The organism is Flavobacterium sp. U410 (genome assembly GCF_053570605.1).
In genome coordinates this window covers 1-115,343 of sequence record NZ_JBSEFI010000001.1, presented here as the reverse complement: position 1 = coordinate 115,343, position 115,343 = coordinate 1, and the positions used below count along the sequence as shown (strand labels likewise).

At 32.9% G+C, this 115,343-nt stretch carries 104 protein-coding genes, 2 tRNA genes and 1 other RNA gene (1 of these 107 running past the window's edge); 48 read left to right on the top strand and 59 right to left on the bottom strand.

Going from position 1 to position 115,343, the window contains the following annotated elements; all coding sequences use genetic code 11:
- Both ACUSJC_RS00535 and ACUSJC_RS00530 read left to right on the top strand, forming a co-directional pair.
- A protein-coding gene (locus ACUSJC_RS00535; RefSeq protein WP_449267598.1) for an HlyD family secretion protein crosses the window boundary here: on the top strand, positions 1–4 show its 3' portion. 1,043 nt of this gene lie to the left of the window's left edge; the window shows 4 of its 1,047 coding nt (coding positions 1,044–1,047); its start codon lies beyond the left edge, outside the window; its stop codon occupies positions 2–4.
- Positions 5–6: 2 nt separating this feature from the next.
- A complete protein-coding gene (locus ACUSJC_RS00530) occupies positions 7–1,596 on the top strand; it encodes an MFS transporter (RefSeq protein WP_449267597.1) in 1,590 nt (529 codons plus the stop codon).
- Between the two features lie 185 nt (positions 1,597–1,781).
- Here ACUSJC_RS00530 and ACUSJC_RS00525 read toward each other — a convergent pair whose 3' ends face one another.
- The 5 genes from ACUSJC_RS00525 to ACUSJC_RS00505 form a co-directional block, all read right to left on the bottom strand.
- Complete coding sequence (locus ACUSJC_RS00525; RefSeq protein WP_449267596.1) at positions 1,782–2,198, bottom strand: hypothetical protein; 417 nt, start codon at positions 2,196–2,198, stop codon at positions 1,782–1,784.
- 493 nt (positions 2,199–2,691) lie between these two features.
- Positions 2,692–2,768 (bottom strand) — tRNA-His (locus ACUSJC_RS00520).
- A 106-nt stretch (positions 2,769–2,874) separates the two neighbouring features.
- On the bottom strand, positions 2,875–3,591 hold the full coding sequence (bshB1, locus tag ACUSJC_RS00515; protein ID WP_449267595.1) for a bacillithiol biosynthesis deacetylase BshB1: 717 nt from the start codon (positions 3,589–3,591) through the stop codon (positions 2,875–2,877).
- A gap of 38 nt (positions 3,592–3,629) precedes the next feature.
- Entirely contained in the window at positions 3,630–4,679 is a 1,050-nt protein-coding gene (locus ACUSJC_RS00510) for a chorismate-binding protein (protein ID WP_449267594.1), read from the bottom strand.
- A 1-nt stretch (position 4,680) separates the two neighbouring features.
- A complete protein-coding gene (locus ACUSJC_RS00505; RefSeq protein WP_449267593.1) occupies positions 4,681–5,103 on the bottom strand; it encodes a PaaI family thioesterase in 423 nt (140 codons plus the stop codon).
- 124 nt (positions 5,104–5,227) lie between these two features.
- On the opposite strand from ACUSJC_RS00505, the gene ACUSJC_RS00500 reads away from it, so the two are divergent.
- From ACUSJC_RS00500 to ACUSJC_RS00440, 13 genes are all read left to right on the top strand, one after another.
- Entirely contained in the window at positions 5,228–6,787 is a 1,560-nt protein-coding gene (locus ACUSJC_RS00500; RefSeq protein WP_449267592.1) for a hypothetical protein, read from the top strand.
- A gap of 18 nt (positions 6,788–6,805) precedes the next feature.
- A complete protein-coding gene (locus ACUSJC_RS00495; protein ID WP_449267591.1) occupies positions 6,806–7,447 on the top strand; it encodes a DUF1579 domain-containing protein in 642 nt (213 codons plus the stop codon).
- 175 nt (positions 7,448–7,622) lie between these two features.
- Complete coding sequence (purL, locus tag ACUSJC_RS00490) at positions 7,623–11,288, top strand: phosphoribosylformylglycinamidine synthase (protein ID WP_449267590.1); 3,666 nt, start codon at positions 7,623–7,625, stop codon at positions 11,286–11,288.
- Positions 11,289–11,473: 185 nt separating this feature from the next.
- Entirely contained in the window at positions 11,474–13,249 is a 1,776-nt protein-coding gene (locus tag ACUSJC_RS00485; RefSeq protein WP_449267589.1) for an AMP-dependent synthetase/ligase, read from the top strand.
- A 143-nt stretch (positions 13,250–13,392) separates the two neighbouring features.
- A complete protein-coding gene (locus ACUSJC_RS00480) occupies positions 13,393–15,174 on the top strand; it encodes an AMP-dependent synthetase/ligase (protein ID WP_449267588.1) in 1,782 nt (593 codons plus the stop codon).
- A 115-nt stretch (positions 15,175–15,289) separates the two neighbouring features.
- Complete coding sequence (locus ACUSJC_RS00475; protein WP_449267587.1) at positions 15,290–16,054, top strand: DUF4382 domain-containing protein; 765 nt, start codon at positions 15,290–15,292, stop codon at positions 16,052–16,054.
- A gap of 98 nt (positions 16,055–16,152) precedes the next feature.
- Complete coding sequence (locus ACUSJC_RS00470) at positions 16,153–16,608, top strand: MarR family winged helix-turn-helix transcriptional regulator (RefSeq protein WP_449267586.1); 456 nt, start codon at positions 16,153–16,155, stop codon at positions 16,606–16,608.
- Positions 16,609–16,626: 18 nt separating this feature from the next.
- A complete protein-coding gene (locus tag ACUSJC_RS00465) occupies positions 16,627–19,017 on the top strand; it encodes a 3-hydroxyacyl-CoA dehydrogenase NAD-binding domain-containing protein (protein WP_449267585.1) in 2,391 nt (796 codons plus the stop codon).
- Positions 19,018–19,062: 45 nt separating this feature from the next.
- The gene (locus ACUSJC_RS00460) at positions 19,063–19,419 is read left to right on the top strand and encodes a four helix bundle protein (protein WP_449267584.1); all 357 of its coding nucleotides are present in this window, start codon (positions 19,063–19,065) and stop codon (positions 19,417–19,419) included.
- Between the two features lie 45 nt (positions 19,420–19,464).
- Positions 19,465–20,652 (top strand): acetyl-CoA C-acyltransferase, encoded by a 1,188-nt coding sequence (locus tag ACUSJC_RS00455; protein WP_449267583.1) that lies wholly within the window; start codon positions 19,465–19,467, stop codon positions 20,650–20,652.
- A gap of 38 nt (positions 20,653–20,690) precedes the next feature.
- A complete protein-coding gene (locus tag ACUSJC_RS00450) occupies positions 20,691–20,849 on the top strand; it encodes a four helix bundle protein (RefSeq protein ID WP_449267582.1) in 159 nt (52 codons plus the stop codon).
- Positions 20,815–21,042 (top strand): four helix bundle protein, encoded by a 228-nt coding sequence (locus tag ACUSJC_RS00445; protein ID WP_449267581.1) that lies wholly within the window; start codon positions 20,815–20,817, stop codon positions 21,040–21,042. The genes ACUSJC_RS00450 and ACUSJC_RS00445 overlap by 35 nt, the downstream gene beginning before the upstream one ends.
- Before the next feature lie 44 nt (positions 21,043–21,086).
- Positions 21,087–22,877 (top strand): acyl-CoA dehydrogenase family protein, encoded by a 1,791-nt coding sequence (locus ACUSJC_RS00440; protein WP_449267580.1) that lies wholly within the window; start codon positions 21,087–21,089, stop codon positions 22,875–22,877.
- Between the two features lie 65 nt (positions 22,878–22,942).
- Here ACUSJC_RS00440 and ACUSJC_RS00435 read toward each other — a convergent pair whose 3' ends face one another.
- Positions 22,943–24,175 (bottom strand): sodium:proton antiporter, encoded by a 1,233-nt coding sequence (locus ACUSJC_RS00435; protein WP_449267579.1) that lies wholly within the window; start codon positions 24,173–24,175, stop codon positions 22,943–22,945.
- Between the two features lie 91 nt (positions 24,176–24,266).
- Between ACUSJC_RS00435 and ACUSJC_RS00430 the strand changes: the two genes are divergently transcribed.
- Positions 24,267–25,466: an LETM1-related biofilm-associated protein gene (locus ACUSJC_RS00430; RefSeq protein WP_449267578.1), complete on the top strand. Its 1,200-nt coding sequence runs from the start codon at positions 24,267–24,269 to the stop codon at positions 25,464–25,466.
- Here ACUSJC_RS00430 and can read toward each other — a convergent pair.
- The 3 genes from can to ACUSJC_RS00415 all read right to left on the bottom strand — a co-directional run bounded on the left by can (position 25,463) and on the right by ACUSJC_RS00415 (position 27,039).
- A complete protein-coding gene (can, locus tag ACUSJC_RS00425) occupies positions 25,463–26,098 on the bottom strand; it encodes a carbonate dehydratase (protein WP_449267577.1) in 636 nt (211 codons plus the stop codon). The genes ACUSJC_RS00430 and can overlap by 4 nt on opposite strands.
- An 87-nt stretch (positions 26,099–26,185) precedes the next feature.
- Positions 26,186–26,476 carry a hypothetical protein gene (locus tag ACUSJC_RS00420; protein WP_449267576.1) on the bottom strand — a complete coding sequence of 97 codons (291 nt, stop codon included), beginning with the start codon at positions 26,474–26,476 and terminating at the stop codon, positions 26,186–26,188.
- A gap of 83 nt (positions 26,477–26,559) precedes the next feature.
- A complete protein-coding gene (locus ACUSJC_RS00415; RefSeq protein WP_449267575.1) occupies positions 26,560–27,039 on the bottom strand; it encodes a Dps family protein in 480 nt (159 codons plus the stop codon).
- A gap of 102 nt (positions 27,040–27,141) precedes the next feature.
- On the opposite strand from ACUSJC_RS00415, the gene ACUSJC_RS00410 reads away from it, so the two are divergent.
- Positions 27,142–28,080 (top strand): LysR substrate-binding domain-containing protein, encoded by a 939-nt coding sequence (locus ACUSJC_RS00410; protein ID WP_449267574.1) that lies wholly within the window; start codon positions 27,142–27,144, stop codon positions 28,078–28,080.
- A 29-nt stretch (positions 28,081–28,109) separates the two neighbouring features.
- Here the strand turns inward: ACUSJC_RS00410 and ACUSJC_RS00405 are convergent, their stop codons facing one another.
- The 4 genes from ACUSJC_RS00405 to ACUSJC_RS00390 form a co-directional block, all read right to left on the bottom strand.
- Positions 28,110–28,304 (bottom strand): hypothetical protein, encoded by a 195-nt coding sequence (locus tag ACUSJC_RS00405; RefSeq protein WP_449267573.1) that lies wholly within the window; start codon positions 28,302–28,304, stop codon positions 28,110–28,112.
- A 112-nt stretch (positions 28,305–28,416) separates the two neighbouring features.
- Entirely contained in the window at positions 28,417–29,076 is a 660-nt protein-coding gene (gene mnmD / locus ACUSJC_RS00400; RefSeq protein WP_449267572.1) for a tRNA (5-methylaminomethyl-2-thiouridine)(34)-methyltransferase MnmD, read from the bottom strand.
- Between the two features lie 52 nt (positions 29,077–29,128).
- Positions 29,129–29,602: a hypothetical protein gene (locus ACUSJC_RS00395; protein ID WP_449267571.1), complete on the bottom strand. Its 474-nt coding sequence runs from the start codon at positions 29,600–29,602 to the stop codon at positions 29,129–29,131.
- A 1-nt stretch (position 29,603) separates the two neighbouring features.
- Positions 29,604–30,104: a DUF4920 domain-containing protein gene (locus ACUSJC_RS00390; RefSeq protein ID WP_449267570.1), complete on the bottom strand. Its 501-nt coding sequence runs from the start codon at positions 30,102–30,104 to the stop codon at positions 29,604–29,606.
- A gap of 242 nt (positions 30,105–30,346) precedes the next feature.
- On the opposite strand from ACUSJC_RS00390, the gene ACUSJC_RS00385 reads away from it, so the two are divergent.
- The gene (locus ACUSJC_RS00385; protein WP_449267569.1) at positions 30,347–31,414 is read left to right on the top strand and encodes a branched-chain amino acid aminotransferase; all 1,068 of its coding nucleotides are present in this window, start codon (positions 30,347–30,349) and stop codon (positions 31,412–31,414) included.
- A 57-nt stretch (positions 31,415–31,471) separates the two neighbouring features.
- On the opposite strand, the gene ACUSJC_RS00380 is transcribed toward ACUSJC_RS00385, so the two are convergent.
- A complete protein-coding gene (locus tag ACUSJC_RS00380) occupies positions 31,472–31,855 on the bottom strand; it encodes a pyrophosphohydrolase domain-containing protein (RefSeq protein ID WP_449267568.1) in 384 nt (127 codons plus the stop codon).
- Positions 31,856–32,162: 307 nt separating this feature from the next.
- Between ACUSJC_RS00380 and ACUSJC_RS00375 the strand changes: the two genes are divergently transcribed.
- Positions 32,163–33,224 carry a hypothetical protein gene (locus tag ACUSJC_RS00375; RefSeq protein WP_449267567.1) on the top strand — a complete coding sequence of 354 codons (1,062 nt, stop codon included), beginning with the start codon at positions 32,163–32,165 and terminating at the stop codon, positions 33,222–33,224.
- Here ACUSJC_RS00375 and ACUSJC_RS00370 read toward each other — a convergent pair.
- From ACUSJC_RS00370 to pyrR, 4 genes are all read right to left on the bottom strand, one after another.
- The gene (locus ACUSJC_RS00370; protein ID WP_449267566.1) at positions 33,221–34,126 is read right to left on the bottom strand and encodes a ribonuclease Z; all 906 of its coding nucleotides are present in this window, start codon (positions 34,124–34,126) and stop codon (positions 33,221–33,223) included. The two genes, ACUSJC_RS00375 and ACUSJC_RS00370, sit on opposite strands and share 4 nt — an antisense overlap.
- A gap of 61 nt (positions 34,127–34,187) precedes the next feature.
- Complete coding sequence (locus tag ACUSJC_RS00365; protein ID WP_449267565.1) at positions 34,188–34,520, bottom strand: ribonuclease Z; 333 nt, start codon at positions 34,518–34,520, stop codon at positions 34,188–34,190.
- Positions 34,521–34,554: 34 nt separating this feature from the next.
- On the bottom strand, positions 34,555–35,481 hold the full coding sequence (locus ACUSJC_RS00360) for an aspartate carbamoyltransferase catalytic subunit (protein ID WP_449267564.1): 927 nt from the start codon (positions 35,479–35,481) through the stop codon (positions 34,555–34,557).
- 28 nt (positions 35,482–35,509) lie between these two features.
- Positions 35,510–36,052 carry a bifunctional pyr operon transcriptional regulator/uracil phosphoribosyltransferase PyrR gene (gene pyrR, locus ACUSJC_RS00355; RefSeq protein WP_449267563.1) on the bottom strand — a complete coding sequence of 181 codons (543 nt, stop codon included), beginning with the start codon at positions 36,050–36,052 and terminating at the stop codon, positions 35,510–35,512.
- A gap of 189 nt (positions 36,053–36,241) precedes the next feature.
- On the opposite strand from pyrR, the gene ACUSJC_RS00350 reads away from it, so the two are divergent.
- From ACUSJC_RS00350 to ACUSJC_RS00310, 9 genes are read left to right on the top strand one after another with little or no spacing between them, the layout of a single operon-like run.
- Positions 36,242–37,117 carry a pirin family protein gene (locus ACUSJC_RS00350; RefSeq protein WP_449267812.1) on the top strand — a complete coding sequence of 292 codons (876 nt, stop codon included), beginning with the start codon at positions 36,242–36,244 and terminating at the stop codon, positions 37,115–37,117.
- A gap of 42 nt (positions 37,118–37,159) precedes the next feature.
- A complete protein-coding gene (locus ACUSJC_RS00345) occupies positions 37,160–37,477 on the top strand; it encodes a GNAT family N-acetyltransferase (RefSeq protein ID WP_449267562.1) in 318 nt (105 codons plus the stop codon).
- Positions 37,478–37,489: 12 nt separating this feature from the next.
- The gene (locus ACUSJC_RS00340) at positions 37,490–38,389 is read left to right on the top strand and encodes a pirin family protein (protein ID WP_449267561.1); all 900 of its coding nucleotides are present in this window, start codon (positions 37,490–37,492) and stop codon (positions 38,387–38,389) included.
- Between the two features lie 8 nt (positions 38,390–38,397).
- Positions 38,398–38,928 (top strand): NADPH-dependent FMN reductase, encoded by a 531-nt coding sequence (locus ACUSJC_RS00335; RefSeq protein WP_449267560.1) that lies wholly within the window; start codon positions 38,398–38,400, stop codon positions 38,926–38,928.
- A complete protein-coding gene (locus tag ACUSJC_RS00330; RefSeq protein ID WP_449267559.1) occupies positions 38,928–39,503 on the top strand; it encodes a TMEM175 family protein in 576 nt (191 codons plus the stop codon). The genes ACUSJC_RS00335 and ACUSJC_RS00330 overlap by 1 nt, the downstream gene beginning before the upstream one ends.
- A 3-nt stretch (positions 39,504–39,506) precedes the next feature.
- Positions 39,507–39,908 carry an OsmC family protein gene (locus tag ACUSJC_RS00325; protein ID WP_449267558.1) on the top strand — a complete coding sequence of 134 codons (402 nt, stop codon included), beginning with the start codon at positions 39,507–39,509 and terminating at the stop codon, positions 39,906–39,908.
- Positions 39,909–39,912: 4 nt separating this feature from the next.
- Positions 39,913–40,194, top strand: coding sequence for a GNAT family N-acetyltransferase (locus ACUSJC_RS00320; RefSeq protein ID WP_449267557.1), 282 nt, complete (start codon positions 39,913–39,915; stop codon positions 40,192–40,194).
- Between the two features lie 49 nt (positions 40,195–40,243).
- Positions 40,244–40,465 (top strand): (4Fe-4S)-binding protein, encoded by a 222-nt coding sequence (locus ACUSJC_RS00315; RefSeq protein ID WP_449267556.1) that lies wholly within the window; start codon positions 40,244–40,246, stop codon positions 40,463–40,465.
- 17 nt (positions 40,466–40,482) lie between these two features.
- Entirely contained in the window at positions 40,483–41,121 is a 639-nt protein-coding gene (locus ACUSJC_RS00310; protein WP_449267555.1) for a hypothetical protein, read from the top strand.
- 100 nt (positions 41,122–41,221) lie between these two features.
- Here the strand turns inward: ACUSJC_RS00310 and ACUSJC_RS00305 are convergent, their stop codons facing one another.
- Positions 41,222–42,838: an ABC-F family ATP-binding cassette domain-containing protein gene (locus ACUSJC_RS00305; RefSeq protein ID WP_449267554.1), complete on the bottom strand. Its 1,617-nt coding sequence runs from the start codon at positions 42,836–42,838 to the stop codon at positions 41,222–41,224.
- A gap of 157 nt (positions 42,839–42,995) precedes the next feature.
- On the opposite strand from ACUSJC_RS00305, the gene ACUSJC_RS00300 reads away from it, so the two are divergent.
- Positions 42,996–44,405, top strand: coding sequence for a TlpA family protein disulfide reductase (locus tag ACUSJC_RS00300; protein WP_449267553.1), 1,410 nt, complete (start codon positions 42,996–42,998; stop codon positions 44,403–44,405).
- 54 nt (positions 44,406–44,459) lie between these two features.
- On the opposite strand, the gene fsa is transcribed toward ACUSJC_RS00300, so the two are convergent.
- On the bottom strand, positions 44,460–45,116 hold the full coding sequence (fsa, locus tag ACUSJC_RS00295; RefSeq protein WP_449267552.1) for a fructose-6-phosphate aldolase: 657 nt from the start codon (positions 45,114–45,116) through the stop codon (positions 44,460–44,462).
- A gap of 138 nt (positions 45,117–45,254) precedes the next feature.
- The gene (locus ACUSJC_RS00290; RefSeq protein WP_449267551.1) at positions 45,255–46,058 is read right to left on the bottom strand and encodes an SDR family oxidoreductase; all 804 of its coding nucleotides are present in this window, start codon (positions 46,056–46,058) and stop codon (positions 45,255–45,257) included.
- Positions 46,059–46,187: 129 nt separating this feature from the next.
- On the opposite strand from ACUSJC_RS00290, the gene ACUSJC_RS00285 reads away from it, so the two are divergent.
- Genes ACUSJC_RS00285 through ACUSJC_RS00275 form a run of 3 tightly spaced genes read left to right on the top strand, consistent with a single transcriptional unit; the run spans position 46,188 to position 48,467 of the window.
- Positions 46,188–47,714, top strand: a complete 1,527-nt coding sequence (locus ACUSJC_RS00285) for a helicase HerA-like domain-containing protein (RefSeq protein ID WP_449267550.1) — start codon at positions 46,188–46,190, stop codon at positions 47,712–47,714.
- A gap of 1 nt (position 47,715) precedes the next feature.
- Positions 47,716–48,108, top strand: coding sequence for a hypothetical protein (locus tag ACUSJC_RS00280; RefSeq protein WP_449267549.1), 393 nt, complete (start codon positions 47,716–47,718; stop codon positions 48,106–48,108).
- Positions 48,105–48,467: a cupin domain-containing protein gene (locus ACUSJC_RS00275; RefSeq protein WP_449267548.1), complete on the top strand. Its 363-nt coding sequence runs from the start codon at positions 48,105–48,107 to the stop codon at positions 48,465–48,467. The genes ACUSJC_RS00280 and ACUSJC_RS00275 overlap by 4 nt, the downstream gene beginning before the upstream one ends.
- A gap of 25 nt (positions 48,468–48,492) precedes the next feature.
- Here ACUSJC_RS00275 and ACUSJC_RS00270 read toward each other — a convergent pair whose 3' ends face one another.
- From ACUSJC_RS00270 to ffs, 4 genes are all read right to left on the bottom strand, one after another.
- The gene (locus ACUSJC_RS00270; RefSeq protein WP_449267547.1) at positions 48,493–49,836 is read right to left on the bottom strand and encodes an FAD-dependent oxidoreductase; all 1,344 of its coding nucleotides are present in this window, start codon (positions 49,834–49,836) and stop codon (positions 48,493–48,495) included.
- A gap of 98 nt (positions 49,837–49,934) precedes the next feature.
- Entirely contained in the window at positions 49,935–50,531 is a 597-nt protein-coding gene (locus ACUSJC_RS00265) for an NUMOD4 domain-containing protein (protein WP_449267546.1), read from the bottom strand.
- 95 nt (positions 50,532–50,626) lie between these two features.
- A complete protein-coding gene (gene kynU / locus ACUSJC_RS00260) occupies positions 50,627–51,916 on the bottom strand; it encodes a kynureninase (protein WP_449267545.1) in 1,290 nt (429 codons plus the stop codon).
- A gap of 97 nt (positions 51,917–52,013) precedes the next feature.
- Positions 52,014–52,112: signal recognition particle sRNA small type (gene ffs, locus ACUSJC_RS00255), an RNA gene on the bottom strand.
- An 88-nt stretch (positions 52,113–52,200) separates the two neighbouring features.
- Here ffs and ACUSJC_RS00250 point away from each other — a divergent pair.
- Positions 52,201–53,274, top strand: a complete 1,074-nt coding sequence (locus ACUSJC_RS00250; protein WP_449267544.1) for a glutaminyl-peptide cyclotransferase — start codon at positions 52,201–52,203, stop codon at positions 53,272–53,274.
- Between the two features lie 35 nt (positions 53,275–53,309).
- On the opposite strand, the gene ACUSJC_RS00245 is transcribed toward ACUSJC_RS00250, so the two are convergent.
- From ACUSJC_RS00245 to dnaK, 7 genes are all read right to left on the bottom strand, one after another.
- The gene (locus ACUSJC_RS00245) at positions 53,310–53,786 is read right to left on the bottom strand and encodes a hypothetical protein (RefSeq protein ID WP_449267543.1); all 477 of its coding nucleotides are present in this window, start codon (positions 53,784–53,786) and stop codon (positions 53,310–53,312) included.
- 59 nt (positions 53,787–53,845) lie between these two features.
- The gene (locus tag ACUSJC_RS00240) at positions 53,846–54,229 is read right to left on the bottom strand and encodes a hypothetical protein (protein ID WP_449267542.1); all 384 of its coding nucleotides are present in this window, start codon (positions 54,227–54,229) and stop codon (positions 53,846–53,848) included.
- A 119-nt stretch (positions 54,230–54,348) separates the two neighbouring features.
- Positions 54,349–54,858, bottom strand: coding sequence for a DUF4442 domain-containing protein (locus tag ACUSJC_RS00235; RefSeq protein WP_449267541.1), 510 nt, complete (start codon positions 54,856–54,858; stop codon positions 54,349–54,351).
- A gap of 1 nt (position 54,859) precedes the next feature.
- A complete protein-coding gene (locus ACUSJC_RS00230; protein WP_449267540.1) occupies positions 54,860–55,810 on the bottom strand; it encodes an NAD(P)H-dependent flavin oxidoreductase in 951 nt (316 codons plus the stop codon).
- Positions 55,811–55,862: 52 nt separating this feature from the next.
- Complete coding sequence (locus ACUSJC_RS00225) at positions 55,863–56,504, bottom strand: hypothetical protein (protein WP_449267539.1); 642 nt, start codon at positions 56,502–56,504, stop codon at positions 55,863–55,865.
- A 164-nt stretch (positions 56,505–56,668) separates the two neighbouring features.
- Entirely contained in the window at positions 56,669–57,190 is a 522-nt protein-coding gene (locus ACUSJC_RS00220; protein WP_449267538.1) for a hypothetical protein, read from the bottom strand.
- 113 nt (positions 57,191–57,303) lie between these two features.
- The gene (dnaK, locus tag ACUSJC_RS00215) at positions 57,304–59,196 is read right to left on the bottom strand and encodes a molecular chaperone DnaK (protein ID WP_449267537.1); all 1,893 of its coding nucleotides are present in this window, start codon (positions 59,194–59,196) and stop codon (positions 57,304–57,306) included.
- Between the two features lie 230 nt (positions 59,197–59,426).
- On the opposite strand from dnaK, the gene ACUSJC_RS00210 reads away from it, so the two are divergent.
- Both ACUSJC_RS00210 and ACUSJC_RS00205 read left to right on the top strand, forming a co-directional pair.
- The gene (locus ACUSJC_RS00210; protein WP_449267536.1) at positions 59,427–60,716 is read left to right on the top strand and encodes a DEAD/DEAH box helicase; all 1,290 of its coding nucleotides are present in this window, start codon (positions 59,427–59,429) and stop codon (positions 60,714–60,716) included.
- 87 nt (positions 60,717–60,803) lie between these two features.
- The gene (locus ACUSJC_RS00205) at positions 60,804–62,219 is read left to right on the top strand and encodes an L-serine ammonia-lyase (protein WP_449267535.1); all 1,416 of its coding nucleotides are present in this window, start codon (positions 60,804–60,806) and stop codon (positions 62,217–62,219) included.
- Here ACUSJC_RS00205 and ACUSJC_RS00200 read toward each other — a convergent pair.
- From ACUSJC_RS00200 to ACUSJC_RS00085, 24 genes are all read right to left on the bottom strand, one after another.
- On the bottom strand, positions 62,216–63,271 hold the full coding sequence (locus ACUSJC_RS00200) for a porin (RefSeq protein WP_449267534.1): 1,056 nt from the start codon (positions 63,269–63,271) through the stop codon (positions 62,216–62,218). The two genes, ACUSJC_RS00205 and ACUSJC_RS00200, sit on opposite strands and share 4 nt — an antisense overlap.
- Positions 63,243–64,595, bottom strand: a complete 1,353-nt coding sequence (locus ACUSJC_RS00195) for a TrkH family potassium uptake protein (protein WP_449267533.1) — start codon at positions 64,593–64,595, stop codon at positions 63,243–63,245. The genes ACUSJC_RS00200 and ACUSJC_RS00195 overlap by 29 nt, the downstream gene beginning before the upstream one ends.
- Before the next feature lies 1 nt (position 64,596).
- On the bottom strand, positions 64,597–64,857 hold the full coding sequence (locus tag ACUSJC_RS00190) for a hypothetical protein (RefSeq protein ID WP_449267532.1): 261 nt from the start codon (positions 64,855–64,857) through the stop codon (positions 64,597–64,599).
- Positions 64,858–64,870: 13 nt separating this feature from the next.
- Positions 64,871–65,554, bottom strand: a complete 684-nt coding sequence (locus ACUSJC_RS00185; RefSeq protein ID WP_449267531.1) for a response regulator — start codon at positions 65,552–65,554, stop codon at positions 64,871–64,873.
- Complete coding sequence (locus ACUSJC_RS00180) at positions 65,547–66,617, bottom strand: sensor histidine kinase (protein ID WP_449267530.1); 1,071 nt, start codon at positions 66,615–66,617, stop codon at positions 65,547–65,549. The genes ACUSJC_RS00185 and ACUSJC_RS00180 overlap by 8 nt, the downstream gene beginning before the upstream one ends.
- 198 nt (positions 66,618–66,815) lie before the next feature.
- Complete coding sequence (locus tag ACUSJC_RS00175; RefSeq protein ID WP_449267529.1) at positions 66,816–67,475, bottom strand: response regulator; 660 nt, start codon at positions 67,473–67,475, stop codon at positions 66,816–66,818.
- Positions 67,475–68,212: a DUF6498-containing protein gene (locus ACUSJC_RS00170; RefSeq protein ID WP_449267528.1), complete on the bottom strand. Its 738-nt coding sequence runs from the start codon at positions 68,210–68,212 to the stop codon at positions 67,475–67,477. The genes ACUSJC_RS00175 and ACUSJC_RS00170 overlap by 1 nt, the downstream gene beginning before the upstream one ends.
- A 1-nt stretch (position 68,213) precedes the next feature.
- Positions 68,214–70,301 carry an OmpA family protein gene (locus ACUSJC_RS00165; protein WP_449267527.1) on the bottom strand — a complete coding sequence of 696 codons (2,088 nt, stop codon included), beginning with the start codon at positions 70,299–70,301 and terminating at the stop codon, positions 68,214–68,216.
- Positions 70,302–70,368: 67 nt separating this feature from the next.
- On the bottom strand, positions 70,369–72,312 hold the full coding sequence (locus tag ACUSJC_RS00160; RefSeq protein WP_449267526.1) for a tetratricopeptide repeat-containing sensor histidine kinase: 1,944 nt from the start codon (positions 72,310–72,312) through the stop codon (positions 70,369–70,371).
- Between the two features lie 75 nt (positions 72,313–72,387).
- Positions 72,388–74,328 carry a tetratricopeptide repeat-containing sensor histidine kinase gene (locus tag ACUSJC_RS00155; protein WP_449267525.1) on the bottom strand — a complete coding sequence of 647 codons (1,941 nt, stop codon included), beginning with the start codon at positions 74,326–74,328 and terminating at the stop codon, positions 72,388–72,390.
- Positions 74,329–74,404: 76 nt separating this feature from the next.
- Positions 74,405–77,242 carry a CHAT domain-containing protein gene (locus ACUSJC_RS00150; protein WP_449267524.1) on the bottom strand — a complete coding sequence of 946 codons (2,838 nt, stop codon included), beginning with the start codon at positions 77,240–77,242 and terminating at the stop codon, positions 74,405–74,407.
- A gap of 4 nt (positions 77,243–77,246) precedes the next feature.
- Positions 77,247–77,990, bottom strand: coding sequence for a hypothetical protein (locus ACUSJC_RS00145; protein ID WP_449267523.1), 744 nt, complete (start codon positions 77,988–77,990; stop codon positions 77,247–77,249).
- Between the two features lie 108 nt (positions 77,991–78,098).
- A complete protein-coding gene (locus tag ACUSJC_RS00140; RefSeq protein WP_449267522.1) occupies positions 78,099–79,544 on the bottom strand; it encodes a hypothetical protein in 1,446 nt (481 codons plus the stop codon).
- Between the two features lie 83 nt (positions 79,545–79,627).
- Complete coding sequence (locus tag ACUSJC_RS00135; protein WP_449267521.1) at positions 79,628–80,638, bottom strand: DUF4424 family protein; 1,011 nt, start codon at positions 80,636–80,638, stop codon at positions 79,628–79,630.
- Complete coding sequence (locus tag ACUSJC_RS00130; protein WP_449267520.1) at positions 80,631–81,593, bottom strand: hypothetical protein; 963 nt, start codon at positions 81,591–81,593, stop codon at positions 80,631–80,633. The genes ACUSJC_RS00135 and ACUSJC_RS00130 overlap by 8 nt, the downstream gene beginning before the upstream one ends.
- Positions 81,594–81,653: 60 nt before the next feature.
- Positions 81,654–82,706: a hypothetical protein gene (locus tag ACUSJC_RS00125; protein ID WP_449267519.1), complete on the bottom strand. Its 1,053-nt coding sequence runs from the start codon at positions 82,704–82,706 to the stop codon at positions 81,654–81,656.
- Between the two features lie 108 nt (positions 82,707–82,814).
- Positions 82,815–83,297 carry a hypothetical protein gene (locus tag ACUSJC_RS00120; RefSeq protein ID WP_449267518.1) on the bottom strand — a complete coding sequence of 161 codons (483 nt, stop codon included), beginning with the start codon at positions 83,295–83,297 and terminating at the stop codon, positions 82,815–82,817.
- Between the two features lie 188 nt (positions 83,298–83,485).
- On the bottom strand, positions 83,486–84,484 hold the full coding sequence (locus ACUSJC_RS00115) for a beta-ketoacyl-ACP synthase III (protein ID WP_449267517.1): 999 nt from the start codon (positions 84,482–84,484) through the stop codon (positions 83,486–83,488).
- Between the two features lie 305 nt (positions 84,485–84,789).
- On the bottom strand, positions 84,790–85,755 hold the full coding sequence (locus ACUSJC_RS00110; RefSeq protein WP_449267516.1) for a glycoside hydrolase family 5 protein: 966 nt from the start codon (positions 85,753–85,755) through the stop codon (positions 84,790–84,792).
- On the bottom strand, positions 85,752–86,975 hold the full coding sequence (locus tag ACUSJC_RS00105; protein ID WP_449267515.1) for a glycoside hydrolase family 27 protein: 1,224 nt from the start codon (positions 86,973–86,975) through the stop codon (positions 85,752–85,754). Before ACUSJC_RS00105 ends, ACUSJC_RS00110 begins: the two co-directional genes overlap by 4 nt.
- Positions 86,976–87,050: 75 nt before the next feature.
- Positions 87,051–88,073 (bottom strand): IPT/TIG domain-containing protein, encoded by a 1,023-nt coding sequence (locus tag ACUSJC_RS00100; protein WP_449267514.1) that lies wholly within the window; start codon positions 88,071–88,073, stop codon positions 87,051–87,053.
- Positions 88,074–88,097: 24 nt separating this feature from the next.
- Positions 88,098–89,660 (bottom strand): RagB/SusD family nutrient uptake outer membrane protein, encoded by a 1,563-nt coding sequence (locus ACUSJC_RS00095; protein ID WP_449267513.1) that lies wholly within the window; start codon positions 89,658–89,660, stop codon positions 88,098–88,100.
- Positions 89,661–89,672: 12 nt separating this feature from the next.
- Positions 89,673–92,822, bottom strand: a complete 3,150-nt coding sequence (locus tag ACUSJC_RS00090) for a SusC/RagA family TonB-linked outer membrane protein (RefSeq protein WP_449267512.1) — start codon at positions 92,820–92,822, stop codon at positions 89,673–89,675.
- Between the two features lie 211 nt (positions 92,823–93,033).
- On the bottom strand, positions 93,034–93,912 hold the full coding sequence (locus ACUSJC_RS00085; protein ID WP_449267511.1) for a helix-turn-helix domain-containing protein: 879 nt from the start codon (positions 93,910–93,912) through the stop codon (positions 93,034–93,036).
- 171 nt (positions 93,913–94,083) lie between these two features.
- Between ACUSJC_RS00085 and ACUSJC_RS00080 the strand changes: the two genes are divergently transcribed.
- From ACUSJC_RS00080 to ACUSJC_RS00050, 7 genes are read left to right on the top strand one after another with little or no spacing between them, the layout of a single operon-like run.
- Positions 94,084–95,211 carry a glycoside hydrolase family 26 protein gene (locus ACUSJC_RS00080; protein ID WP_449267510.1) on the top strand — a complete coding sequence of 376 codons (1,128 nt, stop codon included), beginning with the start codon at positions 94,084–94,086 and terminating at the stop codon, positions 95,209–95,211.
- A 7-nt stretch (positions 95,212–95,218) separates the two neighbouring features.
- Positions 95,219–97,045, top strand: a complete 1,827-nt coding sequence (locus tag ACUSJC_RS00075; RefSeq protein WP_449267509.1) for a sodium:solute symporter family protein — start codon at positions 95,219–95,221, stop codon at positions 97,043–97,045.
- 30 nt (positions 97,046–97,075) lie between these two features.
- Positions 97,076–98,245 carry a glycoside hydrolase family 130 protein gene (locus ACUSJC_RS00070; protein WP_449267508.1) on the top strand — a complete coding sequence of 390 codons (1,170 nt, stop codon included), beginning with the start codon at positions 97,076–97,078 and terminating at the stop codon, positions 98,243–98,245.
- A gap of 9 nt (positions 98,246–98,254) precedes the next feature.
- The gene (locus ACUSJC_RS00065) at positions 98,255–99,448 is read left to right on the top strand and encodes an AGE family epimerase/isomerase (protein ID WP_449267507.1); all 1,194 of its coding nucleotides are present in this window, start codon (positions 98,255–98,257) and stop codon (positions 99,446–99,448) included.
- A gap of 11 nt (positions 99,449–99,459) precedes the next feature.
- Positions 99,460–100,488 (top strand): carbohydrate binding domain-containing protein, encoded by a 1,029-nt coding sequence (locus ACUSJC_RS00060; RefSeq protein ID WP_449267506.1) that lies wholly within the window; start codon positions 99,460–99,462, stop codon positions 100,486–100,488.
- Positions 100,488–101,624 (top strand): glycoside hydrolase family 26 protein, encoded by a 1,137-nt coding sequence (locus ACUSJC_RS00055; protein WP_449267505.1) that lies wholly within the window; start codon positions 100,488–100,490, stop codon positions 101,622–101,624. Before ACUSJC_RS00060 ends, ACUSJC_RS00055 begins: the two co-directional genes overlap by 1 nt.
- 37 nt (positions 101,625–101,661) lie before the next feature.
- A complete protein-coding gene (locus ACUSJC_RS00050; RefSeq protein WP_449267504.1) occupies positions 101,662–102,945 on the top strand; it encodes a glycoside hydrolase 5 family protein in 1,284 nt (427 codons plus the stop codon).
- Positions 102,946–103,134: 189 nt separating this feature from the next.
- Here the strand turns inward: ACUSJC_RS00050 and bglX are convergent, their stop codons facing one another.
- From bglX to ACUSJC_RS00035, 3 genes are read right to left on the bottom strand one after another with little or no spacing between them, the layout of a single operon-like run.
- Positions 103,135–105,420, bottom strand: a complete 2,286-nt coding sequence (bglX, locus tag ACUSJC_RS00045; protein WP_449267503.1) for a beta-glucosidase BglX — start codon at positions 105,418–105,420, stop codon at positions 103,135–103,137.
- Positions 105,417–106,790: a sialate O-acetylesterase gene (locus tag ACUSJC_RS00040; protein ID WP_449267502.1), complete on the bottom strand. Its 1,374-nt coding sequence runs from the start codon at positions 106,788–106,790 to the stop codon at positions 105,417–105,419. The genes bglX and ACUSJC_RS00040 overlap by 4 nt, the downstream gene beginning before the upstream one ends.
- Positions 106,783–107,871 (bottom strand): GDSL-type esterase/lipase family protein, encoded by a 1,089-nt coding sequence (locus ACUSJC_RS00035; protein ID WP_449267501.1) that lies wholly within the window; start codon positions 107,869–107,871, stop codon positions 106,783–106,785. Before ACUSJC_RS00035 ends, ACUSJC_RS00040 begins: the two co-directional genes overlap by 8 nt.
- A 213-nt stretch (positions 107,872–108,084) precedes the next feature.
- Here ACUSJC_RS00035 and ACUSJC_RS00030 point away from each other — a divergent pair, with 213 nt between their 5' ends.
- The 6 genes from ACUSJC_RS00030 to ACUSJC_RS00005 all read left to right on the top strand — a co-directional run.
- Complete coding sequence (locus ACUSJC_RS00030; RefSeq protein ID WP_449267500.1) at positions 108,085–108,894, top strand: universal stress protein; 810 nt, start codon at positions 108,085–108,087, stop codon at positions 108,892–108,894.
- Positions 108,895–109,181: 287 nt separating this feature from the next.
- Positions 109,182–109,255 (top strand) — tRNA-Arg (locus ACUSJC_RS00025).
- A 638-nt stretch (positions 109,256–109,893) separates the two neighbouring features.
- The gene (locus ACUSJC_RS00020; RefSeq protein ID WP_449267499.1) at positions 109,894–110,562 is read left to right on the top strand and encodes a class I SAM-dependent methyltransferase; all 669 of its coding nucleotides are present in this window, start codon (positions 109,894–109,896) and stop codon (positions 110,560–110,562) included.
- 585 nt (positions 110,563–111,147) lie between these two features.
- Complete coding sequence (locus ACUSJC_RS00015; protein WP_449267498.1) at positions 111,148–111,600, top strand: hypothetical protein; 453 nt, start codon at positions 111,148–111,150, stop codon at positions 111,598–111,600.
- Between the two features lie 334 nt (positions 111,601–111,934).
- The gene (locus ACUSJC_RS00010; RefSeq protein ID WP_449267497.1) at positions 111,935–112,075 is read left to right on the top strand and encodes a hypothetical protein; all 141 of its coding nucleotides are present in this window, start codon (positions 111,935–111,937) and stop codon (positions 112,073–112,075) included.
- Positions 112,076–113,042: 967 nt separating this feature from the next.
- Positions 113,043–115,343, top strand: a 2,301-nt coding sequence (locus ACUSJC_RS00005) for an immunoglobulin domain-containing protein (protein ID WP_449267496.1), incomplete at its 3' end; no start/stop codon positions are given.

Genomic DNA, 115,343 nt, shown 5'->3' with positions numbered 1-115,343 from the left:
TTAATTATGCAAGCACATAAAATACCTGTTTTCAAATCCTGGGTATCTGAATGGATGGCTAGATCCGTCATATTTGCGATTCTGATGACTTGTCTGTTTAGCTTCGCTTTTTATAGCAGTCCTATTGCAACGATGGGATTTTACGGTATACAGCCTACCGATGTACAATATGGTATGGTTGTTATTTATGGCTCTACGGTAGCTTTCTTGGCACTTGATTTTCGGATCGTAAAATATTTTGCACCTAGGAAATATTTACTGATTGCCCTTGCCGTAAATGCAATATGTTCTGTGATTTGTTTTCATTTCAAAGATTGGACATTGTTTGTTATCTGCCAGTTTTTTCAAGGAATTACCTGTGCGTTGATGTCAGGAATCGTCTTACAACTTATTTTTCCAAGATTACAGTCTATACGTGCCCGTGTGATTGCTTTTAGCCTACTGTATGGCAGCATACAGATTGCCGTTCCTTTTTATTCTATTTTTACCAGCTTGGTCATTCATTTTTTTGATTTTAACTGGCTGTTCTACGGATTTATTGTCATACTCTTCATTCTAACAATTACTGTATTGCTAACAATGAACAGTAAAGCTCGATTTACCAAAAAAATCCCACTTTATCAGGTGGATTGGATAGGTTATCTGTTTTACGTGTCTTTCATCTTAATCTTAGGATACATCCTTGTATATGGCCGACAATTGGGCTGGTTCGGTAGTTCATTAATCGCTACGCTTAGTGTAATCAATTTAATTATTCTTTCACTTTTCATCATTAGAGAATTGAAGCTTAAACGACCATTAATCAACTTACAGATTTTCAAGACAAAGAATTTTGTCATTGGGTTATTACTACTTTTTACATTTTATATTTTTAAGGGAAGTACAGGACTTGCTTACGGCTATCTTGAAGTAATTTTAGGAAATGACCCACTGAGCACCATTCCGATATGGACGTCTGTAATTTTTGGAACTACAGTGAGTATGTTCATTACCTCCAGATTTGTCTTGATGGGCTACAACCTGATAAGAATAATTATTGCTGGCTTTGGAATAATGGCGATCTATTATGCTTATATGATACTATTTGTTTCTGTGCAGGGCGAAACAATTGATTTCATTCTACCGATGTTTATTTATGGTGTGGCAACAGGAGTCTTATTTGTTCCTATTGTTTCGTTTACCGCTTCATCAGCGCCTCCCAAAATTGCGATCAATGCATCGCTTGTCGGTATATTGGCAAGGTTCACCGGTTTTACCGCCAGCTTAGCGTTGAGTAACGAGCTTCAATTATTTGCAAAATCAGGCGTTCGGGAAAAGATTCGGGAAACAATTACGGAAACAAACCCTCAATTGCCAGCTACCCTACTCGATATTCAAAATCAATATATGAATGCGGGCAGTGATATTTATACCTCAAAAACAGTATCCTCAGGCTACTTTAATCAAATGGTGGGTCATCAGATATTGGCTCGTGCCACCAGAGACTATTATGATTTGATGTTGACAGGTGTGATTTTCGTAATTGTTATTTTACTCCTCCTACCACAAATTCAAAACGTTGTTTTGAGATTAAGAAAAGGTAAATCCTATTTTTGACCAGATGGGCGGAAACATTGAAATAAGGGAAGTTTTGAAAAGAGATTAGTATTTAGCAAAACAGAATTAAGAAGCTGTCCGAAAATTACTTTTTGGACAGCTTCTTAATTTTTTATCTTTACAGGGTAATCAAAAGAAACTAAATGGAATAAGCGCCATTATTGTTACCTGCTAGCTTTTATTTATTAGGAGCTCATTAATAGAGTTAATATTAAAGTTAAAATTCCTATTGAAGTTGTAATCCTTCCCATCTTTTTTGATTTTGTCCATCCAGCTAAGGAAATCACTGAAATCAAACTTATAATCCCAAAATAGAAAAACAAACTTCCAATAGTTCTCGGGATCAATAAATCGCTCTCCTCAAATTTAATCGGATAACCATTTGTCGTCATTAATAGAAGTTTGGTCATTGCAAAAATTGTAATCAAGAAGAAGCTGGCTGCTAATGTTGAAAAAAGCATAATGCTTTTAATCAATTTGGTATTCAATTCAGAAACGAGTAAGTTGGCTATTACTGCAATCGAAAATCCGCCAAGTAAAGAACTGATTAATATTGTTTGATCAGCAAGTTTATTCCAATATTCAAACGTAACTTCTATCATTTTTTTCCAATATTTTTATTGTAATTAATCTGATTTAGTTCTCTTATAATTGCCGCTTTTCAGTTTACAGATAATATCTTTTTTTGTAAAACTGCAACGAAAATCAGAAACCGAACATAACAAATGTAGAATTTAATTTTGAATTTTCGGAGAAACTATTGAGGCAAAATTCGGAAAATGAGCCTAAGTGTAGTCATGATTTATGGTCGATGTTGTACATGGTTTTATTTTATAAAAAATAGAGAAATCTATATTGAAAATCTAAGATTTTGGTCGATAAGAAATGAACAAAAATCAGAAACTGAAAACGATTACAAGTAATGGGTAGTCAAGAATTTTCTAAATTCTGTCTATTTTTGGTTTGACTTGTTTTTGGCTCACGCTACTTTCTTTAGCCACGAATCATTGCATAACCTATTTTGAAAAACTATATGACTCCAACAGAATTTAAAGACAAGAAAAAAATAAAAAAGCCTAGCAAATGCTAGGCTTTTGGGGTGAATGATGGGTCTCGAACCCACGACCTTCGGAACCACAATCCGACGCTCTAACCAACTGAGCTACAATCACCATTTAGTTTTACGCTTAAGCTTTTTAAACAAAATTTTGCTATTGCTTAATTGCGAGTGCAAATATATAACATTTACTGTATTTCACAAATAAAAAAATGCTTTTTTTATCGTAAATCTTCTAAACTATTGACAGCCAAATATCTTTCGGTAGTAAATCCTTCTGCAAAATCAACGCCCACTACTCTTCCTAGGTCTTGTGCACGATATGTTATGCTATCTAAAAAGTTTTTAGAAGTGATTGGTGTCACAGGTTCTTTAGAATTTTTATCATAAAACTGAGAACTATATGCTAAAACCGATTCTATTTTTCTATCCATAAAATCAGAAATATCCACTACAAAATCGGGCTCAATATTATACCACTGAATATAATGATATACTATCTTTGGTCGCCAAGCCTCCTGCGTTTCTCCGTTTAACTGTGTTTCCACTTTTCGTAAACCTGATAAAAAACAAGCATCGCTTACCAGTTTACTTCCTTTTCCGTGATCAATATGTCGATCGTGAATGGCATTACACAAAACGATTTCAGGTTGGTATTTACGAATCATTTTAATGATTTCCAATTGGTGTTCTTCGTCATTCATAAAAAATCCGTCTCTGAATTCTAAATTTTCTCTAACAGAAATACCTAATATCTCAGCCGCTTTTGACGCTTCTTCATCTCTAATTTCTGCCGATCCTCGAGTTCCCAATTCGCCACGAGTTAAATCGATAATTCCGACTTTTTTTCCTAACGAAATTTCTTTGGCTAAAGTTCCGGCACAACCTAACTCTACATCATCCGGATGCGCTCCAAAAGCTAAAATATCTAACTTCATTTTTCTATTCTTTTATTGGCTAATGCCAAAATTATTTTTTATAAAATTTTTTTCATGGTCACCGATTTATTCACGGTTTCCAAAAACTCGGCTGTAGGATTACTTTCTCCGGTAATTCCACAACCTATATATAAAGCAATTTGTTTTTCCGATTGCACTTCTAAACAACGTAAATTAACAAATAAATCGGCTTGAAGATTGTTCTCGCTTAAATTCAACTCGCCAATGAAACCTGCATAAAAACTACGATCATATCCTTCTTTCTTTTTTAAGAAGTCTAAAGCTACCGATTTAGGCATGCCACAAACTGCCGGCGTAGGATGCAAAGCTTTAATCACAGCACCTAAATTCGATTCTTTCAATTCAGCTTCAATATCTGTTTTAATGTGTTGAATGGTTCCTGCTGTAGCGGTATACGGTTCCGAAATTGAAATTTGCTGAGCAAAAGGTGTCAACGTTTTTTCGATAAACTGGGTTACCAATTCTTGTTCGACCACTTCTTTTTGTCCCCAAGGTTCATTTTCTTGCACTTTGAGACGCGTTCCTGCCAAAGCTACCGTTTTCACTTTTTGATGATCTGCTTTGAGCAATTGTTCGGGTGAAGCTCCCATCCACATCCCAACTTTCGGATGAAAAAAACAATACTTGAAAGCCGTTGGATATAACTGTAAGATCTTTTGAAAAGTCTTTGCCCAATCCCAATGAGAAACTTCTTGAATTTCTTTTCGCGACGTCACAATTTTTTCACAACTCCCCGATTGGATTTCGGCTACAGCCAAAGCAACTAATTGTTCGAATTGTATTTTATCTTCTTCTTTGAAAGATCCTAATTCCTTTGGCTCTACCGAAAAATTAAAATCACTTGAAATTTCATTTTCTAAATAATCCGACTTTTCTTTGGGAATATAAAACACTTCATCTTGATTAAAACTTGCTAAAACAAAACCACTTTCGGTAAATTGGTCAACAGTATACAACACATTATCCTGTTGTAAATAAGCCTGAATTCTATTATCATTGGGTTTTGAATAAACTACAAAAGGAAGATTTTGAGCTTTATGATGAGTAATTGCTGAAAAAATAGTCATCTTAATTTTTTCTAGGCAAAACCATATTAGTCAACTTACATAACGAAATCAAACGGTTTTCTTCATCCACAATTTTGATTTCCCACAAATGCAAACTTCTTCCCTTATGCACAATTCTCGCCGTTGCATACACTGTTCCTTCTCTTTTGCTTCGCAAATGATTGGCACTAATTTCAATGCCTCGTACTTCTTGTTTTTCAGGATTAATAAACATGATCGATGCAGCACTACCCACACTTTCTGCCAAAGCTACACTTGCTCCGCCATGCAATAAACCCATCGGTTGGTGAACCCTAGGATTTACAGGCATTTTAGCAGTTAAAAAATCTTCTCCGGCATCAATATATTCTATTTCTAACGTTGTCATCAATGTGTTTTTTGACAAATCGTTACATAATTTCAATACAGCTTCTTTATCAAACATTTTTTTGTTTTTTAGATTTCAAAAATACAAATTTCATTTGCTCTGACGAAACACAACAAATCATTTGGTAAAACGTTAACATTTATAAAAAAAACTTATTTTTACCAAAATTTACGACAAACTTATGCGTCAATACATTTTTCTATTAGCACTAGCCATTATATCGTTAGTATCATGCCGAAACGATTTTGATTTTGAATCCAATACCGGAAACCTAGATTTTTCCAGAGATACTGTTTATTTGGATACTGTTTTTACTGATATTGGTTCGAGTACTTATACCCTAAAAGTATACAATAGAACAAACAAAAACATTTCAATACCAACAATTACATTAGGAAAAGGAGAAAGTTCAAATTACCGCTTAATGGTTGACGGAATGCCCGGAAAAGTTTTTCAAAATGTAGAACTTTTGGCTAAAGATAGTATGTATGTTTTCATTGAAGTTACTGCTAATATCGCCGATGCTAATCCTACAGATTTCTTATACACCGATCAAATTTTATTTGGTGACTCAGGAAATCCTCAAAAAGTAGAATTGGTCACTTTAATTCAAGATGCTTATTTCATTTATCCGCAAAGAACGCAGAATCCTGACGAATCATTTAATTACGAATCTCTAAATTTAGGCGTTGATGAAAATGGTGATCCGGTAACTATAAAAGGAATGTTTTTAGACGAAAATGATCCTGTTAACGGAAATGAACTGCATTGGACCAATGAAAAACCGTATGTTATTTATGGCTATGCAGCTGTTCCTTCCAATAAAACCCTAGTGGTTGATCCCGGTGCACGTATCCATTTCCATGCCGAATCAGGATTGATCGTGGCTAATAATGCATCCGTTCATGTGGAAGGAGATTATTCTACTACAGAAGATTTGGAAAATGAAGTTATTTTTGAAGGCGATCGCTTAGAACCCGGATTTTCTGAAACTCCCGGACAATGGGGAACTATTTGGTTTACACAAGGAAGTACCAATAATATTCTTTCTAACTTAACTATTAAAAATGCGACGGTAGGAATGTTAGTGGAAGGAAACGATGGAACTTCCGCACCAACAATTGCCATGGAAAATGTTCAGATTTATAACTCTTCTAATGTTGGTCTTTTAGCCAGAACAGGAAATATTGTTGGACAAAATGTTGTCATAAATAATTGCGGAGAAACAGCACTAGCTTGTAGTTTTGGCGGAAGCTATGATTTTACACATTGTACTTTTGCTAACTATTGGGCAACACCAAGTCAATACTGCATCATGTTTGATGATTACGACGGAAGTCCTGAATATGCCTTAACCCAAGCTAACTTCAAAAACTGTATTGTATATGGTTCGCCTAACCAATCGCTTTCCTTTAGTCGATATGCAACAATTGATTCCAATTATAACTTTCAGTTTGAAAATTGTTTGATTAAATTTATAGATACCGGAAACCAATTTGCTAATATTGCCGAATACAATTTTGACGGCTCTCATTATACAAATTGTATCATTGCAGATACCTATAACACTAGTCTACCTTACTTTAAAAACCCGAATAATAATGAAATGATTATCGGAGAAGATTCTGCAGCAAAAGGAACAGCTAATTTCAGCTATTCATCTGGTACTTATGACATTCTAAATAATGCTAGAACAAATCCTTCTGATATAGGTGCTTATAATTTTACTATCTTTGAGTAAACCAAACACTCAAAAATTATGAAAAAAGTATTTGTACCCTTTGTATTGACTGCACTTTTATTTGTAGCCTGTAAAAAAGAAGAGCCTAAAACAGAAAGCTCTAAACCTGAAGAAGAAACGATTGTAGAAGAGGAAATCATTGAAAAACCCGACTCAGCAACAGTAGCCAAAGCTTGGGAAGTTTATATGACACCATCAAAAGCACACCATATGATGGCAAAAGATGCCGGAACTTGGGATGCTGATCTTACCTTTTGGACGCCGGACAATCCGGAGCCCCAAAAATCTACTTCTCAAGCAGTTTGCAAAATGATCATGGGTGGTCGTTATCAGGAAAATGTTCATATGGGAAATATGTGGGGAATGCCTTTTGAAGGGAAAAGCATAACGGCTTTTGACAATGCCACAGAAGAATTTATTTCTACTTGGATCGATAATATGGGAACCGGATTAATGGTAACTCGAGGAAAATATGATGAAGCAACCAAACAATTAACAATGTTTGGAACTATGGTAGATCCGGTAAGTAAGAAAGAGAAAAAAGTTAAAGAAGTGATTACTTATATTGATGACGATCATCAAAAAATGGAAATGTTTGACATTGATAAAGATGGAAAAGAATTTAAAAATATGGAAATTCTTTCTGAAAGAAAAAAATAACTCCTTTGTAATAAGGAAAAAACTAAGGCTGTTCATTATTGAGCAGCTTTTTTTGTGCATAAAAATAATACTTTGAACTTCTAAAATTTTAGAATAAATTTGCACTTTAAAACAACAACACACCCGAGGTTATCTGAACTGTTTGGAGCGCCACGGAATAAAACAACTACATACAATGATTCATTTCTTCGGAAACCAATCCAACACCGTTTTTGCAGTGCAATCGCAAAACGAATTATCGACTGAAGATGTTAGTAAATTAAACTGGCTTTTTGGAAATGCTCATAAAATAGATAAATCCGTTCTTGCGGATTTTTTTATTGGACCACGAGCTGCTATGATTACACCTTGGAGTACTAATGCTGTTGAAATTACCCAAAACATGGGAATTTCAGGAATCATTAGAATTGAAGAGTTTGAAAAAGTATCGGAGAACTTCACTGATTTTGACCCCATGCTTTCTCAAAAATATGCTGAATTAAACCAAGACATATACACCATCAATGTTACACCGGAGCCAATTTTAGACATCGATGACATTGAAGCATACAATAAATCGGAAGGTTTAGCTTTAAGTTCAGAAGAAGTAGACTATTTGAATAATTTGGCAACCAAATTAGGAAGAAAATTAACGGATTCTGAAATTTTCGCTTTCTCTCAAGCCAATTCTGAACACTGCCGTCACAAAATTTTCAACGGAACGTTTGTCATTGATGGAGAAGAAAAAGAAACGTCTTTGTTCAAATTGATCAAAAAAACATCGCAAGAAAATCCAAACGATATTGTTTCGGCTTATAAAGACAACGTTGCGTTCTTAAAAGGACCAAAAGTAACTCAGTTTGCACCTAAAAGCGCTGACAAACCCGATTTCTATCAAGAAAAAGAATTTGATTCTGTACTTTCTTTAAAAGCAGAAACGCACAACTTCCCTACTACTGTTGAACCTTTTAACGGTGCTGCAACAGGTTCCGGAGGAGAAATTCGTGACCGTTTAGCCGGTGGACAAGGTTCATTGCCATTAGCTGGAACTGCCATTTATATGACTGCTTATTCTCGTTTAGAAGAAAACAGAGCATGGGAAAAAGCAATGCAAGCGAGACCTTGGTTGTACCAAACTCCAATGGATATTTTAATCAAAGCTTCAAACGGAGCTTCAGATTTCGGTAACAAATTTGGTCAACCTCTTATTACAGGTTCTGTTTTAACTTTCGAACACGAAGAAAACAACCGTAAAATTGGTTACGATAAAGTGATCATGCAAGCAGGTGGTATTGGTTACGGAAAATTAGATCAAGCTATCAAACACAAACCAAAAGAAGGTGATAAAATCGTTATTCTAGGTGGTGAAAACTATAGAATCGGTATGGGTGGTGCTGCAGTATCATCTGCAGATACCGGAGCTTTCGGTTCAGGAATTGAGTTAAACGCAATTCAACGTTCCAACCCTGAAATGCAAAAACGCGCAGCTAATGCTATTCGTGGTTTAGTGGAAAGCGATGAAAACCCTATCGTTTCGATTCACGATCACGGTGCAGGTGGACACTTGAACTGTCTTTCTGAATTAGTAGAAGAAACAGGAGGTTTAATCGATTTAGACAAATTACCTGTGGGTGACCCTACTCTTTCAGCTAAAGAAATTATTGGTAACGAATCGCAAGAAAGAATGGGATTGGTTATCGGTCAAAAAGACATCGACACTTTACAACGTATTGCGGATAGAGAACGTTCTCCTATGTATGAAGTGGGTGACGTAACGGCAGATCACCGTTTTACATTTGAATCCAAAACTACAGGTGCAAAACCAATGGATTATGCTTTAGAAGATTTCTTCGGAAGCTCTCCAAAAACGATAATGACAGATAAATCAGTCACGACAAACTATGCTGATTTAACGTATTCAACTCAAGAAATTCCAAACTATTTAAACCAAGTTTTACAATTAGAAGCTGTAGCTTGTAAAGACTGGTTAACCAATAAAGTGGATCGTTGTGTGGGCGGACGTGTTGCGAAACAACAATGTGCCGGACCATTACAATTACCTTTAAACAATGTTGGGGTTATGGCATTGGATTTCAAAGGTAAAGAAGGTATCGCGACTACTGTTGGACACTCACCTGTTTCAGCTTTAGTGGATCCTGCTGCTGGTTCTCGTAATGCCATTGCAGAGGCTTTATCAAACATTGTTTGGGCTCCACTAAAAGAAAATTTAAAATCAGTTTCTTTATCGGCTAACTGGATGTGGGCTTGTAAAAATGAAGGTGAAGATGCTCGTTTATATGAAGCGGTTCAAGCTTGTTCTGATTTTGCAATCGAATTAGGAATCAACATCCCAACAGGAAAAGATTCGTTATCGATGAAACAAAAATATCCAAATGATGAAGTAATTGCACCAGGTACGGTAATTATTTCAGCTGCCGGAAACTGTTCAAATATTACTAAAGTAGTTGAACCGGTTTTAAAACGCAATGGCGGAAACATCTACTACTTAAACTTATCGCAAGATAAGTTTAAACTTGGAGGTTCTTCATTTGCTCAAATTTTAAATAAAGTAGGTTCTGAAGTTCCTACCATTAAAGATGCTGCTTATTTCAAAACTGCATTCAACACGTTACAAGATTTAATCAAAGAGCGTAAAATTAAAGCGGGACACGATATCGGTTCCGGTGGTTTGATTACAACTTTATTAGAAATGTCTTTTGCAGAAGTTGGTGTTGGCGCTAATTATGATTTATCCGTTTTGGGTGAAGCTGATACTGTTAAAACCTTATTCAACGAAAACATAGCAGTTGTTTTCCAAGCTGATACAGAAGTTGAAGCTACTTTCAAAGCAAATGGAATTGAAATTTTCAATATTGGTTCGGTTGTAGAAGGTGATTTCGTTTCTATCAAAAATGGAAATGACAACTTCAATTTCTCGGTAACTGAAACTAGAGATACTTGGTACAAAACCTCGTATTTATTAGACACCAAACAATCTCGAAATGGTATGGCAGAAGCGCGTTATGCGAACTATAAAAACCAACCATTAGAATTTACATTTCCTGCTAACTTTGATGGTAAGATTGCTTCGTTTCCTCACAATGACCGACCAAAAGCAGCTATTATCCGTGAAAAAGGAAGTAACTCGGAACGTGAAATGGCAAACGCAATGTACTTGGCCGGATTTGATGTAAAAGATGTTCACATGACCGACTTAATTTCTGGTCGAGAAACTTTAGAAGATATCCAATTCATTGGAGCTGTGGGTGGCTTCTCAAATTCTGATGTTTTAGGTTCTGCTAAAGGTTGGGCTGGTGCTTTCTTATACAATGAAAAAGCAAATACGACATTGAAAAACTTCTTCAAACGTGAAGATACTTTATCGGTTGGTATTTGTAACGGATGTCAATTGTTCATGGAATTAGAAGTCATTAACCCAGAGCATGAAGTTCATGGAAAAATGCACCATAATACTTCACAAAAACACGAAAGTGGTTTTACGTCGGTAACCATTCAGAAAAATAATTCAGTAATGCTTTCTACCTTAGAAGGTACTACGATGGGAGTTTGGATTTCGCACGGAGAAGGTAAATTCAAATTGCCATATAGCGAAGATCAATACAATATTGTAGCAAAATATGCTTACGAAGGGTATCCTGCCAATCCGAATGGTTCCGACTTTAATACAGCGATGATGTGTGATGCAACAGGTAGACACTTGGTAACCATGCCACACATTGAACGTTCAATTTTCCCTTGGAACTGGGCAAATTACCCGGAAAGAGGTCAAAAAGACGAAGTTTCTCCTTGGATTGAAGCTTTTGTAAACGCTAGAAAATGGGTTGAAGCCAAAAACAAATAAGAATTCATTTCTGAAATAAATAAAATCCTCGCAATTTTTGCGGGGATTATTTTTTATATGCACGCATAATATTCAGTAAATCAAAACAATAGATTGAAAATCACTCTTTTAGATTAAGAAAATAATAAAAAAGTGTCTGAATAAGTATATTTTTCTTATTTTGCAACCACTAATTTTCTGAAAAAATGAATAATATTACTAGGATTTTTGATTTTCCATATTACCAATTGGAAAAATACAATCTTGAAGATGCTTTTGTATCGAAAGTAAATGGTAATTGGATTAAAACTTCTACTGCATCATATATTGAACAAGCAAATACTATTTCAAGAGCATTGCTTCAAATGGGAATCAAAAAAGGAAGTAAAATTGCTTTGATTTCTTCCAATAACAGAACCGAATGGAATATCATAGATATTGGAATTTCACAAATTGGAGCTGTTTCCATTCCTATTTATCCAACGATTTCTTCAGAAGAGTTTGACTATATTTTTAATCATTCAGAAGCCGAATTATGTTTTGTTTCTGATGAAGTGTTATTCGAAAAAATTAATGCTATTAAGAACCAACTTCCTTTTGTTAAAGATATTTACTCGTTTGACAACGTTAACGGTTGTAAAAATTGGTCTGAATTAATCAATTTAGGAAATTCGTCGAACAACCAAGAAGCCGTTGAACAAGCTAAAAACAATGTAGACACCAAAGATTTAGTTACTATCATTTATACTTCTGGAACTACCGGGAAACCAAAAGGTGTTATGTTGTCACATGAAAATCTAGTTAGCGATGCTTTAGGTTCATTTAAAAGAGTTCCTTTAAAGTTCGGTGAAAGCCGCGCCATGAGTTTTCTTCCCATTTGTCATGTTTTTGAACGTGTCCTTACTTATATTTATCAATATTCGGGAATTGCAATTTATTACGCCGAATCAATTGATAAAATAGCGGATAACATTAAGGAAGTGAAACCAAATGTTATGACAGTTGTTCCTCGTCTTTTGGAAAAAGTATACGATAAAATCATTGAAAAAGGAACTCAATTAAGCGGAATCAAAAAAGCATTGTTCTTTTGGTCGGTAAAATTAGGCGAGCAATACGAACCTTACGGTACAAATGGTTGGTGGTATGAATTCCAATTAGCTATTGCTAATAAATTAGTTTTAAGCAAATGGAAAGAAGGTTTAGGTGGCAATTTAGAAATTATTGTTTCAGGAAGTGCTCCGTTACAACACCGTTTAATTAGAATCTTCACCGCTAGTAAAATGATTGTTATGGAAGGCTATGGATTAACAGAGACTTCGCCTGTTATTGCCGTAAATGACATGAGAAATGGCGGATTCAAGATTGGAACCGTTGGAAAACCTTTAGACAATATTGAAGTTAAAATAGCTGAAGACGGCGAAATTCTTTGTAAAGGACCAATTGTTATGATGGGATATTATAAAGACGAAGTTAAGACCTCTGAAATGATAAAAGACGGTTTCTTTCATACAGAAGATATCGGTGAACTTGACGCTCAAGGATTCTTGAAAATTACCGATCGTAAAAAAGAAATGTTCAAAACTTCCGGTGGAAAATATGTCGCTCCTCAAGTTTTAGAGAATGATTTCAAACAATCGCGCTTCATTGAACAAATCATGGTGGTAGGCGAAGGACAAAAAATGCCCGCTGCTTTAATTCAACTCGATTTTCAATTTGTAAAACAATGGGCAGAACGCAAACATTTAGACATTGGTAAAACCAATGAAGAAATTGTTCAAAACCAGCACGTAAGAGAACGAGTTCAACATGTTTTAGATTCTATCAATCCGAAATTCGGCAGATGGGAACAAGTCAAAAAATTTGAATTAACTCCCGATATCTGGACTATTGAAGGCGGACAACTTACTCCGACTTTAAAATTAAAACGAAAACAAATCTTAGCAATCTATAAAGATTTATACGATAAAATCTACAGCAATTAAGCTGTAGATTTTTTTATTTTATACAAACGCTACTCATCAAAATAAGCTAAATCAAAAAAAGTGTTAATTTAATTATATATTGATTAAAAAATTTGGTGTTAAAATGCAAATTCATTAATTTGCAGTACAGAAACACTTCAAAAATGAACGAAATAACACGCTTATTCGATTTTCCATATTACCAACTCCAAAAGTTCAATTTACCGGATGCTTTGGTTACTAAATATGATGGGCAATGGGTTAAAACCTCAACACAAAAATATGTAGACGAGGCGAACAAACTTTCTAGAGCCTTATTGCGATTAGGTATTGAAAAAGACCAAAAAATTGCCATCATTTCTTCTAACAATAGAACAGAATGGCACATTTGCGACATCGGAATTTTGCAAACCGGTGCTCAAACGGTTCCCATCTACCCTACTATTGCTGCTGAAGATTATGAATATATTTTAAATCATTCGGAATCCAGTTACTGCTTTATTTCTGACGAAGAAGTTTTTCAAAAGATCAATTCCATCAAACAAAATGTTCCGTCTTTAAAAGAAATCTATTCTTATACGGATATTCAAGGCTGTAAAAATTGGAACGAAGTTCTAGCTCTAGGCGAAGACACTTCTAATCAAGAAGAAGTCGAAAATCGTAAAAATGCTATCACCACTCATGATTTAGCGACTATCATTTATACTTCTGGTACCACAGGAAGACCGAAAGGCGTAATGTTAACCCATGAAAATATTGTTTCCGATGTTTTAATGAGTGCTGTCAGAGTTCCTTTTGAACCCGGAAAGTTTAAAGCGATGAGCTTTTTACCTATTTGCCATATTTTTGAGCGAATGATTACCTATCTGTATCAATATTATGGCGTGTCTATCTATTTTGCAGAAAGTATCGAAAAAATCTCAGACAATCTAAAAGAAGTTCATCCTAATGTAATGACGGTTGTTCCGCGACTTTTAGAAAAAGTATATGATAAAATATATGCTAAAGGTGCCGAATTAACCGGAATCAAGAAAAAATTATTCTTTTGGGCTACCGGATTAGGAATCCAATACAAACCCTATGAAGAAAACGGTTGGTGGTATGAATTTCAATTGAAAATTGCCCGAAAATTAATTTTCTCTAAATGGCAGGAAGCCTTAGGAGGAGAACTGAAATTATTAGTTTCCGGAAGTGCAGCTTTACAAACCCGTTTAACCAAAGTATTTACCGCTGCCGGAATTCCGGTTATGGAAGGTTACGGATTAACAGAGACTTCTCCTGTAATTTCGGTAAATGATATGCGCAACCGAGGCTTTAAAGTGGGAACTGTTGGAAAAGTTTTGGACGGCGTGGAAGTTAAAATTGCAGAAGATGGCGAAATCCTTTGCAAAGGTCCCAATGTTATGATAGGCTATTATAAAGATGAAGAAAAGACCAATGAAGCTTTACAAGGTGGTTATTTCCACACGGGCGACATTGGAGAAATTGACGCTGAAGGATTCTTAAAAATCACCGATCGTAAAAAAGAAATGTTTAAAACTTCCGGTGGAAAATATGTAGCTCCGCAAGTTTTAGAAAATACATTTAAACAATCGCGATTTATCGAACAGATTATGGTCATAGGCGAAGGCGAAAAAATGCCTGCTGCTTTTATCCAACCTAGTTTTGAATTTGTTAAAGAATGGGCATCACGCCATCCCAATATCAATTTAGGTTCTACCAACAAAGACATTTGCCAAAACCAAGCTGTTATTGAACGAATTCAAGAAGAAGTAGATCATTACAATGAAAAGTTTGGAAGTTGGGAAAAAGTTAAAAAATTTGAGCTTACCCCAGAAGTCTGGAGTATAGATGAAGGTCATTTAACACCAACTATGAAATTGAAGCGTAAAATTATATTGGAAAAATATAAAGATTTGTATCAAAAAATCTATAATCACCAATAAGATTTAGTAAAATAACTTTTTCTGGAAATTGTATAACAAAGTCTTAAAATCATATAACAAGAAAAATAATGATCTGACGAACTTTGAACTGTTAATTTTTAAAAAAACAATTGCTATGAAAAAGTTATTTTTATTTTTAAGTGCAGCTTCTACTCTATTTCTAACATCTTGTAACGATGATGACTCACAAGCGCAATCTTACAGCTACAGTGTAAGTATGACAGATGCTCCCGCTCCTTATGACGCCGTTTTTATTGATGTCCAAGGAGTTGAAGTTAAAACTTCTGACGGAGCCACTTATAACCTAACCACAGATGCTCAAGTTTATAATTTATTAGAACTTTCTAACGGAGTTAGTATTGTAATTGCATCAGATGAAATTCAAAGCGCAAATGTCTCTCAAATTCGTTTAATATTAGGCGACAATAACAGTATTGTAGTCGACGGACAAACCTATCCGTTAGCTACTCCAAGTGCTCAACAATCCGGTTTAAAACTTTTGGTAAACCAAAGCTTAGAAGCTAATGTTATGAACACTATCTTAATTGATTTTGACGCCCATAGTTCTATTGTAGAACAAGGAAACGGATCCTATTCTTTGAAACCTGTTTTGAGAGAAGTAAATGTTGCAGTTACCGGTTATATTTCAGGTTCCATTTCTACTCCCGGAGTAAGTGCTACTGTTACGGCTATTTCAACTTCTGGTGTCGAATTTACAACTATAGTAGATGAAAACGGAGCTTTTCAATTAGTAGGATTATTACCCGGAACTTATACAATTATAATCACTCCTGAAAATCCTTTGCTTCCATTAACTATTCAAAATATTGAGGTTATGACTAACACAGAAACTAATTTAGGAGTACTTATTTTACCATAACATTAAAAAAAGTTAAAAAAAATTAAATTTTTCAAAAAATACTATGCATGCATAGTATTTTTTTTTATATTTGAAAACGTTTTAGTAAAAAACAATAAATGAAAGATAAGACAATAGATTATATACTAAGAGCCACTTGGCAAGCTGTAGCCAGAATGTACAATGAAGAAGCTACTAAATATGGTGCTTCAATGGCAACTGGATTCGCTTTGCTAACCATAGATAAAGATAACGGATCTCCTTCAACAGCTTTAGGACCAAGAATGGGAATGGAAGCTACGAGTTTAACCAGAACTTTAAAATCGATGGAAGATAAAGGACTAATTACTCGTAAAAAGAATCCAACCGACGGAAGGGGTGTTTTGGTGTATTTGACGGAGGAAGGAAAAGAAAAAAGAGAATTGTCTAAATCTACGGTTTTACAATTTAATGAAATAGTCAAAGCACACATTACCGAAGAGCAGTTACAGCATTTTATAGAAGTCGCCGAAGTCATCAACGAACTAATTGCTGAAAAGAAAATTTACGAAAACAAAGAAAATAGTAACAAATAATAAAAACAACCAAAAAATATGAAACGTAACATCAAAAAAGTTGCTGTTATTGGTTCGGGAATCATGGGAAGCGGTATCGCTTGTCACTTCGCGAATATTGGTGTTGAAGTTCTTTTATTAGACATCGTACCACGAGAACTAACAGAAGCTGAACAAAAAAAGGGGCTGACTCTTGAAAGCAAAGCGGTGAGAAACAGAATTGTCAACGAACACTTAGCTAATGCTTTAAAGTCAAAGCCTTCTCCTATTTATCATCCAAGTTTTGCCAGTCGCATTACAACAGGTAACACTACAGATGATATGCCAAAAATAGCTGATGTAGATTGGATTATCGAAGTTGTCGTAGAACGATTAGATATTAAGAAAACTGTTTTTGAACAAGTAGAAAAATACAGAAAACAAGGAACGTTGATTACTTCAAACACTTCTGGTATTCCAATTCATTTTATGAGCGAAGGAAGAAGCGAAGATTTCCAACAGCATTTTTGTGGAACACACTTCTTTAATCCAGCTCGTTATTTAAAATTATTCGAAATCATTCCTGGACCAAAAACATCTCAGGAAGTATTAGATTTCTTAAACGGATACGGAGAAAAATTCTTAGGAAAAACTTCAGTAGTTGCCAAAGATACTCCGGCATTTATTGGTAACCGTGTAGGTATCTACGGGATCATGAGCCTTTTCCACCAAGTAAAAGAAATGGGCTTAACCATTGAAGAAGTAGATAAATTAACAGGTCCGGTTATTGGTCGTCCAAAATCAGCTACTTTCCGTACTGTTGACGTAGTAGGTTTAGATACTTTGGTTCACGTAGCCAACGGAATTTATGAAAACTGTCCTAATGACGAAGTTCATGAATTGTTCAAACTTCCTAGTTTCATCAACACCATGATGGAAAACAAATGGTTAGGAAGCAAAACAGGGCAAGGTTTCTACAAAAAAGAAGGAAAAGACATTCTATCATTAGATTTGAATACTTTAGAATATCGTCCTAATAAAAAAGCATCTTTTGCTACTTTAGACTTAACCAAAACCATTGACAAACCTATCAAACGCTTCAAAGTGTTAGTAGGAGGAAAAGATAAAGCTGGCGAATTCTATCGTAAAAACTTCTCAGGATTATTCGCTTACTGTTCGAATAGAGTTCCTGAAATTACCGAAGACTTCTACAAAATCGACGATGCTATGAAAGCAGGTTTCGGATGGGAAAACGGACCATTCGAAATTTGGGATGCCATCGGAGTTGAAAAAGGAATTGCAATGATGAAAGCGGAAGGATATGAGCCTGCTGCTTGGGTAACTGAAATGTTAGCTTCTGGAAACACTTCTTTCTACTCAGTAAAAGAAGGTGCAACTCACTTCTACTCTATTGCTTCTAAAAAAGCGGAAAAAATCCCCGGACAAGATTCATTTATTATCTTAAACAACATTCGCGAAAGCAAAAAAGTTTGGAACAACAGTGAAACTATCCTTACTGATTTAGGCGATGGAATCTTAAATTTAGAATTTACTTCAAAAATGAACTCTATTGGTGCTGGTGTACTTCAAGGAGTCAACAAAGCTATCGATATTGCCGAAAAAGGATACAACGGATTGGTAATCGGTAACCAAGATGCCAACTTTTCTGTTGGAGCTAATTTAGCTATGATCTTTATGATGGCCGTGGAACAGGAATATGATGAATTAAACATGGCTATTAAAATGTTCCAAGACACTATGATGCGTTGTCGTTATTCTGCCATTCCGGTTATTGCTGCACCTCATGGAATGACTTTGGGTGGTGGTTGTGAATTAACCATGCATGCTGACAGAGCGGTTGCCGCTGCTGAAACGTATATTGGATTAGTCGAATTTGGTGTTGGTGTAATTCCTGGTGGTGGTGGTTCTAAAGAAATGGCTTTAAGAGCAGCAGATACTTTCCATAAAAATGACGTGGAACTAAATGTTCTACAAGAATATTTCTTGACTGTAGGTATGGCTAAAGTGGCTACTTCTGCTTATGAAGCATTCGATACAGGTGTACTTCAGAAAGGTAGAGATATTATTGTAGTAAACAAAGACCGCCAAATTGCAACAGCTAAACAAATAGCCTTACAAATGGCTGAACAAGGGTATACACAACCTGTTAAACGCAAAGACATTAAAGTATTGGGTAAACAAGCCTTGGGTATGTTCTTAGTCGGTACAGATAGTATGGAAGCCGGAAAATACATTTCTGAGCACGATAAAAAAATTGCCAACAAACTAGCTTATGTAATGGCTGGTGGTGATTTATCAGAACCTACATTAGTATCTGAACAATATCTATTAGATCTTGAACGCGAAGCTTTCTTAAGCTTAACCGGTGAGCGCAAAACGCTAGAAAGAATCCAATACATGTTAACTAAAGGTAAACCACTTCGTAATTAATTGTATAATGTATATTGAAATATAGTATAATGAAATCGTTTAATTATGAATTATTTTAAAGAATTAAAAGTTTGGCAAAAAGCAATTGAATTAGTTACCGAAACTTATCAAAAAACACAATCTTTTCCAAAAGAAGGAGTTTACGGAATAACTTCTCAAATAAGAAGATGTGCAGTATCAATTCCTTCAAATATTGCTGAAGGTTGTGGTAGGAAAACAGATAAGGATTTCAGTAATTTTCTTGGAATTTCTTTGGGCTCTGCTTTTGAATTAGAAACTCAACTAATAATTTGTAAAAACTTAGGTTTTATTGAAGAAAATGATTTTAAATTTTTAGAATCAGAAATACAACATATTCAAAATATGATCATCAAATTACAAAGTACAATTAACTCAAAATAAACAATATACATTTTTCAATTTACAATATACTAAATAAAGATAACTATGAATAAAACAGCATATATAGTAAAAGCATATAGAACCGCTGTAGGTAAAGCACCAAAAGGAGTCTTCCGTTTCAAAAGACCTGATGAATTGGCTGCTGAAACTATTGAGCACATGATGAGCGAGTTGCCAAATTTTGACAAAACTCGTATTGATGACGTTATTGTAGGAAATGCAATGCCTGAAGCAGAACAAGGCTTAAACGTTGGTCGTTTAATTTCATTAATGGGATTAAAAGTGGATGACGTTCCCGGAGTTACTGTAAACAGATATTGTGCTTCGGGTTCTGAAACGATTGCCATGGCAACTGCTAAAATCCAAGCCGGTATGGCCGATTGTATTATTGCAGGTGGTGCAGAAAGCATGAGTTATATCCCAATGGGTGGTTATAAACCAACTCCCGATTACAAAGTAGCTGCTCAAGGGCATGAAGATTACTATTGGGGAATGGGATTAACTGCTGAAGCGGTGGCTAAACAGTTCAACGTTTCTCGTGAAGATCAAGATGAGTTCGCTTATCATTCACACATAAAAGCTTTAAAAGCACAAGCTGAAGGTAAATTTGACAAACAAATTGTTCCTATTACAGTAGAACACACTTTCGTTAACGAAAACGGTAAAAAAGAAACAACTGCTTATACCGTTACTAAAGATGAAGGACCAAGAGCCGGAACTTCTGTTCAAGCATTAGCCGGATTAAGACCTGTATTTGCTGCTGACGGAAGTGTAACTGCCGGTAACTCTTCACAAATGAGTGATGGTGCAGCTTTTGTATTGATCATGAGCGAAGAAATGGTAAAAGAATTAAATCTTGAACCCATTGCTCGTTTAGTAAACTATGCAGCAGCCGGAGTAGAACCAAGAATTATGGGTATCGGACCTGTCAAAGCAATTCCAAAAGCTTTAAAACAAGCTGGTTTAAAACAATCTGATATTGAGTTAATCGAATTAAATGAAGCCTTTGCTTCTCAATCATTAGCTGTAATTCGTGAATTAGATTTGAATCCGGAAATCATCAACGTAAATGGTGGCGCAATTGCCCTAGGTCATCCTCTAGGTTGTACTGGTGCTAAACTTGCTGTTCAATTATTTGACGAAATGCGTTTACGTAATAACAAATATGGAATGGTAACTATGTGTGTAGGAACCGGACAAGGTGCTGCAGCAATTTATGAATTTTTAAAATAAAAACAGAGAAAAGAAAAAAGATACAAGAGAAAAGACTAATGAAACATAACTTTAAAAATCTAAAAATTTGGATATTATCTATGGAAATTGCCTCTGATATACATAAACTATGCTTAGAGTTTCCAAAAAATGAAGTATATGGATTAATAAGTCAAATGAATCGTGCTGCTATTTCAATGCCTTCAAAACATTGCTGAAGGTTCAAATAGAGAAAATGCGCATTTTAAACATTTCTTAAATATAAGCTTAGGCTCTTCTTTTGAATTACAAACACAATTATTAATTGCATTACAAAATAAATATTTAACCGACGAAAGAGCAATAGAAACAGAAAATAAAATAATCGAATTCCAAAAAATGATTCATGGATTCATTTCAAAATTAGATTAAAAAAATCTTGATTCTTGCATCTTTTATCTCAAAATCTATAAACTATGGCAGATATATTAAGAGGAGGTCAATTCCTTGTAAAAGAAACAAAATGTGAAGATGTTTTCACTCCTGAAGATTTTTCGGAAGAGCAAATTATGATGCGTGATTCTGTTATCGAATTCGTTGATAAAGAATTATGGCCAAATAAAGAACGCTTTGAAAAGAAAGATTATGCACTTACTGAAGAAGTAATGCGTAAAGCAGGTGATTTAGGATATTTAAGTGTGGCAGTTCCTGCAGCTTACGGCGGAATGGAAATGGGTTTCACAAATACTGTTTTAGTTTGTGATTACATTTCTGGTGCAACTGGTTCATTCTCTACTGCTTTTGGTGCGCATACAGGAATTGGAACAATGCCTATTACTTTATATGGAACTGAAGAGCAAAAACAAAAATATGTTCCAAAATTAGCTTCCGGTGAGTGGTTTGGTGCTTACTGTTTAACGGAACCGGGTGCTGGTTCTGATGCTAATTCGGGTAAAACTAAAGCAGTTTTATCAGAAGATGGAACTCATTACAAAATTACCGGAGGTAAAATGTGGATTTCTAATGCAGGATTCTGTTCGTTATTTATTGTTTTCGCTCGTATTGAAGACGATAAAAACATCACTGGGTTTATTGTAGAAAACGATCCTTCAAACGGAATTTCATTAGGTGATGAAGAACACAAATTAGGTATTCGTTCTTCTTCTACTCGTCAGGTTTTCTTCAACGAAACTAAAGTTCCGGTAGAAAATATGTTGGCAGGTCGTGGCGAAGGTTTCAAAATCGCTATGAATGCACTAAACGTGGGTCGTATTAAATTGGCTGCTGCATGTTTAGAAGCACAAAGAAGAACTATCTCCGGAGCTGTAAAATATGCTAATGAAAGAGTTCAGTTTAAAACACCTATCTCTAGTTTTGGTGCTATTCAGGCTAAATTAGCTGAAATGGCTACAAATGCTTACGTAGGAGAAAGTGCAACTTATAGAGCAGCAAATGATATTGAAAAAAGAATTAATATTAGAGTAAGCGAAGGAAACACACACCAAGAAGCAGAATTAAAAGGTGTTGAAGAATTTGCTATCGAATGTTCTATTTTGAAAGTTGCCGTTTCAGAAGATGTACAAAGTTGTACAGACGAAGGAATCCAAATTTTTGGTGGTATGGGATTCTCTGAAGATGCACCAATGGAAAGCGCTTGGAGAGATGCTCGTATTGCTCGTATTTACGAAGGTACAAACGAAATTAACCGTATGCTTTCTGTAGGTATGTTAATCAAAAAAGCAATGAAAGGTCACGTTGATTTATTAGGTCCGGCTATGGCTGTTGCTGAAGAATTAATGGGAATTCCTTCATTTGACACTCCAGATTATACAGAACTTTTTGCAGAAGAAAAAGAAATGATCGCTAAATTGAAAAAATCATTCTTGATGGTTTCTGGTGCGGCTGTTCAAAAATTTGGGGCGGAATTAGATAAACACCAACAGTTATTAATGGCTGCTGCTGATATGTTAATTGAAATTTACATGGCAGAAAGTACTATTTTAAGAACTGAAAAATTGGTTAAAAAAGTAGGCGAAGCAAATGCTCAAGAACAAATTGCAATGGCTCAGTTGTATTTATACCATGCCGTTGATACGATTAGCCAAAAAGGAAAAGAAGGAATTGTTTCTTTTGCGGAAGGTGATGAGCAACGTATGATGTTAATGGGATTACGTCGCTATACAAAATATGTAAATATGCCAAATGTGGTAACGTTACGAGACAAAATTGCTGCTAAATTAATTGCGGAAAACAAATACTGCTTTTAATTCCAGTGATATTTTGGTTTAGTTTGTTAAAAGTAAAGGCTGTTTTTCAACAGCCTTTCTTAATTTTATTTCGTTTCAATTTCTAGCTCTTCTGAAACATCGGAGGAACTCCCCTCCTCTTCTATTCTGACTTTATCTTTCTTGTCAAAAATTAATCCGATCATCATAATTAAAGCTGTCAAAACAATAACCTGAATAACCAATGCTTTATTCACCAATGGAATTTTATTAGATATCGGAATCTTTAAAAATAATAAAATAGTAATCAATCCTCGAGGTGCAATAAACAATAAAGGCATAAATTTCACTTTGAAAAATTTCAATTGAATAGCTCTAACCAAATATATCAAAGCCACAATCCCTAATGCTAATTCTAAAGTATTAGGATTTAAAATATCCTCCGTTTTCATTAAAAATCCAAATAATAAAAAGAATAGCGAACGAACCAAAAATGCAGCCTCTCCTATCAATTCTTTAAACTTGGTTACCTCTTTATCTAGAGTTCTAGGCTTAAAAAACTGTATCCATTTGATTCGACCTTCTAATTCATCAAAATTACTTAGAAACAGCCCGAACAACATAATAAATATCAACGCCGGTAAATCATAAATTTCCGATATGGAAAATATTAAAATGATTAACAAAATGATAGGTGCAAATTTTACGTGATGGTCAATTCGACTCAATAAAAAAGCTAAAAATGCAGTAGCCGCAAAAGAAATCACTAACATCAATAATACTTCCAGTGTAAAATCACCAACAGTATGCAACGTAATGTGTGTATTCAATGCTAAAAAGTTAAAGAAAATAACGCCCAAAATATCCGAAAGACTACTTTCATAAATAGCAAATTCTTTATTAAAAGCTCCTAAATTCCCAACACTGGAAATAGCAATAGCACTACTGATAATACACAAAGGAATAGCATTGATTAATCCTTCTTTATAGGTTGCATCTAAGAAGTAATAGAAAAAATGACCTATAACAAAGGCTGTTATAATTAACGGAATGATAGCAGTAACCACTGTTTTGCCTACAAAAGGAAGTTTTCGCTTATTTAAATCTAACTCCAATGAACCTTCTAAAACTATCAATACCAAACCAATAGTTCCAAAAAATTCAAGTAGCGGCTCTAAATCAGGTGTTATTAAATGAATAATCTCTGTTATTTGCTTTACCAGCCAACCTAGAAGCAATAACAAAATCACAGAAGGAATCTTTGTTTTAGACGATGTTATCGTAAACAGATAGGCTAATAATAATAAAATGCATATAGTGATAATAATCGCAAAATTCATAAACAATATTTTACCCCAAGATAAAAATAGTTTTCAACATATAATTTGTTAGCAGGAAGATTTTTTTATTTTTGTTTCAACAATTGCAATTATGATAAACCCTTCAATTTCAGGATGGATTGACAAATATTTCGTTGAAAACGATACTAATTTTATCGATTTCGAGGGAAATTTCACGGATTTCTACGAAGATTTAAGGGAATCAGGCTTTGTTTATGGCTATACTGTTTCTCTAAATTTAAAAGAAAACTACCCGGCTAATCAACTTTCCCAAGATGAAATTACTAAAGTTGCCTTACTTACTTCGTTATACTATGTTTTTGTAATATGTACGGCAAATAAGGATAGTAAAACATTTGTTAGAACGGCAAAAAACTTCTATAAGCAGGTTCAGCACGAAAACTATGTTTTTCTAAAAAGTATTCTCCCTACAGCAAACAGTAGTCAAAAATTAGAAGCCATAATCAATGATCGAATTCAAACCAATGATAATTTCATCAGTAAAAACTTTTCGCATATTATTACTAATGCGCTTTTATTTATTGATGTTTTAGCCTTTCAAAAATATTTAGAACAACAAAGTAATTTTTCACCCAAATACATTAAAGAAATTGAATTGTGTTGTTTCAAACTTGTTTCATTGGCTTTATCTATAAAACAGAATAAGACAAAATATGACGAATTAATCATCAAACTTTTTGAAAACTCAATTCGCTATACAAAATCATCTGAAATTGAAGAGATTACAATTGAAAATCTGAATTTTAAAGACTATTCTCATATTTTAGAGCGATTATATTTATTAGATCTTACTGAAATGGCTTTGTGGAGCGACAATCAAATGGATACTCAAGAGATCTCTTTTCTAAACGAAATTGCATCGAACTTAAAATTACAAAGCAAAAATTTAGAAAATAGTTGTGCCAATATTGCTAACTTTATTTCAAACTATAAAAACGAAATTCCTTATTTCAACTATTCTAATCCGGTAAAACATTTTTACGATCAAACAAATAAAGCAGTGACCAAACTTATTATTCGGAACAAAAACCGTTTGATTAAAGAAATTAGTGAAAGTAAAGAATTAATGATTTTATTGGTACAATCGACTACCCGAGAATTAGATGCTGCCGAAAAAAAGAAAGTAAAAAAACAGCTACTCGACATTTGTAAAACCATTCCGTCTTTAACTATTTTTTTACTTCCCGGAGGAGGAATATTATTGCCTATTTTAATCAAATACATTCCCCAATTGTTGCCTTCTTCGTTTAATGAAAACTTAGACGACTAAAATTGTAATTGATACACCTCGTCTAAATCTTCATTGGAACTGAAATTCAAATCCAAATCAGTTACATAGCCCGAATTCAATCCGTAAACCCAACCATGCAAGGTTAATTCCTGTCCGTTTTTCCATGCTGACTGTACAATTGAAGTCTTAGCTAAATCAAAAACCTGTTCCCTCACATTGATTTCTACAAAACGATTAAAACGATCTTTTTCATTAGTAATTGTGTCCAATTCTTTCTGATTGAATCGATACACATCTTTTATATGGCGAATCCAGTTATCAATTATCCCGATAGAGCTATTGTTCATTGCTGCTTTTACACCTCCGCAGCCATAATGTCCACAAACAATAATATGTTTTATTTTTAATGCATTTACAGCATAATCCAATACGCTTAACATACTCATATCGGTATGAATAATCATATTGGCAATGTTTCGGTGTACAAAAACTTCACCCGGTTCGGCACCGATAATCTCATTGGCAGGCACTCTACTATCAGAACAACCGATCCACAACAAAGGTGGTTTTTGTCCCTCGGCAAGATTGTTAAAATAATTAGGACTGATCTGTAATTTCTTTTCTACCCAGTCTTTATTGTTATCCAATATTTTTTTATAGAATTCTGACATTGTATTTTTAGAATTATTAAAGTTTAAATAATACTGATTAAGCCTTTCCTCTGTTTAATGAAAGAAAGGGAACAAATAATTAAAACTTTACTGTAATTCCGGAGGAGGTAGAAATATAAGAGAAGAAAACAAGGTATTAATCTTATCGTCTCTTAATAAAAAAGTCTTTTTGAGTTGTAAAGAAGGAATAAAGAAATCATAGTTAAACGTTGCTACGCAACATATCTTAATAACATAATAAGATGAATGATTTTCTTCTTCCGTTGAATTGTAGAAATAAGAAGTATCAAGCTTTTGGTCAAACATACCTACAATTGTAGGGGTTGCCAAAAAGAGGATAAAAACTATAAGAATAAGCTTTGTAAGACACTTCTTCATTCAGCAAATATATACTTTCTTTGTAAATATGCTAAATAAATATACAAAAAACCACGCAATTAATTTGCGTGGTTTTTTCTTTTTTAAATTTCTTCTTCCATCCAAGCTTTAAGCATCCAAATCGTTTTTTCCTGTTCTTTAATAAAATCACTCATCATGGAATTAGTTCCTTCATCATCTATTGTTGCAGAAGCCGATAAAATTTCACGTTCAATTTTTAGCAAATCTGCTAAAGATACAATTACCAATTCAACAGCTTCAACATCTTTCGAAATGTTTTTTCCTATTTTTAAACGATTGTGTTCTAAATAATCAGAAAAAGTATGCAAAGGCGTTCCTCCCAAGGTTAAAACACGCTCAGCGATCATATCTATTTTTAATTGCGAATCATTATATAACTCTTCAAACTTTAAATGCAAGTCAAAAAAACGTTTTCCTCTGATATTCCAGTGTAAACCTCTTAAATTTTGATAGTACACTTGAAAATTGGACAATAGTGTATTTAAATCTTCAATTAGTTTTTCAGTTTCTTTAATGGGTAAACCTAAGGTGTTTGTTTTCATAATTCTGTTTTTTTAATTACTCTCAAATTTACGATTTTTTTCGCTTTTAAGCTATAATCCAAATTGATAGTTATTATATTTGTATCAAAATAATTTATACAAATGACTATTACCCAACTCCACTATGTATTGGCAGTTGCTGAACATAAAAATTTCACTTTAGCAGCCGAAAAATGTTTTGTGACTCAACCCACTTTGAGCATGCAAATTCAAAAATTAGAAGAAGAATTAGATATTTTAATTTTTGACCGAAGCAAAAAACCAATTTCTCTGACCGAAGTAGGTGAAAAAATAGTGACTCAAGCAAAAAACATAGTAAACGAAGCCGGAAGAATAAAAGATATTGTAGATCAACAAAAAGGTTATATTGGCGGAGAATTTAAAGTCGGAATTATCCCTACAGTGATGCCAACTTTATTGCCTATGTTTTTGAATAATTTCATTCATAAATATCCTAAAGTTAACTTGATCATTGAAGAAAATACAACGGAAGAAATTATTGCAAAACTAAAAAACGGACATTTAGATTGTGCTATAGCGGCCACTCCTTTGGAAGAAGATTCTCTTAAAGAGATTGTACTATACTACGAACCATTTGTAGCATACATTCCTGAAAATAATAAGAATTTCTCCAAAAATGAAATTGAAATCAACGATTTAAATGAAGATAACATCTTGCTATTACAGGACGGTCATTGTTTTAGAAATGGAATATTAAACCTTTGCAAGAACAATAAATTCATGGAAGAAGGTGGCTTTCAGTTAGAAAGCGGAAGTTTTGAAACCTTAATAAAACTAGCTGATGAAGGCTTGGGCGTTACTCTGTTGCCTTATTTACATACGTTAGATTTAAACGAAAAGAACAAAAGTAAGCTTAGAAATTTTACAGATCCAAAACCAGCTAGAGAAGTTAGTTTATTGTATCCTAAAAATGAATTAAAAATTCATATTATTGATGCGCTACGCACTACAATTGCAGGAGTTGTCAGAGGTGCTATAACTTTTCATAATGTAGAAATTATCAGTCCGAAATTAAAGTAAAAAAGGTGCCTAAAAGCACCTTTCCAATATCAATTAATATAAATTAAACACTGTCTCAACTCCGGCCTCTCCTTTGTAAACTGAAATAACCAATCTCGTAATTGGTCAATTTCGTAAGGCAATAACAGATTAACTGCCTTTTCTAGTTCTTTACAAAATAATTTGGTATCAAAACTAACTCTTTCAAGGATTGACTTAGTATACAAAAACATGGATCTAGACATATTTTTTGAAATAATTGGTTAGACGAGGGATAAGAACGTTTATTCAAAAATAATAATTTTTACAATATCTTTTTAATCATATTTATTAAAAAAAACTTAAAAAAATCATAAATTAATATTTTTTAGCTCTCAACATCTCTCTCTTTCCGGGTGCACCAGGTAGTTTTTCTACAGAAAATCCAGCCGTTAGCATCGCATTTTTAATACTTGTTCTGCAGGCATATGTTACTAATATTCCATTCGGTTTTAAGGCTTTATACATACGCCCAAAAATAGTTTCATCCCACAATTCAGGTTGAACTCTAAATCCGAAAGCATCAAAATAAATTAAATCAAAAGCATTTTCATCTGTAATGTCCTGAAATAATTGTTGCCTTTTCGTTAAGTCAAAACCTTCAGTAATTAAATGATTTTCATTCCAATTCGTCTGATGCATTTTCTTAAAAACAGAATCTTGATCAACCGCATTTAATTGGCTTATATAATTAAGTTGGGCTACTTCATCTTCACTAACAGGATACGCTTCTACTCCTACATAATTAACTTTTAAATTGCGCTTTTGCATTTCTAAATAGGTAATAAAAGCATTTAATCCGGTTCCAAAACCAATTTCAAGAATAGAAACTTCATTAGTAAACAAATCCAAACCGCTTTTAATGAAAACATGATATGCTTCCTGAATGGCACCATGCTTGGAATGATAACTCTCGTCCCATTCTTCCAAATGAATTGTCACCGAACCATCATCGGTTGTTATTATTTTTCGTTTCATAGCTAAATTCTAAAACAAAAAAGTTTAAGATTACTCTTAAACTTTTTCTTATTTATTGAATATACAATTTTTTAATTTTAGGAATGGGGCCTCCACATTTTACTTGATGACATTGTATACAAGCATCAATTCCATTATTAAAATGTTCTTTAGCATTTTCCGGATCCTGATAAATGAGTTCCTGAGCTTCAATAAATTTCTTTGCCTGCTCATTAAAAAACTGATCTTTATCGGTTTCATCCGTTAAAACAGCCTTATGAATTCGCATAAAATGCTGCGGAAATTGACCAATGGTATCTCCTTTTAAAATTCGTTCTTTCAACCTTTGATTATCCACATACATTTGCTCCATTAAGGTAGCCATTTCACTCATTTCATACATATCAAATCCGTCTTCATTTTTTGTCGAATCTGAAGTACAAGCTTCTTTATTTGCGGTTTCTACGGTTTCTTTTTTATCTTCTTGTTTACAAGATTGACAAGTAATTCCTAAAACCAAAAGAGAAACAAAAATGCCTTTTTTCATCTTATTTTTGGATTAAAACCCCATCTGCCATAAATGAATACGTCACTTTTGGCTCTGTAATACTATCAATAGCCGCTTGTGATTTTCCTTCATCTTTAGCATAATGTTTTAATTCATCTACACTTACTACACTAACAAATGCTTTACCATTTACCACTACATCTTTATCTTGAGCATTTTTAGGTACGAAAAAACCATAATCTTTAAACTTTACAAAAGCCTGTTTATCTCCTTCTAAACCTAAAGTCATCCAACAACCTTTCTTTTGACAAACGTCATTGATGGTAGAATGAAACTTTACATCAAGAGTATCACCTTCTTTTAAAGTATTGAATTTTTCCATCATCTCTACATTAGAAATGGCTCCGTCAGCAGCAATGGAATCTCCAAAAACAGCATATTCTACTGTAGGCTCTTCAACAACAACTACTTCTTCCTTTTTTTCTTTTCCGCAACTCAACAGGGTTAAAAGAATCCCAAAAGCTAATACATTTTTCTTCATAATTATTTATCTTTGCAAAAAAATTATTGATTTTCTGATTTTTTGTAAAAGTATTTATATAACATAACATATAAAAGAATTTTATAGAAAAATGTCAATAAATCAATCAGGATTGATAATTTTAAGCCAAAATTTTACTATTCATAAAAAAATATCCTTTAATTTATTAAATTCTTATTTTAGAGTAGTGTTTTGACATTTTTTTTATTTACTTTTGAAAACAATTTTAATATTAAGAACTAATGGAAATTAAAACTCTTGATGACATAAAACTTAACCTAGTAGAACATTCTAAGATTAATGATATTGACTTCGAAAATTTAAGTTTTGGAAATGTTTTTACCGATCACATGTTAGTTTGTGATTTTGTTAATGGTCAATGGTCTCAACCTGAAATTAAGCAATACGCACCATTTACCATTGATCCGTCTGCGCGAGTTTTCCATTATGGGCAAGCTATTTTTGAAGGTATGAAAGCTTACAAAGATGAGCATGATGATGTTTGGCTTTTTAGACCAGAACAAAACTATGCTCGTTTTAACAAGAGTGCTGTTCGTTTAGCAATGCCAGAAGTTCCTGAAGACGTTTTCTTAGGAGGATTAAAAAGATTACTTCAAATTGAAAAAGCTTGGGTAAAACGCGGTAACGGAAAATCATTATACATTCGTCCGTTTATGATCGCAACAAGTACCGGAGTAATAGCATCACCTTCTCAAAATTATAGATTCTGTATCATTTTATCGCCTGCAAAATCATACTATTCAGGTGAAGTAAAAGTAATTATTGCCGATCATTTCAGTAGAGCTGCAAATGGTGGGATTGGTGCGGCTAAAGCTGCCGGTAACTACTCTGCTCAATTTTATCCGACAAAATTAGCTAACGAAAAAGGATTCCAACAAGTTATCTGGACAGATGACGCTACACATACTAAGCTTGAAGAAGCAGGTACTATGAACGTTTTCTTCCGAATTAACGATACTTTATATACCGCTCCAACTAGTGAAAGAATTTTAGATGGTGTGACTCGTAAAAGCTTAATTGAATTAGCCAAAAGAGAGAACATTAATGTAGAAGTAAAATCAGTTTTAGTAGAGGAATTAATTAATGCCGCAAAAGATGGCTCTCTAAAAGAAATCTTTGGAGCCGGAACTGCTGCCGTCGTAAATCCTATTGCCGGATTTGCTTACAAAGATGACTATTTTGAATTGCCTAAAGTTGAAAATTCATTTGCTTTACATTTAAAAGAAAAACTGACGAATATTCAAACAAAAGCAGAAGAAGATACATTTGGCTGGACTGTTAAAATATAGTTTACAGTGCTTAGTTTATAGTAAACAGACAAAAGGCTTCCATTTAGAAGCCTTTTGTTATTTTAAGATTTCGTCAAAATTAGGTTTAAAATAGTTTGGTCCTTTCATTACTTTACCATCTTCACGGTAAATAGGTTTTCCGTCTTCTCCTAACTTACTCATATTGGAACGTTGAATTTCATCAAAAACAGCTTCTATCTTATGCTGTAATCCATGTTCTAAAATAGTTCCACACAAAATATACAGCATATCACCCAATGCATCAGCAATTTCTACTAAATCTCCGTTTTGAACTGCTTCTAAATATTCTTCATTTTCTTCCTTCATTAAATTGAAACGCAATAGGTTAATTTGCGCTCCTAAATCAGCTTTAGGCTCTTCACTTACTCCTAAACCAAATGACTCGTGAAATAGTTGCACTGAACTTAACTGTTTTTTCATAATCTTTATATTTTTAATTGTCTAAATTAATAGAATTGGTAAAGGTTTTGCTTACTTTTGTAAAAATTTTTTCCCAATGTTTTCAACTGGTCAAATTTATTTTGCAATATTTTTTATTGTTGCTTTCGTAGCAACCATGATTTTTGTGTATCGAAAAGATTTAAAGGAAATGAAAAACCAATATAAAGGCACTTATTTAGTATTATTAGGTTTCCTTTTATTTATTGCCTTTTTATTTTTTATTAAATTTTATATTAAAAAATAATTTTTTATATTTGGCTTAGCCCAAACTTACTGCTATATCTGAATGAAAATTGCTAAATATATCATTTTATTATTAGCGCTTCTTGGCGTTGCTTTTGTAGTTTTTATTGCTACGCAACCCAATCATTTTTCAGTCAGTTCTTCTCTATCGATTAATCACTCTAAAGATTCAGTAGCATCCTTTATCTCTGATGCTTCCAAATGGCAACTGTGGTTTAATGCTTTTGAAAGCGATTCTAAAAATATCCTTTCTGTTGAAGACTATACTATCAATTGGGTTAACGAAAATAGAAATGGAAAATTTCAATTGATAAAGAAGCATAAAAACGATTCCATCTCCCAAAAGTTTGATTACGAAGGTATAAAAGGAGAAAGCAATTGGAACTTTAAACCTGAAGAGAACAACAAAAAGACTAATATTTCTTGGACTCTTTCCGGTGATTTGAATTTTCAATGGAAAATAAAAGCTCTATTATCTGGTGGAATTGAAAAATTTTTACAAAAAAAACAACAATATGCTTTACAAGAAATTAATAAGCAAATTGCTAAAACAATTCAATTTCATGAAATAATAATTACGGGAATAGTTACCAAGCACGAAACCAATTATGTGTTCCAAAAAGATTCGGTAGCTTCTACTCTTTTTGATACTACTTATTTAAAAAATATACGAACTGTTTCTCTATTTATAAAACAAAATAACATTGCAACTAACGGAAATCCGTTTGTTCTAGTATACCAAAACCAAAAAGCAGTTGAATTCGCTTCGTGCATTCCTATCACGGAAGAAATCATCACTACAAGCGACAGCAAAATAAATGCTTCCAAATTAAACGAATTTCAAGCTTTAAAAGTAGTCTTCAAAGGCAACTTATCCTTTAAAAAGGATGTTTTTATTCAAGCGAAAAACTATTTAGAAAAAAATAAATATGTTTTTGATGAAAGAGGATTCAAATGGTTAGAAATTCACAAAGAAGAAATTGATACTAAAGGGACTATTTCTGAAAGCATTGAGTTCTATTTCCCGGTGAAAAAGAAATTTATTCCGGTTACACCAAAAGATTCTACTGAAACAACAACTCCAACCTCAGATAGCATTCGTTAAAAATCAAACGATAAACCGTCATTTGCTAAAAGTACATTAGGAAAAACAGTTTCTGCTTCTTCCTTAAAAGGCTCAATGCTTGCATATCGTGTAGAATAATGTCCTAAAACCAATTGCTTCACATTAGCTTCTTTTGCTATAATAGCTGCCTGAATAGCTGTAGAATGCATGGTCCTTTCTGCTAAATGCGCTTCCGATTCTAAAAATGTTGACTCATGATACAATACATCTACATCTTTAATTAAAGGAATAATATCTTTATTAAAAATTGTATCACTACAAAAAGCATAACTTTTTTCAGGTTCCGGATCGAATGTCATCAACTTATTTTCAATAACCGTTCCATCGTCTAAAGTAATATTGCCACCATCTTTTATTTTTTGGAAGTAACACGTTTCCACTCCAAATTCTTTAACGGCATCAATATTAATTTTTCGCTGCGTATTCTTTTCTCTGAATAAATAGCCGTTAGTATACACTCTATGTTTTAAAGGAATGGTTCTTACCGTTACATGATCGTCTTCATAGATCAATTCGCTTTCTTTAGATTCCAATTCGTGAAAATATAAATTATAACCGGTATAAGAAGCCGATAATTTCAATTGAAGTAAAATAACTTCTTTAATTCCTTTAGGGCCATAGACATGCAAATCATTCACGCGATTTAATAAAGTAAATGTAGAAATCAAGCCTATTAAACCATAAAAATGATCACCATGCAAGTGCGAAATAAAGATATGATTGATACGCGAAAACTTAATTTTATGCTTTCTGAGCTGCACTTGTGTTCCTTCACTACAATCCACTAAAAACATTTGGTTTTTCATTTCAAAAACCTGAGAAGTAGGATTGGTTAACGTTCGTGGTGTAGCGGCGTAACAGCCTAAAATGGTCAATTTCATAGTTTTCAGTCACTATTTTCAGTCGCAAATTTAATACTGTAAACTGAGACTGCCAACTAATTTAGAATCCTAAATCTCTTTCTATTTCTTCCATTTCAATAATATCATGCGCTTCAAGAAGCGAAGGCACTACGGTTAAAAACTCAGGAACATTATGAAAATCTACTCCTTCTGCCACTACTACTAATGATTTTTTTTGTTTCTTTTGAACTTTGCTCAATTCTTTGAATTGATCAAAATCATTAAGTGTAATATCTTTAGAAGCCGTTATATCAACAATCAAATTTAAACCTTCAAATTCATGAAAACTATTTTCCAGATTATCTAAAAAAATAGCCAATTCGTTTTTGGTTTGTTTTACAATGGTCGTATTGTCTCTTTTATCGATTTTCATATTCCTTTAAATGTAAGGCTAAGATATAAATTTATTATTGAATTTTACTGGCTAAAAGATAAATAACCGCCATTCTTATGGCTACTCCATTTTCAACCTGATTCAGAATAACCGATTGTTTGGAATCGGCAACATCAGAAGTAATTTCAACACCTCGATTAATGGGGCCAGGATGCATCACCATGATTTCTTTATCTAACGAATCTAAAATTTCTTTGGTTAAGCCAAATTGTTGGGCATATTCTCTAGTTGTTGGGAAATAACTAAAATCCAAACGTTCATTTTGCACGCGAAGCATATTGGCAACATCTGCCCATTCTAAAGCTTTTCTCAAATCGGGTTCTACTTTTACACCTAATTGTTCAATATATTTCGGAATTAAGGTTTTTGGGCCACAAACTTTAACTTCAGCTCCTTGCATTTGCAAAGCAAAAATATTAGAAAGTGCTACTCTAGAGTGCAAAATATCGCCCACAATCACCACTTTCTTACCTCCTACTTCCCCCAATCGCTCACGAATAGTAAAACTATCCAACAAAGCTTGCGTAGGATGTTCGTGCGCTCCATCACCGGCATTAACAATACTAGCTTTTACATTTTTTGATAAAAAATGAGCTGCTCCCGGCGAACTGTGACGCATAACTACCATATCTACTTTCATAGATAAAATATTGTTTACCGTATCAATAAGCGTTTCTCCTTTTTTTACTGAAGACTGTGCCGCAGAAAAACTAATCACATCCGCAGAAAGCCTTTTTTGTGCCAATTCAAAAGAAAGTTTCGTTCTGGTACTGTTTTCAAAAAAGATATTGGCAATGGTTATATCTCTCAAAGAAGGCACTTTTTTTATCGGACGGTTGATGACTTCTTTAAAGTGATCGGCTGTTTCAAAAATTAAGTCAATATCTTCTTTAGTGATGTGTTTAATTCCGATTAAATGATTTACAGAAAGTGTTTTCATTCAAATACTATAGTTGTGTTGTTGCTGTTTATTTTTTTAATTCTAATAAAACCTCGTCTTCTCCATCATTCTCTTTCCATTTTACGAGCACTTTTTCATTATTGATAGCATCTACTTGTCTTCCTCTATAATCGGGTTGAATAGGTAAATGTCGGCTAAATCTTCTGTCAATTAAGGTTAAAAGCTCAATTTCTGCAGGTCTTCCAAAAGACTGAATAGCTGTTAAAGCCGCTCGTATACTTCTTCCGGTATACAGCACATCGTCTATGAAAACTACTTTTTTATCTTCTACAATAAAATCGATTTCCGTTCTATTGGCTTCTAAAGGTTTCTCATTTCTTCGGAAATCATCACGAAAAAAAGTAATATCTAAAAAGCCTAATGAAATGTTTTGAATGTGGTATTCTTCAGTTAAAATCTTAACCAATCGCTCAGCTAAATATTTGCCTCGAGGCTGAATTCCAATAAGAACCGTGTTTTTAAAATCCTGATGATTTTCAATTAACTGACAGACCAAACGGTGCAAAATGATAGAAATTTCTTTTGCTGAAAGCAGAACTTTTTGACTCATAGAGTAAGGAGTTGTGTTTGGAGTGTAAATTTACAACAAAAAATTATTAATTTCAGAGGAAATGTTCTCAAATGAATCACAAAGCGAATTTGATGTTAAAAACAGTTCTAAAAATACATTTCTTATCCTACATTAACTCCATTCTTTTTTTCCTGTCGTAACTTTGTATAAACAAAAAAGGAAAACATGATGAAAACAAAAAATATAGAATTAGTATTAGCGCCTCCTACTCCACATTTTGTAGGTGATGGTTTTAGAGTACATAACTTTATTCCAAGTGCATATCATTTAGATATGGAACGAATGGATCCGTTTATTATGCTCGATTATAATTCCAAACATTTCTTTTCAGCAACAGAAATTCCTCGTGGTGTAGGTGTTCATCCGCACAGAGGTTTTGAAACCGTAACCATTGCTTATGAAGGAAAAGTAGAGCATCATGACAGTGCTGGTGGCGGTGGCGTTATTAGTCAAGGCGACGTGCAATGGATGACTGCTGCAAGTGGCGTTTTGCACAAAGAATTTCATGAAACAGAATGGGCAAAAGAAGGCGGAATTTTTCAAATGGTTCAATTGTGGGTTAACCTTCCGGCAAAAGACAAAATGAGCCAACCTAAATACCAAGCCATTAAGAATAGTGAAATGACAAAAATAGATTTGGACGAAAACGGATATATTGAAATCATTGCAGGAAATTACAAAGGACTGCAAGGTCCGGCTACAACATTTAGTCCGGTTAATATGATGAATGCTAAGTTACAAAAAGGCGGAAAAGCTGATTTTGAATTTCCGGCACACTACAATACTGCAGCCATTGTTATTGAAGGAAGCGTTATCGTTAACGGAAAAGAAAAAGTTGCAACCGATCATTTTATTTTGTTTGAAAACGAAGGCGAAGAATTTACTTTTGAAGCAACTGAAGATGCTGTTGTTCTTATCATTAGCGGAGAGCCTTTAAAAGAACCTATTGCAGCTTATGGTCCTTTTGTAATGAACACTCAACAACAGTTGGTAGAAGCTTTTAACGATTATAACCAAGGAAAATTCGGTCACTTAGAAGACTAAGCAGTCCGTTTCTTTTAAAACTAACCTTTACATCCAAAAACAATGAAACCTGAATTTGAGAACATTCCTCTTCATAAAAACGAAGACAAAAAACGCTTTGGATTAGAAGTAAACGGTCATTTAGCCTTTATTGATTATAAAGAAACTGAAAGTCACATTGCATTGATACATACCGAATCTCCTGCAGAACTTTCCGGAACGGGTGCTGCATCTGCAGTGGTAGAAAAAACATTAACTTATGTTAAAGAATCCGGTAAAAAATTATTACCTTATTGTCCGTTTGTATTTGCTTATATCAAAAAACATCCGGAGTGGAAAGCTATTGTAGATGAACATTTTAACGGTTATAACCAACTTTAAATTCAAATAGAAATGTCAAATATTGGATTAATTTTAGAAGAAAAAGCTGCTGATATCGGCAATTTCCTAGTGGGAAGATTACTGCCTTTTCGCGAAAAAAGAAATGTTGGTCCGTTTGTTTTTATTGACCACATGGGACCGGCAGATTTGAAAGATTATCAAAATTTAGATGTAGCTCCACATCCGCACATCGGACTTTCTACATTGACTTATTTACTTGAAGGTTCTATTTTTCATAGAGATAGTCTGGGAAGTGCAGTTGAAATTACCCCCGGAGCAGTAAACTGGATGACTGCCGGAAAAGGTGTCGTACATTCGGAGCGAACACCGGAATATTTACGCCACACTGATAAAAAATTGCACGGGTTGCAAATTTGGGTTGCTTTACCCAAACATTTGGAACAAAGTGAACCTACGTTCCAACATGTAGAAGCGGATGCAATTCCCATTTGGCAAGAAGGAACTACTCATTTTAAACTGATTGCAGGAAAAGCTTTTGGTAAACAATCTCCCGTCAACGCACATTCTGAATTGTATTTCTTAGAAATAAAAAGTCAAGAAGCCGTTACGTTAAATATTGGCGAACATTTGTATGGTGAAGTAGCCATGTATGTTATGGAAGGAAATGTTAACATTGAAGACAATGATTATGACACAAAACAATTATTAATTGCTAAAAATTCAAAGCTTTGCCAATTCAGCATGAGCGAAAACACAACGGTTTATCTTTTTGGAGGAACACCTTTTGATGAAGAACATTTCATTTATTGGAACTTTGTGAATTCTGACAAAGAAATTATTGAGCAAGCGAAAGAAAATTGGCAAAACCAAAATCACGATGCTTTTCCTCTAGTTCCCGGAGATGAGGAAGAATATGTTCCATTACCTGTTAATCCATTTAGTAAAAAATAAAATTGAATATGAAAATAGTAGCTTTTGCCGGAAGTAATTCTTCTACCTCAATTAACAAACAACTGGTTCAATTTGTATTGCAATCTTTTCCTGAAGACGAAATCAATCTTTTGGATTTAAACGATTTCGAAATGCCCATTTTTTCAGTGGACAGAGAAAAAAAAGGATTTCCCGAACAAGCACATCAATTCTTAGCTGAAATTGCAGCTAACGACATCATTATCTGCTCGATGGCTGAACATAACCGAAATTTTACAGCTGCCTTTAAAAATATTTTCGACTGGTGTTCCAGAGTCAATGTAAAAGTGTTTCAAAACAAAAAAATGTTTGTCATGAGTACTTCTCCGGGTGGTTTTGGTGGTGGTAACTCTATGGCTTTGGCACAAAAAAACTTTCCTGCTTTTGGCGCTGATATTGTGGAAAGCTTTTCTCTACCTAAATTCTATGAAAATTTTGATGCAGAAAATGGGGTAATTAATCCTGAATTATTAAAAGAACTGAACGACAAAATAGCAGATTTTAAACAAAAAGTGCAATAATGACAACCAACCGATTAGAAGCATTTAGCGATGGCGTTTTAGCCATAATCATTACTATTATGGTTTTAGAGATGAAAGTTCCGGAAGGAGCCGATTTTGCCGTCTTAAAACCTTTATTTCCTAAATTTATATCTTATCTTTTAAGTTTTATCTATGTTGGGATTTATTGGAACAATCATCATCACCTATTCCATGTCATTGAAAAAGTAAGTGGAAAAATCCTTTGGGCTAATTTGTTTCTTTTGTTCTGTTTATCATTGATTCCGTTTTCAACGGGTTGGATGGGAGAAAATCATTTTGATAAAAATCCAGTAGCACTTTATGGAATTAACCTTTTCTTATGTGCTTTAGCTTTTATTATTTTGGAAAAATCATCTATTCATTATGAAGGGGAAAGTTCCAAATTAAAACTTGCTCTTAAAAATTATAATAAGGAATACGCTTCTCTAGTACTGTATTTTATTGGCATATTGATTTCATATTATTTCCCAATGTTCAGTACTATACTTTATGCCATTGTGGCTTTAGTCTGGCTTATTCCCGACACTCGAATTGAAAAAACTCTTAACTCTTAATCTATGGAAGCAACTGTAAAAGCCTTTATTAAACAAGATAATTATTATACCGAAATTACAGCCGGAAATCATACGATCATTGCTGATGAACCTTTAGATTTAGGAGGAAAAGATAAAGGGCTCAACCCTATGGAATTATTAGCCAGTGCCCTTTCTGCTTGTACTTTAGCAACGCTAAAAATGTATATGGATCGAAAAAACTGGACTGCCGAAAAAATTAATGTGGAAATTCATTTGGATAATAACCGAGAAACCAGAACGACTACTTTCGGCAGGACTATTAGTTTTGAAAACCACAATTTAACGGAAGATCAAATTAAAAGATTACATAACATAGCTGAAGCTTGCCCGGTTCATAAAGCATTAACCGGAACAATTACTATTAATACTCATATTGACTACTAAAAGCATGGAAATCATTCAACATAATACCGAAAAAGCAGGAAATTTTAAAGCCATTAACGATGGTGTAACTGCCGGACTAATGACGTATACTTGGGCAGGAAAAGACAAATTTATCATTGATCATACCGAAGTTTCTCCTGATTTTAAGGGACAAGGTGTAGGTAAAAAAATGGTCATGGTTGCCGTAGATTACGCTCGTAAAAACAAAATTAAAATTTTACCGCTTTGTCCGTTTGCAAAAGCAGTTTTTGACAAAGACGATAGTCTTAGCGACGTTTTATTTTAAACTTAAAATTGGCTAACTTTAAAATACGTAACTCAATCATTGTAAACCTATGGAAACCAAAGAATATACAAACGGAGAAGTGACTATTGTATGGAAACCTGAAAAATGCATACATAGCGGCGTATGCGTTAAAACGTTACCCAAAGTTTACAATCCTAAAGAAAAACCGTGGGTTAAACCAGAACATGCTTCATCTCAAGAATTAATAGATCAAGTCGCAAAATGCCCTAGTGGCGCTTTGAGTATCAAGGAAAATAGTGCAATTTTTTAGTATTTTAAAACTCTTCTATGAAATTAATATTTCTATTTATCTTAACAATTACTAGCCCATTTATTGCTTGTAAAACAGAAACTCATGATCAAAAAAAGTACATTTTTTACTTACACGGAAAAATTATAGAAATTCAAGGTAAGAATGCTGTAAGTGAAGAATTTGGAAATTATGAGTTTGACAACATTGTAAATGCTCTTAAAATGGAAAACTCTGAAATCTTCGCAGAAGTTAGGCACAAAAATGTTGATTATCTAGAATATGCTAATAAAGTTTCAAATCAAATCGATAGTTTAATTAATCTTGGAATAAACCCAAAAAATATAACGATAATCGGCGCTTCTAAAGGAGCAATTATTGCAAGTAATATTTCAAATATGAATTCAAATCCTGTTAATTATGTTTTTCTTGCTGGAAATAATGATTATCAAGAAGAGCATAATAATTGGAAATTTCATGGACAAATATTATGTTTTTATGATAGTTCCGATACTATTGCCGGAAAAAACTATAATTATTGGATGAATAAACCCAATTACACAACTACATTTCAACAAATAAAAATTGACAAAAATCTTGGTCATGGGTTTCTGTACAAGCCTTATAAGGAATGGATAGAACCAACAAAAAAATGGATACTATATCAAAAGCTTTAAAAGTGTACCCCGTAAAAGCATTTAAAAACATACAAGTATTAAACTAATAAATGAATTAAAACAAAAACTCCCGCAATTGCGGGAGCTCTGAAGTTCTTATTTATGCATACATTTTCTTTCTTAACTCTTTGATTTTATCATCCTCTAAGTATTCATCAAAAGTCATATAACGATCGATAACTCCACTTGGAGTAATCTCTAAAATTCTGTTGGCAACAGTTTGCGCAAATTCGTGGTCATGTGTTGTAAATAACACAGAACCTTTAAAATTTTTCAATGAGTTGTTGAATGCTGTAATAGATTCCAAATCCAAGTGGTTCGTTGGTTCGTCAAGCATTAAAACATTAGCTCTAATCATCATCATACGCGATAACATACAACGTACTTTTTCTCCTCCTGATAAAACGTTACATTTTTTCAAAGCTTCTTCTCCCGAAAAAATCATTTTTCCTAAGAACCCACGAACGTAAACTTCATCACGCTCTTCTTCCGTTTTTGCCCATTGGCGCAACCAATCTACTAAGTTCAAATCCGATTTAAAAAAATCATGATTCTCTGCCGGTAAATATGATTGTGTTGTTGTTACACCCCAATCAAATTTTCCTGAATCAGCTTGAGTTTTACCGTTTAAAATATCATAAAAAGCAGTCGTAGCACGAGAATCTTTTGAGAAAACCACTACTTTATCGCCTTTTGCCATGTTTAAATCCACATTTTTAAACAACACTTCACCATCTATTGAGGCACTCAAACCTTGAACATTCAAAATTTGGTCTCCGGCTTCGCGCTCTTGTTCAAAAATAATAGCAGGGTATCTACGGCTTGACGGTTTAATTTCGTCTAAATTCAATTTATCAATCATCTTTTTACGAGATGTTGCCTGTTTTGATTTCGCCACATTGGCACTAAAACGACGGATAAACTCTTCTAATTCAGCTTTTTTCTCTTCCGCCTTTTTGTTTTGTTGCGCACGTTGCTTAGCGGCTAACTGACTTGATTCGTACCAAAACGTATAGTTTCCTGAATAATGATTAATTTTTCCAAAATCGATATCGGAAACGTGAGTACAAACCGCATCTAAAAAGTGACGGTCGTGCGATACTACCAAAACTGTATTTTCATAGTTAGCCAAGAAATTCTCTAACCAACCAATTGTTTCAAAGTCTAAGTCGTTAGTAGGCTCATCCATAATCAACACATCCGGATTTCCAAAAAGTGCTTGTGCCAATAACACACGAACTTTAAGTTTACCTTCTAACTCACTCATCAAGGTATAATGATAATCGGAAGAAATTCCTAAATTGGAAAGCATAGCTCCAGCATCAGAATCAGCATTCCATCCATTCATTTCATCAAATTGCAATTGCAATTCTCCAATTCTATCGGCATTCGCATCATTATAGTCTGCATATAAAGCATCCATTTCTGTTTTTATATCATGCAAAACCTTGTTTCCCATTAATACCGTTTCTAGAACTGTGTATTCGTCAAACATGTTATGGTTCTGATTTAAAACCGACATCCTTTTTCCCGGTTCAAGAATAACACGACCAGACGTAGGTTCAATTTCTCCTGATAATATCTTTAAGAAAGTAGATTTTCCAGCACCATTCGCTCCAATGATTCCGTAGCAGTTACCTTGTGTAAAGGTTACATTAACTTCATCAAACAAAACACGCTTACCAAACTGTACCGATAAATTAGAAACTGTTAACATTTTTTCTTTTTTTATTAAAATTGTTGCAAAAGTAGAAAAAATAGTGCAGTTTTGAGGTTATTATTTAGAATAAATATAGGTTTATTTTAACTGTCTATTAACAAGGCGGTTATTCTATAAGTGCTACATTTGTTTAGAAACTTGATTATTACTGTTAATGCTAAAAAAATACCTACTATATCTATTAGCCCCATCTGTTTTGTTCCCTACTTTCTTTACTTCATGTAAAAAAGTGTTTGAACCTGATAATTATGTAGCTTATTTTGGTGGGGAAATTATAAACCCTCAAAGTAAATATGTACTTTTTTTGAAGGATGGTAATGTTTTGGACACTCTTCCTTTAGATAAAAACAATCGCTTTTTTAAGAAATTTGATTCTCTTTCTCCAGGTTTATATACTTTTAAGTGTGATCCTGAATATCAATATATTTATTTTGACAAAAATGACAGTTTGATGATTCGTTTAAATTCTTATGATTTTGATAATTCATTAGCTTTTTGTGGAAAAGGTGAAGAAAAAAACAATTTCTTAATAGATTTATATCTTAAGAATGATAAGGAAAAAGACAAACTTTTTGATGCTCTGGATAAAAACTTAAACTCTTTTGAAAAACTAATTGATTCCAGTTACAATAAGAAAAAAATATTTTACTTAAAAAGAAGAGCCGAAATCGGTTGGAGTTCAGGATTTGATTCCATTGCACAAGCCAGTTTAGATTTCAATCATTATATGAAAAAGGAAATTTATCCTTTTGCTCACGAATTTAAAACAGGGGAAAAAGTTTTCAGCGAATTACCTTCCAACTATTACAACTATCGTAAATCGCTCTATTTCAATAATCATAATTTTGCCAATTTTTCTCCATTCATCAAGTATATTACTGCTTTATTAAGTAATATTACCTATACTAAAAATAATGGTTTTCCGGAAGACAATTCGCTTGATGATAATATTTTGAAATTGAACATTGCAGATACGCTGATTAAAAATCATAAAATAAAAAATGTCATTTTAAACAATATTGCTTACATGTATTTATTGGAAGATCAAAACATGTACAATAACAATAAATTTATAGATCGTTATTTAGAGCTATCCACAGATAAAGGACAACAAAAAGAAGTTCGAGAAATTTCAGAAGCTGTTCAAAAACTCGTTATAGGAAAAGGTTTGCCGGAAGTTCATCTTGTAGACCAAGATCACAATACAATTCCTGTCGATAATATTGCTCAAGGTAAAGAAACCGTAATTTTCTTCTGGACAACCAATGCTGAATCTCATTTGAAATCGGTTCACAGAAAGATCAATGAATTGAAAAAACGTTTTCCAAATGTAAACTTCGTTGCCGTTAACATTAATGACTCTGATGCTAACTGGAAAAAAGCAATTCAACGCTATAATTTAAATGATATTACAGAATATAAATCCACTGATTTTCTCGATATAAAAAAGCATTGGGTTATTACGAAAGTTCATCGCGTGATAGTCTTAAATGCAAATGGCACCATTAAAAACGGGTTTGCCAATCTATTTGATGTCAATTTTTACAAAAACTTAGAAGAATAAACATAAAAAAACGGCATTCAATGAATGCCGTTTTTTTATGTTTATTCTGTTTTTTTAATTATTTCCCTTAGCATAATCTGCTAAGAATTGAGCCAAACCACTATCTGTTAAAGGATGTTTTAATAATCCTAAAATTGACGATAAAGGTCCAGTCATTACATCAGCACCAATTTTAGCACAATTTATAATATGCATAGTATGGCGAACAGATGCTGCTAAGATTTGTGTTTCAAAAGCATAGTTATCATAAATATCACGAATTTCTTCGATCAAGTTTAAACCATCTGTAGAAATGTCGTCTAATCTTCCTAAGAAAGGAGAAACGTAAGTTGCTCCGGCTTTAGCCGCTAATAAAGCTTGACCTGCCGAAAACACTAAAGTTACATTCGTTCTAATTCCTTTATCAGAGAAATATTTACATGCTTTAATTCCGTCTTTAGTCATAGGAATTTTAACTACAATCTGCTCATGCAATTCAGCTAACTCCTCACCTTCTTTTATCATTCCTTCAAAATCTGTAGCAATCACTTCAGCACTTACGTCGCCATCAACGATATTACAGATATCTACATAATGTTTTAAGATATTGTTTTTTCCCGTAATGCCTTCTTTAGCCATTAATGATGGGTTTGTGGTTACTCCATCCAAAACCCCTAATTCTTGTGCCTCTTTAATTTGCTCTAAATTAGCTGTGTCAATAAAAAATTTCATAGTTTGTCTATATTACGTTACGTTGTGTTATTTAAAGCACAAAATTAAAAAATCATTGTCAATTTCAAAGCAATTTCAAATTCCAATTTATCTAAAAATCACTGAACTTGACATTGTTATTGAATTTGATATTCACATTTACAACTTATAATGATTCATCAATAACTTTTCATACATTTTATCTGGAAGTATGCGTTTTAACACAATGGAAAACTTTTGCATAAAAGCACCTACTTTATAATGCACTTTAGGATTTGGATCTTGAATAATAGCATAAATGGCTTCTGCCATTTCGATAGGATTACTTCCTGCATCAACATGTTCATTCATGGTTGCCAAAGTTCCCCCATAAGTAGTTTCATAAGCTGAACCTTTTACCAAAGGCGCATGATAACGACCGGCTGCAATATTAGTAGCAAAATCACCCGGAGCGACATTAGTGATATGAACTCCAAAAGGTTTTACTTCCATACGAATGGCTTCTGTAATGAGTTCCAAAGCGCCTTTTGAAGCCGAATACACACTTCTGAAAGGCAATCCCATATAACCCGCAATTGAAGTTACGTTAATGATAACTCCCGATTTTTTTTCGCGCATATAAGGTAAAACCGCTTTCATCACTTCAATGGGACCAAATACATTGGTTTCAAAGTTGTTTTTAATTTCTTCGGCAGGAATTTCTTCCAAAGGTCCGGTAATCCCAATTCCGGCATTGTTAATCAAGACATCAATTTTTCCCTCTTTTTGGATCACTTTTTGAATCGCTTGGACAATACTTTCCGAATTTCTAACATCAAGAGCAATTAAATTGATTTCGGCATCAGGAAAACGCTCCGGATTTCTACTCGTTCCATACACTGTAAACCCTTTATTTTTCAGAAAAATGCCAACAGCTTTGCCAATTCCGGACGAACCTCCTGTTATAAAAACAACTTTACCCATAGTTTTAAATTTGTTTTGCGAAAGTACACAAGATAAAAGAATAAAAAAAATGAGTCCTTTTTAAAGAATGTCTTTCATCTATTTATTCAATTTATCATTCAATTTTATAAATTTGAAAAAAAGTAAGAAATGGACAGAATTGAAGTCTTTAGAGAACATATTGTAAACGGATATAGTAGCAAAGGTGATTTCATAACTCTTGGCGGTGCAATTTTAGACGGAGAAGCCGTTAGCAACGCTCACATCAATATTCCTTTGAAAACCTTAAACCGCCATGGTTTGATTGCCGGAGCAACAGGAACAGGTAAAACCAAAACTATTCAGGTATTATCAGAGCAATTGTCTGCCAAAGGAATTCCGGTTTTGATGATGGATATTAAAGGAGATTTCTCGGGAATTGCAATGCCAGGTGAAGAAAAGCCGTTTATTACAGAACGTCACGCTAAAATTACTTTACCGTATAAAACCAAAGGTTTTCCGGTAGAATTAATGACCATTTCTAAACAAGATGGCGTTCGATTAAGAGCTACCGTTTCCGAATTTGGTCCGGTTTTATTTTCCCGAATTTTAGATTTAAACGATACCCAGTCGGGCGTGGTTTCTGTTGTTTTCAAATACTGCGACGACAATAACATTCCGCTTTTGGATTTAAAAGACTTTAAAAAAGTATTGCAATATGCCACCGAAGAAGGAAAAGAAGAATTCACCGCTTCTTACGGAAGAATTTCGACTGCTTCAACGGGTTCTATTTTAAGAAAAACCATTGAATTAGAACAACAAGGTGCCGATTTGTTCTTTGGCGAAAAATCATTTGAAATTGATGATTTAATGCGAATTGACGAAAACGGAAACGGGTACGTAAACATCATTCGCCTAACTGATATTCAGGATCGTCCGAAGCTTTTCTCTACATTTATGTTGAGTTTATTAGCTGAAATTTACAATACGATGCCCGAACAAGGCGATAGTGGTCAACCGGAATTAGTCATTTTTATTGATGAAGCGCATTTAATTTTTGACCAAGCCAGTAAAGCCCTTTTAGACCAAATTGAAACTATTGTCAAATTGATTCGTTCCAAAGGAATCGGTGTGTATTTCATTACCCAAAACCCAATGGATGTTCCTAGTGATGTTTTAGCACAATTGGGTTTAAAAATCCAACATGCATTACGTGCGTTTACCGCTAATGATAGAAAAGCGATTAAAATGACTTCCGAAAATTATCCTATTTCTGAATATTATAAAACTGATGAAGTTTTGACTTCCTTAGGAATTGGAGAAGCTTTTGTGACCGCTCTTAATGAAAAAGGAATCCCTACACCTTTGGCAGCAACTATGATGCGTGCACCTATGAGTAGAATGGATGTTTTAAGCGATGTTGAAATTACAAATTGTATTGCCAAATCTAAATTGATTAAAAAATACAACGAAGAAATCGACCGTGAAAGTGCTTACGAAATTTTGACGAAAAAAATAGAAGAAGCACAAGAAGTTGCCGCTAAAGAGGAAGAAAAAAAACAAGAAGCAAAAGAATCAAAACGTTCCAATTCTTCTACTAGAAAAAGTACGGCTCAAAATCCTATTGTGAAAGTCTTGACTAGCGCAACATTTATAAGAGGTGCCATGGGAATTTTAATGAAAATGATAAAGAAATAAGATGAAAAGAATAAAATTTACGGAACTAGGATTTAAGAAAAATTATAATACATTGATTTTTTGTATCGGTTTTATATTCTTAGTGATTGGAAATCTAGCTACTTTCGAAATCATAAATTCAAAACTAAAAATTTTAAATGGCATTTCAATACTTTTAATTTTCTACCCTCAAGCAAAAAATTTATTCTACAAAAATTATATCTATTGGAATGCAAAAGGTGGAAATATAAGATTAAACTCGAAATCATGTTCTTTTGAATTTGAAAACATAAGAAATGTAGAAATCAACAACGAAAAACTAGTTTTAGTTATGAGAAATAAATCAAAAGAGTTTTCTATTAACGATATCAATAAAGACGATGTAAATAAACTAATTAGCTTATTAAAAAGATGAAAAAGTATTTCGTTCAAAAAACACCTTTTATTGTTCCTACAACAGACGGTAAATTAATTGAAGAACATCACGGATTAGCAACTACAAATAATTCGGAGATTTCAATTGCTCATATGATTGCACCACCGGGTTGGAGCGAACCTTTTCAAACTCCTGAATTTGACGAATACACCTACATCATTAAAGGAAAAAAACAATTTATCATTGAAGATGATATTGTGGTTTTAGAAACCGGTCAATCTATCAAAATAGAAAGAAACACAAGAGTTCAATATTCAAATCCTTTTAATGAACCTTGCGAATACATAGCGATTTGTACACCAGCTTTTGATTTTAATAAAGTTCATAGAGAAGAATAAAAAAGCGGTTTAAAAACCGCTTTTCTTATTTTGCTAATAAGTCTAAAATTCTGTGTTCAATAGGTTCTGTATCCCAAATCTCTTCAATTTTATCCATCGCTAAAATCTCCTGCATAATCGCATTTTGTTTGTCTCCTTCGGCTAAAGCTTCAGCGTAAGGTTGGTGACTAAATGTTACTCGGCTATACAATGGCACCCATTTATCGGGATGTTTTTCGGAAAACCATTTTTCAATTTTCTTTTGCAAATGGAATTTATCATCGGCTGTTTTAGAACTCATTTCCATAAAATTTCTATAGGATAGTTCAGCAATAGCATCGGCATTTGGTTTTCTTGATTGCTGATATTCGTCAAAAATTGTTCCCCAATCGTCGCCATATTTTTCCATCATTTCAGCCAAAATAGTGATATCTTCAAATCCGGCATTCATTCCGTGTCCGTAAAAAGGAACAATCGCATGACACGCATCGCCAATCAACGCTACTTTATCCTCAAAAGCCCAAGGATAGCATTTCATGGTTACTAAATAGCTGGTTGGGTTTTTAAAGAAATCTTCCACTAAATTTGGAATAACATCTTTGGTATCCGGGAAATATTCTGCGAAAAAGGCTTCTAATGATTTTGGATCTTTTAATTGCTCAAACGAATTTTCTCCTTCGTGCGGCATAAACAAAGTACACGTAAAACTTCCGTTAGTATTGGCTAATGCCATCAACATAAATTGCCCTCTAGGCCAAATATGTAATGCGTTAGGGTTTAATTTATGCGTTCCATCTGGATTTGCAGGAATATGAAGTTCTTTGTAACCTAATTTTAAAAACTCTTGCGAATAATTAAACATGCTTTGGCGTTGCATGCGGTGACGAATTCTTGAAAAAGCACCATCGGCACCAAAAACAATATCATAATCTAAATCATGCCATTCGCCTCGCTCAGAATTTCCTTCGTGAAGTGTTGCTGTGGACAAAGTAACATCCCAAATTTTACTTTCAAAGAAAAACTGAACCCCTTCGGCTTCTGCCAAATCAATCATTTTTCGATTTAAAATACCTCTGGATAATGAAAAAATAGCTTGGTCTTCCTTACCATAATTTTGGTAATTCAAAGAAGCATCCGCTAAATGAATAGCTCTTTTGTATACTGGAATTCCGATTTTTCGAATTTCACTATCTAAGCCCAATTTTTCCAATGCCTTCCAACCTCTGTCGGACATTACCAAATTTATAGAACGACCTGAAAACTCGATGGTGCGTATATCTTTACTTCTATCGTAAACGTCTACTTGATGTCCGGCTCTTTTGAGATAAATGGCTAATAATGTACCTACTAAACCGGCCCCTACTACTGCTATCTTCTTTTGTTTTTGCATTGAAGAAAAAGGCTTTTGAATGGATAAAAAACAAAGGTAAAGATATTATTCTAAAAGGCTGTCGATAAGTATACTTTTTTACCAATAAAAAAGGAGCTTTATTCAGCTCCTTTGATATCTACTTTAACGTGTCCCCAGTTTTCTCCTGATTTAATGCGGTATAATTGCATTTCAGTAATTCCAAACTGTTTGGCTAATATTTTATTACGGGTTTTTCTGTTAGGATCAAATAATTTTCTTTTCAAGCGAATCACATCATTTACTGTCAATTTATGTCCGTCACGTTTTTTATTGAATTCTATTAATTTCAACTTAGCTTCCTTAACATAAGGGCTTTTTTTGCCGTGTTCAATCATTTCATCATAGGTCGCCCATTTTAAATTATCGATACGATTATTTTTGCGATCATAGTCTAAATGAAGAACATGTGTTTGCCCATCATGATCTTTAGGAATAAACAAACTGGCTACTAAAAAATGATATGAATAAGGATATTGCTTTTTCTTACCATTGACAATGCGGGAGAACTTTAAAAAGAAATAGCCATCCGTGGGAGAACCTTTTAACACTTGACAAGTTTTTAAATCTTGTTCACAACTTTTCACTCGTCCTAAGTTTGAAACTAAATAGCGTTTTTTTAATTCTAATCCTTCGGGGACAAACTCTTTCCACTCTTCAATTATAAAGTGACTCATAATAAAAACATTAATTTGGTTAAAGGGGGTAATTTCTAGCTAAGATAGCAAAAAACAATGATATATCCCTTACCCCTATACCCCTCGACACTTTACTATTTCAATATTCCTTTCTTCAAAATCTGACCAAATTCATACATATCTTCAAATGTAGAATAAAACGGTGCCGGAGCTAAGCGAATTACATTAGGTTCACGCCAATCTGTAATAACACCGTTTTCCATTAAATAATTGAATAATTCCCTGCCTTGCCCATGTAAATAAACGGATAACTGACACCCTCTTTCTTCTTGACTTTGAGGTGTTAAAATTTCGAATGATGTTCCTTCTATTTCAGCATCTATTTCGTGTAAAACAAATTCCAAATAAGCAGTAATTAAATTGCGTTTTTTAATCAACTTAGCCATTCCTACTTCAGCAAACATTTCAACAGAGGCTAAATAAGGTGCCATTGATAAAATAGGTAAATTACTAATTTGCCAACCATTTGCCCCATGAACCGGATCAAATTTTGGTTCCATTAAAAAACGACGTTCTTTGTTATGACCGTACCAACCTGCGAATCTTGGCAAATCGCTATCATTATGATGTCTTTCGTGTACAAAGTATCCTGATACATTTCCTGGTCCTGAGTTCATATATTTATAACTACACCAAGCTGCAAAATCGGCATTCCAATCGTGTAATTGTAATTCAATATTTCCTGTTCCGTGCGCCAAATCCCATCCTACATAAGCGCCTTGTTTTTGTCCGGCAGCAGTAATGGTTTTCATATCTAAAACCTGACCTGTATAGTAATTTACGCCTCCAAAAAGCACTAAAGCCAACTCCTCTCCGACTTCTTCAATTTTTTGTAAAATATCTTCCAATCGTAGCGTGTGCTCTCCTTCTCTCTTTTTAACTTCAACAATAGCCTCTTCAGGGTTAAATCCTAAAGTTTGTGCATGAAAATGAACCTGACTTTGGAACATGTATTGATCGCTAGGAAAAGCTTTTTCTTCGCAAATAATTTTAAATTTTTTAGCTGTAGGTCTGTAAAAAGAAACCATCAACAAGTGTAAATTCACAGTAAGTGTATTCATAACACCCACTTCAGTAGGTTTTGCACCCACAATTTCGCTTAAAGGTTGGCAAAAACGCTCATGATAATCCCACCAAGGTTTATCAGCATAAAAATGACCTTCAACAGCTAAATTACCCCAATCGTTCATTACTTCGTCCACATAAGCTTTAGTTCTTTTGGGTTGAAGACCTAATGAATTTCCGGTAAAATAAATTACATCTTTATCATTTACTTTTGGGAAAATGAATTCGTTTCTATAGTGATTCAATTCATCCTGAGAATCTAATTGTTGCGCAAATTCTCTTGAGTTTATAAATTCCATTATGTTCTAATAGGTTAGTTTGTTGTTTTTACAAATGTACACATATTGTAAAAAAGGAAGGACTATAAAAAAGAAAAACTCCCATGAGGAGTTAAAAAAATGGCAAGCGACCTACATCGCACCGCTACAACCGCTTACCCTTGCTGCGTTCCCACCCTGGGGGATTCTGCAGGAGCTGGTCGTGTAGGACTTGCCGGTGCAAATATACAATCTTTTTGTATTTTTGCAAGCCGATTGTTTCTTTAAAATTTCATTGTATATTGTACTATCATAAAAACAAAAACATGACACACTTTAAGCTATTCGCTTTCACTACTTTAAGCCTAGCAGTACTGAGTTGCGAAAAAGATAAAAATGAGCTGAAAAATAATTTTTCTATTGATACTTCTGCCCTAAAACAAGTTTATACCCTTAATGAAAGTATCAATTTACACGTTAAAAATGAAAAAAATCTTCCTGTAGATTCCGTTCAATATTTCTTTGGCGATAAAAAAATTGGTTCCGTAAAAGAAAATACCGCATTTCCTTTTTCGTTAAACGAATGCAAATTGGGCAACCAAAATATCAAAGCCGTTGTTTTTACAGAAGGTGTTTCTATTGATGAAGAAACCAAAATAACCATTGCTTCTAGTATTGAACCTAAACTCCTAAAATATAAAATTGTCAATACTTATCCTCACGACATTAAAGCCTATACTCAAGGGTTTGAATTTTATAGAGACACTTTATTTGAAGGAACGGGAAATGGTAGAGGTTCAGGAACTGGAACACGCGATATTTCAAGTTTACGCAAAACCAATTATAAAACAGGTGAAGTTTTAAAAAAAGTTACTTTGGCCGATCAATATTTTGGAGAAGGAATTACCATTTTAAACAACAAAGTATATCAGTTAACTTGGTTGAATAAAGAAGGCTATGTATACAATGCCGATACTTTTGAAAAGATAAAAACTTTTAAATATTTTAAAGAAATTGAAGGTTGGGGATTAACAAATGACGGAACGCATTTATACATGAGCGATGGAACCGAAAAAATTTACATTGTAAATCCTGAAGATTTTACCGAAGTAGATTACATCAATGTGTATACACAACATGCTAAAATTGAATCTTTAAATGAATTAGAGTGGATTGATGGAAAAATTTGGGCTAATATTTACGGAAAAGATGCTATTGGTGTTATCAATCTTAAGGGTGAAGTTGAGGCTATTCTAAATTTAGGTGACCTACGCAGTAAAGTAACGCAACATCCCGATATTGATGTACTAAACGGAATTGCTTATAATCCTAAAACGAAAACCATTTTTGTCACTGGAAAAAATTGGGACAAAACCTTTGAGATTTCCATTGAAGAATAAAAACGAAAAACCGAGCAAGTTGCTCGGTTTTTTTATTACTGATGAGATTGATAAATTTTAATAAGCCATTGCTCTGCGAGATTAATTTCATTTCCTATGATGAAATTTTTGGAATCAATCTGGAAAAAGGTGATGGACTTATCTGCTATTCCGTCTTTAAAACTAAAATCTAAATACAATTTTTCAATAGCATTTCTATCTCCGTTTTTTGAGTTATCTTTAAACTCTTTTCTTATTTTGCAACTATAAATATTCTGAATATCAATATCCTCGATTTCTTTGGCTTTCTCTCCTTTATTGAGAAATAAAACCTGCTTTTCTGTTAAAGCAATTATTGATGAATTGGAATTCCAAATTTCGTATTCTATAATTGTATTAGCATTGGGAAATTCCTGTTGTAATTCTTTTACCAAAGCTTCTCTTTTTTTACGTGTACTTCTATTAACTAAATATATAGGTATAACGATTAGTAATATAAATACCAATCCCATTAAGGCACTTGATACATCCATGTCTTTTATTTTTTTAAATTTTTAATAGTTCTTTATTAATCCGAAAAAATAAAAGTGATTTACCAGAATTCGTGGAAAGGGAAAATTATTTTTAAAAGATTTGATTCTCCTACTAAAATTTGAGAATCAGCAATTAAAAGGGATAAATTTTTTAAAAAAGATTCTTCCTGATAGACAATTGGTAAAAAAATCTTTAGCCCAAATGTATTCTTTCCTGAATCTTTTTGAAATACAGAAGAATCAACAGCTACAAAGTGATACTCAATTGCATTAATTATAGCTTGCTCTGAGTGACTTATAGTAGTTTGTTGGAAAGATAAAACATCAGAAGTTTTTCTTTCTTCAACTTGCTTATTATTGGCAAATGAAGTTAACAGCAATAAAGCTAAAAAGCTAATCGCCGTTGTATAAAAAGACTTCTTATTTCTTATTAAACCGAACATTTCAACAGCAAAGGTAAAAAATAACTACATCGGGATTGTTAATTTTTCTATAATCTTAAAAAAAGCTTTCCTAAAGTTGCTAACAAATAACATGACTTCAAAAAAGCTTTTTTATTTCTCTATTTTACAGCTTTCTTTTGCTTATAATATTCTTTAGAACTGATGTATAACGTTTTTTCCAATTCTGTAAAAACGGTTTCCTTTCCATCAGTAATTTGTAATTTCTTTATGAAGTCTATTTCTTTGTTTTCCTGAACTAATGCTTTAATTCCATTGATCTCATCTGTAGAAAACTCAAAAGCTACAAATGCATGCGAATAAGCCGGCTTTCTAAAACGAATATTAGTTGCTTTATCCCAAACTACATATTCTTTGCCTAAAATCTGCATGAGTTGTATCATGTAAATGGGGTCGGTTGCCGAAAACAAACTTCCGCCAAACATGGATCCTACATAGTTTTTGTTGCGATAGGTCAACGGAATTTTAATTTTTACCAAATGTAAATCATCCGAAACAAAATACAATTTGCCGCAACTTCTTCGATACATTGGCGACACGTTAAACATTACTTTGAATAAAGTGGATGGTTTAACGTATTTTTTTAAAATTGTAAAAATAGAATCGTACATTTTATGCTATCAACTTTTGTACAATTTCTTTAACCGGAAGAATTGCTGTGGTGCTTTCTATACTTGGCCCGGCAACCCAAACCGTTTTGTAGGTTACTTCTTTTGCGGCCTTTTCAGTAGCTTTCATTCCAATATAAAAACGGAACATTTTTACCCACTTTTTAAGCTTTTTATTCTTGTTTAAAATACGTTCTATCCAAGGTTGTTTTGTCCCTACTTTTTGAACATACGGTGTATTAATTACAGTACAAGGTGTTCCCGAAATACGCTCAGTCATTACAATATCATTAGCACCATAATCAACACAAGCTTGTTTGTATTCTTGCGAAACGCCCGATTCTTCCGAAGCAATAAACAAACTTCCTACTGAAACTCCAACGGCTCCATAAGTCAACATTTTATCCATATCCGCTTTGCTCGAAACTCCACCAGCAGAAATTACCGGAATACTCGTATTGTCATTTAACAACTTAATCAATGCTTCCGGATCTATATTCCCACGGTGTCCACCAGCCTGATTATTTACGGCAATAATAGCATCGGCACCAAGACTTTCTACTTTTTTTGCATAAGCCAAATCAGTTACGTCGCACAACACTTTTACGCCTGCTTTATGTGCTTCTTTTATGGTTTCTTCCGGACTTCCTAATGAAGTAACAATAAAGTCGACTTTAGCATCGCAAAGCATTTTTAGTTGCTCTTTGTACTTAACATTGGATTTATTTACAATAAGGTTAAAACCAAAGCTCCCTCCTTCTACTTTAGCAGCTTTGAGTTCGTCTATTGCCACTTGAAGCTCTTCCAAAGTTCTGTAATTCAGTGCCGGAATACAGCCTGCAATACCACATTTCATTCCTTCAATGACCATTTTAGTATTGGATACTAAAAACATAGGCGCCATTAAAACGGGATGTTTAATGTTTAAAATATGGGTTAATGATTGTTTGTTCATTTTTTATTTATTTTACTCAAATATATAAAAAAATAGTATGCATGCATACTATTTAACGTTTTTTAGCTTTGGTATTTGCTTTAGAAACGGAAGGTGCACTCACTTTTTTACTTTCGTATTGATCTGTTTCTGCATTATATACAAAATGAGCTTGTTGTGCTTTTGAATACAAGGTTACGTCTCCATTCGTTAATAATGTAAATAACGAACCTTCTAAAGTTTTTCGTTCTACATCCTGTGAGGCTGTTTTATTGACATCTAAAAATACTTTTTCTTTTATTTGAGTTGATTTCTCTGTATTGGTAAATAATTGTTTTTTCGTTTGCGGATTCCAAACTTGATTTTCAGTAATTGCAGCTATTTCTGTTTTATTTTTATCTGTTGTTGTATTGTTTTCTTTCCAACTAATGAGATACATTTTTTGAGCACCAATAAAGAAGTTCTTTACGTTAAATTCCTCTGGTTTAAAATTTTTATCGATAGATTCTTTTAGAACTAAGGTATCTGTACTTTGTTCATTTTTAGCAAACAGAACAAACTTTCGTACTTTTTTAATCGTCGTTATTTCGGCAGATAAATTTTCAAAAGTGGCTACTACAACATTTTTTTCTACTTTTTTAACTGTTGCTTTTTTCTTTTGAGCTACAGCAAATTGAAGCGTGACAAGACATGTTAAAAGGAGAAGTTTTTTCATTAGATTGGAGATTAAGGTTTGTCCAATTTAGTAAAAAAACTCACAAGAAAAACATTCGTTATAAAAAGTATTTGTTATGTTAAAATAAAAAAATAATCTATAAAAATTTATATTATTTCCTTAATTATTTAATTTAAAATAATTAGCTTATTGTAAATTATTTATTATTCTATTTCTGTAACTGTATATTCAATGTTATTGAATTGACCTTCAGTTATTTCAATGATATAAGGCACTAAAACACCATCAACTGTAATATCTTCTCCGTCAACTGAAGTTAAATACGCTGAAAAAGTTGCAGAAATTTTATTAGCAACACCATCGCAGAAATTTACGTTATATAAAGAGCTGTCAGGATAATGATATAAATTAGTTTGACCACTTACTTTATAATAAATAAAAAATTCAGAATAGTCAAGAGAAGAATATATATTTGCAAAATCATAATCTCCATTTGAAAAAGAATTATCATTAGAATTATATTCATCAATTAATTTTAAATTAAATTTATAATTATCATTTTCTGCTTCAATAAATAATGTTTGCCTATCTATAGATTGTGATTTATACATAAAAGCCTGTGTAACAGTAGCAGTTACATTTTCTCCATTTATTTTTAAACTTATAGTTTGATTACTTGAAGAACTATCATCATTACTACAAGCAAATGATAATAAGGTTAACATTACGAGGACAATAATTTTTTTCATTATAAGTTGTAATTTTAAGATTAATACGATACGAAAATAAAAAAAGTCAGACAAATAGTCTGACTTTCAAATAAGTTATTTTATACAATTTATTTTACTTCTTCGAAATCAACATCTTGTGTTTGATCTCCTGCATCAGCATTCCCTTGTGGTTGTGCTTCTTGAGCTCCACCTTGATCTGCTTGTGCTTTGTACATTTCTTCAGAAGCATTTTTCCAAGCTTCATTGATTTTATCTAAAGCAGGCTGAATAGTCGCTACATCTTTAGTTTCGTAAGCTTTTTTCAAATCTTCTAAAGCGGCATTGATTGCTGATTTATTTCCTTCAGATAATTTATCGCCAAACTCACCTAATTGTTTTTCAGTCTGGAAAATCATACTGTCTGCTTCATTTAATTTTGCTACTTTTTCCATAGCTGCTTTATCTGCTTCAGCATTCATTTCAGCTTCTTTTTTCATTTTCTCGATTTCTTCCGGAGTCAATCCTGAAGAAGCTTCAATACGAATGTCGTGTGACTTACCTGTTCCTTTATCCGTTGCTGAAACTTTGATGATACCATTAGCATCAATATCAAACGTTACTTCAATTTGAGGCACGCCTCTTTGTGCAGGCGGAATTCCGTCTAAGTGGAAACGTCCAATTGTTTTATTATCAGTCGCCATTGGTCTTTCACCTTGTAACACGTGGATTTCTACTGATGGCTGATTATCTGCCGCTGTAGAGAACACTTGTGATTTTTTAGTTGGAATCGTTGTATTCGCTTCAATCAGCTTAGTCATTACACCACCCATAGTTTCAATACCTAATGAAAGCGGAGTTACGTCTAACAACAATACATCTTTTACATCACCTGTTAATACACCACCTTGGATAGCAGCACCAATTGCCACAACCTCATCCGGGTTCACTCCTTTTGAAGGTTTTTTACCAAAGAATTTTTCTACTTCTTCTTGAATTACAGGAATACGAGTAGAACCACCTACTAAAATTACTTCATCAATATCAGATGTTGACAAACCAGCATCTTTTAAAGCTTTAGCAACCGGATCCATTGAACGTTTTACTAAATCATGTGCTAATTGCTCAAATTTAGAACGTGTTAATGTTTGCACCAAGTGTTTAGGTCCTGAAGCTGTTGCTGTTACATAAGGTAAGTTAATTTCTGTTTGTGCAGAAGATGATAACTCAATTTTAGCTTTTTCAGCAGCTTCTTTTAAACGTTGTAATGCCATTGGGTCTTTACGTAAATCAACACCTTCAGCAGCATTAAATTCGTTTGCTAACCAATCGATGATTACTTGGTCGAAGTCATCACCACCTAAGTGCGTATCACCATTAGTTGATAATACTTCGAAAACCCCGTCACCCAATTCTAAGATAGAGATATCAAATGTACCACCACCTAAATCGTATACTGCAATTTTTTGATCTTTTCCTGCTTTATCCAAACCATACGCTAACGCTGCAGCTGTTGGTTCGTTAATAATACGCATTACTTCTAAACCTGCAATTTGTCCCGCTTCTTTAGTCGCTTGACGTTGTGCATCGTTAAAATATGCCGGAACTGTAATAACTGCTTTATCAACAGTAGTTCCTAAATAATCTTCGGCTGTTTTTTTCATTTTTTGAAGTGTCATAGCCGACAATTCTTGTGGTGTATATAAACGACCATCAATATCAACTCTTGGTGTATCGTTATCTCCTTTCACCACTTTGTACGCTACATTTCCAGCTTCTTTTTGGCTTTCTGAAAATTTATTTCCCATAAAACGCTTAATAGAAGCAATAGTCTTAGTTGGGTTTGTTACCGCCTGACGTTTAGCCGGATCCCCTACTTTAATTTCACCACCTTCAACAAAAGCAATTACTGACGGTGTAGTTCTTTTCCCCTCTGCATTTGCAATTACTACCGGTTCTCCACCTTCCATAACCGCCACACAAGAGTTGGTTGTACCTAAATCGATACCAATAATTTTACTCATAATATATTCTCCTTTTTAGTTCAATTTGATTGTTCCTCTACGAGTGAACAGTGATAAACACGCTTTCTATTAGTCAAGTTTTGTGCCAATGCCAAAAAGTTTTCCTTTCCTTCCTTTTTTGTCAGAAATACCACTTTTTATCTGACAACATGACATTTTTACTGTCAAATCACAGCGATTCACTGTCATTGTGAATATATCACTATCTTTGCCGAAAGAAACGATATAAGATGCAATTTTCAGATTTAAACTTACACCGCAGTTTACTAGAAGCTATTAAAGACAAAGGATACGATACTCCTACTCAAATTCAGCAACAAGCCATTCCTGAAATTTTAGAAGGAAACGATATTGTGGGTTGTGCTCAAACCGGTACGGGTAAAACAGCAGCATTTGCTATTCCTATTTTAGAAGTTTTGCATCCTATAGTAGGTTCGGCTAAGAAAAGAAAATTTATCCGTACGGTTGTGGTTACTCCTACCCGCGAGTTAGCGATGCAAATTCAGGCTAATTTTGACGAATATGGAAAATACATGACCACTCGCAGTTTGGTATTATTTGGTGGTGTAAACCAAAATCCGCAAGTTGACGCTTTGAAAGAAGGTGTTGATATTGTGATTACTACTCCGGGACGTTTTCTGGATTTGTACAAACAAGGATTCATCAGTTTGGATCAAATGCATCATTTAGTAATTGACGAAGCTGATTTAATGCTAGACATGGGCTTTATTAATGATGTCAAGAAAATTGCCAAATTAGCTCCTGAAAACAGACAAACGCTTTTATTTTCGGCTACCATGCCATTTGAAATTCGCGTATTAGCTGATTCCTTCTTAAAAAATCCGAAATACATTATTGTTGATCCGGTTACGAGTACTTCAAACAATATTAAACAATCGGTTTATTTTGTTGAAAAGGAAGATAAGAAAAAATTGTTGGCTCATATTATTACCGAAGATAACATAGAACAAGCCATTGTTTTTGTTCGTACCAAACACGGAGCTGATAATGTAGTTAAATATTTAGAAAAACAGAATATTTCGGCTGTAGCCATTCATGGCGACAAATCGCAATCAGCTCGAATTAAAGCCTTGGAACAATTTAAAAACAAAGACGTCAAATTTTTAATTGCTACTGATATTGCCGCTCGCGGTATCGATATTGAACAGTTACCAATAGTAATCAATTATGATTTGCCTAATGTTCCGGAAACTTACATTCACCGAATCGGAAGAACCGGTAGAGCACAAAATGACGGAAAATCGATTTCTTTTTGCGGAAAAGATGAAAAAACGTATTGGCAAGATATTACTAAACTAACGCAAGCTAAAATTAAAGAAATCAGCGATCATCCATTTCCATGGAAAGATAATCAATCTCAAAGTTCAAAATCAAACGACAATTCCCCAAAAAAGGATTTTAGAAATAAAAACAGCTCAAAATCAAATAAATCGAATTCTAAAAATTCAAATTCGAGAAAATCAGACAATTCAAAGAAAAACAAAAAACGTTGGTATTAATTTATTTTTTGTTAAAAATTAATACTTTATTTTACAGAATAATCAATTGTCTATCTTTGCAGCGAAAAATTATTTATATAATAAGATATGGAGTGTATTTCTGTTTTTGACATGCTTAAAATTGGGATTGGCCCATCAAGTTCACACACTTTAGGTCCGTGGAGAGCTGCTGAACGTTTTCTGGCAGCATTACGTAAAGAAAAAAGTATCGATCTCATCAACAGAATACAAATAGACTTATATGGTTCGCTTTCTTTGACCGGAAAAGGTCACGCTACCGATTTAGCAATTATGCTAGGGTTAAGTGGTGCTGATCCCGAATATATTCCGGTAGAAAGTATTGATGTGATTATTTCGGCCATCAAAAATAAACATGAAATTTTCTTGGGTAACGAAATCATTATTCCTTTTAATCCGGATACTGATATTGTTTTTAATAGAGACTTCCTTCCTTTTCACGCCAATGGATTAACTTTTACGGCCTATTTTGAAAATGGAGAATTCTCGGCTACATATTACTCTATTGGTGGTGGTTTTGTAGTTACCGAAGACGAAAATAACAAAAATGAGGAAATAAAATGTGCTTTCCCTTTTCCTGTAGACAAAGCCAGTGATCTTTTAACTTTTTGCGAACAAGAAAACAAAAGCATTTCCGAAATTGTTTATGCCAATGAATGTTCGATGCAAACTGAAGCTTTTATTCATACCGAATTGCTTCGCATTTGGGACACCATGCTAGAATGTATGTATATTGGTTGTCACACGGAAGGTATTTTACCGGGCGGACTCAATGTAAGACGTCGTGCTTATGATATGCATAAAAACCTAATCGGTGTTTTACCGTATGACAATCCGCATTCTTGGTTGCAAATTATTCGTCAAACCGAAGTTAAGTTCAGACAAATCTTAAAATGGGTTTCTTGTTTTGCTTTGGCTGTTAACGAAGTTAATGCTTCTTTAGGAAGAGTGGTTACGGCTCCTACCAACGGAAGTTCAGGTGTAATTCCTGCGGTTTTAATGTATTATCTGGTTATTGAAAACCACAAAGCTAATGAAGATCAAATCAAGCAATTTTTATTAGTAGCAGGAGAAATCGGTTCTATTTTCAAAAAAGGCGCTACCATTTCAGCAGCTATGGGTGGTTGTCAAGCGGAAATTGGTGTTTCGAGTGCCATGGCAGCCGGAGCTTTGTGCGAAGTTATGGGCGGAACTCCAGAACAGGTTTTAATGGCTGCTGAAATTGCTATGGAACATCACTTAGGTTTAACCTGCGATCCAATTGGCGGATTGGTTCAAATACCTTGTATTGAGCGAAATACTATGGGAGCTATCAAAGCTATTAACGCAGCCGAACTAGCTTTAGAAACGGATGCTAAACATGCAAAAGTTCCGTTAGACAAAGTGGTAAATACTATGTGGGAAACGGCTAAAGACATGAATTCCAAATACAAAGAAACTTCGGAAGGCGGATTAGCTGTTGGGGTAAATTTGACCGATTGTTAAAACTCAAAACTCAGACTTGTTGTAACAAAAAAATTATTGGTTTTATCATCAACAAAAATTGCTTTTTCTGAATCCAAATAACGAGCTTCAACTCTTATTTTTACTTTTGAATTAGGCAGATAATCAAAATTTATTGAGGTTCCTGATGTTTTAAATGGATTTGAGCCGGCTATTATCACATTGTTTTTATCCTGATAATATTCTAATCGAATAGCTGTTTGCCATTTCGAATTAATTGAATATTGTGTAATTAAAACCGGACTCATCCAGTACAGATAATTGTTCCCAACCGAGTTTTCTTGAATACCAATATCAAATCCTAAAATTGTCCTCCAGTTAGAACTCCATTGATTATCCCAATACAAATTACTAAAATAACGCATTCCTAATTGGGTTCCATAATATTCTTTACCGATAAAAGTACTCCAGTTAACTGTTGTATGTATTGTGGGTGTGTATACAATTTGTGATCCTACCGCCGGTGCCTGCTTTTTATTTTGTTTGCTTATTCTTTGCCAGCCATTGGTCACTAATCCTGAAAAAGACCAACGATCTGATGGCTTGTAATTGTATTTCGCGCCCGTCATAAAGTAAGGTGAATTTTCAGCCAAAAGTGAACGGGTCAAAGTTAAATTAGCTGCTGATGTTGCTGATTCAAATCCGATATAACTTGGCATTATTCCAACTTCTATTGATGATCTCTTAGTATCATTCAGATACAATCCTATAAAAGCTTCACTTAATAATTTTATATCTTCCGAAGCGTAATTATCTTCCACATAAGTTCCTGCGTGTAAAGCAATAGAAGCATATACATTTCCATATTCTAACCGAGTACGAATAATTCCGTTATTCACATTAAACTCGTTATGTCTATTATAATTGTACATAAACGGAAGTTTAACTTCATTATTAGGATTTTCAAAATCGTATGCATAATAGGTTTCTAAAAATCCGGAAATTTTAATTTTTAAAGAATCCTTTTCCTGGGCATTTCCTAAAAAAGTTAAAAACAACATTATGCTATACAGCCAAATCTGTTTCTTTCTCATTTTTTTCATGTTGTTTTTTTGCTAAAATGGCTAGTCCAAAAGTTATAACTCCTACTCTTCCGATAAACATGATAAATATTAAAATTATTTTACCGAAAACCGATAAACTTCCTGTAATTCCCATACTTAAACCTACTGTTCCTATAGCAGAAGTTGCTTCAAAAAGTAGTTTTTCTAATGACTGACTTTCTGTAAAGCTTAACAAAAATACGCTAAAAAATAAAATTGCTGTATAGAAAATAAAAGTAGACACGGCCATTTCTAATCGATCGGTTGGAATTTTTTTTCCTAAATAAGTTACTTTCTTTTGGTTTCTCACTTTACTTTTGACAATGGCTATTACAGCGGTTAACGTGGTAATCTTCATACCTCCTCCTGTACTTGACGGCGCAGCACCGACATACATTAAGAAAATAATAGTCAGCAAAACACTTAATGCTAAATTATTCATTGGAATGGAATTATAACCCGCTGTTGAAATGGCATTAACCGTTTGAAATGTAGCTATTTCTAATCGTTCTAAAATAGGATATTGTTGTATAGAACTTTCGGTGATAAAAGTGATTGCCGTTGCTATAAATAAAACGCCAAAGAAAGATAATGAAATCATTTTTGTCGTAAAGGAAATGGTTTGAACTCTTTTTGTAAAATAATACCAAATGTCTGTTACCACAATAAATCCCAATCCGCCGGCTATGGATAAAAAAATAACAATTCCGTTTAAAAAAGTATTTGTGGCATACGCTTCGAAACTTGTATTGTACAAACTAAATCCTGCCGTACAAAAAGAGGAAACACTATGAAAAATACTAGTCCAAATAGTAAAAAAAGTATTTGAATGAATTGGTTTAAAAGCAATATAAAATAAAATTGCTCCAATAATTTCAACAGTAAATGTAAACACAATAACTGATTTTAAGAAATCCTGAATTTTAAATTCTTTTGGCATCGTAAATTCATTATGTAAAATTTTTTTATGCCAATGTGTAATTTGCTTAGTGGTAGAAAGCAGAATATAAGTCGTTAAAGTCATATATCCTATTCCTCCTATCTGTATTAAAGTCAGAATTATAAATTGTCCAAAAAGTGTGTAATTATCAAAAGTACTTACAGTTACTAATCCTGTGGTGGAAAGAGCTGATGTTGAGGTAAATAATGTATCAATGCAACTTGTTGATATTTTTTGGGAAAAAGGCAACGAAAGAAAAAACCAACCTAATATCATGTAAAGGAAGAACCCAAAAAACAAGCTTTGTTGTGGATTTAAACGCAAATGAAATTTAAGATATTCACGTCTTAGGGTTTGAAATAAAGTTTTAGGCATTTTATTTTTGAATTTTAAATTTGTAATAGTTTTTAATAAAATGAGAAGCATAGAACATTCCCAACTTTTCAGCTACTAAACATAAATCGTTAAGTTGATTCTCTAAAGCGTCCTCACGCTGCGGGCATTGATTGATCTTGATAAATTCACGAAGCCAATAATCTGAATTTGAACAATGTTGTGATGGATGAATTGCATGTTGTAAGGACAAAACATCATCTCTGCTTGGCACATTATCTGTGTTGCTATCTGAATTTTCCATGTGTAATGATGTGTTATATCAGAATGAATCGATAACCAATTCCGCTTTCGGTAAGAATCATTTCCGGATGATTGGCATCTTTCTCTATTTTCTTTCTCAATTGTGCTATAAATACTCGTAGATACTGAGTTTGGTCACTATAATTTTTTCCCCAAATCTCTTTCAATAAATATTGATGTGTCAATACTTTTCCTTCGTTTTTTGCTAAAATAGCCAGTAGATTAAACTCTGTTTGAGTCAATTTAACTTCTTCATCAGTTACTTTCACAATTCGTGCAACTAGATCAATTGAAAAATGAGTTGATTTTATAATAGGATCTGAAGTTTCTTTTATATGAGTTCTTATATGAGAACGCACTCTTGCTAATAATTCCTGTGTTCTGAAAGGTTTTACCAAATAATCGTTTGCTCCGTTATCTAAAGCTTTTACTATTTCTAACTCTTCGTTTTTAACCGACAAAATCATGATAGGATTAAAAAACCATTCGCGTAATTGTTTTAAGACTTGTTGTCCGTCAATATCCGGTAACCCTAGATCCAACATAATTAAATCGGGTTGAAATGTTGCTGCAAAACGAATACCTTCCAATCCATTTTCAGCTAGTTTTACATTAAAATCATTTGTGCTTAAAGTAATTTCTAAAAGCTTTCTGATTTGAGCTTCATCATCTATTACTAAAATTTGACTCTTATTCATTCTCAATCGAATTAAATTTAGACATTTCAGTTTTCATTTTGATCGTAAATTTTGCTCCTCCTTCTACTCTATTTTCTAAAGTGATTGTTCCCTGTTGTGCTTCAACAAAACCTTTTACAATAGATAAACCTAAACCTGATCCTCCGGAACGCGTGTTTTTAAGTCTATAAAATTTATCAAATACTAAAGCTATTTCGTCTTCCGGAAAACCTTTTCCTTCATCTAAAATTATGATTTGCAAGATATCATCAACCAACGACAAGTCGACTGTTATTGTACTCTTTTCGGGCGTATATATTATGGCGTTATTTAATAGGTTATAAATGATGTGTTCTGTCAGTCCATAATCCAGTTTAAAAAGCGGAAGATTTTCGGAAGAAATAACTATTATTTTTTGCGAATAGGACTTTGTTTTTAAAGTTCTTATCACTTCATAAACAATCTCATTAATATCTAACCAATCCTTTTTAGGAATAATAACACCTGACTCTAATCGGGACATATTGAGCAAATTCTCTACTTGATTATTCAATCGTAAAGATGCAATCGAAATTTCTTCCAGTAGTTTTTCCTTTTGATTTTGGGACATGACTGTATTGCTTTGTAGTGCATCTGTTGAACCTATAATGGTTGCTATAGGCGTTTTTAATTCGTGAGACAAACTATCTAAAAGCGTATTATATAGTTTAATCGACTTTAATTTTGACTCTTTTTCATGGGCAATTCGTTCAATCTGTCTGATCTTAAAGGTTAAAACAGCGTTTATCAATGCAATTATAAAATACATAATAAACATAAACGTATCTTCTGCATTTTCGATATGAAATGTAAAATAAGGTTTAATAAAAAAGAAATTCCAGATCAATGCACTTAAAACAGACGCAATTACTGTTGGGACAATTCTGAAAAACATGGCTACAAAAGAAACGGTAACCAAAAGAACAAAGGCAATGACTTTGTATCCGATTAATTCTTGAAATACAAAACAGGCAAAAGAAACCAGTAATACCAGTAGTATGCTTGAAATGTATTGATTTTTAGTATTTGGTACTCTATTAAACATGTTTTTAAAACCTTATCATTTACAGTACAAAGATAAAGTGAGTTTTGTAAATAGAATATAAATGAAATACTTAGATATATAAAGATTTTATAAAGATCTCTTCTTTTCAAAGGGGTATTTGTCTTCAATAGTTGTATGATAATACTTTCTTCCTTTTATAAAAAGTATCATCATTGTGAATTGTCTACATTACATGGTTTAAATCAGATTATTCTTTTTAGCTTTTTGAATAGCCTCTAATTTAGAATGTACCTGAAGTTTACTGTAAATATTTTCGATATGTTTTCTAACTGTTGAAGGCGATAAAAATAGATTTTCGGCAATAATGGTATAACTTAATCCTTTACTTAGTTGTTCTAATACATCTATTTCTCTAGCCGAAAGTTTTATTTCTTCGGTTTCATTTGTGTTTTCTTCTGATTGAAACGGATTTCGTAATAATTTTAACGTTTTCATGGCAATTGATGGCGTCATAGCTGCACCACCGCTTAATGTTTCTTGAATTCCTTGATATAAGGAATTAGGATCAACATCTTTTAATAAATAGCCGTCGGCTCCCGCTTTAATTGCGTTAAAAATATTTTCATCGTTATCAAAAACCGTTAGCATGATAATCTTGATTTGTGGATAACGTTGTTTGATTTCTAAAGTTGCATCAATTCCGTTCATTATGGGCATTTCAATATCCATAAGAATAATGTCAAGATTTTTATCTTGTTCTAATTTTTGAAGAACTTCTTTCCCGTTATTTGCAGAATACTTGAATTGAATATCCTCAAAAAATGATAATTTTTCTTTAATTGCATTAATTAAAAAACTGTTATCATCAACTATTACTATTTTTATAGACTTACTCATTACTCTTCGGTTACCATTTTTAAAAATTGAATTACTTTTTCTTCTTCAAGTCTTTTATCATTATTCTTTTTATAGTCTTTCATAATAAGATTTACTGCTTTTCGAAAGACTGCTTCATCATTTTTAATCTTTGCTAAATATAGATCTACTCCGGTTCGAATTAGTATTAAAACAATGGCTACAGCATAGCCTCCATTTTCAAAAACAATAAAAAATCCCGGAACAATGGCTACAAATTGTTGGATAACTATTCTTACATAAGGTTGAAACATATACAAACTAATTTCAACATCTTGATAGCGTTTATTTTTATAAAAATAAAACCAATATTTAAATATATGAGAAAATAGCATTAAAACCAAAGCTACCTGAACTCCTTCTATTTTCAAAACCGTTAAAAAATTTAAAGCACCTAAACTATCTGAAATTCGATCATCACCCATTGACAGAAAAACGAAGAAAAAAGTGGTTTGAATGAAAACAAAGAAACCGTAGTGAACTAAAAAAAACAGGGTTAATCCAATACCTTTTCCTTTATCATTCTTCATTTTGTCGGAAAGAAATGTAATGGTTAGCATCTTTATTCCATGAAAAATTCCGATAATAATTGTTTCTAACGCATAAACAATTACAAATTCTGTTGCACTTAACTTTCCTATAAGGATTAAAACAATGTAGAATAAAGCTGTTAACCAAACGTTCTTGTTTTCTAAAGTAAATAAATCTTTTAATTTCATTTTATAACTCAATAATTACAAATTCTACTCTTCTATTTAGTTGTTTTCCTTCTTCAGTTTCGTTTGTAGCAATAAATTTAGTTTCTCCGTAACCTTTTGCTGTTAAACGGTCTTTGCTAATTCCTTTAGCAATTAAATATTGCATAACTGCATTTGCTCTGTTGTTAGAAAGTGTCATATTATTAACATCGGAACCTACTGCATCTGTATGACCTGTAATTTCAATTGTAAGTTTTTGATTTTCTTTTAATACTTTGTATAATCTATCTAATTCGGCATTTGATTCCGGTAATAGATCATATTTTCCGGAGTCGAAGAAAATATTATTTAAACGAATAGTTTGTCCTTTTTCAATTGGATTTAAATACAAATCGACTACTACTTCTTTATAATCTGTTAAAGATGAAACATCTACATTTTCAGTCACTGAGTAGTAACCTTCTTTTTGAGCCATAAAACTGTAACGTTGTCCGTAAGGAAGTACAATACTATAAGCTCCAGTTGTAGGATCAGAAATTGCTGTTCCTAATTCTTTATTGGTTAAAAGATTATTGTAAACTATTGGTGCTGATAATACCTTTCTCGTTTTACTATCAAAAACTTTCCCTTTAATTAAAACTACAGGATCTTGTTTTACGGTATTATCAATTTCCCAAATATCCATTTCTTTTCCAATATATGCCTTGTCTCCTTTTGCTGATAAAAAAATACTTAGTTCCGTTTTATCAGAATTTATAACATTACCTAGATTTTTAGGTTTTGACCAATTTTGCCAAGTATCGTCTAAGCGTTTAGAAACAAACAAATCATAATCACCATAACCGGGATGCCCCTTTGAAGCAAAATAAAGTGTTTTACCATCTGATGCTAGAAACGGATTGGTTTCGTCTTCAAAAGAGTTTACAGTATTTCCTAAGTTTTTTGGTTTAGACCAAACACCTTCTTCATTTAAAAAACTTACGTATAAATCTGTTTTCCCTTCTCCTTCATCTGTACGTTCAACTGACATTATTAAATATTTGTTGTCATTTGCCAAAAAATAACCTACATACTTGTTTACATTTTGAAAATTTTGAATTTCAACATCTTTAGGAATTTCCCATCCATTTTCTGTTCTATTTGATATAGACAATCCTTTCCCTTTTGGACTAACACCATCAGAACTATATTTATTTCCTAAAAGTAGTGTATTATTATCTGGAGAAACTGAAATAACAAAGTTATAATCCTTATTATTTAATGGTCTTCCTATATTTTCTGCGGGTTTCCAATTTCCATTTTTATCTTTCTCAGAATACCAAATATCATCTTTGTTCGTTTCAATATTTAATTCACAATCTTTTCTGACAAAATAAAGTGCTTTACCATCTGCTGAAATTACTGGATTAGTTTCTTCAAACTCTTCAGTTGAAATTGTAATTGGCAATTTTTTCATTTTTAAATTTGGGTTGAAAGAATTGACTACATCTAATGAAAATGGGTATTCTTTAACTGTAAACTCATCTACAGCAATTTTCATATTCGCATCTAAAATAAATCCAACTTTTGAGCCATAATAACGATTCCATTGTTCCTGATACACAAGGGTTTTATTAACAAAAATTTTTAAAATATTTGCTCTTTTTTGAACTAAAATAATATTTGATTTTTTCTTTTTATTTATTTCCTTTAGTTCTTTCCAATCAACATATTTATTAATTACTGCTCCTCCAAAACGCATTTCATATAGTTGAACTTTTTGTTCGTTGTTAAAATTAACAACATCATAGTATTTATGATTATTGTAGCATGACCACACTAAACCAAATGAAGATTTATCATTTTTTGTATCTAATAGCGTTATTGTGGCTTCTACATCAAAATCGACTTCATCTGGTGTTTCTACAATTTTTTTTAATAACCATTTCGTTTGGGTTTCACTGTTATTCTCTATTATAAGTTTACCATTTTTTACATACGCCGAAAAATCTTCTTCCTTTAAACTCCAATTGTTATTATCATTATCAAAAGTATCGTGATGAATTGTTTCTTGGGCCGACAAAGTGTTGACCAATACTACCAATAAGAAAAGTAATTTTAACTTTTGCATAATTCTATGTTTAGAAAACAAAAATGCTAGAATTACTAATTAAATTCAATACGACAAATGCCCTATTTTAATACATCAACGAAACGGTAGTTCCTGATGAATTAGATTCAATTTTTAATTCACAATTACTCTCTAACGCTCTCTTTTTGATAGAATTTAAACCATTACCGAATGAGCTATTTTCAATATCAAAACCGTTTCCGTTATCTTTGACAATTACTTCAATTTGTTGATTTACTTTGCTCACAACTACTTCAATTTTTGTAGCTTTTGCATGCTTAATGGCATTGTTTACACTTTCTTGAATGATGCGGTAAATATTCATGCCGTCTTTTGAGTTGAACGAAGTTTCTTTTGGTAAATGACACGTAAATTCGAACGAAATGCCTTGTAGAGAAACTTTTGCTTGTTCGATAAAATTAGAAATTCGGGTTTTGAAATCTTCTACTAGAATTTCATTCTTATTCATCGCCCAAATGGTATCGCGTAGTTCGGTTATGGTTTCTTTGGTAAACTGACTGATGTTGGATAATTTTTGAACTACTTTTTCTTCGCCATTGGTTAAAAACATTTTTAAACTATCAATAGATGAAATAATGAAAGTTAATTGAGCCCCGATATTATCGTGCAAATCTCTTGAAATGGCCAAACGTTGTTCTTGTAATCTATTATTACTTTCAATTTTCAATAAGGCTTCCGAGAGTTCTTTCTCTTTTTGTAACTGCTTGTTTTTAAACTTTTGTTGGCTTAAAAACAACCATGATATTAATAAAATACTCAATATTACAAACCCTGAAATCAACAATAAATTATTCTTATTTTTTATGCGAAGTTCTCGTTCGGCAACCTTAACTTTTTCTTGGGCCAAATCTTTTTCTTTTTTTTCCGTTTCGTATTTCACTTCTAGTTCTTGAAACGATTTAGCACTTTCTTCTTTAAATTTTTCGGTAGTTTTTTTATAGAATTCTGCATTATAAAACGATCCTTTTTCGATATTTCCAATCAAATAATATGCTTCGGCTAACGATTTGTAAACCTCAACTTCATATTCTTTGTTTTCGCTTGAAAGTTCTAGTTCGCTTAAACACAATTCACCATATAGAATCGCTTCTTTAGGTTGTTTTATATTTACATAAACAGCAGCCAAATTACTATACAAATGAACTTTTTCTTTGGAATTAAGCGGTACTTCTTTTGGGCGATGTAACGATTGTAAAAATAAATCGAGAGCTTTTTTATAATTTTCCTCTTTATATTCAATGGAAGCCAAACCTTCTATTGCGGTATAATATTCATTACCCGGATTGATTTGCTTAGCCAGAACAATTGATTCTTCGAAAGATACTTTTGCTTTTTGCATTTGATCTAACTCCTTGTAGCAAATTCCTAAATTATTGTAGCTATGAATTTGAGCCGAAATATACTTCCTTTTCTTTCTTAATTCCAGTGCTTTTAAATGATAGGTTATGGCTTTATCAAACAGATGCATTTCTTGATAAATTAGACCAATATTATTGTAGTTTGCATCTAAATTTCCTCTTTTTTCTTCGGGAATTTTTTGGTTCACTTTTATCGATTCGAAGTAATATTGAAGTGCTTTTTCGAAGTTACCTTGGTTCCAATTGTACATTCCTAAATTATTGAGCGTATGTTCTTCGTGCACTAAAAACTGATGTTTTTTACTGTATTCCAGAGATTTTTCAAAAAAGTATTTAGCAGAATCCGAATTTCCGTTTACATCATAATAAATTCCTTTAATCCCTAAAACGGAATTATAGCCAAACTTTTGATTGGTAGCCAATGCAATTTTTTCGGAAGTATCGAGTAATTCTTTCGCTTTTACTTTATCGCTAAAAAGATATTTCCAAACAATTTGATTGTATACTGCTACTTTAGTCGAATCGTTTTTAGTTGTATGGATAATTTGGTACAAACTATCGATTTTAGCTTGTTGGGCAAAACCAAAAACCATTGAAAAAACAGCGAATAATAAAACTTTAAACTTCAGCATCAACTTTCTTAAAATAATGTTAAACGAGGTTAAAGTAGTTATTTTTAGTCAACCAATCAACCTTGAAAACGAAATTTATAACCATTCTGATTTTAAATTAATCTTGATACTTGTTCCGTTTTCATTGGAAACCATATCAATATTCGCATGTAACTCGGTCGCTCTTTTATGAATAGAATTTAATCCGTTTCCGTTTTCTACTTCTTGAATATTAAAACCGCTTCCGTTATCTCTTATTTCGACTAAAATTCTTTTGTTTACTTCTTGAATTGAAACTTCAATTTTAGAAGCATTTCCATGTTTTATAGCATTATTTACACTTTCTTGAATGATGCGATAAATATTCATTCCGTCACGTGACGAAAACGGTTTTAAGTCGGTTGAATTTAAATTACTTACAAAATTAAATTGGGTTCCGATTAACGATATTTTGGCATTTTCAATAAAGTTTGAAATTCGGGTTTCTAAATCTTCAACTGTAATTTCTTCTTTGTTCATAGCCCAAATGGTATCGCGAAGTTCTACAATAGTTTCGCGAGTAAACGAACTTATTTTGGTTAACTTCTCATCCACTTTCGGATTTTGATTTCCCAGCGCAAATTTTAAATTATCGATAGATGAAATAATAAATGTGAGTTGGGAACCAATGTTATCATGCAAGTCTCTGGAAATTTGCAAACGTTGTTCTTGTAATTTATTTTGAGTTTCAATTTTCAACAAAGCATCTTGTAACTCGCGTTCTTTGATGAGTTGAAGGGTTTTCATTTTTTGTTTGCTATAAAGAAAATAACCTAGAAGTACACTTAATAATAACAACGAAATGACACTAATTATAATGGTGTTTTTCTCGGCTATTTTGGCTTTTTGGACTAAAATTTCTCTTTCTTTTTTCTCGGTTTGATATTTAACTTCTATTTCTTGAGATGCTTTTAAAGTTTCGTCTTTGTAGATAGTACTTAATATTTCAACATACTTTTTATGATAAAAATTTAAACTATCAGTATTCTTTTCGGATGCATAAATAAATGATAATCCTAAATAGATTTCCTTCAATTTATCTTTTGCATTATTACGCTCAAATACATTTTTTACATTTAAATATCTTTTTTTGGCTTCAAAATAATTTCCAATTCTTAATTCATTATTAGCTAAAGTTAATTTAGAACTTTCTAAATCTGCATCTAACCCCATTTTTTCACGAATTTCAATTGACTTTTCTATAAACTCTGATGCTAAATCAAACTTATTTTGAGCCGTGTAAATATTCGCCATATTATTATAAGTAGCTGCTAAAGTGGAATAATTGTTTGATTGCTCAGCATAATCAATTGCTTTATTAAACGATTGTAAAGCATTAATTGTATCTTTTAAACTTAATTGAATATTTCCAAGGTTCATTGTTGAATTTGACAACAACAAAAACTGTTTTGTATTCTTATAATATTTTAGAGGTTTACTTAAATATTTTAATGCTTTGGAATAATTTCCCATTGAAAAATATGTCGACGAAATATTAGATTCAAGGTTCATAAAAACTGCACTATCACCAACTTTTTCATAATACTTATTTGCTTTAAAATAATAATACATTGTACTATCATATTTACTCATTTTGTTATAAGCATTTCCTTTCTTAAAGTATAAAGATGCCATACCTGCTTCGTCATTTAAAAGTTTTCTCAACTTTAACCCCTCATCTACAAGTAATAATGATTTTTTATAATCGCCCTTTACAAAGTAAACTGTTGCCAAATCGTTATAAGACTGAGCAATTAATGCTTGATTTTTAGTACTTTTTGAAAGATTCAAAGATTTCTCTCCATAAAACTTTGCTGAATCAATGTTAACTTGCACATAATACCAAGCTAAATCGGCTGATAATTTAGCTTTTAATTCCGTTTTTGATTCTCGTTGAAATTTTAGTTTAGTTTCGGAAATAATATCTTCGATTGATTGAGAAAATACTTCATTTGAAAAAAATAAAACCGTTAAAAGCAATATTCTTAAAACTTTCATAAGCCACCTTTATTTGTCATGTAAAAGTATCTTACATGAAAAGCAAAAAAAATACGGCAGTTGCCGTATTTTAATCTTATCGTCCATTGTAAAGAAATGGCGCCCAAAACTGTGGATGTTTAAATTCTGATCCAAAATCTCCTTTTATAAACGCTCTTTTTATTTGATTTAAGGTTTCAACAGTATTCGCATTTTCTTGTACTACTTTTTTAAACAAATTTTGCATGGTTAAAGCAGTTCCTGCATCGCTAACCGGCCAAAGGGAAAGCATTGTAGCATTCGAACCGGCAACTAAAAAAGCTGAATTTAACCCGTTGATTCCTTCTCCTCCATATAATTTACCGATTCCGGTATCGCAAGCACTTAAAATGACCAAATCCGTATTTAAACTTAAATTTGAAATTTCCGGCACTAATAAAAAAGTGTCTTCTTTTCCATCACCTCCATTGGGTTGAGAAAACATTACCCCGCTAAACTCAGGAATAATATCACTGGTAAATCCGTGGGTAGAAATTAATAGATTTTTATATTGCTTTAATTCTCCTGAAGTATTTGCTTTTTTAAAATTACTTTCGCTCATATCAAACCCTTTATAGACTTTAATATCGCTAGACAAGTTGCCAACAAATTCTACTTCCTGTAATGTTCCTGCCAAATAATTAGCGCCTCCAAAACCTAGTGCTTCTAATTCGGGTTTAAAATTGTAAATTCCTTTGCTAATTTTTTGATTTACAGCATCAGAAACTTTATAGAAATCTTCAATTCCTCTGACCGTTGGTTTTACATTTCCGGATGGTTGATATTTTGCTCCTCCAAATGCTAAAACAGATTTTCGATTAGACGAATAAATCCTGTTGGCAATAATTTTCCAAATAGTGGTATTAGGAATATATCGAACGTCATGAGTTGAAACAAAATACTGATTTTTGGGTGATAAAAAGGTTTCAAAAGGTAAATAATTTAACTCAGCTGAAGCACTAATTATTACTTTAGAGTGGTTGTTTAAAACATCTTGAACCGGTTGTAGAGCTAAATCGTACCAAAGATGAAGAAAATCATTTTGAACATTTTGCAATTGCGTATTTTCCTGTTCTAATAATTGGCGTGTCCATTCGACAAGCATTACAAAATCATCTTTTTTATACGCAGATTGCTTAGATGCATAGCGCACTAATTGACCGTCTTTATAATCGACTTGTAAGTCTTTCATATAAGGATTTAGTTGGGCTGGTATTTTTTTAACTTTATCAGTATAGACTTTTTTTAATGCCAGTAGCTGGTCAATTGGATAGTTGTAACGAATTTCAGCTTTGTTTTTTGTGATAACGGTAATAATAATTTCACCCGGTTGACCAATAGTATAGGTTAACAAAACCTCATTTGTTTTTAAAAGATTTTGAGCATCAACAATAGTTGCTGTAGTTAGATTACTATTGAGCATTTCTTTTAAGTAACCGCTTCTACTCTGCTCTTGTAATTGAAATAGTTTTTCTACATTATTGGTTTGTTTATAACTCATTATCAATCCGGTGTAAACTCCCGAAATATCATTCATATATTCCAGCTTTTGTTTAGAATTAAGTGTACTTTTAACCTTTTCGGCTAAAGCAATGCTTTTTTCAAACTGGATAATGGCGTTTTTATAATCTTTATTATTGTAAAAAATAAAACCCAAGTTATTGTATAAATTTTGTGCATGATCAAATACCTTGTCGGAGATATAACCTTGAGCAGTTTCTTCCGTAATTTTTGCAGCATCAGTATATAAACCTTGTTTTGCTTTTATAATGATATAGTTTGAGTTAACTTCTCTGCTTAAATCTTTATCATTAATACTTTTTGCTAAATTGAAAGCCTTGTTAAGATATTCGCCTGCTTTATTCATTTCAGGTTGCGGTCCGTCTAACAAATAATGAGCTCCGATGGAGTTGTAAGCTTTCGCTTTATAATAATTATTGTTTAAAGCATTTGCCGTTTGTTCTAATTGATAAGCCATTTGTAGCTTTTCTTGCTTTTTATCGCCTAATCGTTTAAGAACATGTATTTTATGTAACTGCATGTTTGCTAATTGGTAAGAAGAAAAACCTAAATTTTGATATTCCTCTAAAGCAGCATTAATGTCTAAAAAAGCACCTCTTTCGTCAAAACTATCTCTTTTTAAAATAGATAAGAACCAATAAGCATAACTTCGTTGCCAATATAACGCTTGATTTGCTTTTGAGTTATTTAAAAAGGTTTCAAATTGTTTTTTACACTCCGTTATATTTCCTTTAGCATAAAAACTTGTGGCTTTAACTAATGGAACTAATGTTGAAATTAACGGATTTACAGGTTGAAACGTATTGTATTTTGCAGCCAACTGATCTATTTTATCACAAGGTGTTCCTTTGATAGCTCCATTGAAACATTGATCGAATTGTAAAGCTAAATCCGGATTTTTATACGTATGAAATATTTTGCTGTATTTTCCTTTTAAAGACGAAATATCTTTACTCAGGAAATAGCCTATTACATCCATATCTTTAAAAATCGCATCTGGATTTTTATCTGTATTCAATTGAACTGCAAAATTCAAACTCTTTTCAGCTTCGCTTACATTGTTATTAAGGTAGTGAATATAGGCTTGCGTATAATAAGAATAAGGTAACAAAGGCTGAATATTAAGCGCTTTGTTAGATTCAACTTGTGCTTGTTTTAAATTTCCTGAACAAATATGGTAATATGAATTTAGATAATATCCTGCAAATTCATCCGGAAAGTTTAGCTTTAACAATTCACTACCTTCTTTCATTTTTGGAAGGTTTTTATTGTTGTAACCCTCCATGAAAACAGCATAATAATCATTAAAACCATTGGGCTGTGCAAAAGAAAAGCACACAACCAAGAGAAATATTGAAGCTAAAAAAGATTTCATAAAATTAAAGTGGCGTTTTAATTACATTATCCTCATAATATCCTTTTTCAATAATATTTCCATTTTTATCAATTTTGAAACCTAAGCCTTCTTTGTAATTTTTATGCCAAAAACCTACATATTTACTTCCGTCTTCATAAAAATATACGCCAAATTCTTTTCTTAAACCTTGAATATGTTGTCCCATGTATTGTTCCCCATTTTTCCAAACTTGAATTGCAGGAAATGATCTTTTTGAAAACAGAAAGTAGCCAACTGCATAAGAGCCATTATCGTACTTTTCCACATTAAATCCGTTAAATCCATTTGAATTTTGACCATAACCATAATCGGTCACTTTTGCTTTATAACCATTTGGATCTTCCTTATCATTTGCAAATTGTTTTTTCCATTCCACATTTCCGTTTGCAATTTTAAAAGCAGGTCCGTCTTTTTGATCTTTTCTATAGGTATACAACTCAATTGTTCCTTGTTGTTTGTTCATTTCAACTAAAGTCCCGTCTTTTTGATGATCTTTATTATAATTTACATAAGTAGTTTTACCGTCAGTATGTAAAATCATATTAGGACCTACTATGAGTCCGTCCATTCTAAAACCATAGGATACATCTCCATTTTCTGCAGTAAAAGTTTCAAAAGAAATTAATCCTTTTTTTACCTCTTTTTTTCCGGCTTGGTTACCAAAATTTTGTTGTGCAAAACAAAAAGTGGTTAAAATTAACATTACTAATTGAGTACATTTTTTCATCGCTATTCTATTAATTGTTCATGAGTAAAATTAGTTTGTGAATGCAGCAAAAAAAATAAGGCAATTGCCTTATTTTTACTATTCTGTTGTATAATTTAAAATTGATTATTAGTTTATACAGTACATTTTATATTGCCTTTTAGTTTCTTTTCCCATATAATTCTCAATCACATCTACTGTAGTGTTATTGTTTAAATGCGTAGTAATAGAAAATTGATCCATTTGTATGTAGCCTATATTATTTGAAACTGATCGGGCAACAATTTGATATTGTAAGCGATTTCCATAATGATCAGTTTTTAAAAGAGCGTAAACCGATTCTGTTCCTTCTGCACTTGGTCCTCTTAACATTACAAGAAACACTTTAGATTCTTCGCACTCAAATACTTTACCAATTGCATAAACTGTTGATTTTGAAGACAGATATAAACGTTTTGACATTTTTAAACTGGTAATATCAGTTCCTTTTACGTTTTTATAATTGTGGGTGTAGTTTTTAGGTAAAGTTTGAAAATTTATTTCCCATTCTTTCATTTCTGCAATTTGACTCGCATATTTTTGATTTAACTCTTGTTTTGATTTGTTTTGCCTTAATTCTTTTAAAGAATTAACTCTTTGAGAAATTATTTCTGCTTCGTCTTTATTAGATGTGGTAATTCTATTTTTTTTTGTGTCTTTGGTTTGTTTATTTGTAATTACCAAATCAATTTCACTGTTGTTTTTTTCTAACTTAACATGATGTTTAGTCATTTCTCCCCAATAATAATCTAAATTATTATGTGAAGGTGCTTTACTAAACGAACCTAGTTTTAAAGTAGTAACATCAAACAATGCAACTTTATCAATTCCTTTATTATATTTTGCAGCATACACGTTTCCATCTTGAAAATTTGTTACTATATTATCAAAACCGGGGCTTGTTGTATTTAAAAACTGAAGTGATTTTAAATCTAAATATTTAATTTTACTACCATCTTCAAACAATATTAAACTTTTAGAATAAAGGTTATCCTTTACCTTATAGGGGTGTTTATAGCCTCTCCATTTTTTAGTTTTCCAATTATAAAATTGTACAAAACTATGCAATGGTTTTTTCAAATTAAGTTGTCCTTTACTGTTCTTATCATAAATGGTAAAGGAGAAAACGATTTCATCTCCAATTACATCGTTAATGATTCCATGTTGAGCAGGTAATTCATCTCCAGTGTAAAATTTATTTGAAGCTTCGTCCCAAATAAAATAACGTTCTGATTGTAGATTATTATTATCCCAACCTGCTATTATTGCATTATCATTATAATAATCAAAAACATGCGGTTTAAAATTGCTATCACTTGTATAGCCTGTAAAAATAACCTCTTTTACTTGCTCTCCGGTTTGTAGATCATAAATTAAGCCATAACTCTTTCCGTCTGCAAGCCAAAGTAAACAGTGGGTTTGCTCTTTGTTTAAAAGTATTTTTAAATTTCTTATATCATTTTGATAAATAAAACTTCCTTGCTGAGCAATTGCACTAAGGCTGATAAATAAAATTAAAATTCTTATTATTTTCATGATTATCATTTTATTACAAAGTAATAATTGATAACTTTTAAAAGAAATAAGGCAATTGCCGTATTTTTTTCGCTTTTTGATTTTTAGTTTCTCTGCTTTTTTTTAAAAATCTTTACGACAATGTAAATAATAAAAATAGCTAAAATAAAAGGTGCAGCTATGGCTAAAATAAATATAACAGCTGGTAAAAATGACCAAAAATCGGGTGTTACTTCATAAGGACTTTTAGCTTTAAACGACTGTAAAATTCCATGATTTTTTTGCTGTGAAAAAGTCTCTACCGTTTTAAACAAATCATCAGATTGTTCTAAATATTTTTGGAAATCGAAATTGGGAATTGTTTCTCCATACGTTATAATCAAGTTATCTTTTGGAGTGGGCGAAAAATTAGTTTTGGTTCCAATCAAAATATCTTCTGTTTCATTCACTTGAAAATTAAAATGAGAAGAAATTCCAGCAATATTTTCCGTTTTTAATCCGTCTTTTAATTCAATACTAAATTTTCCATTTTCGATAGGTTGTTTCCACACACTTCCCGATTCAAGTAAATAAATAAATGCATTTTTTTGCTCTTTCGAATATCCTTTGGTAATGCGCCCTTCGTTTGTATTGACTAAAAAATATACTTCTATTTCTTTATTTTCATTGGGATTAAAATCTACAAACCAGGTTAACCAATTTTCATTTTTAAAAGTTCTGGTATTACCCGAGTCTCCAATTTGCATTTCATTAATTGGCAATTCGTTTCCATTTGCTTTAATTTTAAATTTATATAACGAATCTAACTGTACTGCGTTTAAATCGACTCCTCCTCCGTTGTAAATTCCGTTTATAGGATAACCCATTGTAAAATGCAATTTTTCTGAAGTAGCATTTACCATTTTATATTTCCCTTTTACCACAGCAAAACCTTTGTAAAGTTGGATATAAATGGCTTCTTCTTGCATTTGAACTTTTTTATACGTCAACGAATCTTGCGGAAACAACATGGTAAAAGCGGTTCCGCCTGCGTTGTAAATTCCGGGTTGGGAAACATTGGAACAAAAAAGTAACAGAATTACTAAATAGAATAAATGCAGTGTTTTTTTAATCATTCAGTTTTGATTTTAACTCATTTACTGTAAAAATATTAAAATCTGTGGAACCACTAACCGAACCATCAGCATACGTAATTTTTCTAAAAACGTAATATGTGTGTTGATTGTAACGAGTATCGATTCCTGCTTTTGCAATCCAATCGTTTGTACCATTTGGTTTTAAGATTTCTTTGACTTCAATTTTACGATAGGGTTGGTTGCGTTCATTCATTAAACCTTCTTTTAATTGGGCAACCGTTAATTCTTCATATTGAATTTCAGTTCCAATTCCGTTTACATTTTGAATAGGTTCAGGATAATTCATTTGCAACATAATGCGCTCTTTTTCATCTTCCAAATACGCTTTTAAAAAAGCATCGTTTGAATAATATTCGATTACCGGCTTTTTGTTAATGTAAAGCTTAATGGTTTTAGACTGAACCGTATCTTTAGAAAAATATTCTTCTACCGATTTTACCAATCTTCCGTTTTCGTAATAAAATTTTTCTACCGAATGATTTTTGGCATAAATTCCTTTAATCTCTGAAAGTTGGTTTTGTTTGTCATACGTAAAATGGAAAACATTTTTGTATTGAGCTGATTGATACGTTTTTTGGATTAAATTTTTCTTTTTATCGTATTGAAAAGTTAGTGTTGCGTTAAAATTTGGTCGGTTTTTAACCAAAATTTCTCTTTTAACAAGAAGTCCATTTTCATACATGGAGTTTTCGGAAGTTGAACTTGCATATTTTCCATAAACATGATATTCGTGATGCAAAATATTACCTTGTTCATCAAAATCATAACTATCACTCGATTTATCGGTAACCATTTTATCTTCCAAGGAATAAGAGAAAGTTTCCACTTTTTTGATTTTTTTAGTAAATCCTAAATCTTGATAAGAAACCTCAGGTTGTTGAGCAAAAGCAATAAAGCTCAAACAAATCAATAAAATTGTACTGTATTTTTTCATATAAAAAGTAAATAAAAAAGCTGAACCAAACGGAACAGCTTTTAACGATTGTATTAAAATTTAGTCTAACATATTTTCAATATGCGATTTTATAAAAGCATTTCCGCCTTTTAGTACGCCTTGTTTGTATTTTTCAACATCCACCGGTAAAATATAACTATTGGCTACCGTTATATTATTGGCCCTATATACTTTACCAAAAGCAGTATTAGTTCCTATATAATCTTCATCGTTTTTAGCATCATTTTTTATTGTTGTATTCACAAAAGCGCCATCAATTGTAATGTCGTTTTTAAGATTTCCAACATAATTTACATCTGGAGAACCACCAATCGGATTTCTACCGCAAGTAAACTCTATTTGGCTTTGAGCAGGAATATCGACTTGTTTTTTCTTTCCAACGGTTAGTGCCTGAAACTTACTTATTTCTTTTTCATTAACAGCCTTAACGTTGTCATAAGCTACAATTCTCAATTGCGTTTCTACTTTAATGTTGGCACTTTTATTTTTTTGCGCCCAAGAGTTTTTATCTTCAATAAAAAACACAAACAGCTCAACGTTTGCAACTACTGCGTCATCTAAATCTTTAGACAATTTTGAACCATAATTTATTTTGAACATGTTCTCATTAGAAGAATACATTGCATAATTTGAAGGTCGAACAGAAGCAACACCTGGGAAAACATCATAGGCAACCGGATAGTTTTCAATGCGCTCTCTTCCTTTAAACGCATCGGATTTTTCATAATTTTTACCATCAACAAATTCGTATCCTTTTTGATTCAATTGGTTCTTAAAATCGGTAAACAAATCATCGGTAACTTCTTTAAAATCTTGTTCAGTTAAATTGTCTAAACCTAAAAAAAGTTTTGATTTAGCATCACCTTTTAAGACGCCATTAAACATTCCGCCTTTTGAACTTTTTTCTTTTTGATTGTAAAACTGATAATGCACCACAAAATCGTTTACAAATACTTTTTTAGGTTTCTTTTTTAATTGATTTGTTCCTACACTTCTATCTTTAGTTTTTACCTCGCTTATGCTTTGAGCATTAGAAAGAATTATACTAAAAAGAGCTAAAACTAAACTTATTTTAAATATTACTTTTTTCATATTTTACTATTTATATTAAACAAATTAAAACATTCAATAGTAAAATGATTACTACTACAATCCAGAACATCACTCTCATAAAACTATTGAATTCAATTTTTAACATCTTTATTTAATTAGCATTTCAGTATCTTTTGCTAAACTTAGGTTTAAAGCGCTTTTATACAGTTTCAATGCTCCTACTAAAGATTTTTGGGTAAATCCACCTTCTATAAAAAAGTAATAGTAATAGCCCACATTGTTGGCTTTTTCAGAATATACAATTTTGATCAATGCCACTTCCCCATTAATCTTATTCATTAATTCTAATACTTTTTCTTTACTCGCTCCATCAATTATTTGATAAACTCCTGAGAATGTAACATATCTTTTGCTTGGATCAATATCGATGAATACAGAATAAGTGTCTTTTACTTTAATATAAGTATCGGCCACTTCTTCAACTTCTATATAAGCATTTTCAAAAGTTTCTTTTAAAAGTTGAGGTGTGATTTCTTCTGAAGAAATTATTTTTTGTGCTGTAGCTAAATCGGTTAACGTAAGGAAGAAAACCAAAAAAGAAAAAACGGTAGTTTTTGTAAGTACTTTCATTATAGTTATTTTTTGAATTATGGATTAAACAAAATTCTCTAAATAAACTACACGATGAAATAAGGCAATTGCCTTATTTTTATTTCACTCCTTTTTAAAAAGTTTCTATAACAAAAAAAGATAGTAAAGAGGCAGTCAATTGACTGCCTCTTTACTATCTTTTTTAAAATAGCTGTTTTTATTATTTATTAAATTGCCCAGCGCAACAAACTAGCTCCCCAAGAAAACCCGGCTCCGAAAGCTGTTAGCATTACTAAGTCTCCTTTTTTAAGTTGATGGGTATTTTCCCATATACAAAGCGGAATAGTTGCAGCTATAGTGTTCCCGTAATGTTCTATATTTATCAGTGTTTTACCTTCTGCTATTTTAATTTCTCGACCAACAGCTTCAATGATTCTTTTATTGGCCTGATGCGGTATTAACCAATCTATTTCATCAATAGATAATTGGTTTTCTTCTAAAATTTGTAAACAAGTTTTACTCATAGCTTCTATAGCATGTTTAAAAACCACTTTTCCTTCTTGTTTAATAAATCTTTTTTCACTTCCAACTAACTCATAATCATAAGGATATAAGGTTCCTCCGGCTTCGATATTTAAAAACTCTCTTCCATCTCCGTTGCTTAGTAACTTAGCATCTAAAATCCCTGGTTCTTCTGAAGCTTCTAACCAAACGGCTCCTGCTCCGTCTCCAAAAAGAATATTAGTAGTTCTATCATGAATATTGACGTAAGTGCTTATTTTATCAGCGCCAATTACCAGTACATTTTTAAAACGATTGCTCTCAATAAGTGATGCTCCCATATCAAGAGCATATAGAAAGCCTGAACAAGCCGCATTTAAATCAAAAGCCAGAACATTTTTAATATTCAATTTTTCACAGATGATATTTGCTGTTGCCGGCATAGGCATATCCGGTGTAGATGTAGCTACTAAAACGGCTTCTAAATCTTCTAATTTTTTAGAATAATTTTCCAGAAGATTTTCAATCGCTCCTACTGCCATATCGGAAGTTCCTAAATCAGCGTCCAGAATTCTTCGTTCTTTGATTCCGGTTCGTTTTACAATCCATTCATCTGATGTTTCTGTAAGTTGTTCCAGCTCCAAATTAGTTCGTCTGTGTTCCGGAACATAACCTCCTATAGCAGTTATAGCTGCGTAATTTTTTTTCTCTATTTTCGTTGACATTTTTTTCTTTTTAGACTTAACTCCAAAAAGAAATTACTTTGAAATTAAGTTTAGCACTGCGAAGATAGTCATTTCGGAAATATCTAAAATGAAAAATAGGGTCTAACAACGATATTGGAACGCTATACTTTTTTAGCTTTTTTAAATTAATCTCAAAAATAAAATAACAAAACCTTCTCTTTTTAGTTTTTTCAAAAAAATCAACTTGTTATACAATAAAAAGTTCACTATTAGCCTTTGGTTGGAATAGTAAAATTTTATCTTTTTATTAACAAAAAATAAAGCACCTTTCAGGTGCTTTATTTTTAATAGTTTCCTTTATTTAGAGTTCTTAAGTATTCTCTTGCTTTTATTCCGGATTCTTTTAAATCTGATAGCTTCCATTTTCCTTTTGATTTTGCAGTTTTTTGAAGAACGGAACATGTTTCATCTTTATCAGAAACAGACCAGGTAATCCAACTCAATTTTTTATTTTCCATCCAGTCAATATATTCCTGCCAAGATTGATAATCTAGTGGTCCGTCTCCAGTTGCCTCCATTCCAGCACTTTCTGAAATAAAAACAGGTAATCCGCCTTCTATGGCTGCATCTACTCTATCTCTTAACCATTTTTCGTGGGTTGCTGCATAAAAATGCATGGTATACATTAGGTTTTTAACATTTTTTATAGGATTTGCTGCAGGCAAATGAATATCTTGATCCCAATGTGGACATCCTACTAGAATAATATTATTGGGGTCAATCGCTCTTATTGTCTTTATTACTTCTTCTGCATACGCTTTTACTTCTTCCCATGTTTCATCGTCAGGTTCATTAAAAACTTCATAGATGATATTGGGATATTTGCCATATTCTTTTGCTATTTCTGTGAAAAATTCTTTGGCTTCTTCTAAATTTATATTGTGGCTATGCCAATCTACAATCACATAAATATTCTCTTTAATGGCTCCTTCAATTACCGCTTTAATTTTTGCTTTAGCAAATTCCGGGTTGTCTTTATACGTTTTTCCTTTATCTCCTACTTCAATTCCCATTGCTGCTCTCACTACATTGCAGTGCCAATCTTTTTTGAGCCATTTTACGGCTTCTTTATTATAGAAACGTGGCCAAAAGCTATGCCATCCAAAGCTCATTCCTCTCAATACAACTGGTTCGCCATATTGATTAACCAATTGTGTTCCTTCAACTTGTAATGATCCGTTTTTTTTAACGAATTGGGCTTGCAAAAAGCTTCCCCATGCAAGAAATAGTAATATTATTATTTTCTTCATTTTTTATTTAAGATTAAAGTAACAACATCATGCGATTTGATTTGGGTTTTAAATGACTTTTTAGTTGTTTTTAAATTTTTATGTGCCCACGCATCTCTAACTTGATAACTATTTTTAATAAAAGAAAGTTCCAAATTATTCACTTCATCTTTAATTTGGTGCGCCTTCCAGTCAAAATTGATCGTTTGCTCTTCGTTCTTTTTATTAAAAAAACTGATAGCCCAATTTCCATTTTCTAACGGTTTTACCCAAATAGACAAATCATTTTCGTCACTATATTTAAACCCTTGTATTCCTAATTTGTCCTGATTTATTGCTATTAATTCGTTGTTAGTCAGAATATCAAGAGTTTCTTTTTTCATTGTTCTGAAATCGTTTCCGGCGATTAATGGTGAAGCTAACATACACCATAATGCAAAGTGACTTTTATCTTCCTCATAGCTCATTCCGTTTCCAACTTCTAGCATATCAAAATCATTCCAATGATCTGATCCTGAATATTGACGAATTCCTTTGTGCATTTCTGCAATTTTAAAGAATCCCCAAGATGACCAAGGTTCGGCAGCTTCTTTATGAACATATTCACAATCATAACACGGGTAAATATCTCCGGAAATACGCCATAAGTTACCAATTGGTTCACCCCACAGCCAAGGTTGATTATCGCCCCATTCACAAAGACTAAAAACAATTGGTCTGCCTGCTGCTTTAAGTGCTTTACTCATTGTTGTATATGCTTCTTTAGCATTAATTCCTTCGGTATTGCACCAATCATACTTTAAAAAATCAATTTCTAAAGCGGCATAAAATCGGGCATCTTGGTATTCATAACCTCTTGTTCCCGGATAACCTGCACAAGTTTGAGTTCCCGCACAATTATATAATCCAAACTTTAAGCCTTTTGAATGAACATATTCTACTAAAGCTTTCATCCCTCCTGGAAATTTTACCGGATCAGGGACTAAATTTCCATTTTCATCTCTTTCTTTAGTCATCCAGCCATCATCTAATACGATATACTCATAGCCTGCATTTTTCATTCCTGTTGTTATCATCAAATCGGCTGTTTCTTTCACTAGCTTTTCATTAATTTCTACCTCGAAAGTATTCCATGAGTTCCATCCCATAGGCGGTTTTTCTGCAAGACCTATGAATTTTTGGGCTTGTATAATAAATGTAGAGAACAGTATTATTGATAAGATAATGCTCTTTTTGTTCATTTTTATAATTTTAAAAAAAAGCATCTTGAAAATCAAGATGCTTCGATCAACAACTAATTCAAATATATTTATAGATTAATCTACTGTAAATGTTATATTATCGAAATAATACGTATGGGTACTTCCTGTAAATTCTTTAAAAGTTATATTCTGTATTTGAGTAGGATTTCCTAATTGTTCCCAAGTGAATTTTACTTCTTTCCATTCTTTTGTTGTAGTAAACTGACGTTCTGTAGCATCACTCCAATCCCCATTAAAAATAAGTTCTAGCTTTCCTTCATCATCTGAACGAACGGCAAGTTTAATTCCTGTGTATTGAGAGATTTGATCATCCCAAACCCAATTACTTTGAATATTATCCCAACCTGAGATATCTTTTTTGAAAAAAGTAACTCCTTGAAATGCATCTTCTAAATTTGTTACATATACGTGATTATTCCATTCTTCAATATTCCAAGCCCCATAAAAATTATCGTCATAGATGGCAGTTCCCACAGCAGTTTCCCATTCAGCAATTCCTGAAAGTGTTTCAACTGTAACATATTTACCATCAGAATTAGGAGGCATTATTGCTACAATTTCAGTAAGTGTATAAGAAACAATTGTTGCTTCTACTCCACCAACTTTTACTATGGGATTTACATAGTAATTTCCATAAATTGTAAATTCTTCGCCATCAGCAGCATTTACGGGCTGAAAGCTTTTAAGAGAAGGTACAGGTGGAGCAATTGTGAAATTGTATTCTGCTTCACCATATTTAGTCACAATTCTCAGCTTATGAATAGCGTCTTCTCCATATGGAGTTTCTTTATCAATTGTCACAAAAATAACATTATCTGTAACCAAAGTAGAGTTAAAGTAAGTGTCAAAATCGTTAAAATATATGTTTTTTAACGTTGCAAAACCGACACCTCTAATGATATACATGTTTCCTCCGGAACCAACAGTTGTTTCTACATCTGTTGTTGCCAGACTAACACTAGATATTTCAGGTTGGCTTCCTGATCCTGTGTATACTTCATCATCATTGCAGGAGTGAAAAAGAGAGGATAATGTTGCCAAAAGACCAATCGTAAAAAAGATTTTAATATTTTTCATTTCAAAATAGTTTTAAAGTTTATATTAACCTCCAAAATCATAAGGAACAGGATCTTCCTGTAATAAAGGATTTTTAACAATTTCTGTAGCCGGATAAGGCATTGCGAAGTCATCTTCTGTAGGTGTATAATATTGTGCATTATATTGATCTCCTCTATTTTGATTGCTCAAAATATTAATTGCTTCAGCTCTTGGCATTCTTAATAGGTCAAACCAATAATCTCCTTCAAATGCCAACTCTAAACGACGCTCAGTTAATACATCCTGACGAGTCATAACCGTAAGGGCACTCAATCCTGCTCTTGCTCTTACTGCATTTATTGCATCCAATGCACTTGCATTAGTAGTTGAACTTCCTCCTGCCAAAGTAGCTTCAGCATAAATTAATAAAAGGTCTGCATAACGCATAATATAAGTATTATTTGTCATCATACCCCATTGATCTGAAGGCCCTGAAGCATCTGTTGACTTACCTACTACATATTTTTTTATTCCTGATCCTGAACTTTGTGCATTAATATCACTTGGCACCGTTAAAGGACCTCCATCTTCTGTAATAAGATTTGGATAATAATCTCCAGGTAGCATAAAAGTTTCTTTTCTTCTTAAATCAGATGAACTATAAGCTCCTAAAATATCTTGAGAAGGACCGAAAACACCTCCATAACTTGCTTCATTAATATAGGAACTATAACCAAATTGAGTATTACAATTGCTACCTGATCCATAATTTGCAGAAGAAACCCATTGCAACGCAAAAATAGATTCTTGATTGTTATTGTTTGCTGTCAAAAACAAATCACCAAAAGACATATTGGGTAATTCTGTTCCGCCAAGTAACTTAAATTCGCCACTACCAATTACGTCTCCTGCCATTTGTTGTGCTTCTACATATTTACTCTCTGCTAAATATACTTTTGCTAAAATTGATTTTGCAGACCCCTTTGACACTCTCATATTCGAAACATAATCAATTCCTCTAACTTTCTCCGGTAATAGTTCAATTGCCTTTTCTAAATCCATTTCAATAAATTTATATATGTCTTCTCTTGGATTTGTGGGGATTTGAATACTTTCGATATTTTGATTATCTTCTATAATAGGCACATTTTCCCATAATCTAACCAAATAAAAATAAGCATTGGCTCTTAAAAAATAGGCTTCTCCAATAACGTTATCTACCACTTCTGCATCTACAGCCGGTCCTACTTTACCTCTTAAGTTATTAATCAGATCATTTGACTGTGCTACAACTGCAAATAGGCCTTTCCATGCATTAAGTAATTCAGGGTCTGAACTTGTAATGGAAAATTGAACCATACTATTCACATCTGAAGAATAGGTAAACATATTTCCTGAACCTACTTCTGTTATAGCAAAAAATGCTTTATTGTGAAAATTAAACCAAGGTTTAAAATATAACGGTGTTATTCTTGAAATAACTTGTTCATTGGTATAATGAAAATCATCTACACTATAGGTGTCTTGAGGTGCACGATCAAGAAAATCATCAGAACATGACACAGCACTAGTTATTAACGTTGCTATTACTAACGTTTTTATTATTTTATTTTTAATTAGTTTCATATCCTTCTAATATTAAAATTCTACATTTAGTCCCATGGTATATGTTCTTGGGTTTGGATATCGCCCATTATCAATTCCCATTAACAATACGTCTTGATTAAAAGATCCCACCTCCGGATCATATCCTTTATAATTTGTTATTGTGAATAAATTTTGAACTCCCATATAAATCTTTAATCTTGACATCTTCATTTTTGATAACATTTCTTTTGGAAAATTATATCCCATTGTCAAATTTTGTAATCTGATATAAGAACCATCTTCTACAAATCTTGAAGATATTCTGTTATTTGCATGACTCAATGAACTAACTGGTCTAGGTAAACTTGCATCTACATTATCTGGTGTCCAAAAATCTGAAGCTTCCGCTAACTGGTTTGTGTACATGTAAGTATTAGATGTTCCTGCTTTTCGAGTTAAATTCATAATGTCATTTCCATAAGAACCTTGGAAAAATAAAGAAAGTGTAAATCCTTTGTATTCAAAGTTATTAGTAAAACCGAAAGTAAAATCAGGATGCGGATTACCTATATAAGTCATGTCTTTTTCATCAATTTTTCCATCTCCATTCTGATCAACATATTTCACATCTCCAAGTTGAGGCGTTTGTCCGAAATAGGTTCCAACTCCATTTAAATCTTCTTGAGTTCTGAAAATACCAGCTGATTCTAAACCATAGAATAATCCTAAAGGTTGACCAACTGTTGAATTGGTTACTATAGATTCTGTATAATCATTTAAATAAATTGTTTTCGATAAATCTAATTCTTCAGATACTGATTCTAATTTATTTTTATACTTTGAAATTACTAAGTTTGAAGTCCAAGAAAATCCATTTAGAGCCTTATTTGTATAAGTTATGGCAAAATCCCATCCTGTATTACTTACTTTCCCTACGTTTGAATATTGAGCAGAAGTTCCTCCTTCATACGCATATCCTCCTGTATAATAATCTGGTAATGGAACCTGATACAATAAATCATCTGTTACTTTCTTGTAATGATCTATACTAAATTTCAGTGTTTTATCAAACACACTAAAATCTAAACCTATATTGGTTTGTCTGGAAGTTTCCCACTTTAATTTAGGATTAGGTATATTAGCCAATGTAAATCCTGTTCCTGTAGACGTTTGGAAAGAATACAAAGTAGAACCATATAAATAATTAGGTATATTTTGATTTCCTGTTTCTCCATATCCTACTCTAATTTTTATATCGTCTACATATTTTTTAGTATTTTCCATAAAAGATTCATTTGATACTCTCCATGAACCTGATATTCCTGGAAAATATCCCCATCTATTCCCTTCTGCAAACTTAGAAGATCCATCTGCTCTATACGTTGCTGTTATACCATATTTATTATTAAAGTCATAAAGTATACGTCCAAAATAAGACGACAACGCTGAACTTCCTTTATATGAACTTGCTTGAGTTTGATCTGCATCGGCTACATTCAAATTTTGTATTTGATCGTTCAAGAATCCATATCCCCAATTTAAAACACCTTCCCATACAGATTCTGAAGATTCTTGACCTGCTAAAACAGTGAACTTGTGATTTTCTCCTAATCTAAAATCATACGTTAAATAGTTTTTTAAATTCCATGCATACCAATTTTGTCTTCTTACATGTAGAATAGATTTTGATGTGTTTAAATATGTTGCTTCCGGTGTATAAATATTATTTTCACTAAATTCTGTATTTGCACCAAATTCAAATCTGTATTTTAATCCTTTTATGATATCTGCATCTGCATATAGGTTACCCATAAAATTTTTACGTATTAAATTATTTGAGATCCCTAATGCTGTTCCAACAGGATTTCTATAAAATACGCCTGAATTATTACTCTGTTGTGTTGCAAACTGTCCATCAGAAGTAGTTACCGGTAAGTCAGGAGCAGATAACAAAGACAAGTTAATAATACCATTATTAGAAGAGTTCAATGTTAAATCTTCATTGGTGATTGCTCCTGTTATATTTCCTCCAACTTTTAACCATTTTTTTACTCTGTTATCCAAATTAGCTTTGAATGAATAGCGTTTAAATCCAGACCCAATAACTGTGCCTTCTTGATTCATATAACCTCCGGATAAATAATACGATGTGTCTTCTTTACCTCCTGAAAAAGCAAGTTGATGACTGACAATCATACCTGTTTTATAGATTTCATCTTGCCAGTTTGTCCCGGAACCTAATAACTCCGGATTTTGAAACTCTACCCTAGGTACCATCCCATAAACTTCTGCCAATGCATTTTGCTGCACGGCATATTGTTGTAAGTTCATCACATCTAACAACTTATATTGTTTTTGGAGTGACACATAAGTATCATAACTAATCTTACCTTCTCCTTTTTTACCTGACTTTGTTGTGATAATCACAACTCCATTAGCTCCTCTCGACCCATAAATCGCAGTCGCTGATGCATCTTTTAGTATATCTATAGATTCTATATCATTAGGATTTAGAGCAGCTAGAGGACTAACTGTATTATCTCCTTGATTCGTGAAATTTTCACCTGCTATAGGTTGCCCCCCCATTGCTTTAAAAGTAGCATCTCCGGAAATAGGAATTCCGTCTATCACATACAAAGGCTCGTTACTTCCTGTCAAAGAAGCAGCCCCTCTAATTTTAACAGAAACTGCTGCACCTGGTTTTCCTGAATCTGAAGTAACAGTAACACCAGCAGCTTGCCCTTGTAAAAGTTGCTCTACAGTTGTTTTTGGTTGTTCTCGAACATTATTCATATTCACAGAAGAAATAGAACTGTTCACTTCTCCTTTCTTTTGAGAACCATAACCGATAACTACAATTTCTTCTAAACTAGATACATTTTCCTCTAGCGTTACATTTAAAGTAGTTTTAGAGTTCACAGATACTTCTAAAGTTTTAAATCCTATATAAGAAAAATTTAACACTCCATTTGCAGGAACCTCTAATTCATAGTTCCCGTCAAAATCAGTAATAACTCCTTTTTGAGTACCTTTCAAAACAACATTCACTCCAGGAAGAGTAAGTCCTTGTTTATCGGATACAACGCCCGAAACTTTAATGTTTTGAGCTGTTAAAGCAGAAAAAGAAAAGAAAAGAAAAAGAAGGAAAAAATACCTCTCTCTTTTACTTACTTGCTTTAAGCAATAATTTGAATTCCTCATAAATTTGTTAGTTAGTTAGTAATTTAATAAAACAAAATAAATAACTGTTTTTTTTACAATATCAATAATTTAACAATCTCTTTATTGTTTATTTACAAATTTATAGCTCTTACCAACTTAACTTTAATATTATTTTATCATTTAATTCTATTATTTTCACGAAAATTTTAACGAAATTTTAAACTTAATTTATGATAAAATAGTATCATACTTATAAAAAGCGCTTCATTCCATTAAACTCTTCCCTATATTGACTAGGAGTTGTATTCTTTTTACTTTTAAAGATCCTATTAAAATTAGCTATATTATTAAACCCCGCTTTGTATGCAATCTCTGCTATACTTAAATCTTTTTCTATCAACCACCTAGAAGCATAACCCACTCTTATATCATTAAGATAATTCACAAATGTCTTATTAGCTCTCTTCTTTATAAATCTATTAAAAGAAACCACACTCATAGAAAGCATCTCTGCAACTTCATCTAATGATATCTTTTGAGAAAAATTTTGCTGTACATATTCATAAACTACTTTCATTTTATCATCTTCCTCAAAATTAAAATTATCAACAGTATAAGTGGATAACAAACGTTGATTTCTCGAATTAGCCATATCATATAGAATAGACAAAAACTCTAAAAAATTATCAATCCCATCTAATTTTGACAATTTTTTCAATCTTTCCCCAATATCTAAAGCTGTTTTTTGAGAGAACAAAATACCATGTATTGATTTCTCTAACATTTCTTTTATCGACAACATAACTCGTCGGGATAAAAAACTTTCTTCAAATAAATCATTGTGAAACTGAATTGTAATCTCATGGATTCGTCTAGACCTACAATTATGCGTTTCCCAGCCGTGGTGTAAATTAGGACCAACCAAAACCAGTTCAAATTCTTCTATCTCTTCAATATGATCTCCCACTACTCTTTTTACCCCACTTCCATTTTGAATAAAGTTGATTTCATACTCAGGATGATAATGTACCGGAAAGTCAAAGCCATCTTTGATTCTATCAAAAACCAAAAAACTATCTCTTTTAGATAATGGGGTTACTTCTCTATGAAATTTATATGAGTCACTCATTTTATTTATTTTTTTGCAATTATATGATATAATTTTGACAAAATAATATTACCTACATATAGATTAACAAAATTAATTTTGAATTTTACAAAATCATTATGCTTATTTTTAATTATTTTAAAAATATTCGTATGTTTTTTACTCAAAATTTAATTTTATCACGTTTACATCATGAAACACAAGAAAATGCTTTCAAAAATATTATTACTAAGTTCCATCGGTTTTTTTTCTTGCAGTTCTGTAAACAACTGTGATGTAAATGCTAATTCAGAAACTAAAAAACTTTACAATAATCTCATTGAATTAAAAAATGAAGGTTTTATGTTTGGTCACCAAGACGATTTAGCCTATGGTGTGAATTGGAAATATGAGAACGAGAGAAGTGATGTTCATGATGTTGTTAATGATTACCCGGCGGTATATGGTTGGGACATCGGTAGAATAGAAAATGACAGCGATAAAAATCTTGATGGTGTTCCTTTTTCTAAAATGAAAGACTATATTAATGATATTCATAAAAAAGGCGGTATCAGTACCATAAGCTGGCATGTAAATAACCCTTTAACCGGAGGAGACGCTTGGGACACAACACAAGGCACTTTAGCTTCTGTTCTTCCGGGCGGTATGAAACATGATGTCTTTAAAACTTGGCTCGATAAAGTTTCCGTTTTCCTAAATAGCCTTCAAACAGATGAAGCAAAAAAAATACCTATACTCTACAGACCATATCATGAATTAACCGGAAATTGGTTTTGGTGGTGCCAAAATAATGCAACACCTGAACAATTTAAAGAGCTTTGGATTTTTTCTTTTAATTACCTAAAATCTAAAGGGGTAAACAATCTAATTTATGTTTTCAACACTGCAGATTTCAATACTTACGAAGATTTTGAAAAATATTATCCGGGCGATCGATATGTAGACATCGTGAGTTTTGACGCTTATCAATACGGTATTCCTACAGATAGTGCAGTTTTCATAGATAAATGTCAAAGACAATTTAAAATCATGAATGATTTTGCCTTACAACATCATAAACTAATGGCTTTTGCAGAAACAGGTTATGAACAAATCCCTGATAAAAATTGGTGGACAAATGTTTTATTGAAAGCCATTGGAAACTATAAAATCTCCTATGTATTAGTATGGAGAAACCACGGTTGGCAGGAAAAAGAGCAAAAAATGCACTATTATGCTCCATATAAAGGTCATCTTAGTGAAGAAGACTTTAAAAAATTCTATGAATTACCTGAAACTCTTTTCCAAAAAGACATTTCTTCTAAAAACTTATACAACTAATTAGACTATGCAATTACTTAATACAATAGATTTTTTAATCATTTTAGCTTACTTGGTTTCAATTGTCGCAATAGGCTTGATTCTTAGAAAAAAAGCAGAACAAAGTAAAGACGATTACCTCTTGGGAGGAAAATCCATTCCCTGGTATCTTCTAGGATTATCGAATGCCTCCGGAATGTTTGATATTTCCGGAACAATATGGCTAGTTACCTTATTGTTTGTATATGGAATCAAAAGTGTCTGGATTCCCTGGTTATGGCCTGTTTTTAATCAAATTTTTTTAATGGTCTATTTGTCCAAATGGTTAAGAAGGTCTAATGTAACAACCGGCGCTGAATGGATTGAAACCCGATTTGGGCGAGGAACAGGCTCTAAACTATCTCACATGATCGTTGTCGTATTCGCTTTAGTTGTTTGTTTAGGATATTTAGCCTATGGTTTCATCGGTCTTGGAAAATTTGTAGAAATATTTTTGCCTTGGAATGTTATCAGTAATTATATTCCTTTTTCCATTTCTGCAGAATATGCGCCTCACTTTTATGGTATTATTTTCACGCTATTTGCTGTCTTTTATTCCCTTTTAGGTGGAATGTCAGGAATTGTTTGGGCAGATGTAGTTCAGTTTGCAATTATGACAGTAGCTGCTTTTGTAATCGGCTACTTAGGTTGGCAAGCAGTAGGTTCTAACTCACTTCACGTTCCTGAACATTGGATGAGTCCCTTTAGTGGAGGATTGAATTTAGATTGGTCTAACATCATACCTGAAGTTCAGGATAAAATCAAATCTGATGGCTTTGGACTATTTTCAATCTTTCTCTCTATGATGCTTTTCAAAGGAATTCTGGTTAGCGTTGCCGGTCCAGCCCCTACTTATGACATGCAAAAAATACTTTCTACTAAAAATGCTGTTGAAGCTTCAAAAATGAGCGGATTTGTTTCGGTTATTTTAATGCCGATACGCTATCTTATGATTGCCGGATTTGCTGCTTTGGCCTTAGTATATTACGAAAAAATCAATATTCAAACAGCCGCCGGGTACCTGGATTTTGAATTAATTCTGCCTTCAGCAATCAAAACATTTGTTCCGGTTGGGCTTCTTGGTCTTTTATTAGCAGGATTAATCGCTGCTTTTATGTCAACATTTGCCGGAACGCTCAACGCTGCTCAAGCTTATATCGTAAATGATATTTATTTAAAACATCTTAAACCTGAAGCATCCCCAAAACAAATTAGAAATACGAACTACATAACAGGAATCATTGTAGTTATCATTAGTATTATATTAGGACTTTTTGCTAAAAACGTTAATTCAGTTCTTAATATCATTGTTTCAGTTCTCTATGGTAGTTATGTAGGTGCTAATATCTTAAAATGGCATTGGTGGCGCTTTAATGGTGAAGGATTCTTTTGGGGCATGTTATCTGGTTTAGTTGCCGCTTACTTTACCCCTATGTTATTTCCGAATGTAAATGAACTCTATTTATTCCCTATACTGTTAATAGTTTCTCTTACAGGTTCTATAATAGGAACGTATAGCTCTAAACCAACAAACGAAGACATTTTAATCCAATTCTATAAAAATATCAGACCTTGGGGTTTTTGGGGACCAATCAAAGAAAAAGTTTTAATTGAAAATCCTGATTTTAAATCAGATGCTACCTTTGGTCGCGACATGTTTAACGTCATAATCGGAACCGTTGCGCAAACATTATTAGTACTAATTCCGATGTTCTTAATTTTTCAACAAACCGTTCCGCTTATCATTTGCTCAATAGCGTTGATTATATGTGGAATTCTACTTAAAAAATTCTGGTGGAATAACCTTACTGAATAAAGAATAACCTAAAATATAGAAATAAAGAAAATGAAATTTATAAGTAATCTAAGCGAACTGAAAGCAGATCATGAAGCTTTTTTAAGCATACCTAACGAACCTTATCAGGATTCAAATGGAATTTATACTCGTTATAAAAATCCCATTGTAACTAATAAGCATGTCCCTTTAGAATGGCGCTATGATTTTAATGCAGAAACAAATCCTTTTGGCATGGAGCGTATTGGCTTCAATGCTACATTTAATGCCGGAGCTATGAAATGGCAAGGAAAATATGTGCTATGTGTACGTGTTGAAGGTAATGATAGAAAATCATTCTTTGCTATTGCAGAAAGTCCGAATGGAATCGATAACTTTAGATTTTGGGAAAAACCTTGTGTTATTCCTCAAATCTCCGGAAATCCCGATACTAATGTTTATGACATGCGTTTAATACAACATCAGGATGGCTGGGTTTACGGAATTTTTTGTACAGAAAGAAAAGACCCGAATGCTCCAAAAGGAGATACTAGTAGTGCAATTGCTAATGCCGGAATTGTTCGTTCAAAAGATTTAATCCATTGGGAACGCCTTCCGGATCTAATTTCTAATACCGGTCAACAACGTAATGTTGTTCTACACCCTGAATTTGTAAACGGAAAATATGCGGTATACACACGTCCACAAGATGGTTTTATAGATGTAGGTTCCGGAGGCGGTATTGGTTTAGGTTATATTGAGAATATGGAAAATCCTGTAGTTCAGGAAGAAACTATTATTTTTTCTAAAAAATACCATACTGTTTACGAATTGAAAAACGGATTAGGTCCGGCTCCAATCAAAACTGAAAAAGGATGGCTTCATCTTGCACATGGAGTTCGTAATACTGCTGCTGGTTTGCGCTATACATTGTATGCTTTTATGACCGATTTACATGATTTAGGAAAAGTTACCCATGTTCCGGCAGGTCATTTTATGGCTCCCATTAAAGAGGAACGTGTAGGTGACGTTTCTAATGTTTTATTTTCAAATGGCTGGATTGCAGATGAAGACGGAACTGTTTATGTATATTATGCTTCTTCAGATACACGCATGCATGTCGCTAAAACTTCAATACAGCAACTAGTAGATTACGTTATCAATACTCCGGAAGATACTTTTATTTCATCAGGATCTGTTGCTACAATCATTGATCTGGTAGAAAAAAATAAAAATTTATAATAGCTTTTCATGGATATGCTAGCCGAAAGAAAAAAAAACTTAAAACAAGAAGTCAGAGAAGAACTTAATAATATTCTGAAGTATTGGAAAAACAATACTTCAGATACTGAAAACGAAGGATTCATCGGTCAGATAGACGCTTTTGAAAACAAAATTTTTTGTTCTGAAAAAGGCTCAGTTCTTAATTCTCGCATCTTATGGTCTTTCTCTGCCGCATACCAAATTACAAAAGATCCTTCTGATCTTGAAACAGCTACAAAAGCATATCATTTTATCAATACCTATTTTATTGACAAAGAATTCGGAGGGGTTTTCTGGAGTATTACATACGACGGAAAACCTTTCCAAACTAAAAAACAAATTTACGCTTTAGCATTCACTATTTATGGTTTAGCCGAATATTACAAAATCACCCAAAACGAGGAAGCTTTACAATTAGCCATCTCACTTTTTGAAACCATCGAAAAGTATAGTTTTGATCCCATAAATAAAGGGTATCTGGAAGCTTTTACAAGAGATTGGAAAGAAATTGAAGACTTACGATTGAGTGCTAAAGACGTTAATGAAAAGAAAACTATGAATACGCATTTACATATCGTAGAAGCGTATGCCAACCTATATTTAGTTTGGCCAAATGAAGTTCTTAAAACAAAAACCGAAGAAATCCTTAAAACTATTAATCAGTATTTCATCAATACAGAAACAGGTCATTTGCGTCTTTTTTTCAACGAAAACTGGATTGAAAAACCAGATGTTGTTTCGTATGGACATGATATTGAGGCTGCTTGGTTATTACTTTGGTGTGCCCAAACTATTCAACATCAAGAGTTAACAGACATCTATAAAAAACATGCCGTACAAATGGCTGATGCTACTTTTGAAGGAATTGATGATGATGGCGGACTTTGGTATGAACTTGAACCTCATGAAAACAAATTAATTGCCGAAAAACACTGGTGGCCGCAATCTGAACTGTTAATAGGAATGATTAATGCCTGGGAATTAACACAAGACATAAAATATTTTGAATCAGCTGAAAAAAACTGGGAATTTATCAAACGTTTCATTTTAGATAAAAAAAACGGAGAATGGATTTGGGGAATCAATGCTAACTATAGCAAAATAAACAAAGATAAAGCCGGTCTGTGGAAATGTCCATATCACAATTCCAGAGCTTGTATAGAACTCATTAGCAGGTTATAAAAAATAAACTTATGAAACATTATATCTTTTTCTGCATTTTGTCTCTTCTTTCTCTTTTTTCCAATGCTCAGAACATGGTCAAAAACGGAAGCTTTGAGCAAGATTTACAAGATTGGAACGGATCAGTCGCTACAGTTTCTCCATACGATAAAAAAGTGGGTAAAAATAGTTGCATGATCAACCAATTTACCGGTAAAGAATGGAAAGGAATCGACCAAACCATTAACATTCCAAAAGATACTTATGCTTTACAATGTAGTATCTGGATTAAAACAGATGCCATTTCAGGAGGAGCAAATGAATATAATGCCGGTATAATGACCGTAGAGTTTATGACTTCTTCCGGAAAAAATATCAGCTACGAAAACATAGCACAAGTTAAAGGAACTACTCCGTGGACAGAATATAAACAAACGCTTTTAATTCCTGCAGAAGCTAAAAAGATCAGAATTATGCTGGCTCTTGCTCAAACAGAAGGAACCATATTATTTGATGAAGTAAAAATAAACAAGATCACTGAAGATGAATACTTGTCCATAATGCAGAAAGAAGCCTTGAAAAAGAAACAAGAAGCCTTAGCAGAAGCTTCTAAACCTGCTTTTTTTCAAAATGGTGATTTTGAAAGCCAACTTGAACACTGGGCAGGAAAAGCTCAAGTAACAGATAAGAGTCATCAAGGACAATTTGCAGCACTTATTTCTTCTTCAACTAACGAATGGACAGCTATTGACCAAGCAGCAGATCTTCCCGAAGGAGCCGGAAAAATTCATATTTCAGGCTGGTTAAAAGCAGAAAACATTGTACAAGGAAAAGAAAACTGGAACAATGGAATGTTTATAATAGAATTTACCAAAGACGGAAAAAACAAAACCTCAGAAGATCAGCTTATAGGCACAGTAACAGGTTCTAATGATTGGTTATATTTTGAAAAAACATTGAGCATTCCTAAAGAATCTAAAAAATTCAGAATCATGTTGGCACTGAGTAATTGTACCGGTAAGTTATATGTGGACAATATTCAAATTAAATATTTCAGATAATGAAAAATATTTTTTGTCTTTTAATGCTCATTTCCTGTTTATCATTTTCTCAAGACACCAATTCTCTTGTTGATGAAAATGCTAGTAAGGAAACTCAAAATCTGTTTCGGAATTTAAAAAAGCTTGCCCAAACAAAACAAACTCTTGTAGGACAACAAGATGCTTTTAATTCCTACTATTTTGATATTGGCGGAAAATCAGATATTCAAAAAACAACAGGACAAAATCCTGCGATATTGGGGCTTGACTTTGCTTTTATTACTTCAGATGAAAATAACGAAAAAGGAGACAACTGGTTTTACCAACAAGAACTGAAAATACATAAAGATGCAGTCCAGGCTTATGAACAAGGAATGCTCGTTACTTTTTGCTGGCATTTACCTGAACCTTTTGAAGGTAAATCTTTTTATACCAGTGAAATGGCTGATTTCCAAAAAGAAAATGCTTTGAAGAGCATATTACCCGGAGGAAAAAATCACGATTATTACAAAAAGAAACTAGATAAGATCGCTAGCTTCCTATTACAGCTTAAATCTAAAAAAACGACGATTCCTGTCATATTCAGACCTTTTCATGAACTTGATGGCAACTGGTTTTGGTGGGGCAGCAACTATTGCTCTGCTGAGGAATATAAACAGCTCTGGCAATTTACCGTAACTTACTTACGTGATACAAAAAGCGTTCATTCTATTTTGTATGCCTTTTCTCCTGATTGTACTTATGAAACAAAAGAACAATATCTAGAACGCTATCCCGGAGACAATTATGTTGATATCTTAGGAATTGACGATTATGAAGATTTTAACCAAAAAGGATTAGAAGGGGTTAAAAAAGCTCAGAAAAAACTAAAGATGCTTTCTGATATTGCTCTGGAAAGAAATAAAATAGCTGCTTTAACAGAAACCGGTTATCGAATTACATTTACCAATAGCCCTATCAATGGTTTCTTTTCGGAAAATATATATAATGCCATTAAAGGCTCGGATAGTTCAATTGCTTATGTAATGTTTTGGACTAATACTAAAGACGGCTATTATGTACCTCAACCCAATATGCCCGATACTCAAGATTTTATATTATTCACTAAAAATAAGGGAATTATTCTTCAAAATGATCTCCCTAAACTATATCAATAAATTTTTACTTGCTTGTAAACTTCTAAAAATGATTCAAATGAAAAAGCACTCCTTTTTGCCCCTTTTACTCATTCTTACTTTGGCTTCTTGTGCTACAAAGCATAAAGATTTTGTGACTATTAAAGAAACAAAGTTTATTAAAAACGGAAAGCCCTATCATTATGTAGGAACCAATTACTGGTATGGAAGTTTACTGGCTTGTAAAGAAGCAGATCAAAATCGCTTGATACAAGAACTAGACGATTTAAAATCCAATGGTATTGTGAATTTACGGGTAATGATTGGTGCTGAAGGCGGAGATCAGGATTACACTGTTAGAGAACCGCTACAACCTCAACAAGGTGTTTTCATTGAATCGCGTTTAGAAGGTCTTGACTTTTTATTGGTTGAAATGCAAAAAAGAGATTTAACAGCCATTCTTTATTTTACAAATAACTGGGAATGGAGCGGCGGAATGGCAAAATATTTAGAATGGAATGGATACGGTATAGTTCCTAATCCTAATATAGCGCCTAATACATGGCCGCAGTTCATGACATATACTTCTCAATTCCACTCTTGTGAACCTTGTAAAAATGCCTTGAAAAAATATGTTGAAAAAGTAATTACCAGAACCAATACGATCTCAAAAATAAAATATTCAGAAGATCCTACTATCATGGCATGGGAAGTAGCCAATGAACCTCGTGTTTTTACAACAGAAAATGAGCAGGCTTTTACAAATTGGTTAAACGATTTAACGGCTTACATTAAATCTTTAGACAAAAACCATTTGGTAACAACAGGATCAGAAGGAAAAGCTGGTTCTAACGATGATTTAGCAACTTTTGAACGTACACACAACAACCCGAATATTGACTATCTAACCATGCACATTTGGCCTAAAAATTGGGGATGGTACAAAATAGAAGATGAAGCCAATTCTACTCCTATAGCTATTCAAAACACTATAAATTATATTGAAGAACATATAAAAGTGGCCGAAAACTTGAAAAAGCCCATTGTTTTAGAAGAATTTGGTTATCCAAGAGTTCAAGAAAGTTTAGACCGAAAGGCTTCAGCACAATACCGCAATCAATTCTATCAAGCTGTTTTCCAACGCTTAGACAATGCGATTAAAAATAACGAACCTTTTGTTGCTTTAAATTTCTGGGGATATAGTGGTTTTGGTAAAAACAATCCGAAAAACGGCAAATGGAATATCGGCGATGATTATACTACTGATCCGCCACAAGAACCGCAAGGATTAAACTCTGTTTTTGCTTCTGAAAAAAGTACTTTAGATATTATGAAATCATTTAATTCTAAATGGAATAAATAACTAGTTGACTAGTCCTAAAAAAACGATACAGAATTATAAATCAAAAAAAACAGTAGCAGACTATTTGTCTGCTACTGTTTTTTTTGATTTATAATAAGAGTTTACTTTGTTGTATCACCATTTCAGGACGGACAAAATAAAAAAAGGATTGGCACTTAACCAATCCTTTCTTTTTCAAAACCCTAACAATTAATAGTATAAATGAAAAACACTATTCTTTACATTAGAAGAACTAGTTCCTATAAAAATTTCAAACTTCCCTGCCTCAACTGTGAACTCTCCTTCATTAGTATAAAAACCTAATTCTTTTTCCGTTAAAACAAATTCTACTTTTTTCGATTCTCCTTTCTTAAGCGAGATCATTTCAAATCCTTTTAATTCTTTTACCGGACGCGCTAAACTCGCTGTTACATCACGAATATATAATTGTACTACTTCTTTACCATCATAATTTCCGGTATTCTTAACTGTTACCGAAGCTTTTATTGATTCTCCTTTTTTATAACTTTCTTTATCAAGAGTTATTTCTGAATACTCAAAAGTGGTATAACTCAATCCGTGACCAAAACTCCAAAGCGGTGTTTTTTCTACATCACTATAATGTGTCCAGAATACATTATTATCTTTATCGGTTGGTCTTCCCGTAGCATAGTAGTTATAATAAATCGGACATTGTCCTACATTTCGCGGAAAAGACATAGGTAACTTTCCGCTAGGATTATAATCCCCATAAAGTACTTGAGCAACAGCATTTCCTGTTTCAGTTCCTAATTGCCATGCCTCCACTATTGCCGGAATGTTTTCAGCAGCCCAAGGCAAAGCTAATGGTCGTCCGTTGTTCAGAACCAAAACAATATTAGGATTCACTTTATATACTTCTTCTAGAAGTTCTTGCTGCACACCCGGAAGTCCAAGTTCTGTTCTACTTCTTGCCTCTCCTGTTTGGAAGCCGTGTTCTCCTAAAACCATTACTACTACATCACTATTTTGAGCTGCTTTTATAGCTGCGTCAAATCCACTCTTGTCAGTTGTATTGATCTGAACTTCCTGAATAAAACTTACTGCACCAACAGCTACATCTGCTCCTTTTTCATACACCAGTTGGTTACCTGTATAGTGCTGCATTCCTTCTAAAACAGAAACTGCTGTTTCATCATCCGATGCTATGCGCCAACTTCCTAACGGACTGCTTTTATCTGCTGCTAAAGCACCTATCAAAGCAATTTTCTTCCCTGCTTTAGGTAAAGGAAGCAACTGATTTTCATTCTTTAACAAAACAATTGACTTTTTAGCCATATCCAATACAGCTTCTTTATTTTCTTGGCTTCCAATAACTTTTTGTTCGCGTTTTTCATCACAATAGCGATAAGGATCGTCAAATAAACCTAATTCGAATTTTACACGCAGAATTCTTCTAACTGCATCATCAATTAATTTTTCATCTACTTTCCCTTCTTTTACCAGTTTTGTTAATTCGTATACGTATAAATGAGATTCCATATCCATGTCGGCTCCTGCTTCAACGGCTTTTAGAGAAGCTTCTGCCCCATCTTCTGCAAATCCCCAATTAATCATTTCTCTTATAGAAGCCCAATCTGTAATTACAAACCCATCAAAGTTCCATTTTCCCTTTAAAATATCACGTTGTAAAAATTTACTTCCCGTAGCCGGCACACCATTTAATGTATTAAACGAATTCATAAACGTTCGAACACCCGCATTTTTAGCCGCTTCAAACGGAGGTAATACCAAATTATACAACGTTGAATTTCCTATGTCTACCAAGTTGTATTCTTTCCCTGATTCCACAAAACCATAAGCTGCAAAATGTTTAGCACAAGCTGCAATGGTATTAGGTAAAGCTAAATCTTCTTTTGTTTCACCTTGAAACCCTTTCACTCTTGCTTCGGCTACTTTACTTCCTAAAAAAGGATCTTCTCCGGCTCCTTCCATTACTCTTCCCCAACGAGCATCTCTGGAAATATCTACATTAGGTCCGAATGTCCAGTTAATTCCTGAAGCCGAAGCTTCGCTGGCAGCTACCTTAGCTGAATTCTTTATTGCTTCCATGTCCCAACTTGCCGCTTCTGCTAATGGTATCGGACTTAATGTTTTATAACCATGTATTACGTCAAAGCCAATGATCAACGGAATGCCTAACCGTGTTTCTTCTACGGCTATTTTTTGTACTGCTTTGACTTCTTTTACACCTCTAACCGTTAGCATAGAACCGACCCATCCTTTTTTAAGATGTTCATATTTCAGTGCTTCTGATCCTCCTTCCGGAGCCGGACCGGTTACATCCCAAAACCCATTGTATTGATTCATTTGACCTACTTTTTCTTCCAAGGTCATTTTTTGTAATAACTGTTCTATTCTGGTTTCAATAAGTTCTTGTTGTTTCATCTTCTTTTTCTTTTGTGCATGGGCATAACTTCCCATAATAAGTAAGGTTAAAATAATCGTTCGTTTCATGGAATAGTGATTTTAAAAGTAGAAGCAGGTAAATCCGCTTCGTTGAACAAATTAGACTGAATAGCATTTCCCCAAGCAAAGCGAACATATTTAGGTTGTTTCACTTTACTACAAGTAACCATAACTTTTCCATCTATAATTTTGGCTTTTGCCTGATAAAATACTTCATCTTCTCCTGCTATCTCAAATAAGTTTTCTTTTGTTGTGAAATGTAGTTTTTCATTATTTAAAAATGTAAGTTCTACTCCTCTTTTTCTTATTTTGGCATCACTTATAAGCGGGCTTTCGGCTGTTCTTTGCAATATTTTATAGTGCTGTTTTAAAGCTATATCTGCTAATCGGATTCCTACAGTTTTTTTATTGGTCGGATGAATATCATTTAGAATAGCGACATCGCTAATAACTGCCATTCCTGTTTTTGGTAAAGCCAAAACTTGTCGTTGTAAATCACGAGTCATTGCAGCATACGTTCCTTCTCCTTCATATTGATAAGGAGCAATCTGTACATAATAAAAAGGTAGTTCTTCTTTCCAAAGTTTTCTCCACGATTGAATCAGTTGTACAAATAGTTCTTTATATGTTGATTCTCCTACATTACTCTCTCCTTGATACCACAAAAAACCGGCTATTTTATAGCCCATCAAAGGATAAATCATAGTATTAAATGTTTTTGACGGTGCTACCGGACAATATTCCGATGTTTTACGTTCTATTGCTTTCGCATAGAATGGTTGATCTTCTGTAAAAAGATCTTTTGGCATCCAAACTTCGGCAGGTGTACCACCCCAAGCTGAAATTATTAATCCCACCGGAACATTGGGTTTCATTTCCTGAATTCTTCGGGCAAAATAATAAGCAACTGCACTATTTTTTCGCATGGTTTCCGGTGTACAAGCTTCCCAATTACCCATCGTATTTACTTGCGGATAATCAGCTGTAACTTTAGCAGTTCTGAAAAAATGAATCTGCGGAAAATTGGCTTCTGCTATTTCCTTTTCTTTATTGTCAATTCCCCAATCTGCTGTCATTTCCATATTAGATTGTCCGGAGCAAAACCAAACTTCTCCCAGCAATATATCGGTTAGACGCAAGGTATTGTATCCTTTTATTTCTAACTCATAAGGACCACCCGCTTGTACTGTTTCTATAACAAGTTCCCAATACGCATTAGCATTGGCTTCAATTTTATATTCTTTTTTATTCCAAGATGGAATTATAGTAACTACCTCTTTGGGATTCGCCCAACCCCAAATCTTTACTTGTGCATTTTGCTGTAAGACCATTCCATCTGAAAAAAAGGACGGCAAGCTTACTTCTGCATTCATCACCTGTATCAAAAACAAAGTAAAAATTAAACCGATCTTATTCATTTAGCAATTTTTTAAAAGTTGATTCTAACTGTTGTGCCATGATTTTATGATCTTCAATATCCGGATGATAGTCACAACCTTTGGGCTGCATAGGTTGATATTCAAAAATCGTAATGGGTTGATGAGTTGTATCTGCTTTAAAAGCATCTTTAACTTTTTCTAAGCAAGTCATAAAAATATCATTCTTAACCCCTGAAACCATAGGGCTATTCAGTAATACAATTCTTGTATTAGGATAACGTTTGTATATTGTTTTTACGAAATTGATATAATTGGCTATATATTTTTCCTGATTAAAAGGTAAACGCTCTTTTTTTCCGTCACCATCTGATAAATCATTAGTTCCTAAACAGATACTAACCAAATCAGGCTGAAAATCAGTATTAAAGGCTTTAGCTGTATTTTTATCTAAATTCAGATTGCCATAAACATCCGGTAGATTAGGTTCTAACTCGTGTTCATCATTCCAATTGCGATACATGCCATAACCGGAAACAGAGCTCAATAAGAAATCTGCATTTAACTTTCGGGCTAAAACAGGACCATAAGCCCAATACGCATTATGTTGGTCAAACCAAAAATCGGTACTATGACAAGGTATCGATAAATCATTCCCCATTCCACAAGTAATGGAATTTCCTACAAATTCAATTCTTTTTTTAGATTCTGATGAAAAAGGAACTAAATTAGTAATGCTTGAGCCGTCAAACAATATTTTACCGTTAGCTGCTTCAGTTGCTTTAAAAATCTTTACATGATGAATAGCTTCTTTTGGCTCTTGTATTACAACGGGTTCTTTTGCTTCTACTTTAAAACGGCCTTTATATACACCGTCAACTTCCAAAACATAATAATTATGATGTTTCCATGTATCTATACTTTCTAATGTAAACTCACAATTTTTACCTTTAAAACTAAATTCAACCGAAGAAGCGGAACCTAACAGATATACTTTTTTATCTGAAACAGATTTTGTTCTGCCTTTTGACTGAAATAAAACTTTAGTATCTATAATTTCATTTTTAGCTGCACATCCTGCTACCAAAAATGCTAAAATAAGAACGATTCTTTCTACTTTCATTTATAACAAATTTACGAATCATAAAATTAAGTTTATTTTGAGAGCTTAAATAATACAATACAGTCAATTTATTATTAAAAATTAAACCAAATCTTCAAAAAATAACTTTATCTTTTAATTCTTAAAAAATACTTTTTTTAACGTCAAAAATTCATTTCTAAAGGTTAAAATGTCTAAATTTGATATAGAATTTAATCCTAATATAAATATACCATGACTATAATTGCCACTACTGATTTTTCTGATATTGCCCAAAATGCTGTACAATATGCAGCTGCTTTAGCAAATGCAATAAAAGCAAAACTTGTTTTATTTAATGCTTTTACTCCTCCTATTCACGCTGCCAATGCTCATTTATCGGCTGATACCTTTCAAAAACTTTTAGATAGTAATAAAGAACGATTAAATGAATTAGCAATTGAGTTTAAAAACAAATATCAGTTAGAGATTGAAACAGAAAGTAATTATTCATTTATCGAAGAGCATTTAACGGCTCTTATTGAAAAATATCAGGCTGATATTATTGTTTTCGGAATGGCAGAGAAAAGTATTGAGCAGGAACTTATGGGAAATACAACGACTTCTGCTATTAAAAATATTGATATTCCAATTATTTCTGTACCGTTGCAGGCTAAATTTAATGGTTTAGCCAAAATGGTTTTTGCTTGTGATACTCGTGATGATATTCCGGAACATGCAAAAACATTGGTTCGTTCGATTACTAACCCATTAAATACCGAAATAGAAGTATTTAGCGTAGATACTACTGTTGAAAACATCAAAAAGCAACCAAAAGAGGAAAGAAACTTAACTGATGAAACCTTTACTTATTTTTACAAAAATGTTCAATCAACCGAAGTTTTAGATGCTATTAGAAAAGAGATTAAAGATGTTAATGCTGATATATTGGTGATGATGCCTAAAAAATATGGCTTTTGGGGTTCTATGGTTCATACCAGTAAAACCAGAGTAATGGCTTCCGGTTTACACATCCCTTTATTTTCAATTCCGGCAAGTTTATAATAAAAAGGCTGTCTCAAAATCAAATGAACAGTAATGTTTAAACCATTTTACTTATTTTGAGGCAGCCTATTCATTTCAGTATTACAGATTATGAATCTTTTTAAATGCTGTAATCATTGAATCGCTCTACTTTTTTATTTATTTCCATTTTTTTATTTGTTTTTTTAGCTATACTAAAACACTAAATATCAACAACATCGTTTTTCACGCTCATTTTTTTATTATTTTTTTGTTTTTTTGATTTGCAAGTTTAGGATTTATACCTATATTTGCACCCACAAAACAAAGGCCTCGTGGCGCAACTGAATAGCGCATCTGATTACGGCTCAGAAGGTTACAGGTTTGAATCCTGTCGAGGTCACAATTAAATCCCCAATCCCTTATAAAACAAGGATTTGGGGATTTTTATTTTTAAAGGATTTCAAAAAATGAATTCGAACAATTTTGATTAATGAAAAACACGAATTTTGCAAGCGAATTGTCTGAATTATTAATAGAAAATAAGTAACGCATAAACTTGGGAAAAATTAAATGCACTTGCGGAAATATAATATCTGATTCTTTTGATTATTCTTTATACAAAGGGCACATAATTCCTGATAGAAATTGGGATGCCTTTTGAACTGCAATAGATTTTGCAATTGAAAAATCAGAGCCATCTGAAAAGGAAAAAGAAGAAGCTTGTATGAAAATAAGAACAATGAGGTTTTTTGATTCAATGTTGGAATGCATTGAATGCGGAAAATTATATACCGATGATGGAAATGGAAATCTTGTATCATATTCTCCTGACTCAAAGAAGTACAATGGACTATTTAAAAAAAATAAGTAACCACAACGTATAACCACAATTACTGCTGATTAGACTACGTTCGAATCTACTCGGAGTTGCTAACACCCGTACTGGATTGAAAAAATGTAACTTTACCCCATAACTGTTAAGTTATATGAGACCATTAGCAGTCATTATAAACTAACATTGTGTAAACAACAGACAAAATGAACAAAGTAGAAATATTTGAAAACGAAAGAGCAACAGGCTACGATCAGTTTGTAGAAACTTGGATACCAAACTATCATTATTTTTTAGACCGCTTGCCTAGACTTTTACGCGAAACATACAAAAAAGATTTATTAGTAGTTGGTTGCGGAACGGGAAACGAAATAGAGCGGTTTGTAAAAGCCCCCGAACACTGGACAATAACAGGTATTGACCCATCGCCTGACATGATAAAACAAGCAAAAGACAAACTTCAAACTTACGACAACATTACGCTAATTGAAAGTTTGGTTTCTAAACTTGATACTGAAAAAAAATATAGCGTTGCAACACTTTTATTAGTCCTACATTTTCTTGACGACAATGGTAACAAATTAAACTTACTAAAAGACATTGCCGACAGATTGGTTTCGGGTGCAACATTTGTAATGCTTGATATTACAGGCGACAAAAAACAAATCCGACAAAACCTAAAAGTTCTCAAGCTTCTTTTACCAGAAGGCTTAGACGAAGAACAAATAAACAATCGACTGAATAGAATAGAAAACGAACTTTTTGCTGTTTCAGAGCAACGCCTTTCGGAATTATTGCAAGAAGCAGGTTTTGAAGCACCGATTCGCTTTTTCCAATCGTCAATTTATATGGGTTGGCTGACAAAAAAGAAATGAACGAACTGAATAAAAAACAACGAACCGTCAACATTGAGCAAAATGTCAATATTAAATCCATTCCATTTAGCTACTCTGTACCAATCCGAAAAGTAAGTCATAAAGCCCTTCACTGACAGATACACGTAGCATTATAAACAATTATTATGAAATAACACATGCTGACAATATTGACTTATCTTCTTTGTGTTGCCATTCACAGTCACTTGTATCAAACCTAACAAAATTGAAAATAAACCATTAAAACCGTTTTTAATTGAGTTAAGAAAGAATTTAAGACATTGGGGGCGGACGAAAATCATTACTCATATCCCTTGAAATTATTTTTATTATTATTTGGACAGCGAAAGCGAAGAATAATCAGTTTATAACATCGTTTATAAATCATAGCTAAGTTTGCTCGTATTTTCAGAGTTTTGCATCACCAGTTTACTTTGTTTGTGTCTACTAAAATTCGAAATTAAATTCTATATTTGTTACAGTTCAGTCTGTATTTTTCGCCATAATTTTATAGTTGAAGCCTGTTGCAGTACATCATGACGCAACTAAATCTGAAAAAGTGCATCTTATTAAAAAAATAGAAGTATGAAGTATCAATTTTTAGCAATACTAACTTTACTTATCGGATTTGCTTCTTGCAATAACGATGATGATAATTGTACAGACATAACACTAAATACAGCAAGTCTTGAGTCTGAATACGATTGTATAAACACAAAATATCAGATGGAAATTAACTTATCTGAAGATTATATGATTATCAATAACCAATCTGATTTTGACGAATTAGTTACTGGAAGTTGCCAACCTGCAATTGACTTTTCCACATATGATCTAGTTATTGGAAAAAAAGGACTTTCAAATGGAAACGTCTCCATCAGTTACGAACTGATTCAAAAATGCACTGATGGGAATCAAATTTTAACGGTCACTTTCAATCAAAACGAAACAACTGAAGCTCCGAATTTAACTTATCATGCTTTGATACCGAAACTTGAAATTGGTCAGGAATTAAACGTTGAAATAATAATTAATTAATAGTGCACTACAACAAATATCGTTAAAAGTAATTGACTGTTTTCGATTACTTCTGAAAATTCTCATGGATTTCCAGTTTGAATTTAGCCCTAACCCTAACCTCCACAATTTTATAGCCAAGGATCGTCGTTAGCGGCAAGCTTAACCGAACAGAACCCCACAAAGACAAATGACAGAGAATTTAAAAATAATACAGACTACTGAACTAAACGAACAAGCAAAAAAACAAGTATTTGATTTATGAAATACTGAATATCCTGAAAAACTTGCTTACAATAGTTTGACTGAATTCGAAAATTATCTACAAAACCTTAATAATCATAAGCATTTTTTATTGACAAGTAACATAGACTTAATTTTAGGTTGGGCTTTGACATTTGAAAGAGACAATCAAACATGGTTTGCCATCATTTTATCAGAAAAAATAAAAGGAAAAGGTTTAGGACGAAAAATGCTTGACGAGCTAAAAAAATAGAACATATTTTGAATGGTTGGGTAATTGACCACAACAATGACAGAAAGAAAAACGGTCTAATATATGTTTCACCTTTGAAATTCTATGAGAAATGTGGATTTGAAATTCAGAATTATATGAGGCTTGAACTTGACAAAATTTCAGCAGTAAAAATAAAATGGACAAATGAAAATGATAAAGCCAGCCCCTAACACGGATTTTGCGTAATGTTAAAATAAACGAAAATCAAATAAATAAAATCATAGAATCTGAAATTTGGGAAGAACCTATAAGAGAAGATAAATGCAATGCTTTAAATGAATATATTCCATCTTTATCGGTAAAAATATCTATTTTACTCTTCTATTAATCATTTTTTTCAAGTCATTCTTCTTAAGAAAATGAACTTCATCATCATTAAATATTATATCTCCTCTCTATGTTAAAAAAAACAAATAACTGATTAACAATGGAATACACTTAAAAATTAATGAAAAAGAAATATTTTATAGTTTTTAAGCTAATACTGAATAACCTATTCATGATGATTTTTTCTTGATTTATTTATTTTATCGAGTTTTATGGTCTTTAATCGATTTTTTAATACTTTTCAATTTAAAAAAATATTAATCGAAATAATTTTCTTATATTAGTAATGTTCTAGAACTAATTTAAACTATGCCCTAAATCCTAAGAATCGTAAAATTTCCCTTCTAAAGTGATTGAAAACTAATTTAAACTAATGCTTATGAAGAACAAAATTTACTCTCGAAACTTAAATAGCGGAAATATTTTCCTCCTATTTAATCTTAAAATGTTTGGAAATTCACAATTAACATTATTACACTACTTTTCTACTCTTAAAAAGTTCCTCCAACAAAAATTAAACGATAACAGATCGTTACTTCCCGACCTTTCATCTAATCTTTTTAGAATCTTCGAAAATAATCTAACTTATAGTAGCACTATATAATTAAAATATAAAGTTATGAAAGTTATTTTTAATTACTTTTTTTCAAAAGTAACAGGTATCCTTTTGCCTTCACTTTTCGTAATTATATTTCAATATACTGACCTCCAAGCACAATGTCCTGCTAATTCTGACAGGATTTATGCAACTAGCGACGATTGGACTTCTTTAGGTGGATTTCTATCAAACGGAGTTTATGGTTTTGATGCTAATCCTTCTACCGCTGCCAACATTACAACTGTAGTGGGGCTTGCCGGATTAGGAGGCGGTTATTATGATTTATTCTTTGACCAAACTTTTCCTGCAGGAACACCTGTAAGTATAAAAATGGGAAAACAATATAGTGGTCTAGGCTTAATCTCAGGCTTCTTAGTCTACGGTTTAAATGCTAGTGGTAATTCCATAGGTTCAGGAGACTCTGTTGACGCTGGTATTATCAACTTACTATCAGCCGATTCTGCCTTCGAATTCACTTTTGTTCCACATAACTCATCCGGAAACCAACCCTATTCCGGAGTACGCATTTATTTTGGCTCCTTACTTTCTGTAGCAGATACATATAAAGTATATGAAGCCTACGTGAAACAATCCAGTACTAGTTTAGACTGTTCCTCATTTCAATTTGATTCTTATGATGATGACGGAGACGGTATTGATGATTTGAATGATGGTATACAAGCTACAGATCCATACGTTCGCAAAGATGTACAAGACTTATTTTATGGTGTTGAAGTTTTGGCGGGATTAGATGCCTTAAGCGCTACTGCTTCCGTTGTACATCCATTCTATGCAGCTGATAATGATTTGGATACATATGCTATTCTCAACAGAGGCGTTGCCGTCCTCAATAATGCCCTAGTTAGAGTGGATTTTAAATCAGAAAGTCTAATTGGAGATGAAATAGAAATCATTTTATCTAGGTCAGACAATGGAATGCTTCAATTAGGTTTAATCAATGGAATGCAAATTAACTTATACCATCAAGGTTCTCTCGTTATGGGACCAATCACTAATACTGATCTAATATTAAATTTAGAACTCTTAAACCTTGTCAGTAGTAATGATGAAGTAGCTTCAATTACTTTGACTCCTCCTATGGTATTTGATCAGGTAACGGTTAGTTATGGAGGTGTTGCTAATGTGTTAGACGCAATAAGAATTCACGAGATCAATAAAAAATCAGTCATAGAGACCGTTGTTGCACCTAATGTTTTCGGACAAGTTGAATTATGTGCTAAAGATATGTTATCTATACAGATGCAAGACAATTGTACTCATTATGAAATATTTGATAGTACTAATAATCCACTTACTACAAGCAATAATTATGATTTTGAATTACCAGAAGGTTTAACAGAAGGAGATTATACCTTTTATATACAAGCTATACGACAAGGATGTGAGCTTGGAATACCTCATGAAATTACAATTCATATCAATCCAAATGCATTAGATACAGATATAGATAATGTTTTAATCAACGGAATGCCGGAAACTGATTTATGTCTTGTATCAAATTCTACAATAATTCTTAGCACACAACTGAGTACTATCAGTACGATTACAAACCCAACCTTTATTTGGTATGATAGTAATGGAGATATGATTTCAGGAGGTGAAAACGGCATATTAGATCTAGGAAATCTATCAGCCGGAACCTATACTTACGGCGTTTCTGTTCAAGGAGACAGTGTTTGCCCTAATCTTAATCCGAATCAAATAACTTTTACAATAAACGACGAACCGACTCCGACTACAACCGATGCTGCTCAACAATTTTGTGCCTCAAACAATCCAACAGCTGCGGATATTCAAGTAAATGAATCATCGGTAGTTTGGTATGATGCTCCAACAGGAGGTAACGTTGTTGATCCTACTACTGCCCTTACTGACGGAACTTCATATTATGCAGCATATCAAGGAACTACTTGCGAAAGCAGTATGAGATTACAAGTGGATGTGACCGTTAATGACGAACCGACTCCGGCTACAACCGATGCTGCTCAACAATTTTGTGCCGCAAACAATCCAACAGCTGCAGATATTCAAGTAAATGAATCATCGGTAGTTTGGTATGATGCTCCAACAGGAGGTAACGTTGTTGATCCTACTACTGCCCTTACTGACGGAACTTCATATTATGCAGCATATCAAGGCGCTACTTGCGAAAGCAGTATGAGATTACAAGTGGATGTGACCGTTAATGACGAACCGGCTCCGACTACAACCGATGCAACCCAAGAGTTCTGCGCTGCTAATAATCCGACTGCTGCGGATATTCAAGTAAATGAATCATCGGTAGTTTGGTACGATGCTCCA

Excerpts from the sequence above, each read along its gene's own strand:
- ACUSJC_RS00465 (WP_449267585.1), top strand. The coding sequence starts at position 16,627 with ATGAAACGTAACATCAAAAAAGTTGCTGTTATTGGTTCGGGAATCATG.
- ACUSJC_RS00365 (WP_449267565.1), bottom strand. The coding sequence starts at position 34,520 with ATGAAAATCGATAAAAGAGACAATACGACCATTGTAAAACAAACCAAA.
- ACUSJC_RS00060 (WP_449267506.1), top strand. The coding sequence starts at position 99,460 with ATGAAACATTATATCTTTTTCTGCATTTTGTCTCTTCTTTCTCTTTTT.
- ACUSJC_RS00340 (WP_449267561.1), top strand. The coding sequence starts at position 37,490 with ATGTCAAATATTGGATTAATTTTAGAAGAAAAAGCTGCTGATATCGGC.
- ACUSJC_RS00190 (WP_449267532.1), bottom strand. The coding sequence starts at position 64,857 with ATGGAAAATTCAGATAGCAACACAGATAATGTGCCAAGCAGAGATGAT.
- ACUSJC_RS00150 (WP_449267524.1), bottom strand. The coding sequence starts at position 77,242 with ATGAAATCTTTTTTAGCTTCAATATTTCTCTTGGTTGTGTGCTTTTCT.
- ACUSJC_RS00135 (WP_449267521.1), bottom strand. The coding sequence starts at position 80,638 with ATGATTAAAAAAACACTGCATTTATTCTATTTAGTAATTCTGTTACTT.
- ACUSJC_RS00420 (WP_449267576.1), bottom strand. The coding sequence starts at position 26,476 with ATGAAGAAGTGTCTTACAAAGCTTATTCTTATAGTTTTTATCCTCTTT.
- ACUSJC_RS00015 (WP_449267498.1), top strand. The coding sequence starts at position 111,148 with ATGAAGTATCAATTTTTAGCAATACTAACTTTACTTATCGGATTTGCT.
- ACUSJC_RS00290 (WP_449267551.1), bottom strand. The coding sequence starts at position 46,058 with ATGGGTAAAGTTGTTTTTATAACAGGAGGTTCGTCCGGAATTGGCAAA.
- ACUSJC_RS00155 (WP_449267525.1), bottom strand. The coding sequence starts at position 74,328 with ATGAAAGTTTTAAGAATATTGCTTTTAACGGTTTTATTTTTTTCAAAT.
- mnmD (WP_449267572.1), bottom strand. The coding sequence starts at position 29,076 with ATGAAACGAAAAATAATAACAACCGATGATGGTTCGGTGACAATTCAT.
- ACUSJC_RS00235 (WP_449267541.1), bottom strand. The coding sequence starts at position 54,858 with ATGTACGATTCTATTTTTACAATTTTAAAAAAATACGTTAAACCATCC.
- ACUSJC_RS00345 (WP_449267562.1), top strand. The coding sequence starts at position 37,160 with ATGAAACCTGAATTTGAGAACATTCCTCTTCATAAAAACGAAGACAAA.
- ACUSJC_RS00240 (WP_449267542.1), bottom strand. The coding sequence starts at position 54,229 with ATGTTCGGTTTAATAAGAAATAAGAAGTCTTTTTATACAACGGCGATT.
- ACUSJC_RS00305 (WP_449267554.1), bottom strand. The coding sequence starts at position 42,838 with ATGTTAACAGTTTCTAATTTATCGGTACAGTTTGGTAAGCGTGTTTTG.
- ACUSJC_RS00105 (WP_449267515.1), bottom strand. The coding sequence starts at position 86,975 with ATGAACAAAAAGAGCATTATCTTATCAATAATACTGTTCTCTACATTT.
- ACUSJC_RS00280 (WP_449267549.1), top strand. The coding sequence starts at position 47,716 with ATGAAAAGAATAAAATTTACGGAACTAGGATTTAAGAAAAATTATAAT.
- ACUSJC_RS00200 (WP_449267534.1), bottom strand. The coding sequence starts at position 63,271 with ATGAGAAAGAAACAGATTTGGCTGTATAGCATAATGTTGTTTTTAACT.
- ACUSJC_RS00175 (WP_449267529.1), bottom strand. The coding sequence starts at position 67,475 with ATGAGTAAGTCTATAAAAATAGTAATAGTTGATGATAACAGTTTTTTA.
- ACUSJC_RS00335 (WP_449267560.1), top strand. The coding sequence starts at position 38,398 with ATGAAAATAGTAGCTTTTGCCGGAAGTAATTCTTCTACCTCAATTAAC.
- ACUSJC_RS00090 (WP_449267512.1), bottom strand. The coding sequence starts at position 92,822 with ATGAGGAATTCAAATTATTGCTTAAAGCAAGTAAGTAAAAGAGAGAGG.
- ACUSJC_RS00075 (WP_449267509.1), top strand. The coding sequence starts at position 95,219 with ATGCAATTACTTAATACAATAGATTTTTTAATCATTTTAGCTTACTTG.
- ACUSJC_RS00035 (WP_449267501.1), bottom strand. The coding sequence starts at position 107,871 with ATGAAAGTAGAAAGAATCGTTCTTATTTTAGCATTTTTGGTAGCAGGA.
- ACUSJC_RS00480 (WP_449267588.1), top strand. The coding sequence starts at position 13,393 with ATGAACGAAATAACACGCTTATTCGATTTTCCATATTACCAACTCCAA.
- ACUSJC_RS00085 (WP_449267511.1), bottom strand. The coding sequence starts at position 93,912 with ATGAGTGACTCATATAAATTTCATAGAGAAGTAACCCCATTATCTAAA.
- ACUSJC_RS00230 (WP_449267540.1), bottom strand. The coding sequence starts at position 55,810 with ATGAACAAACAATCATTAACCCATATTTTAAACATTAAACATCCCGTT.
- ACUSJC_RS00500 (WP_449267592.1), top strand. The coding sequence starts at position 5,228 with ATGCGTCAATACATTTTTCTATTAGCACTAGCCATTATATCGTTAGTA.
- ACUSJC_RS00180 (WP_449267530.1), bottom strand. The coding sequence starts at position 66,617 with ATGTTTAATAGAGTACCAAATACTAAAAATCAATACATTTCAAGCATA.
- ACUSJC_RS00410 (WP_449267574.1), top strand. The coding sequence starts at position 27,142 with ATGACTATTACCCAACTCCACTATGTATTGGCAGTTGCTGAACATAAA.
- ACUSJC_RS00055 (WP_449267505.1), top strand. The coding sequence starts at position 100,488 with ATGAAAAATATTTTTTGTCTTTTAATGCTCATTTCCTGTTTATCATTT.
- ACUSJC_RS00380 (WP_449267568.1), bottom strand. The coding sequence starts at position 31,855 with ATGAAAAAACAGTTAAGTTCAGTGCAACTATTTCACGAGTCATTTGGT.
- ACUSJC_RS00250 (WP_449267544.1), top strand. The coding sequence starts at position 52,201 with ATGACACACTTTAAGCTATTCGCTTTCACTACTTTAAGCCTAGCAGTA.
- purL (WP_449267590.1), top strand. The coding sequence starts at position 7,623 with ATGATTCATTTCTTCGGAAACCAATCCAACACCGTTTTTGCAGTGCAA.
- ACUSJC_RS00165 (WP_449267527.1), bottom strand. The coding sequence starts at position 70,301 with ATGCAAAAGTTAAAATTACTTTTCTTATTGGTAGTATTGGTCAACACT.
- ACUSJC_RS00415 (WP_449267575.1), bottom strand. The coding sequence starts at position 27,039 with ATGAAAACAAACACCTTAGGTTTACCCATTAAAGAAACTGAAAAACTA.
- ACUSJC_RS00300 (WP_449267553.1), top strand. The coding sequence starts at position 42,996 with ATGCTAAAAAAATACCTACTATATCTATTAGCCCCATCTGTTTTGTTC.
- ACUSJC_RS00510 (WP_449267594.1), bottom strand. The coding sequence starts at position 4,679 with ATGACTATTTTTTCAGCAATTACTCATCATAAAGCTCAAAATCTTCCT.
- ACUSJC_RS00405 (WP_449267573.1), bottom strand. The coding sequence starts at position 28,304 with ATGTCTAGATCCATGTTTTTGTATACTAAGTCAATCCTTGAAAGAGTT.
- dnaK (WP_449267537.1), bottom strand. The coding sequence starts at position 59,196 with ATGAGTAAAATTATTGGTATCGATTTAGGTACAACCAACTCTTGTGTG.
- ACUSJC_RS00115 (WP_449267517.1), bottom strand. The coding sequence starts at position 84,484 with ATGTCAACGAAAATAGAGAAAAAAAATTACGCAGCTATAACTGCTATA.
- ACUSJC_RS00285 (WP_449267550.1), top strand. The coding sequence starts at position 46,188 with ATGGACAGAATTGAAGTCTTTAGAGAACATATTGTAAACGGATATAGT.
- ACUSJC_RS00485 (WP_449267589.1), top strand. The coding sequence starts at position 11,474 with ATGAATAATATTACTAGGATTTTTGATTTTCCATATTACCAATTGGAA.
- ACUSJC_RS00195 (WP_449267533.1), bottom strand. The coding sequence starts at position 64,595 with ATGCCTAAAACTTTATTTCAAACCCTAAGACGTGAATATCTTAAATTT.
- ACUSJC_RS00370 (WP_449267566.1), bottom strand. The coding sequence starts at position 34,126 with ATGAAATTGACCATTTTAGGCTGTTACGCCGCTACACCACGAACGTTA.
- ACUSJC_RS00495 (WP_449267591.1), top strand. The coding sequence starts at position 6,806 with ATGAAAAAAGTATTTGTACCCTTTGTATTGACTGCACTTTTATTTGTA.
- ACUSJC_RS00460 (WP_449267584.1), top strand. The coding sequence starts at position 19,063 with ATGAATTATTTTAAAGAATTAAAAGTTTGGCAAAAAGCAATTGAATTA.
- ACUSJC_RS00140 (WP_449267522.1), bottom strand. The coding sequence starts at position 79,544 with ATGAAAATAATAAGAATTTTAATTTTATTTATCAGCCTTAGTGCAATT.
- ACUSJC_RS00315 (WP_449267556.1), top strand. The coding sequence starts at position 40,244 with ATGGAAACCAAAGAATATACAAACGGAGAAGTGACTATTGTATGGAAA.
- ACUSJC_RS00470 (WP_449267586.1), top strand. The coding sequence starts at position 16,153 with ATGAAAGATAAGACAATAGATTATATACTAAGAGCCACTTGGCAAGCT.
- bglX (WP_449267503.1), bottom strand. The coding sequence starts at position 105,420 with ATGAAACGAACGATTATTTTAACCTTACTTATTATGGGAAGTTATGCC.
- ACUSJC_RS00375 (WP_449267567.1), top strand. The coding sequence starts at position 32,163 with ATGAAAATTGCTAAATATATCATTTTATTATTAGCGCTTCTTGGCGTT.
- ACUSJC_RS00080 (WP_449267510.1), top strand. The coding sequence starts at position 94,084 with ATGAAACACAAGAAAATGCTTTCAAAAATATTATTACTAAGTTCCATC.
- ACUSJC_RS00185 (WP_449267531.1), bottom strand. The coding sequence starts at position 65,554 with ATGAATAAGAGTCAAATTTTAGTAATAGATGATGAAGCTCAAATCAGA.
- ACUSJC_RS00430 (WP_449267578.1), top strand. The coding sequence starts at position 24,267 with ATGATAAACCCTTCAATTTCAGGATGGATTGACAAATATTTCGTTGAA.
- ACUSJC_RS00110 (WP_449267516.1), bottom strand. The coding sequence starts at position 85,755 with ATGAAGAAAATAATAATATTACTATTTCTTGCATGGGGAAGCTTTTTG.
- ACUSJC_RS00330 (WP_449267559.1), top strand. The coding sequence starts at position 38,928 with ATGACAACCAACCGATTAGAAGCATTTAGCGATGGCGTTTTAGCCATA.
- ACUSJC_RS00100 (WP_449267514.1), bottom strand. The coding sequence starts at position 88,073 with ATGAAAAATATTAAAATCTTTTTTACGATTGGTCTTTTGGCAACATTA.
- ACUSJC_RS00210 (WP_449267536.1), top strand. The coding sequence starts at position 59,427 with ATGCAATTTTCAGATTTAAACTTACACCGCAGTTTACTAGAAGCTATT.
- ACUSJC_RS00170 (WP_449267528.1), bottom strand. The coding sequence starts at position 68,212 with ATGAAATTAAAAGATTTATTTACTTTAGAAAACAAGAACGTTTGGTTA.
- bshB1 (WP_449267595.1), bottom strand. The coding sequence starts at position 3,591 with ATGAAGTTAGATATTTTAGCTTTTGGAGCGCATCCGGATGATGTAGAG.
- ACUSJC_RS00225 (WP_449267539.1), bottom strand. The coding sequence starts at position 56,504 with ATGAAAAAACTTCTCCTTTTAACATGTCTTGTCACGCTTCAATTTGCT.
- ACUSJC_RS00040 (WP_449267502.1), bottom strand. The coding sequence starts at position 106,790 with ATGAATAAGATCGGTTTAATTTTTACTTTGTTTTTGATACAGGTGATG.
- ACUSJC_RS00160 (WP_449267526.1), bottom strand. The coding sequence starts at position 72,312 with ATGCTGAAGTTTAAAGTTTTATTATTCGCTGTTTTTTCAATGGTTTTT.
- ACUSJC_RS00450 (WP_449267582.1), top strand. The coding sequence starts at position 20,691 with ATGAAACATAACTTTAAAAATCTAAAAATTTGGATATTATCTATGGAA.
- ACUSJC_RS00440 (WP_449267580.1), top strand. The coding sequence starts at position 21,087 with ATGGCAGATATATTAAGAGGAGGTCAATTCCTTGTAAAAGAAACAAAA.
- ACUSJC_RS00390 (WP_449267570.1), bottom strand. The coding sequence starts at position 30,104 with ATGAAGAAAAATGTATTAGCTTTTGGGATTCTTTTAACCCTGTTGAGT.
- ACUSJC_RS00205 (WP_449267535.1), top strand. The coding sequence starts at position 60,804 with ATGGAGTGTATTTCTGTTTTTGACATGCTTAAAATTGGGATTGGCCCA.
- ACUSJC_RS00455 (WP_449267583.1), top strand. The coding sequence starts at position 19,465 with ATGAATAAAACAGCATATATAGTAAAAGCATATAGAACCGCTGTAGGT.
- ACUSJC_RS00395 (WP_449267571.1), bottom strand. The coding sequence starts at position 29,602 with ATGAAAAAAGGCATTTTTGTTTCTCTTTTGGTTTTAGGAATTACTTGT.
- ACUSJC_RS00275 (WP_449267548.1), top strand. The coding sequence starts at position 48,105 with ATGAAAAAGTATTTCGTTCAAAAAACACCTTTTATTGTTCCTACAACA.
- ACUSJC_RS00325 (WP_449267558.1), top strand. The coding sequence starts at position 39,507 with ATGGAAGCAACTGTAAAAGCCTTTATTAAACAAGATAATTATTATACC.
- ACUSJC_RS00030 (WP_449267500.1), top strand. The coding sequence starts at position 108,085 with ATGACTATAATTGCCACTACTGATTTTTCTGATATTGCCCAAAATGCT.
- ACUSJC_RS00220 (WP_449267538.1), bottom strand. The coding sequence starts at position 57,190 with ATGTTAACCTTATTATCATTTGCTTGTAGTAATGATGATAGTTCTTCA.
- ACUSJC_RS00245 (WP_449267543.1), bottom strand. The coding sequence starts at position 53,786 with ATGGATGTATCAAGTGCCTTAATGGGATTGGTATTTATATTACTAATC.
- pyrR (WP_449267563.1), bottom strand. The coding sequence starts at position 36,052 with ATGAGTCAAAAAGTTCTGCTTTCAGCAAAAGAAATTTCTATCATTTTG.
- ACUSJC_RS00070 (WP_449267508.1), top strand. The coding sequence starts at position 97,076 with ATGAAATTTATAAGTAATCTAAGCGAACTGAAAGCAGATCATGAAGCT.
- ACUSJC_RS00475 (WP_449267587.1), top strand. The coding sequence starts at position 15,290 with ATGAAAAAGTTATTTTTATTTTTAAGTGCAGCTTCTACTCTATTTCTA.
- ACUSJC_RS00065 (WP_449267507.1), top strand. The coding sequence starts at position 98,255 with ATGGATATGCTAGCCGAAAGAAAAAAAAACTTAAAACAAGAAGTCAGA.
- ACUSJC_RS00310 (WP_449267555.1), top strand. The coding sequence starts at position 40,483 with ATGAAATTAATATTTCTATTTATCTTAACAATTACTAGCCCATTTATT.
- ACUSJC_RS00350 (WP_449267812.1), top strand. The coding sequence starts at position 36,242 with ATGAAAACAAAAAATATAGAATTAGTATTAGCGCCTCCTACTCCACAT.
- fsa (WP_449267552.1), bottom strand. The coding sequence starts at position 45,116 with ATGAAATTTTTTATTGACACAGCTAATTTAGAGCAAATTAAAGAGGCA.
- ACUSJC_RS00435 (WP_449267579.1), bottom strand. The coding sequence starts at position 24,175 with ATGAATTTTGCGATTATTATCACTATATGCATTTTATTATTATTAGCC.
- ACUSJC_RS00020 (WP_449267499.1), top strand. The coding sequence starts at position 109,894 with ATGAACAAAGTAGAAATATTTGAAAACGAAAGAGCAACAGGCTACGAT.
- ACUSJC_RS00120 (WP_449267518.1), bottom strand. The coding sequence starts at position 83,297 with ATGAAAGTACTTACAAAAACTACCGTTTTTTCTTTTTTGGTTTTCTTC.
- ACUSJC_RS00385 (WP_449267569.1), top strand. The coding sequence starts at position 30,347 with ATGGAAATTAAAACTCTTGATGACATAAAACTTAACCTAGTAGAACAT.
- ACUSJC_RS00270 (WP_449267547.1), bottom strand. The coding sequence starts at position 49,836 with ATGCAAAAACAAAAGAAGATAGCAGTAGTAGGGGCCGGTTTAGTAGGT.
- can (WP_449267577.1), bottom strand. The coding sequence starts at position 26,098 with ATGTCAGAATTCTATAAAAAAATATTGGATAACAATAAAGACTGGGTA.
- ACUSJC_RS00505 (WP_449267593.1), bottom strand. The coding sequence starts at position 5,103 with ATGTTTGATAAAGAAGCTGTATTGAAATTATGTAACGATTTGTCAAAA.
- ACUSJC_RS00530 (WP_449267597.1), top strand. The coding sequence starts at position 7 with ATGCAAGCACATAAAATACCTGTTTTCAAATCCTGGGTATCTGAATGG.
- ACUSJC_RS00050 (WP_449267504.1), top strand. The coding sequence starts at position 101,662 with ATGAAAAAGCACTCCTTTTTGCCCCTTTTACTCATTCTTACTTTGGCT.
- ACUSJC_RS00320 (WP_449267557.1), top strand. The coding sequence starts at position 39,913 with ATGGAAATCATTCAACATAATACCGAAAAAGCAGGAAATTTTAAAGCC.
- ACUSJC_RS00130 (WP_449267520.1), bottom strand. The coding sequence starts at position 81,593 with ATGAAAAAATACAGTACAATTTTATTGATTTGTTTGAGCTTTATTGCT.
- ACUSJC_RS00145 (WP_449267523.1), bottom strand. The coding sequence starts at position 77,990 with ATGAAAAAATGTACTCAATTAGTAATGTTAATTTTAACCACTTTTTGT.
- ACUSJC_RS00265 (WP_449267546.1), bottom strand. The coding sequence starts at position 50,531 with ATGAGTCACTTTATAATTGAAGAGTGGAAAGAGTTTGTCCCCGAAGGA.
- ACUSJC_RS00525 (WP_449267596.1), bottom strand. The coding sequence starts at position 2,198 with ATGATAGAAGTTACGTTTGAATATTGGAATAAACTTGCTGATCAAACA.
- ACUSJC_RS00360 (WP_449267564.1), bottom strand. The coding sequence starts at position 35,481 with ATGAAAACACTTTCTGTAAATCATTTAATCGGAATTAAACACATCACT.
- ACUSJC_RS00095 (WP_449267513.1), bottom strand. The coding sequence starts at position 89,660 with ATGAAACTAATTAAAAATAAAATAATAAAAACGTTAGTAATAGCAACG.
- ACUSJC_RS00125 (WP_449267519.1), bottom strand. The coding sequence starts at position 82,706 with ATGAAAAAAGTAATATTTAAAATAAGTTTAGTTTTAGCTCTTTTTAGT.
- kynU (WP_449267545.1), bottom strand. The coding sequence starts at position 51,916 with ATGGAATTTATAAACTCAAGAGAATTTGCGCAACAATTAGATTCTCAG.